This window comes from Sporotomaculum syntrophicum (assembly GCF_009932395.1).
Classification (GTDB): domain Bacteria; phylum Bacillota; class Desulfotomaculia; order Desulfotomaculales; family Desulfallaceae; genus Sporotomaculum; species Sporotomaculum syntrophicum.
This window is the reverse complement of sequence record NZ_LSRS01000001.1, coordinates 79,905-195,247: the sequence shown is the minus strand read 5'-3', so window position 1 is coordinate 195,247 and position 115,343 is coordinate 79,905. Positions and strand designations below refer to the sequence as shown.

Annotated in this window: 118 protein-coding genes, 1 tRNA gene and 2 riboswitches (1 of these 121 only partly in view); of the genes, 101 read left to right on the top strand and 18 right to left on the bottom strand. The window is 46.8% G+C overall.

Annotation, left to right across the window (positions count from 1 at the left end):
* The 7 genes from SPSYN_RS01040 to ytfJ all read left to right on the top strand — a co-directional run.
* A protein-coding gene (locus SPSYN_RS01040) for an acyl-CoA dehydratase activase (RefSeq protein ID WP_161820649.1) crosses the window boundary here: on the top strand, window positions 1-180 show its 3' end. 795 nt of this gene lie to the left of the window's left edge; the window shows 180 of its 975 coding nt (coding positions 796-975); the start codon falls outside the window, past its left edge; it ends in the stop codon at window positions 178-180.
* Window positions 181-327: 147 nt separating this feature from the next.
* A riboswitch (Lysine riboswitch) is annotated at window positions 328-533 on the top strand.
* A gap of 89 nt (window positions 534-622) precedes the next feature.
* Complete coding sequence (gene lysA, locus SPSYN_RS01035) at window positions 623-1,966, top strand: diaminopimelate decarboxylase (RefSeq protein ID WP_161820648.1); 1,344 nt, start codon at window positions 623-625, stop codon at window positions 1,964-1,966.
* 163 nt (window positions 1,967-2,129) lie between these two features.
* A complete protein-coding gene (locus SPSYN_RS01030; RefSeq protein WP_161820647.1) occupies window positions 2,130-4,769 on the top strand; it encodes a CBS domain-containing protein in 2,640 nt (879 codons plus the stop codon).
* The gene (locus tag SPSYN_RS01025; protein WP_161820646.1) at window positions 4,770-5,384 is read left to right on the top strand and encodes a site-2 protease family protein; all 615 of its coding nucleotides are present in this window, start codon (window positions 4,770-4,772) and stop codon (window positions 5,382-5,384) included.
* 51 nt (window positions 5,385-5,435) lie between these two features.
* On the top strand, window positions 5,436-6,413 hold the full coding sequence (gene trpS / locus SPSYN_RS01020; RefSeq protein WP_161820645.1) for a tryptophan--tRNA ligase: 978 nt from the start codon (window positions 5,436-5,438) through the stop codon (window positions 6,411-6,413).
* A 160-nt stretch (window positions 6,414-6,573) separates the two neighbouring features.
* Complete coding sequence (locus SPSYN_RS01015) at window positions 6,574-7,272, top strand: DUF2953 domain-containing protein (RefSeq protein ID WP_161820644.1); 699 nt, start codon at window positions 6,574-6,576, stop codon at window positions 7,270-7,272.
* Between the two features lie 41 nt (window positions 7,273-7,313).
* Window positions 7,314-7,727: a GerW family sporulation protein gene (ytfJ, locus tag SPSYN_RS01010; protein WP_161820643.1), complete on the top strand. Its 414-nt coding sequence runs from the start codon at window positions 7,314-7,316 to the stop codon at window positions 7,725-7,727.
* Window positions 7,728-7,954: 227 nt separating this feature from the next.
* Here the strand turns inward: ytfJ and SPSYN_RS01005 are convergent, their stop codons facing one another.
* Window positions 7,955-9,232, bottom strand: a complete 1,278-nt coding sequence (locus tag SPSYN_RS01005; protein WP_161820642.1) for an FAD-dependent oxidoreductase — start codon at window positions 9,230-9,232, stop codon at window positions 7,955-7,957.
* Window positions 9,233-9,404: 172 nt separating this feature from the next.
* On the opposite strand from SPSYN_RS01005, the gene SPSYN_RS01000 reads away from it, so the two are divergent.
* The 33 genes from SPSYN_RS01000 (at window position 9,405) to SPSYN_RS00840 (ending at window position 39,141) form a co-directional block, all read left to right on the top strand.
* Window positions 9,405-9,995, top strand: coding sequence for a nucleoside recognition domain-containing protein (locus SPSYN_RS01000; RefSeq protein ID WP_161820641.1), 591 nt, complete (start codon window positions 9,405-9,407; stop codon window positions 9,993-9,995).
* A 5-nt stretch (window positions 9,996-10,000) separates the two neighbouring features.
* Window positions 10,001-10,540, top strand: coding sequence for a spore maturation protein (locus tag SPSYN_RS00995; RefSeq protein WP_161820640.1), 540 nt, complete (start codon window positions 10,001-10,003; stop codon window positions 10,538-10,540).
* A gap of 58 nt (window positions 10,541-10,598) precedes the next feature.
* Window positions 10,599-11,324 carry a pseudouridine synthase gene (locus SPSYN_RS00990; RefSeq protein WP_161820639.1) on the top strand — a complete coding sequence of 242 codons (726 nt, stop codon included), beginning with the start codon at window positions 10,599-10,601 and terminating at the stop codon, window positions 11,322-11,324.
* Window positions 11,325-11,412: 88 nt separating this feature from the next.
* Complete coding sequence (locus SPSYN_RS00985) at window positions 11,413-11,859, top strand: hypothetical protein (protein ID WP_161820638.1); 447 nt, start codon at window positions 11,413-11,415, stop codon at window positions 11,857-11,859.
* A 54-nt stretch (window positions 11,860-11,913) separates the two neighbouring features.
* On the top strand, window positions 11,914-12,372 hold the full coding sequence (locus SPSYN_RS00980; protein WP_161820637.1) for a hypothetical protein: 459 nt from the start codon (window positions 11,914-11,916) through the stop codon (window positions 12,370-12,372).
* Between the two features lie 40 nt (window positions 12,373-12,412).
* Window positions 12,413-12,832 carry a HutP family protein gene (locus SPSYN_RS00975; RefSeq protein ID WP_161820921.1) on the top strand — a complete coding sequence of 140 codons (420 nt, stop codon included), beginning with the start codon at window positions 12,413-12,415 and terminating at the stop codon, window positions 12,830-12,832.
* 13 nt (window positions 12,833-12,845) lie between these two features.
* A complete protein-coding gene (gene aroH, locus SPSYN_RS00970; protein ID WP_161820636.1) occupies window positions 12,846-13,205 on the top strand; it encodes a chorismate mutase in 360 nt (119 codons plus the stop codon).
* A 306-nt stretch (window positions 13,206-13,511) separates the two neighbouring features.
* Window positions 13,512-14,540: a 3-deoxy-7-phosphoheptulonate synthase gene (gene aroF, locus SPSYN_RS00965; protein ID WP_161820635.1), complete on the top strand. Its 1,029-nt coding sequence runs from the start codon at window positions 13,512-13,514 to the stop codon at window positions 14,538-14,540.
* Window positions 14,534-15,628: a prephenate dehydrogenase gene (locus tag SPSYN_RS00960; protein ID WP_161820634.1), complete on the top strand. Its 1,095-nt coding sequence runs from the start codon at window positions 14,534-14,536 to the stop codon at window positions 15,626-15,628. Before aroF ends, SPSYN_RS00960 begins: the two co-directional genes overlap by 7 nt.
* Before the next feature lie 37 nt (window positions 15,629-15,665).
* A complete protein-coding gene (gene aroA, locus SPSYN_RS00955; protein WP_161820633.1) occupies window positions 15,666-16,952 on the top strand; it encodes a 3-phosphoshikimate 1-carboxyvinyltransferase in 1,287 nt (428 codons plus the stop codon).
* Window positions 16,953-17,063: 111 nt separating this feature from the next.
* Entirely contained in the window at window positions 17,064-17,741 is a 678-nt protein-coding gene (cmk, locus tag SPSYN_RS00950; RefSeq protein WP_161820920.1) for a (d)CMP kinase, read from the top strand.
* Complete coding sequence (locus SPSYN_RS00945; protein ID WP_161820632.1) at window positions 17,741-18,331, top strand: lysophospholipid acyltransferase family protein; 591 nt, start codon at window positions 17,741-17,743, stop codon at window positions 18,329-18,331. The genes cmk and SPSYN_RS00945 overlap by 1 nt, the downstream gene beginning before the upstream one ends.
* Before the next feature lie 48 nt (window positions 18,332-18,379).
* The gene (locus SPSYN_RS00940; RefSeq protein ID WP_161820631.1) at window positions 18,380-20,464 is read left to right on the top strand and encodes a bifunctional 4-hydroxy-3-methylbut-2-enyl diphosphate reductase/30S ribosomal protein S1; all 2,085 of its coding nucleotides are present in this window, start codon (window positions 18,380-18,382) and stop codon (window positions 20,462-20,464) included.
* A 266-nt stretch (window positions 20,465-20,730) separates the two neighbouring features.
* Entirely contained in the window at window positions 20,731-21,471 is a 741-nt protein-coding gene (locus tag SPSYN_RS00935; protein ID WP_161820630.1) for a DUF1614 domain-containing protein, read from the top strand.
* Window positions 21,471-22,676: a stage II sporulation protein P gene (spoIIP, locus tag SPSYN_RS00930; RefSeq protein ID WP_161820629.1), complete on the top strand. Its 1,206-nt coding sequence runs from the start codon at window positions 21,471-21,473 to the stop codon at window positions 22,674-22,676. The genes SPSYN_RS00935 and spoIIP overlap by 1 nt, the downstream gene beginning before the upstream one ends.
* A gap of 145 nt (window positions 22,677-22,821) precedes the next feature.
* A complete protein-coding gene (locus SPSYN_RS00925; RefSeq protein ID WP_161820628.1) occupies window positions 22,822-23,712 on the top strand; it encodes a YIEGIA family protein in 891 nt (296 codons plus the stop codon).
* A gap of 112 nt (window positions 23,713-23,824) precedes the next feature.
* Window positions 23,825-24,013, top strand: a complete 189-nt coding sequence (locus SPSYN_RS00920; protein WP_161820627.1) for a capping complex subunit for YIEGIA — start codon at window positions 23,825-23,827, stop codon at window positions 24,011-24,013.
* 12 nt (window positions 24,014-24,025) lie between these two features.
* Entirely contained in the window at window positions 24,026-24,478 is a 453-nt protein-coding gene (locus SPSYN_RS00915) for a DUF3189 family protein (RefSeq protein WP_161820626.1), read from the top strand.
* Between the two features lie 7 nt (window positions 24,479-24,485).
* Window positions 24,486-24,911, top strand: coding sequence for a DUF3189 family protein (locus tag SPSYN_RS00910; protein WP_161820625.1), 426 nt, complete (start codon window positions 24,486-24,488; stop codon window positions 24,909-24,911).
* Window positions 24,912-25,009: 98 nt separating this feature from the next.
* The gene (locus tag SPSYN_RS00905) at window positions 25,010-26,323 is read left to right on the top strand and encodes a DUF512 domain-containing protein (protein WP_161820624.1); all 1,314 of its coding nucleotides are present in this window, start codon (window positions 25,010-25,012) and stop codon (window positions 26,321-26,323) included.
* A gap of 116 nt (window positions 26,324-26,439) precedes the next feature.
* Window positions 26,440-27,750, top strand: a complete 1,311-nt coding sequence (gene der, locus SPSYN_RS00900) for a ribosome biogenesis GTPase Der (protein WP_161820623.1) — start codon at window positions 26,440-26,442, stop codon at window positions 27,748-27,750.
* An 11-nt stretch (window positions 27,751-27,761) separates the two neighbouring features.
* On the top strand, window positions 27,762-28,352 hold the full coding sequence (plsY, locus tag SPSYN_RS00895; RefSeq protein ID WP_161820622.1) for a glycerol-3-phosphate 1-O-acyltransferase PlsY: 591 nt from the start codon (window positions 27,762-27,764) through the stop codon (window positions 28,350-28,352).
* Window position 28,353: 1 nt separating this feature from the next.
* Entirely contained in the window at window positions 28,354-29,421 is a 1,068-nt protein-coding gene (locus tag SPSYN_RS00890) for an NAD(P)H-dependent glycerol-3-phosphate dehydrogenase (protein ID WP_161820621.1), read from the top strand.
* A 403-nt stretch (window positions 29,422-29,824) separates the two neighbouring features.
* Complete coding sequence (gene spoIVA / locus SPSYN_RS00885) at window positions 29,825-31,306, top strand: stage IV sporulation protein A (protein ID WP_161820620.1); 1,482 nt, start codon at window positions 29,825-29,827, stop codon at window positions 31,304-31,306.
* A 287-nt stretch (window positions 31,307-31,593) separates the two neighbouring features.
* The gene (locus tag SPSYN_RS00880) at window positions 31,594-32,037 is read left to right on the top strand and encodes an ACT domain-containing protein (RefSeq protein ID WP_161820619.1); all 444 of its coding nucleotides are present in this window, start codon (window positions 31,594-31,596) and stop codon (window positions 32,035-32,037) included.
* 68 nt (window positions 32,038-32,105) lie between these two features.
* A complete protein-coding gene (locus SPSYN_RS00875) occupies window positions 32,106-33,401 on the top strand; it encodes a homoserine dehydrogenase (RefSeq protein WP_161820618.1) in 1,296 nt (431 codons plus the stop codon).
* Window positions 33,402-33,405: 4 nt separating this feature from the next.
* Window positions 33,406-34,308 carry a homoserine kinase gene (gene thrB / locus SPSYN_RS00870; protein WP_161820617.1) on the top strand — a complete coding sequence of 301 codons (903 nt, stop codon included), beginning with the start codon at window positions 33,406-33,408 and terminating at the stop codon, window positions 34,306-34,308.
* A 12-nt stretch (window positions 34,309-34,320) separates the two neighbouring features.
* On the top strand, window positions 34,321-35,544 hold the full coding sequence (locus tag SPSYN_RS00865) for an aspartate kinase (protein WP_161820616.1): 1,224 nt from the start codon (window positions 34,321-34,323) through the stop codon (window positions 35,542-35,544).
* Window positions 35,545-35,596: 52 nt separating this feature from the next.
* Entirely contained in the window at window positions 35,597-36,799 is a 1,203-nt protein-coding gene (locus SPSYN_RS00860; RefSeq protein ID WP_161820615.1) for a cofactor-independent phosphoglycerate mutase, read from the top strand.
* Between the two features lie 122 nt (window positions 36,800-36,921).
* A complete protein-coding gene (locus SPSYN_RS00855; RefSeq protein WP_161820919.1) occupies window positions 36,922-37,215 on the top strand; it encodes an autorepressor SdpR family transcription factor in 294 nt (97 codons plus the stop codon).
* Complete coding sequence (locus SPSYN_RS00850; protein ID WP_243152863.1) at window positions 37,199-37,885, top strand: SdpI family protein; 687 nt, start codon at window positions 37,199-37,201, stop codon at window positions 37,883-37,885. Before SPSYN_RS00855 ends, SPSYN_RS00850 begins: the two co-directional genes overlap by 17 nt.
* Window positions 37,886-37,905: 20 nt before the next feature.
* Window positions 37,906-38,235 (top strand): hypothetical protein, encoded by a 330-nt coding sequence (locus SPSYN_RS00845; RefSeq protein ID WP_161820614.1) that lies wholly within the window; start codon window positions 37,906-37,908, stop codon window positions 38,233-38,235.
* 96 nt (window positions 38,236-38,331) lie between these two features.
* The gene (locus SPSYN_RS00840; protein WP_161820613.1) at window positions 38,332-39,141 is read left to right on the top strand and encodes a LysM peptidoglycan-binding domain-containing protein; all 810 of its coding nucleotides are present in this window, start codon (window positions 38,332-38,334) and stop codon (window positions 39,139-39,141) included.
* Window positions 39,142-39,267: 126 nt separating this feature from the next.
* Here the strand turns inward: SPSYN_RS00840 and SPSYN_RS00835 are convergent.
* Both SPSYN_RS00835 and SPSYN_RS00830 read right to left on the bottom strand, forming a co-directional pair.
* A tRNA-Val gene (locus SPSYN_RS00835) sits at window positions 39,268-39,342 on the bottom strand.
* Between the two features lie 127 nt (window positions 39,343-39,469).
* On the bottom strand, window positions 39,470-40,159 hold the full coding sequence (locus SPSYN_RS00830) for a hypothetical protein (protein WP_161820612.1): 690 nt from the start codon (window positions 40,157-40,159) through the stop codon (window positions 39,470-39,472).
* A 349-nt stretch (window positions 40,160-40,508) separates the two neighbouring features.
* On the opposite strand from SPSYN_RS00830, the gene SPSYN_RS00825 reads away from it, so the two are divergent.
* The gene (locus SPSYN_RS00825) at window positions 40,509-41,669 is read left to right on the top strand and encodes an SIR2 family protein (RefSeq protein ID WP_161820611.1); all 1,161 of its coding nucleotides are present in this window, start codon (window positions 40,509-40,511) and stop codon (window positions 41,667-41,669) included.
* Window positions 41,670-41,675: 6 nt separating this feature from the next.
* Here SPSYN_RS00825 and SPSYN_RS00820 read toward each other — a convergent pair whose 3' ends face one another.
* Complete coding sequence (locus SPSYN_RS00820; RefSeq protein WP_161820610.1) at window positions 41,676-42,455, bottom strand: 2-phosphosulfolactate phosphatase; 780 nt, start codon at window positions 42,453-42,455, stop codon at window positions 41,676-41,678.
* 229 nt (window positions 42,456-42,684) lie between these two features.
* Between SPSYN_RS00820 and SPSYN_RS00815 the strand changes: the two genes are divergently transcribed.
* On the top strand, window positions 42,685-44,349 hold the full coding sequence (locus SPSYN_RS00815; protein ID WP_161820609.1) for an ABC1 kinase family protein: 1,665 nt from the start codon (window positions 42,685-42,687) through the stop codon (window positions 44,347-44,349).
* Window positions 44,350-44,363: 14 nt separating this feature from the next.
* Window positions 44,364-44,513, top strand: a complete 150-nt coding sequence (locus SPSYN_RS16390) for a DUF1540 domain-containing protein (RefSeq protein WP_161820608.1) — start codon at window positions 44,364-44,366, stop codon at window positions 44,511-44,513.
* Window positions 44,514-44,612: 99 nt separating this feature from the next.
* Here SPSYN_RS16390 and SPSYN_RS00805 read toward each other — a convergent pair whose 3' ends face one another.
* Window positions 44,613-45,923, bottom strand: a complete 1,311-nt coding sequence (locus tag SPSYN_RS00805) for a DUF1015 domain-containing protein (protein ID WP_161820607.1) — start codon at window positions 45,921-45,923, stop codon at window positions 44,613-44,615.
* An 11-nt stretch (window positions 45,924-45,934) separates the two neighbouring features.
* Window positions 45,935-46,255: a nucleotide pyrophosphohydrolase gene (locus SPSYN_RS00800; RefSeq protein WP_161820606.1), complete on the bottom strand. Its 321-nt coding sequence runs from the start codon at window positions 46,253-46,255 to the stop codon at window positions 45,935-45,937.
* Between the two features lie 151 nt (window positions 46,256-46,406).
* On the opposite strand from SPSYN_RS00800, the gene SPSYN_RS00795 reads away from it, so the two are divergent.
* From SPSYN_RS00795 to guaA, 3 genes are all read left to right on the top strand, one after another.
* On the top strand, window positions 46,407-47,102 hold the full coding sequence (locus tag SPSYN_RS00795; protein WP_161820605.1) for a hypothetical protein: 696 nt from the start codon (window positions 46,407-46,409) through the stop codon (window positions 47,100-47,102).
* 77 nt (window positions 47,103-47,179) lie between these two features.
* A complete protein-coding gene (gene hpt, locus SPSYN_RS00790; RefSeq protein WP_161820604.1) occupies window positions 47,180-47,722 on the top strand; it encodes a hypoxanthine phosphoribosyltransferase in 543 nt (180 codons plus the stop codon).
* A 64-nt stretch (window positions 47,723-47,786) separates the two neighbouring features.
* Complete coding sequence (gene guaA, locus SPSYN_RS00785; RefSeq protein ID WP_161820603.1) at window positions 47,787-49,328, top strand: glutamine-hydrolyzing GMP synthase; 1,542 nt, start codon at window positions 47,787-47,789, stop codon at window positions 49,326-49,328.
* A gap of 150 nt (window positions 49,329-49,478) precedes the next feature.
* Here guaA and SPSYN_RS00780 read toward each other — a convergent pair whose 3' ends face one another.
* The 4 genes from SPSYN_RS00780 to SPSYN_RS00765 form a co-directional block, all read right to left on the bottom strand.
* Entirely contained in the window at window positions 49,479-50,234 is a 756-nt protein-coding gene (locus SPSYN_RS00780) for a Fic family protein (RefSeq protein ID WP_161820602.1), read from the bottom strand.
* 178 nt (window positions 50,235-50,412) lie between these two features.
* A complete protein-coding gene (locus tag SPSYN_RS00775; RefSeq protein WP_161820601.1) occupies window positions 50,413-50,628 on the bottom strand; it encodes a helix-turn-helix domain-containing protein in 216 nt (71 codons plus the stop codon).
* A gap of 302 nt (window positions 50,629-50,930) precedes the next feature.
* Entirely contained in the window at window positions 50,931-51,317 is a 387-nt protein-coding gene (locus tag SPSYN_RS00770) for a type II toxin-antitoxin system VapC family toxin (RefSeq protein ID WP_243152862.1), read from the bottom strand.
* Window positions 51,310-51,582 (bottom strand): YlcI/YnfO family protein, encoded by a 273-nt coding sequence (locus SPSYN_RS00765; protein ID WP_161820599.1) that lies wholly within the window; start codon window positions 51,580-51,582, stop codon window positions 51,310-51,312. The genes SPSYN_RS00770 and SPSYN_RS00765 overlap by 8 nt, the downstream gene beginning before the upstream one ends.
* Window positions 51,583-51,820: 238 nt before the next feature.
* Here SPSYN_RS00765 and SPSYN_RS00760 point away from each other — a divergent pair, with 238 nt between their 5' ends.
* The 25 genes from SPSYN_RS00760 (at window position 51,821) to SPSYN_RS00640 (ending at window position 80,484) form a co-directional block, all read left to right on the top strand.
* Complete coding sequence (locus SPSYN_RS00760; RefSeq protein WP_161820598.1) at window positions 51,821-52,645, top strand: RMD1 family protein; 825 nt, start codon at window positions 51,821-51,823, stop codon at window positions 52,643-52,645.
* Window positions 52,646-52,991: 346 nt separating this feature from the next.
* A complete protein-coding gene (purE, locus tag SPSYN_RS00755) occupies window positions 52,992-53,519 on the top strand; it encodes a 5-(carboxyamino)imidazole ribonucleotide mutase (RefSeq protein ID WP_161820917.1) in 528 nt (175 codons plus the stop codon).
* A 2-nt stretch (window positions 53,520-53,521) separates the two neighbouring features.
* Window positions 53,522-54,817, top strand: coding sequence for an adenylosuccinate lyase (gene purB / locus SPSYN_RS00750; RefSeq protein WP_161820597.1), 1,296 nt, complete (start codon window positions 53,522-53,524; stop codon window positions 54,815-54,817).
* 51 nt (window positions 54,818-54,868) lie between these two features.
* Window positions 54,869-55,573: a phosphoribosylaminoimidazolesuccinocarboxamide synthase gene (gene purC, locus SPSYN_RS00745; protein WP_161820596.1), complete on the top strand. Its 705-nt coding sequence runs from the start codon at window positions 54,869-54,871 to the stop codon at window positions 55,571-55,573.
* A 38-nt stretch (window positions 55,574-55,611) separates the two neighbouring features.
* Window positions 55,612-57,045 carry an amidophosphoribosyltransferase gene (gene purF, locus SPSYN_RS00740; protein WP_161820595.1) on the top strand — a complete coding sequence of 478 codons (1,434 nt, stop codon included), beginning with the start codon at window positions 55,612-55,614 and terminating at the stop codon, window positions 57,043-57,045.
* 26 nt (window positions 57,046-57,071) lie between these two features.
* Window positions 57,072-58,127, top strand: coding sequence for a phosphoribosylformylglycinamidine cyclo-ligase (purM, locus tag SPSYN_RS00735; RefSeq protein WP_423828263.1), 1,056 nt, complete (start codon window positions 57,072-57,074; stop codon window positions 58,125-58,127).
* A 33-nt stretch (window positions 58,128-58,160) separates the two neighbouring features.
* On the top strand, window positions 58,161-58,772 hold the full coding sequence (purN, locus tag SPSYN_RS00730) for a phosphoribosylglycinamide formyltransferase (RefSeq protein ID WP_161820594.1): 612 nt from the start codon (window positions 58,161-58,163) through the stop codon (window positions 58,770-58,772).
* Window positions 58,773-58,880: 108 nt separating this feature from the next.
* Entirely contained in the window at window positions 58,881-60,422 is a 1,542-nt protein-coding gene (purH, locus tag SPSYN_RS00725; RefSeq protein ID WP_161820593.1) for a bifunctional phosphoribosylaminoimidazolecarboxamide formyltransferase/IMP cyclohydrolase, read from the top strand.
* Window positions 60,423-60,460: 38 nt separating this feature from the next.
* Window positions 60,461-61,726, top strand: coding sequence for a phosphoribosylamine--glycine ligase (purD, locus tag SPSYN_RS00720; RefSeq protein ID WP_161820592.1), 1,266 nt, complete (start codon window positions 60,461-60,463; stop codon window positions 61,724-61,726).
* Between the two features lie 240 nt (window positions 61,727-61,966).
* The gene (locus SPSYN_RS00715; RefSeq protein ID WP_161820591.1) at window positions 61,967-62,278 is read left to right on the top strand and encodes a YerC/YecD family TrpR-related protein; all 312 of its coding nucleotides are present in this window, start codon (window positions 61,967-61,969) and stop codon (window positions 62,276-62,278) included.
* 81 nt (window positions 62,279-62,359) lie between these two features.
* Entirely contained in the window at window positions 62,360-63,676 is a 1,317-nt protein-coding gene (hisD, locus tag SPSYN_RS00710; protein WP_243152861.1) for a histidinol dehydrogenase, read from the top strand.
* A 44-nt stretch (window positions 63,677-63,720) separates the two neighbouring features.
* A complete protein-coding gene (hisB, locus tag SPSYN_RS00705) occupies window positions 63,721-64,320 on the top strand; it encodes an imidazoleglycerol-phosphate dehydratase HisB (protein WP_161820589.1) in 600 nt (199 codons plus the stop codon).
* A 23-nt stretch (window positions 64,321-64,343) separates the two neighbouring features.
* Window positions 64,344-64,955: an imidazole glycerol phosphate synthase subunit HisH gene (hisH, locus tag SPSYN_RS00700; RefSeq protein ID WP_161820588.1), complete on the top strand. Its 612-nt coding sequence runs from the start codon at window positions 64,344-64,346 to the stop codon at window positions 64,953-64,955.
* Complete coding sequence (hisA, locus tag SPSYN_RS00695; protein WP_161820587.1) at window positions 64,949-65,680, top strand: 1-(5-phosphoribosyl)-5-[(5-phosphoribosylamino)methylideneamino]imidazole-4-carboxamide isomerase; 732 nt, start codon at window positions 64,949-64,951, stop codon at window positions 65,678-65,680. The genes hisH and hisA overlap by 7 nt, the downstream gene beginning before the upstream one ends.
* Before the next feature lie 8 nt (window positions 65,681-65,688).
* On the top strand, window positions 65,689-66,447 hold the full coding sequence (gene hisF, locus SPSYN_RS00690; RefSeq protein WP_161820586.1) for an imidazole glycerol phosphate synthase subunit HisF: 759 nt from the start codon (window positions 65,689-65,691) through the stop codon (window positions 66,445-66,447).
* Window positions 66,448-66,461: 14 nt separating this feature from the next.
* The gene (gene hisI / locus SPSYN_RS00685) at window positions 66,462-66,863 is read left to right on the top strand and encodes a phosphoribosyl-AMP cyclohydrolase (protein ID WP_161820585.1); all 402 of its coding nucleotides are present in this window, start codon (window positions 66,462-66,464) and stop codon (window positions 66,861-66,863) included.
* A gap of 158 nt (window positions 66,864-67,021) precedes the next feature.
* Window positions 67,022-69,163: a DNA helicase PcrA gene (gene pcrA, locus SPSYN_RS00680; RefSeq protein ID WP_161820584.1), complete on the top strand. Its 2,142-nt coding sequence runs from the start codon at window positions 67,022-67,024 to the stop codon at window positions 69,161-69,163.
* An 18-nt stretch (window positions 69,164-69,181) separates the two neighbouring features.
* On the top strand, window positions 69,182-71,203 hold the full coding sequence (ligA, locus tag SPSYN_RS00675; protein WP_161820583.1) for an NAD-dependent DNA ligase LigA: 2,022 nt from the start codon (window positions 69,182-69,184) through the stop codon (window positions 71,201-71,203).
* A 41-nt stretch (window positions 71,204-71,244) separates the two neighbouring features.
* On the top strand, window positions 71,245-71,526 hold the full coding sequence (gene gatC / locus SPSYN_RS00670) for an Asp-tRNA(Asn)/Glu-tRNA(Gln) amidotransferase subunit GatC (RefSeq protein ID WP_161820582.1): 282 nt from the start codon (window positions 71,245-71,247) through the stop codon (window positions 71,524-71,526).
* 82 nt (window positions 71,527-71,608) lie between these two features.
* On the top strand, window positions 71,609-73,063 hold the full coding sequence (gatA, locus tag SPSYN_RS00665; RefSeq protein WP_161820581.1) for an Asp-tRNA(Asn)/Glu-tRNA(Gln) amidotransferase subunit GatA: 1,455 nt from the start codon (window positions 71,609-71,611) through the stop codon (window positions 73,061-73,063).
* Window positions 73,064-73,083: 20 nt separating this feature from the next.
* Complete coding sequence (gene gatB / locus SPSYN_RS00660) at window positions 73,084-74,526, top strand: Asp-tRNA(Asn)/Glu-tRNA(Gln) amidotransferase subunit GatB (protein WP_161820580.1); 1,443 nt, start codon at window positions 73,084-73,086, stop codon at window positions 74,524-74,526.
* A 200-nt stretch (window positions 74,527-74,726) separates the two neighbouring features.
* Window positions 74,727-75,908, top strand: a complete 1,182-nt coding sequence (gene nifV / locus SPSYN_RS00655; RefSeq protein ID WP_161820579.1) for a homocitrate synthase — start codon at window positions 74,727-74,729, stop codon at window positions 75,906-75,908.
* Between the two features lie 223 nt (window positions 75,909-76,131).
* Window positions 76,132-76,503, top strand: a complete 372-nt coding sequence (locus tag SPSYN_RS00650) for a carbohydrate-binding protein (RefSeq protein WP_161820578.1) — start codon at window positions 76,132-76,134, stop codon at window positions 76,501-76,503.
* A gap of 197 nt (window positions 76,504-76,700) precedes the next feature.
* The gene (locus tag SPSYN_RS00645; protein WP_161820577.1) at window positions 76,701-77,939 is read left to right on the top strand and encodes a glycosyltransferase family 4 protein; all 1,239 of its coding nucleotides are present in this window, start codon (window positions 76,701-76,703) and stop codon (window positions 77,937-77,939) included.
* 55 nt (window positions 77,940-77,994) lie between these two features.
* Window positions 77,995-80,484, top strand: a complete 2,490-nt coding sequence (locus tag SPSYN_RS00640) for a sugar phosphate nucleotidyltransferase (RefSeq protein WP_161820576.1) — start codon at window positions 77,995-77,997, stop codon at window positions 80,482-80,484.
* 74 nt (window positions 80,485-80,558) lie between these two features.
* Here the strand turns inward: SPSYN_RS00640 and SPSYN_RS00635 are convergent, their stop codons facing one another.
* The 4 genes from SPSYN_RS00635 to SPSYN_RS00620 form a co-directional block, all read right to left on the bottom strand.
* Window positions 80,559-81,149 (bottom strand): acetate uptake transporter family protein, encoded by a 591-nt coding sequence (locus tag SPSYN_RS00635; protein ID WP_161820575.1) that lies wholly within the window; start codon window positions 81,147-81,149, stop codon window positions 80,559-80,561.
* Between the two features lie 393 nt (window positions 81,150-81,542).
* On the bottom strand, window positions 81,543-82,802 hold the full coding sequence (locus tag SPSYN_RS00630) for a hypothetical protein (RefSeq protein ID WP_161820574.1): 1,260 nt from the start codon (window positions 82,800-82,802) through the stop codon (window positions 81,543-81,545).
* A 394-nt stretch (window positions 82,803-83,196) separates the two neighbouring features.
* Window positions 83,197-84,807, bottom strand: coding sequence for a glycoside hydrolase family 57 protein (locus tag SPSYN_RS00625; RefSeq protein WP_161820573.1), 1,611 nt, complete (start codon window positions 84,805-84,807; stop codon window positions 83,197-83,199).
* A 29-nt stretch (window positions 84,808-84,836) separates the two neighbouring features.
* Window positions 84,837-85,565, bottom strand: coding sequence for a DUF4912 domain-containing protein (locus tag SPSYN_RS00620; protein WP_161820572.1), 729 nt, complete (start codon window positions 85,563-85,565; stop codon window positions 84,837-84,839).
* 319 nt (window positions 85,566-85,884) lie between these two features.
* On the opposite strand from SPSYN_RS00620, the gene SPSYN_RS00615 reads away from it, so the two are divergent.
* The 8 genes from SPSYN_RS00615 to SPSYN_RS00580 all read left to right on the top strand — a co-directional run bounded on the left by SPSYN_RS00615 (window position 85,885) and on the right by SPSYN_RS00580 (window position 95,254).
* The gene (locus SPSYN_RS00615) at window positions 85,885-86,307 is read left to right on the top strand and encodes a CoA-binding protein (protein ID WP_161820571.1); all 423 of its coding nucleotides are present in this window, start codon (window positions 85,885-85,887) and stop codon (window positions 86,305-86,307) included.
* Between the two features lies 1 nt (window position 86,308).
* The gene (gene nth, locus SPSYN_RS00610) at window positions 86,309-86,959 is read left to right on the top strand and encodes an endonuclease III (RefSeq protein ID WP_161820570.1); all 651 of its coding nucleotides are present in this window, start codon (window positions 86,309-86,311) and stop codon (window positions 86,957-86,959) included.
* Window position 86,960: 1 nt separating this feature from the next.
* Entirely contained in the window at window positions 86,961-87,440 is a 480-nt protein-coding gene (gene trmL / locus SPSYN_RS00605; protein WP_161820569.1) for a tRNA (uridine(34)/cytosine(34)/5-carboxymethylaminomethyluridine(34)-2'-O)-methyltransferase TrmL, read from the top strand.
* A 131-nt stretch (window positions 87,441-87,571) separates the two neighbouring features.
* Entirely contained in the window at window positions 87,572-91,021 is a 3,450-nt protein-coding gene (locus SPSYN_RS00600) for a DNA polymerase III subunit alpha (protein ID WP_202623703.1), read from the top strand.
* A 236-nt stretch (window positions 91,022-91,257) separates the two neighbouring features.
* Entirely contained in the window at window positions 91,258-92,220 is a 963-nt protein-coding gene (gene pfkA, locus SPSYN_RS00595) for a 6-phosphofructokinase (protein WP_161820567.1), read from the top strand.
* A gap of 11 nt (window positions 92,221-92,231) precedes the next feature.
* Window positions 92,232-93,983 carry a pyruvate kinase gene (pyk, locus tag SPSYN_RS00590; protein ID WP_161820566.1) on the top strand — a complete coding sequence of 584 codons (1,752 nt, stop codon included), beginning with the start codon at window positions 92,232-92,234 and terminating at the stop codon, window positions 93,981-93,983.
* A gap of 75 nt (window positions 93,984-94,058) precedes the next feature.
* Window positions 94,059-94,667 (top strand): DedA family protein, encoded by a 609-nt coding sequence (locus tag SPSYN_RS00585; RefSeq protein ID WP_161820565.1) that lies wholly within the window; start codon window positions 94,059-94,061, stop codon window positions 94,665-94,667.
* Window positions 94,664-95,254 carry a GDSL-type esterase/lipase family protein gene (locus SPSYN_RS00580; protein ID WP_161820564.1) on the top strand — a complete coding sequence of 197 codons (591 nt, stop codon included), beginning with the start codon at window positions 94,664-94,666 and terminating at the stop codon, window positions 95,252-95,254. The genes SPSYN_RS00585 and SPSYN_RS00580 overlap by 4 nt, the downstream gene beginning before the upstream one ends.
* Before the next feature lie 9 nt (window positions 95,255-95,263).
* Here the strand turns inward: SPSYN_RS00580 and SPSYN_RS00575 are convergent, their stop codons facing one another.
* From SPSYN_RS00575 to SPSYN_RS00565, 3 genes are read right to left on the bottom strand one after another with little or no spacing between them, the layout of a single operon-like run.
* Window positions 95,264-96,007, bottom strand: a complete 744-nt coding sequence (locus SPSYN_RS00575; protein ID WP_243152860.1) for a UPF0280 family protein — start codon at window positions 96,005-96,007, stop codon at window positions 95,264-95,266.
* Entirely contained in the window at window positions 96,004-96,405 is a 402-nt protein-coding gene (locus tag SPSYN_RS00570) for an NIL domain-containing protein (protein ID WP_161820562.1), read from the bottom strand. The genes SPSYN_RS00575 and SPSYN_RS00570 overlap by 4 nt, the downstream gene beginning before the upstream one ends.
* A 25-nt stretch (window positions 96,406-96,430) precedes the next feature.
* Window positions 96,431-97,627 carry a homocysteine biosynthesis protein gene (locus SPSYN_RS00565; RefSeq protein ID WP_161820561.1) on the bottom strand — a complete coding sequence of 399 codons (1,197 nt, stop codon included), beginning with the start codon at window positions 97,625-97,627 and terminating at the stop codon, window positions 96,431-96,433.
* Between the two features lie 94 nt (window positions 97,628-97,721).
* Window positions 97,722-97,833: riboswitch (SAM riboswitch) on the bottom strand.
* Between the two features lie 123 nt (window positions 97,834-97,956).
* On the opposite strand from SPSYN_RS00565, the gene SPSYN_RS00560 reads away from it, so the two are divergent.
* The gene (locus tag SPSYN_RS00560) at window positions 97,957-98,904 is read left to right on the top strand and encodes a DNA adenine methylase (RefSeq protein ID WP_161820560.1); all 948 of its coding nucleotides are present in this window, start codon (window positions 97,957-97,959) and stop codon (window positions 98,902-98,904) included.
* 64 nt (window positions 98,905-98,968) lie between these two features.
* Window positions 98,969-99,652 carry a phosphoribosylaminoimidazolesuccinocarboxamide synthase gene (locus SPSYN_RS00555; protein WP_161820559.1) on the top strand — a complete coding sequence of 228 codons (684 nt, stop codon included), beginning with the start codon at window positions 98,969-98,971 and terminating at the stop codon, window positions 99,650-99,652.
* Window positions 99,653-99,719: 67 nt separating this feature from the next.
* Here SPSYN_RS00555 and sigK read toward each other — a convergent pair whose 3' ends face one another.
* Window positions 99,720-100,421 carry an RNA polymerase sporulation sigma factor SigK gene (gene sigK, locus SPSYN_RS00550; RefSeq protein WP_423828262.1) on the bottom strand — a complete coding sequence of 234 codons (702 nt, stop codon included), beginning with the start codon at window positions 100,419-100,421 and terminating at the stop codon, window positions 99,720-99,722.
* Between the two features lie 227 nt (window positions 100,422-100,648).
* Here sigK and SPSYN_RS00545 point away from each other — a divergent pair, with 227 nt between their 5' ends.
* The 20 genes from SPSYN_RS00545 to SPSYN_RS00450 form a co-directional block, all read left to right on the top strand.
* On the top strand, window positions 100,649-100,936 hold the full coding sequence (locus SPSYN_RS00545; protein WP_161820557.1) for a nucleotidyltransferase family protein: 288 nt from the start codon (window positions 100,649-100,651) through the stop codon (window positions 100,934-100,936).
* On the top strand, window positions 100,936-101,208 hold the full coding sequence (locus SPSYN_RS00540; RefSeq protein WP_161820556.1) for a HepT-like ribonuclease domain-containing protein: 273 nt from the start codon (window positions 100,936-100,938) through the stop codon (window positions 101,206-101,208). The genes SPSYN_RS00545 and SPSYN_RS00540 overlap by 1 nt, the downstream gene beginning before the upstream one ends.
* A 124-nt stretch (window positions 101,209-101,332) precedes the next feature.
* Window positions 101,333-102,103, top strand: a complete 771-nt coding sequence (locus tag SPSYN_RS00535) for a transposase (protein WP_161820555.1) — start codon at window positions 101,333-101,335, stop codon at window positions 102,101-102,103.
* 164 nt (window positions 102,104-102,267) lie between these two features.
* The gene (locus SPSYN_RS00530; RefSeq protein ID WP_161820554.1) at window positions 102,268-104,352 is read left to right on the top strand and encodes a DNA topoisomerase III; all 2,085 of its coding nucleotides are present in this window, start codon (window positions 102,268-102,270) and stop codon (window positions 104,350-104,352) included.
* Between the two features lie 314 nt (window positions 104,353-104,666).
* Window positions 104,667-105,032: a nucleotidyltransferase family protein gene (locus tag SPSYN_RS00525; protein WP_161820553.1), complete on the top strand. Its 366-nt coding sequence runs from the start codon at window positions 104,667-104,669 to the stop codon at window positions 105,030-105,032.
* Window positions 105,033-105,062: 30 nt separating this feature from the next.
* A complete protein-coding gene (locus SPSYN_RS00520) occupies window positions 105,063-105,416 on the top strand; it encodes a ribonuclease toxin HepT-like protein (protein ID WP_161820552.1) in 354 nt (117 codons plus the stop codon).
* A 111-nt stretch (window positions 105,417-105,527) separates the two neighbouring features.
* Entirely contained in the window at window positions 105,528-105,842 is a 315-nt protein-coding gene (locus SPSYN_RS00515) for a tyrosine-type recombinase/integrase (protein ID WP_161820915.1), read from the top strand.
* Window positions 105,843-105,921: 79 nt separating this feature from the next.
* The gene (locus SPSYN_RS00510; RefSeq protein WP_161820551.1) at window positions 105,922-106,191 is read left to right on the top strand and encodes a hypothetical protein; all 270 of its coding nucleotides are present in this window, start codon (window positions 105,922-105,924) and stop codon (window positions 106,189-106,191) included.
* A gap of 189 nt (window positions 106,192-106,380) precedes the next feature.
* Window positions 106,381-106,593 (top strand): hypothetical protein, encoded by a 213-nt coding sequence (locus SPSYN_RS00505; protein ID WP_161820550.1) that lies wholly within the window; start codon window positions 106,381-106,383, stop codon window positions 106,591-106,593.
* Window positions 106,583-106,840 (top strand): type II toxin-antitoxin system RelE family toxin, encoded by a 258-nt coding sequence (locus tag SPSYN_RS00500; protein WP_161820549.1) that lies wholly within the window; start codon window positions 106,583-106,585, stop codon window positions 106,838-106,840. The genes SPSYN_RS00505 and SPSYN_RS00500 overlap by 11 nt, the downstream gene beginning before the upstream one ends.
* A 551-nt stretch (window positions 106,841-107,391) precedes the next feature.
* A complete protein-coding gene (locus tag SPSYN_RS00495; protein ID WP_161820548.1) occupies window positions 107,392-108,036 on the top strand; it encodes a tyrosine-type recombinase/integrase in 645 nt (214 codons plus the stop codon).
* Window positions 107,955-108,182: a tyrosine-type recombinase/integrase gene (locus SPSYN_RS16305; protein ID WP_341478844.1), complete on the top strand. Its 228-nt coding sequence runs from the start codon at window positions 107,955-107,957 to the stop codon at window positions 108,180-108,182. The genes SPSYN_RS00495 and SPSYN_RS16305 overlap by 82 nt, the downstream gene beginning before the upstream one ends.
* Window positions 108,170-108,481 (top strand): nucleotidyltransferase family protein, encoded by a 312-nt coding sequence (locus SPSYN_RS00485; protein ID WP_161820547.1) that lies wholly within the window; start codon window positions 108,170-108,172, stop codon window positions 108,479-108,481. The genes SPSYN_RS16305 and SPSYN_RS00485 overlap by 13 nt, the downstream gene beginning before the upstream one ends.
* Before the next feature lie 134 nt (window positions 108,482-108,615).
* Window positions 108,616-109,524, top strand: a complete 909-nt coding sequence (locus SPSYN_RS00480) for a tyrosine-type recombinase/integrase (protein ID WP_161820546.1) — start codon at window positions 108,616-108,618, stop codon at window positions 109,522-109,524.
* A gap of 293 nt (window positions 109,525-109,817) precedes the next feature.
* Complete coding sequence (locus SPSYN_RS00475) at window positions 109,818-110,174, top strand: prepilin-type N-terminal cleavage/methylation domain-containing protein (protein WP_202623694.1); 357 nt, start codon at window positions 109,818-109,820, stop codon at window positions 110,172-110,174.
* A gap of 793 nt (window positions 110,175-110,967) precedes the next feature.
* Entirely contained in the window at window positions 110,968-111,726 is a 759-nt protein-coding gene (locus tag SPSYN_RS00470; protein ID WP_161820545.1) for an SDR family NAD(P)-dependent oxidoreductase, read from the top strand.
* 15 nt (window positions 111,727-111,741) lie between these two features.
* Window positions 111,742-112,473, top strand: a complete 732-nt coding sequence (locus tag SPSYN_RS00465; RefSeq protein ID WP_161820544.1) for a sugar transferase — start codon at window positions 111,742-111,744, stop codon at window positions 112,471-112,473.
* A complete protein-coding gene (locus SPSYN_RS00460) occupies window positions 112,470-113,366 on the top strand; it encodes a transketolase (RefSeq protein WP_161820543.1) in 897 nt (298 codons plus the stop codon). Before SPSYN_RS00465 ends, SPSYN_RS00460 begins: the two co-directional genes overlap by 4 nt.
* A complete protein-coding gene (locus tag SPSYN_RS00455) occupies window positions 113,363-114,286 on the top strand; it encodes a transketolase family protein (protein ID WP_161820542.1) in 924 nt (307 codons plus the stop codon). The genes SPSYN_RS00460 and SPSYN_RS00455 overlap by 4 nt, the downstream gene beginning before the upstream one ends.
* Window positions 114,279-115,343, top strand: a 1,065-nt coding sequence (locus SPSYN_RS00450) for a glycosyltransferase family 4 protein (protein WP_161820541.1), incomplete at its 3' end; no start/stop codon positions are given. The genes SPSYN_RS00455 and SPSYN_RS00450, both read left to right, overlap by 8 nt.

Below are 115,343 nucleotides of genomic sequence, written 5' to 3'. Positions count from 1 at the left end.
GGCTTTAGGGGCTTTGAGGTTGCGGACAGGGATTTTAAAGCCGGCGGTTTTGCCTGTGATGGCTGTCCGAATGTGTGTGAGGTGGTTGAAATTATGGAATCGGGGCAGGTTATTGCCCGCTGGGGTGATCGCTGCGGCCGCTGGAGTAATGCACTGACTCAGCAGGCAAGGATAAGCTAGAAAAAAGTTGATTCTTACGGGCCAGTTTGCTAATTATTGCGTATATTGTCAGTAAAGATAATTTTAATCCTTAAAATATGTCCAATTGACTAAATTAATTAAAACGTGTTAAAATGTGCAAAACTATATACAGACCTCATCTCCGCTAGGAGGTATAGAGGTGCGGTGTGCAAAAGTAGCCAACGGTGAGGAACGGGAATCCGGTGAACCGTGGTGAAAGGGCATCACCGCCGAAGTCCGGTTAAATTCTCGTAATACCGGACTGGTTTGGTATTGAATAAGTGCCGGACTGTCACCCTCACTTGCTTTTATTACTTAGAAGAGCTTACTGGGGGTGGAGAGCTATCACCGGGGAACGGAAAGGGCTGATGAAATGTATGACCTCCTTTCACTCCGCATGAAGGGAGGTTTAATTATTTCTGATCTGAACGGAGGAAATTTAATGAAGCTACAGGGCACAATGAGAATTAACGATAGAGGTCACCTGGAAATTGGCGGCTGCGATACTGTGGAACTGGCCGAGCGTTTTGGCACTCCGCTGTATGTGCTGGATGAGCAATACTTTCGGCAAAACTGCCGCAACTACAACCGGGCTTTCATGGAAAAATACGACGGTGAAGTGTTATACGCTGCAAAAACCCTGCTTACTCTGGCCATCTGCCGCATTATAGCCGAAGAAGGTCTGAGCCTGGATGTAGTATCGGGTGGTGAGTTGTATACTGCTAAAAAGGCGCGTTTTCCCATGGAGCGGGTGTATTTTCACGGTAATAACAAATCGGCCGACGAGCTGAAATTAGCTCTAGAATACAAGGTTGGCCGAATTATAGTGGATAACCAGTATGAATTGCTTATGCTTAACAAACTAGCCGGTGAAGCGGGTGTTCATGTAAAGATAATGCTGCGACTAACCCCCGGGGTGGAAGCGCATACTCATGAATACATCAAAACAGGACAAATAGACAGTAAGTTCGGCATTGTTATTGAAAACGGCCAGGCTATGGAAATTATCAAACAGGCTATGGCCTTGGAAAATATTCAGCTCACCGGGTTGCACTGCCATATTGGCTCCCAGATATTTGAAATGGAATCCTATACCCACGCAGCTGAAGTTATGCTCGGGTTTACCGCCCTGGTATACCAGGAGACAGGCTGGCAGCCTGAAGAAATGAACTTCGGTGGTGGTTTGGGGATATATTATACTTCCGCAGATGAGCCCCAGCCTGTGAGTAAGTACGCCGACATGCTGGTGCCGGCTGTGCAAACATTGGCTAAATCCTATGGTTTAATAACGCCCAGAGTGTTAGTGGAGCCTGGCCGTTCAATCAGTGGTCCCGCCGGGACAACGTTGTATACGGTGGGCTCGGTCAAGGAAATACCCGGTATTCGCACATATGTGGCGGTGGATGGCGGGATGGGCGACAACCCGAGACCGGCATTGTACCAATCACGCTATGAAGCGCTCCTGGCCAACCGGGCTGATCAGCAGCCCGAGGAGACAGTATCCATAGCCGGGAAGTGCTGTGAGTCAGGTGATATGTTAATCTGGGACATCAATCTGCCTGCTCCCGCACCTGGTGATATTCTGGCTGTTTCCTCTACCGGTGCTTATAACTATTCCATGTCGATGAACTATAACCGGTTGCCCCGCCCGGCTATGGTGCTGGTTCGGGATGGTGCTGCAGATATCATTATCGCCCGGGAAACGTATGACGATTTAATTAGAAATGATATGGTGCCGGAACGGTTAGGCGAGAGCAAAGTAGTTAGAATGGCCGGTGCCAATTAATAGCACTTTTTCTGCTCATCAAATTAATACTTGGTTATTTTATAACTGTGCCCCGAAAACAGCCTGGATGCTATTCGGGGCATGTTTATACACACCGCACAAATAAAATATGGTATAATATGAAGTTAATGCAAGGTAAATAAAATAGGTACGGAGGCACATAGTGGAAATTATTACCACCCATACCAATACCGATATGGATGGACTGTCAGCCATGGTGGCAGCCCAAAAATTATATCCCGATGCCAGGTTGGTTTTGCCCGGCAAAATGTCCCGCAATGCAGAAGAATTTATGTCGCTGCATAAAGACACTATAAATATACACAGTTTAAAGCAAATTGATTTGAAGCGAGTCAAGCGGGTAATAATTGTTGATACCAAAAGCCAACGCCGGGTGGGTAAGGTAGCCGAGATTTTAAACCAACCTGGTGTGGACGTGCATATATATGACCATCATCCCTGGGCAGATGGCGATATACGGGGTTCCTTGGAGGTAGTGGATACTGTAGGGGCAACGGTTACCCTGCTGGTGGAAAAAATCAGGGAGTCAGGTTTACCGCTTACCTCCTTAGAGGCCACCATTTTATGTTTGGGCATATATAGTGACACCGGTTCACTGGTCTTCACCAGTACGACTCACCGCGATGTGGATGCAGTTTCATTTTTACTGCAAAAAGGAGCCAACCTGGCGGTGGTGGCTGATTTTCTTACCCGGCCAATGACCAATGAACAAAAAGAACTGCTCAAGGATTTGCTGGTGAATACCCGCCAGTATCAAGTAAATGGTGCCAAGGTGTTATTGACTGGTACCAAAACGGATGAGTATGTGGTCGGCCTGGCGGTGATAGCGCATACCATTGCCGAAATTGAGCAGCTGGATGTTGTATTTGTGCTGGCTGAGATGGAGGACCGGGTGCATATAGTGGGACGGAGCAGTATACCCCAGGCTAATGTTGCAGATATATTGGAGCACTTTGGTGGTGGTGGACATGCTGCCGCCGCGGCTGCTGTAGTTAAAAACCGTGTCGCAGGAGATGTGGCCGAGGAACTACTAACTGTTATATATAATAAGATACAGCCTCCTATTTGTGCTGCCGATATTATGACTTCACCGGTCAAAACCCTGGCACCGGAAATGAGTATTGCTGAGGCAGGGCAGATTATGCTACGCTATGGCCATACCGGTTTTCCCGTGGTAAAAGGTGAAAAGCTCATTGGTGTCATATCCCGTCGGGATGTAGAAAAAGCTATCCACCATGGTTTGGGGCATGCCCCGGTAAAGGGCTTTATGACTGTCCGGGTTATATCCGTGCCCGGCAATATGCCTGTGTCTGAACTGCAGGATTTGATGATTAATCACGATATCGGCCGGGTGCCTGTGGTAGAGGCCGGTAAAATTGTGGGTATTGTTTCTCGTACCGATATACTGCGCACACTGCATGGGGAAGTGCAGACCAGGCACCGGATAATTTATAACCATCATGGGCAGGAGGGGTTGTCTGTTTACAATATTGGCTTGATTATGGAGCGGACTCTGTCCCCTACTGTACAAGGTATTTTAAAAGAAGCCGGCCAAATAGCCGATCGCATGGGGTACAAGATTTACGCCGCAGGCGGGGTGGTACGTGATATATTACTGGGCCAGGAAAGCCTGGATGTTGACTTGGTGGTAGAGGGTAATGGTATACTGCTGGCGGAAGAACTGGCTAAATTATACGATGCCCGGGTTAGACAGCACCAGAACTTTGGTACTGCGGAAATCCTTTTTTCTGATGATTTCAAAATAGATGTGGCTACTGCACGGGTGGAATTTTATGCCTATCCGGCAGCTTTGCCCCAGGTTGAAAGCTCTACGCTGCACCAGGATTTATACCGGCGTGATTTTACCATAAATGCAATGGCTGTTGCTTTAAATGAAAGTAGTTATGGTAACTTAATAGACTTTTTTGATGGCCGGAAAGATTTGCAGGAGCACACGGTCAGGGTGCTGCACAATTTAAGTTTTATCGAAGACCCCACCAGAATACTACGGGCGATCCGTTTTGAGCAGCGGTATGGCTTTAAAATTGAGCCGCAAACATTAAAATTTCTTAATGAAACGGTGAACCGTGATGTGCTCTCCAGGGTGAGCAATGAACGTATTGGGGAAGAGTTAAAACATATTTTTTTAGAACCTCAAGCCGGAATTATGCTGCGGCGCATGAATGAATTGGCGGTTTGGCCTTTTATTTTCCCCGGGGTTAATTACAGTGAGATTGAGCCGGCTCTTATGAATTTGCACCGTGCTCTACAGCAAATCATCGATTGGGGTATGAAGGTGCCTGAACCACGGTGGTTGGTTTATTTAATTGCTATCTTGCACCGGTCTGATGCCGAGGTGGCCCGTGCTGTCTGTGAGCAGTATGCAGTTGATAAAAGGTCGACCGAAAAACTGCTGGCCGCGCTCCAGGGATGGAACCGGTCTGCAGACGTGCTCCGGCAGAAGCCGCAGCATTTAAAGGTCAGTCAGCAGGCTCAAATACTGCTTCAAATGCCCTGGGAAAGCTCACCTTTGTTGCTGGCAATTTTGAATGATGAAGAGTCTCAGGAACGTTTTAGACAACTGCTCAATATAATTAGGGATAGTAAACCAAAAACAAGCGGAGAATATATTAGAAACTTGGGCTACCGTCCCGGACCGGTTTACCGGGAAGTCTTGGATGCTTTATGGCGGGAAAAGCTTGACGGCAATTTGGACACTGAGGAAGAAGAGCAGGCTTTTATGCGGGATTACCTTGCCCGGGTGACTAAAAGGAGCGAGTAAATGTTTGATTTGCCCAGTTTGTCTGAATTGTTGCTTTTATTGCCGGTAATATTAATCAGCCTGACCTTTCACGAGTTCGCCCATGGCTGGGTGGCCTACCGGTTAGGTGATAACACGGCCCGGAACCAGGGCCGCCTGACGCTTAATCCCCTGGCCCATATTGACCCGGTGGGTTTTCTAATGATGATTCTGTTTAAGTTTGGCTGGGCTAAGCCGGTTCCGGTAAACCCATATAATTTACGAACCGATCCGGAACGGGGCATGCTGCTGGTGTCGCTTGCCGGTCCAACCGCCAACATGCTGGTGGCTCTGGCTGCGTCCTTAATACTTGGTTTGGGGCTGTTCAATGCTGGTTACATAGATTACTTGTTATATCTTACTATGCAAATTAATGTTATTTTGGCTATTTTCAACCTAATCCCGGTACCTCCTCTGGATGGCTCGAAGATTTTAGCGGGGCTTTTGCCAGGACAGTCACAATTTATCTACAGTATGGAAACCTATGGTATTATTATACTGATGTTACTGCTTTTTACCGGACTATTAGGCAAGATATTATGGCCTCTGGTTAGTTTTGTAATTAATATATTATTAATGATTAGTAATATAATCTAGTCTTCAAACAATCTTCTTCTATCTACAATTTAACAGAAAAGGAGACTTATCATGCGTATTCTTTCCGGTATACAGCCATCGGGCGCTTTGCATTTAGGTAACTATTTCGGGATGATGAACAGAATGATTAATTACCAGCAAAACAATGAGTTATTTTGCTTTTTGGTCAATTATCACGCTCTGACATCCGTATTTGACGCTGCTCTGTTAAGGAAACAGACTTTTGATGCGGCCTGTGATTTCTTAGCCTTAGGCCTGGACCCGGATAAATCGGTTTTCTGGGTTCAGGGTGATGTACCGGAGGTAACCGAGCTGACCTGGATGTTGTCAAATATCACCGGTATGGGGCTGCTGGAACGCTCTCACTCTTATAAGGATAAAACTGCTAAGGGTATTCCGGCGAGTCATGGATTGTTCTCTTATCCCGTGCTGATGGCTGCCGACATTTTGCTATACGGGGCGGACAAGATACCTGTGGGTAAAGATCAAAAACAGCATTTGGAAATTGCCAGGGATGTGGCTATCAGGTTTAATAATACATATGGTGAAACCTTTGTGGTGCCTGAGGCGGATATTGAGGAGGATTTTGCCACTGTACCGGGTCTTGATGGCCAAAAAATGTCCAAATCCTATGGTAATACCATAGAAATTTTCGCTGATGAAAAAACACTGCGTAAAAAGGTGATGGGCATTAAAACTGATTCCACACCTGTAGACGAACCAAAACCAATCGAAGGCAATGTGCTTTATGATCTGTATACTTTGTTCCTGGATGAAAAAGGTAAGACAGCGCTTAAAGAAAGGTTCCTTACCCCGGGATTGCGGTATGGTGACATCAAGAAGGAACTATTTGAAGTTATTCGTGATTACTTTGCTCCCTATAAGAAAGAAAGGGATGCTTTGGTAAGGGACAAGCAATATGTACTGGATACTATGCAAAAAGGTGCTCTCAAGGCTAGACAGGCGGCGACAGTATATCTAGAGCGTGCGCGCCACAATGTGGGTCTTGATTACCAAAATTATAAATAACCTGTGGTTTAAGACAACAAACATTGCTTTAATTTATGCACATAAAACTACCGTGTGTAATTTATTAGAAGGGGTCGGCCAAGTTTATTTCAATGGCGACCCTTTTTTAGTTACGCATATTTTAGACCAGATAGCGGTAATATAAGGCATGAGGTGCAGCATGTGGTACTTAATATTAGCACTGGTGCTTATTTTGCTATTGTTGCTGCTGATCGCACCGGTTACAGTGCATATAAGATATGTGCTTAAGGAAAGAGATGATCAGATACCCAATACATCGATAACTTTTGCCACACCGGGCACAAGTGTAAGCCTGTCTTTTTTGTGGGGCTTATTGAAATTGCGTTTGCGGTTATCTACGCTAAAGTTGGTTTTCAACAGATTCGCCCCGGTATTTAAACTGCGGGCCAAGTTGTCTAAGCGCTCCGGTGACGTTTTAGCTAAAGAGAAGACCAGTATTTCAGCCGGCCGGGTACTTGATATATATAAACAGGCGATGAATGTTTACCGTGCCACTGAACCTGCCTACCGTTTTATGCTGTCGACTATCAAATTGCACCGGTTTGGCTGGTGGACCCGGATAGGCATGTGGCAGGCGGACCAAACAGGCGTTGCTGTGGGGTTGTTATGGGCAATAAAATCCAACTCTACCGCTTATCTTTATCGCCGGTTTAAAAAACCACTACCCAAACCGGAGTTGGAAATTATCCCTGTATTTGACGCGCGGGTAATAGCAACACATTTAAACTGTGTGTTTAGCTTCCGTATGGGATACCTGATCATTACCGGATTTATGGCTGCCTGGCTTTTAGTTAAAAACAGAAAAAAATTAATGCATAACAAGGGCCATAAAGGGTAAATTATTCAATAGTTGCAGCATGATAAAGGAGCTGGATATTTATGCCTGAACAAACACACCCCATTGAAGGTCTAATGAAAACTGCCATGGAAAGCATAAAAGAAATGGTTGATGTAAATACCGTGGTGGGTGACCCTGTGGAAACTCCCGACGGAAATGTAATTATTCCAATATCCAGGGTAGCTTGCGGTTTTGGTGCGGGCGGTGGTGAATTTGACTATGGCGGTAGTGATAAGGATGATAACGGCGAAAGCCAAATGCCTGGTTTTGGCGGTGGCAGCGGTGCCGGCGTATCTGTCAAACCGGTAGGGTTTCTAGTAGCGGGCAATGGTCAAGTGCGCTTAATTCCGGTAGACGGCAATGCTACACTGGACAGGCTTATTGACTTAGCGCCACAGGTATTTACTCAGATTCAAGGCATATTGGACCGGCGTGCTAACCAGGAGCAGTATTGACCAGTACTGCAAGGTGTTGAGCACATATATTTCATAATCCATACCTTTGCATGATAAATAAAAAAAAATCCCCGAAATCGGGGATTACGTTAGGAAGATGACTAATGCTAACTACATATTGATTATAGAATACCTAAAGCTACTATGTATAGCTGTAATATCTGGGGCAAATGTGAAAGGCCGGGAGTACTCCCGGTTTTTAAATTATATGGAACGGTATTTTGCTGTTATACAAGGCTCCTATCAAGCAGTTGTTTGAGCCCGGCTCGGCTCACCCGCTCATATATTTCTGAGGTATTAGTGTTATATAATCCTTTTTTTTGCATTCTCTCAAAGTAAACCGAGCCGGAGAAAGTATACTTTTTACTTAGTCCTGCGGTTTCTTTAATTTCCCGGTGCATATAAGAGATGATATCTCCAACTGTCAAATCATCCGGCAAAACTAGCGGGACCAATCCGGCCAGCAGTCGCACTGCGTTGTAACCGGCAATAAAGCCGGTAACAATAGCCTCGGTATGCCCCACCAGCGGGCCGGTTTTTTCACCGGCGCAAAACAAATTCTTCACGCCATCCACTTGTAAGGCATCATTACAGTGGCACATGGCCATAAAGCGCACTGAATTACCCCTGCCGCCCGAATAAGGATCGGCATATCTTGCGTTGGCAAACCCTTCCAAAGTGCGTAATTTTTCTAAAGGGAAGAACGGAGTCATTAGTTTAGCGTGACCGGTATCCAGAATTACTAAATTTCTGGCAAATTCAGTTAGAGCATATTGCTGGCAGGCTTTGCTGCTCAGCAAATCATCCTTGTACATGGACGGAGGCAAGGGAATAACCAGCACGCCGTTATGCTCTAGCTGTTGTACTAAATTTGCATCCAGGGAACCTTTATCAAGCTTACATGAACCGCTCATCGCTTCAAAGTGAGCAAAGTTTTCCCCGGCCTTGATTTCCGGCAGTCCTGCCTTGGCGGTAAGGCTTACACGTGGTCCGAAACTAGGACAGCGTAATATGCACATCGCGCAGCCACTGCCGAAACGGGTGCAATTTTTAGCAGGTCCCGCCGAGCCGGTGGTATCCACAAAAACATCACCGTGCAGTATTTCGTCGTTAGCTGTTACCAGCCCCTTTATATATCCATCACTGACGAAAACTTCTGTCATTCTGGTCTGCAGTTTTATCGTTACACCGCACCGGGTTAAAAAGTCTCGTATTACCGGTTCGATTTTAGTTACATCGTAGAGCATAGCGTGCCGGTGTCCTGGAAAATCGAGAAACCGGTGTCTAAAAACGGATTCAATTAAAGCAATAAAATCCTCCCCACCTAGAGCGCGGGCTTCCTCAAGGGCGGTAAACCGCCCGTTGTTACACATAATGCCACCCACCAAACCGGTACCCAGCAGCATATCGGTTTTTTCCAGCAGCATTACTTCTGCGCCTGCCTTTTTAGCTGCATAGGCTGATGCACAGCCTGCCCAGCCTCCTCCAACAATTATAACTTGCATATTCTTATCCCCCTCTAGAGGGCTAACTGCTCTCTATAACATCATATTCCCTTATGTTAATAAAGTTTCATTAATGCAAAATTTTGGTATTGATACATATTCCGGACAACCGGAACATATTTTTTTTGTTAAGGGAATGATCTAAAACATTATGCCGGTGGAGGACAAGAGTATGGTCAATTATATCTGGATGGCTATGATGGTCATTGGTGTTTTGGTAGCTGCTATTAACGGACATGTGGAAGTGGTGACCAAGGCAGCTCTGGAAGGTGCGCAGGTAGCGGTTAAGACTTCGCTTGATTTAATCGCTATCATTACTTTTTGGCTGGGTATTATGAAATTGGCTGAGGCTGCCGGCTTGGTTCAGGCGCTAGCCCGGCTGGTACAGCCCATTACCAGATTTCTTTTTCCCAGTGTGCCAAAAGATCACCCGGCGATGGGGGCAATTGTCATGAACTTGAGCGCCAATATATTGGGGCTGGGCAATGCCGCTACACCGATGGGCTTAATTGCTATGCAAGAGCTGCAAAAATTAAACCGGGGAAATTCTAAAGAGGCTACCGACGCCATGTGCACATTCCTGGCCTTAAATACCTCGTGTATTACACTTATACCCACCACCATTATTGGTATTAGGTTAATATACGGCTCAGCAGACCCGACTGAGATTGTAGGCACTACAATTTTCGCTACAACAATGGGTATGACTGCTGCTATTTGTATGGACAGGTTATTGCGTTACCTGTATTACCGGAGGAGGTGAGATAATTGTTTGGTATCGTCTCCGATCTATCTCGCTGGGCAGTTCCAATTGTGCTATTGCTGGTACCTTTGCTGGCCATGCTTCGCGGTGTCAATGTATATGAAAAATTTGTGGAAGGAGCAGAGGCAGGTTTTGGTACTGCCATTAAGACCATACCATTTTTAGTTGCGATGCTGGTAGCTATCAGTATATTCAGAGCTTCCGGTGCATTGGATATGATGACAGCTGTGTTGGCGCCGGTATTAAGCCTGGTGGGATTTCCTGCTGAAGTGTTGCCACATGCCATTATGCGCCCTCTTTCGGGTGGTGCTTCGCTGGGCATAGCTACCGACATCATAAAAACATATGGTCCGGATAGTTTCATTGGCCGCCTGGTTTCAACGATGCAAGGCAGCTCAGACACCACTTTTTACGTGTTAACGTTATACTTCGGGTCGGTGGGGATTTCCCGGTACCGTTATTCCATCATTTCCGGGCTTTGCGCTGATTTTACCACTCTAATAGCTTCTGTTTATATTGCACATAAGTTATTTGGGCCGGCCTAGCCGGAACTTTTTATTTTGCAGAAAATTGTGGTAAAATGCATGTTGAGGTGATTTAGCGTTGGAGCGGTTGCAAAAATTCATGGCCAGATCCGGAGTAGCTTCACGTCGTGGCAGTGAAGAGCTAATAGCTCAGGGAAAGGTGCGGGTGAATGGCAAGCAAGTAATTGTGCCCGGCTTTAAAATAGACCCGCTGCGTGACAGGGTGGAGGTCGATGGCCGACCGGTGCGTAAACCTGAGAAAAAAGTATACATTTTGTTATTTAAGCCTGCCGGGTATGTAAGTACGGTCACTGATCCCCAGGGGCGGCGTAAGGTAATTGATTTATTAAGCGGTATAAAACAGCGCGTTTACCCGGTCGGCCGTTTGGATTATGATAGCGAAGGATTATTGCTGTTAACCAACGATGGTGCATTAACTTATGCTTTAACTCACCCGCGTCACGAGATACCTAAGACTTACCAGGTAAGAGTACAGGGAGTGCCTGACAAGAATAGGTTGGAAGAACTGGCTAAAGGGGTGGTGCTGAAAGACGGCCCTACTGCTCCGGCTAAAGTACGGATGCTGAAGAACTTGGGGGATGATACTGCACTGCTTGAAATAACCGTCCATGAAGGCAAAAACAGGCAGGTGCGCCGCATGTGCGAGCATATCGGGCACCAGGTGCTTAGCTTACGGCGAATAAGTATCGGCCCTTTAAAAATAGGGGATTTGCAACGAGGTCGTTATCGGCATTTGACAAACCGTGAAGTTAAAATGTTAATGAAGATGGTAAAAATATCTTGATTATTTGTTTATCCTGGTACTGGCGGCAGGATATCCCGCTCCTAGCATAGAATTATGAACAAAACTCTGCTCGGAGGTGCATAAATACGTGGCTGAATTCAATCCAGACACAGAAATTAGCGTTAAAGTCAGGTTAGATTTTAAAGGGCAGGGTCGGCCCGGACGGTTTTTATTTGGTGGCAAACCTGTCGATAGGGCTGCCGAGGAGGTTCGGGAACAGCAAGTAGCGCTGCTTAGAAATGTACCGATTCAAGGCATACATATTGATGATATCGATACAAGTATTGAAGTTTATACTGTCTGGGATGACGAGAACGAAGTTAATGTTGCTTACGCGCCGGTTATTATCACTGTAACAGCAGATAATATAGAGGATTTGCTGCGTTTTATTGTCCGGGAGAGCTTTTGTAAAATTGAGGTTATTGAACCGGCAAGTATAGTTATGTCACGCTACGACCTGGAACGTTTTTTATTCAAGGTTAGTAAGGAAATGAAAAACTATGTCGCGCGCCTAGAAAGAAAACACAACTTGTAATAATAATCATTAAATAAACGGCATATATCATGTTAAAAAGAAAGGTGATATGCCGTGCGTAAAGATTTTCTTTTCTGGGGTGTTAGATTAGAACGTTGGTTGTTAAGGTTTGTCGTTATATGTGCGGTTATGCTTGTTTCCGTGCAATGGTTTACCAACGACCCGGCGCTGCAGGTTATTAGTAAAGCAGATAAAACTATAACTGACCAGGGTAATCTTGGTCCTGCGCAATCTGACTTGCATAACCTGGTAACTTTTCAGTTATTGGATTATATTGCTTTACCCAGGGCCGCAGTGCTTGTAAACGGGGAAAAAAAGAGTTATTTTGAACATCGCTATGTGACCGTACCCGTTAATGATGGTGATGAGCTGGCCATTGATACCGGTTTTTATGAGCATGCTGTTTCCTTTAAAATAATCGGAACTTATGGTAATGTTCGGGAGCCGGTAGTGGGTACTGTTATAGATGTGCAGGGGACAATTAAAAAAATCGGTACAGTGGTGATAGACTAACTACCAAGATCAATCGTTAAGCTAGTGGAGGTGTTTAGTGATGGCGCCTTTAGGCAGCAGGGAAGTCGCCCGGGCCGCTATTAAAATGGCCCTTACAGATAGCCGGGAACAGGAAAAGGAGCTAAAGCTGGTTTATTTAAAAACAGGCATTAAAACAGCAGCTGTAGACCACGGAGGCGATTTTATCGCCTCAGTAAATAAAATTATTGAGCGGTCCGTGGTAGCAGCCAAGCGGGAGGGAGTAATTCGCGAAGTGCACGCCGATGAAGGAGCTGTAGCCGGTGCAACCAGGGAGGCTATTTCCCAGGTAATGACCAAAGCTCTGGGTCTGAATGTGGGCGGTAAAATAGGCATCGCCAGGCACCAGGATCATATCAGTGTGGCTGTTTTCTTCGGGGTTGGTATGCTCCACCTGGATGAAGTAGCTATCGGCCTTGGCCACAGGGCAGTATCTTCTTAAGATGGGTAAGGTAATGCGCGGTATCAGAGGCGCGATTACGGTCGACGAAAACACGACACAAGCAATTGGAGTCGCTGCCCAAAAGCTTGTTGAGGCTATGCTAACCGCAAATAACAACCTGGCTATCGAGGATATCGTAAGTGTTTTATTTACTGTAACCAGTGATTTAAATAGTGCTTTTCCGGCTACTGCGGTCAGAGAAATAGCCGGTTTTAGCCAGGTACCCATGATGTGTGCCCTGGAAATAGACGTTCCCGGCAGCCTTCGCCGGTGTATCAGGGTGCTCATGCTGGTTAATACCTGTATGGGACCAAGTGAGATCAAGCATGTCTACCTGGGCGATGCCGCCCGTCTTCGTCCGGACTTAATTTAAAGCATGCCTGTCTTAGGCAGGTATGCCGGTTCATCAAGTACAAATGCTGTTGCACGGGAAAATCAAAAATGTTATTATATTTGCACGGTAGTATGGTTTAGTTGTCTAGTTAATAATTACTTTATGGAGCATGGCAGTATGGTAGGGGGCGATGTAATATGAAAACATAATCACTCCCCTGGGGAGTTTTTTGCATTTTTAGGCGACTTTATAACCCCAGTGTTTAATAAAATGTTTAATATATATTAAACCTAAGTATAATACAACTAATCTAACCCAATAGTTGTATAAAATGGAGGCTTAATAATGATCGTTGTGATGACTCACAATGTAGAAAACTATGATATAGATAACATTTTAAGGAAATTAGAAAAGGCAGGTTTTCAAATTCACCTTTCCCGGGGTGTGGAAAGAACTATTATAGGAGCCATCGGCGATAAAACCAGGCTGACTGATTTAAATCTCGAAGCTATGCCGGGCGTGGAAAAGGTGGTTCCTATTCTACAGCCATACAAATTAGCCAGCCGGGCTTATAAAAGTGAGCCTACTATTATAAAAGTAGGGGATTTATCCATAGGCGGGGATACTATCCATGTAATGGCCGGTCCCTGCGCCGTAGAAAGCTGGGAACAGCTGCTGCAGACAGCTCAAATTGTTAAGGAAGCCGGAGCTACCCTGTTGCGGGGCGGGGCCTTTAAGCCGCGCACCTCACCTTATTCCTTCCAGGGCCTGGAAGAGAAGGGGTTGGAAATGCTGGCTGAAGCCCGGGAACGCACGGGTCTTCGTATTGTTACCGAAGTAATGGATACTCGCACGGTAGGATTAGTGGCCAGATATGCTGATATTCTGCAAATCGGCACCCGCAATATGTCAAATTTTATTTTACTGCGGGAGATTGCCTGGGCAGGCAAGCCGGTATTGCTGAAACGGGGCTCCTCAGCTACCATAGAGGAATGGCTGTTGGCAGCGGAATATATTCTGGCCGAGGGGAACCGTGAAGTAATACTCTGCGAGCGGGGTATCCGCACCTTTGATGATTACACCCGAAATACTTTAGACCTTACCGCAGTGCCGGTAATAAAATATTTAAGTCACCTGCCGGTAATCGTAGACCCCAGTCATGCAATTGGTAAATGGCGGTTTGTTGAGCCCATGTCCCGGGCTGCTATAGCAGCGGGAGCGGACGGACTGTTAATCGAGGTGCACCCCAATCCCTCAGAAGCCATATGTGACGGACCCCAGTCTTTAAACCCGGAGAATTTCCGGGCACTGATGCAGCAATTAAACGATATTGCCGGGTTAATGGGTAAACAAATAGGTCATTTGCCATGTTAATAAAACGCTGCGCCATTATTGGTGTGGGTCTGATTGGCGGCTCAATGGGACTGGCGCTTGTTGAACGCAAATTGGCAGAGCATATCTGCGGTGTAGATGTGAACCAGGATAACCTGTCTATGGCCCTGGCTGCAGGCGCAGTTCACCAGGCGGCCGCCATGCCGGAAGCCGTTTCCGGTGCGGATTTGGTTATCCTGGCTGTGCCGGTGGGAGCTGCGCAGCACTTGTTAACAGAAATAAAACAGTATTTAAAACCAGGCGCAGTGGTCACGGATGTGGGGAGTACCAAAGAACAGGTGGTGAGACAGGCCGGGAAATGTATTAGCGGCGGTCGATTTGTCGGCGGTCATCCCATGACCGGTGCCGAAACAGCGGGCTTTAGCGGTGCCGATCCTTATCTTTTTGAAAACGCTTTTTACTTATTAACTCCTACACCGGAGACAGATACCTGCGCACTGGAAACTGTTCGGCGGCTGGTACAGGCCATCGGAGCAGTAGTAATGGAAATGTCCCCCCAGGAGCATGATCTGGTGACAGCAGCCATCAGTCACCTGCCCCATTTCATGGCTGTTTCCCTTGTTACTGCGGTGGCGGAAATGGCGGTTGGCGAACAAGCTATGGCGCTGGCTGCGGGGGGATTTCGGGATACCACGAGGATCGCTGCCGGCAGTCCAAGCATGTGGCGAGATATATTTATGTCCAATAGTGAACAGGTGCTGAAGGCACTTGAATATATGCGCAGTGCCATGGATAGGCTCGAGGCTGCCCTGCGCCGGCAGGATGTGGAAAAAATGATGCACATATTATCTAGTGCCAGTACGGTTAGAAAAAAATTGCCCTTAAGGCCTAAAGGCTATCTACCCTACATATTTGAAATTGTAGTCAGCGTGCCGGATCGTCCTGGAGTTATTGCAGGTCTGGCCGGAATGCTGGGCGAAGAGGGTATCAATATAGTGGAAATAGAAATACTGCGAGCCCGGGAGGGGTACGGGGGTACCATCCGAGTTGGTTTCGCTACTGCTGGAGAGCAGGACAGGGCTATGGAGTTGTTCCAGGCCAGGGGGATTAAATGTCGCCGGAAGGTATAGCATATGGTAGTTAAAGTGATAGAGGAGACGATATTTTGTGGAAATTGCCATAACTCCGGTGCGTGCTCTGCGCGGTGATTTGCAGGTGCCCGGGGATAAATCCATATCCCACCGGGCAGTGATGCTGGGTGCGCTGGCTGAAGGAGAAACCGAAATTGAAAACTTTTTACCTGGTGAGGACTGCCTGTCAACCATTCAGGTGGTAAAATCCCTGGGGGTAGAGGTGCATATAGAGAAAGACAGGGTGGTTGTGCGCGGCGGCGGGCTAAATGCGCTGCAGGAACCTGAGAACGTGCTGGATGCAGGTAATTCAGGCACTACCATGCGTTTAATGGCGGGCATATTATCCGGCTGCCCGTTTTTTTCGGTGCTCACCGGCGATGCCTCATTGCGCCGCCGACCAATGCAGCGGGTTATCAAGCCGCTGTCTGCGATGGGTGCCCGGATAACCTCCAGGGGAGGAAATGCTTATGCACCCATGGCTATAACAGGTGGTGCTCTTTGCTCCACCACCTACCGGTCACCGGTGGCCAGCGCCCAGGTTAAATCTGCTGTTTTGCTGGCCGGTTTGTTTGCTGACGGAACGACTACGGTAATTGAGCCGGCCCGCTCCAGAGACCACACTGAGCGGATGCTGAGTTATTTTGGTGCCCGGATACAGGTTAAGGACAAGCAAGTATCGGTATGGGGCAGACCAAAATTGCAAGGATGTAAAGTAGTTGTACCCGGTGATATATCCTCGGCAGTATTTTTATTAGTGGCCTGTGCTGTGGTGCCGGGCGCGGACTTGACGGTACGCAATGTGGGCATTAATCCCACCCGCTCCGGAGCGCTGGAGGTACTTAAGGAAATGGGTGCCAATATAATTATCTTCAATGAGCGCCAGGTAAGCGGTGAACCGGTGGCGGATATTAGAATACGCGGCAGTCGTTTGAAAGGCACAACTATTAACAGGGCGATTATTCCTTACCTTATCGATGAATTGCCTGCGTTAGCTGTTGCTGCGGCTCTGGCGGAAGGGGAAACGGTGGTGCGTGATGCCGCCGAACTGCGTTATAAAGAAACGGACCGGATTACAACCGTGGTTAAACTGCTTAGTCAAATGGGCGCTGACATAATTGAGCAGGAGGACGGCTTTATTATCCGGGGTGGCCGGGCTTTGCAGGGAACGGAATGTGAAAGTTTCGGCGACCACCGGTTGGCAATGGCTGCTGCCGTGGCCGGCTTACATGCCCGGGGGATTACAAAAATCAAGTCGGCAGAGTGTGTAAACATTTCCTTTCCTGCATTTTTTAATACATTAAATCTGCTAAGTGTGCAATAATAAACCTGGAAGGATATCACTTTTTTCAGGTTTATTTTTTTATCTTAAAGAGGATATTCCAGTAGCATGTCGAAAATAACTGGAGTATTGTTTTCTTTGGAGAGGAACACAATGGGGCGTTTGCTTAAGATTGCCATTGATGGCCCTGCCGGTGCCGGTAAAAGCACGGTTGCTAAATTAGTGGCGGAAAAGTTGGGATACGTTTATATAGATACAGGGGCTATGTATCGGGCTGTAACATTACAGGCCTTAATGGATAAAATAGATATGAGGGATGAAACAAGCCTAACCCGTTTAGCTGAAAGTGTGGGATTAGTTCTGCGGGTTGATGAAAAAGGCAATACCCGTATAGTTCTAAATGGTGTGGACGTTTCATTCCAAATTAGGACCCCATTAGTTTCCCGGTGTGTATCACAGGTTTCACAAATTCCTGGTGTCAGGCAAAGAATGATGCAGTTGCAGAAGGATATGGCTGCCGGGGGCGGCGTGGTTATGGAGGGTCGGGATATCGGCACCACGGTGCTGCCTGATGCGGAGATGAAATATTTTCTTACTGCTTCAGTGGAAGAGCGGGCCCGGCGCCGTTATGCCGAGCTTTTACAGCGTGGCTTTACAGTGACTCTTGAAGAAGTGCTTGCAGATATGGCCGAGCGTGATTATATTGATGCACAGCGGGCAGTAGCACCACTGAAGCCGGCCCCCGACGCTGAAATAATTGATTGTACCGGTATGACTGTTGATCAGGTGGTTGATATAATCACAAGCCGGGTTTCCGGGAGGTCCGGTTAATGTTCTATAGTGTTAGTAAGGCAATTTGCCTGGTATACCTTAAACTGGTGCGTCGTTTAAAAATTATCGGCGACCCCAAGTTGCCTGCTAATCAGGGCATAATAGTGGTATCCAATCATATCAGCTATCTGGATCCGGTTGTGGTAGGTTGTATATTAAATAGAAGAATCTCTTATATGGGCAAGGCAGAGTTATTTAAAATTCCAGTGCTTAGCTTTATTATTAAAAAACTTGGTACATTTCCAGTAGATCGTGAGGGTATCAAACCTTCATCAATACGCCGGGCATTGGACTTGCTTAACGATGGAAAAGTGGTCGGCATTTTCCCGGAGGGTACCCGTAGCCAAACCAGTGAAATGTTAAACCCCCATTTAGGTGCTGCCATGTTAGCCTTAAAAGGGGGTGTGCCATTATTGCCTGTGGCTCTTAGCGGTACTAAGGGGTTCTGGAGTCAGGTTAAAGTAAATGTCGGTAGGCCGATGAATTTAACTACACCCAAACGGCGGAAGATATCCAAAGAGGAAATGGAACATATTAGCCGGGAGTTGATAACGGAAATAAGCCGTTTGCTGGATATTATCGATAAATAGCGTTGGGAAGTCAGTAATCTATATTTAGGTAAAGTTGCGGTGAAGTTGATGAAGGTTAAAGTTGCCGCTAAAGCCGGTTTTTGCTTTGGCGTGAAAAGGGCTGTGGAAATGGCCCGCAAATGCCTGCATGATCGAGATGGACCGGTATATACACTGGGTCCGCTCATTCATAATGACCAAGTTATTGGGGCGCTGGCCCGCGAAGGGATAAATGTGGTTAACGATCTAGATGAAATTACCGGCCCGGGAACTGTGATTATCCGCTCTCATGGTGTGGTACCCTGTGTATACCAGCGTGCCGAGCAAAAAGGGCTTAACCTGGTGGATGCCACCTGTCCGTTTGTGCGCAAGGTCCAGAACACGGTCAATGACTTGGTTAAGCAAGATATACCCGTGGTGGTGGTGGGTGACCCACTACACCCGGAGGTACAAGGTATCATTGGCTGGTCCGACGGCAGGGCTTTGGTGGTAGCCGATGCCGGTCAAGCTGAGAAGCTGGATAAATTTCCTAAGCTAGGTGTTGTTGCACAAACAACCCAGCGGCAGGATAATTTTGAACAGGTGATCAGCGTTTTAAAGAAAAACGGAAGCCGAGTGCAAGTTTACAATACCATATGCCTGGCCACTGCTGAGAGGCAGAGGGAGGCAATGGAACTTGCGCAAGAGGTGGACGCCGTACTGGTGCTGGGAGGTAAGACAAGCGCCAATACTGCAAAGCTGGCTCAAATTTGCCGTACTGCCGGAAAACCGGTGTATCAGGTAGAAACAGCCGAAGAAATAGATTTTGCTTGGCTTAAAGGACTCCGTTCAGTCGGGGTTACGGCAGGCGCATCTACACCCGGCTGGATTATAGAGGAGGTTTGTTGTCGAATGATGGATTTTGAAGAAAATGTCAATGAAGAAACAATGGAAACACAGGTTGAGGAACAACAGCCTGAAGCTGAATCCGAACCGCAGGAAGACATGAACCAAGAAATGGAAGATGCCGTTGAGGTAAAGAACCTCAGAAACGGTGATATCGTAACCGGCGTAGTGGTCCAGGTCAACCAGGAAGAGGTGCTGGTTGATGTTGGTGCCAAGTCGGAAGGTGTTGTTCCAATTAGAGAATTATCTAATTTTAATGTAGATTCCCCACAGGATATAGTAAAAGTGGGTGATGAAATAAAAGTATATGTTTTAAAATCGGAAGACAATGAAGGACGGGTAATTCTCTCCAAGGAAAAGGCTGATGCTGAAGAAGCCTGGGCACGTTTGGAAGAAAACATGAACGAAGGCCAAGTGGTTTCTGGAACTGTACGCGAAGTAGTCAAAGGCGGTTTACTGGTAGATGTCGGTGTACGGGCATTCCTGCCTGCCTCACTAGTGGATAGGGGTTACGTTGAGGATCTGAGCAAGTATTTGAACATGGATATAGAAGCCAAAGTTATTGAGCTTAACCGGGCCAGAAGGAAGGTTATTCTTTCCCGTAAGGCTGTTCTGGAAGAAGAGTATGCACGTAATCGTGAAAATTTACTGGCCAACCTGGAAGAAGGCCAGGTGATTAGGGGTATTGTCCGCCGTTTGACTAACTTCGGTGCTTTTGTGGATATCGGAGGAGTCGATGGCCTGCTGCACATATCCGAAATGGCCTGGTATCGTATCAATCATCCCTCTGAAGTGGTTCAGGTGGGTGATGAGTTGGACGTTAAAGTACTCCGGGTAGACAGGGAGAATGAAAAGGTATCCTTGGGCTTAAAGCAAGTGCTGGCTAATCCCTGGGATAATGTTGCCGAGAAATACCCGGTGGGCAGTATAATCAATGCCAAGGTAGTGCGCCTTGCTCCTTTTGGTGCCTTTGTGCAGTTGGAACCTGGTGTGGAAGGCTTGGTGCACATTTCCCATTTAGCCGACCGGCATGTGGCTACTCCCGATGAAGTTGTGCAGGAAGGGGAAGAAATTCGGGTAAAAGTGCTCAGCGTGGCATCCGAAGAAAAACGTATCCGCCTTTCCATTAGAGAAGTTGACCATGAAAGACCAAGCAAGCCCATTCCCAGGGAAAATCAGCCAAAAAAACAAGAAGTACAGCCTGCTAATGATGGCGGTACTGTTACTATTGGTGACTTAGTGGGAGACATTTTTGAGAAACAGGAATAAGTATTCTTGGCAGGCTAAGCTGTGCAAGGAAATTTCTTTATAAAACTAGGGTATAGAGGCTATTACAGCCTCTTTTTTTTTAACTTCAGGAGCTAAGGATTAAAAGACTGAAAAGTGCACGCAGAGGGCACCGAATGGGCGCGCTTTTCTTGTCCGCACAAACATGCACACATCCGCCGGCAAACTTACTAAGGGCACATATTATCCTTTTTTCGGGGGAAACATAGTTTTACAAATAAAAGTAATTCTTTTAAGGAGGGTGCGCAATGACTCAATTACCCATCGGCATCATTGTGCTAATTATTGTTTCTATATTAATTTATTTTGGCCTGGCCCAACGCGTGCTTGACAGAATGAAGCTTTCGGACCGGGCCGCTTTGGGGATTCTAGCCCTGATGGCTGTGGGGAGTTTTATTGATATACCCCTGAGTACCGGTCGCTATGATGTATCTTTAAATCTTGGAGGAGCACTGGTGCCGTTGGGCGTAGCCGTTTACCTGTTAAGTCGGGCAGGCACATCCAAGGAATGGGGCCGTGCGTTAATCGCTGCCCTAATTACCGGTGCTGTAATATTCTGGTTTGGCAACCTTATGTCCCGGGGTGATGTTGAGCCAGGCGGGCGCTTTTTTGGCTTCCTGGATGCCCTGTGGGTCTATCCTGTCATTGGTGGCTTAGTGGCTTATATCGCAGGTCGCTCCCGTCGCAGTGCTTTTATTGCTGCTACACTGGGATTAGTGCTGGTGGACATTGCTTATTGGATCCAACTGTATTATACCGGTGCACCGGCCGGTACGGTAGCCATAGGTGGGGCCGGTGCTTTTGACGGTATTGTACTGGCCGGGATTTTGGCTGTTCTGCTGGCGGAAATAATTGGTGAGACCAGAGAACGGCTGCAGGGTGGACCATCCACCCGGGGCAGGGATGACGAATTAGTGGAAGCGTTACGCAAGCCGGGCACTATTGAAGAAAAACCCGAGCGTGCAGATAGCAGGGAGGAGGAGCAATAGTGAATAAAAAGCAGCTCACAATGGCTCTTGGAGCGAGTCTTTTAGTGCTATGTGTCTCGGTACTGGGCTATTTCGCATTCTTCAGAACCACAACCCCGGTTTGGTCGCCAAGCAATCTTTTGAACAGCACCTTGGAGGCCGATCACCGGGACGGGCAGGTATATAAAATAACCGACAACGGCAATAAACTGCTCAGCCAAATGTCCCGGACTGTTTCAATAGGAGATGAATTAATCACCGACAGCGGGCGGCACTATAGAATAAAAACAATAGACGGTTTTAATGCGCAAGCTGAGTTTACCGGTATGGACCGGGAACTGGTTGGCTATATAGACGAGTACGAAGATATTACTGTGCCTGTAGCCGGCGGGCAGGACTGGAAACAAAGACCGGTAGCCTTGTATCATACCCACAGCGCAGAATCCTATGTGCCCACTGACGGTACTGAAAGTAAACCATATAATGGCGGTATATTTGATGTTGGAGACGCCATGGCTGCAGAGTTAAAGAAAAAGGGTATAAATGTGTTACATGATAAAACACCACACGAGCCCCGGGATACCAACGCTTATTATCGCTCCCGGCGCACTGTTGCGGATTTAATGAAGAAGAACCCTGTAGCTGTAATAGATGTACACCGGGATGGTATACCCGATCCCAATTACTATAGTAAAAATATTGACGGCAAAGAAGCCACCCAGGTTCGTCTGGTCGTGGGCAGACAAAACCCTAAAATGCAGTCCAACATGGAATTTGCTAAAAGAATGATGGCTTATGTTAATAAAGTGCACCCGGGTCTAGTTAAAGAAATCTTTATTGCCAAAGGGAATTACAACCAGGATTTGATGTCCACAGCTATGCTGGTTGAAGTTGGCACCCATACTAATTCCAAAGAAGCAGCCGAAAATGGCGCAACCCTGTTTGCCGATGCTTTGCCCGGCCTGCTAGGTTTAGGCGGTGTCGCTCAAACTCCCGGTGGGTTCACTAGCCCGGGTGCAGACTCATCGGCGGGCTGGAGAACATTGGTTTGGATAATCGGTATTGCTGTATTGGGCGGAGGCGCCTTTTTGCTGATTAGTTCCGGCAGCTGGCAAAACGCTCGTAAACGGTTGAGCGGATACTGGGGCAGAGAATTTGCCGGGTTTATGGCACCGATGAAAAAACGTTTAAATAAAAAAGGTGATGAAGACGACAATGATGCATAAGAAACGATTAGCGGCTTTGTAAGTGGTGCAAATATCAAATTGGGCGTATCATGCTTTTACCAAAATGATACGCTCAATTGCTGTTAGAACGCACCCGTAAATAGGGCACAAATTCATTTTAAATTTGCGTGAGGTGAGATCCGGTTTGGAAGAATACATGGCAGTAATTTTAGCCGGCACCCTGGCAGGAATTTTGACCCGGATGCTGCTTCTCAAGTTGGATTATCGCCAATATCCCGGCTATCCCCACGGGTATATCTCTCATTTTTCTCTGGGTGCTATTGCCTCTGCCCTGGGTGCTGTCGCTGTCCCCGCGTTAATGAACAAGGATTTTACTGCCTTTACCTTTCTGGCTCTGGCTGCTCAGCAGTTCCGAGAAATTCGCAATATTGAAAGGCAGACACTGGAAAACCTGGAGGAAACAAGGCTCGAAAAACGGGGTAAGGATTATATTGAAGGTATAGCCCGTACCTTTGAAGCCCGTAATTACTTGGTGATGGGCACTGCTTTTATTACTAGTATTGCAGCCGTGCTAGCTGGTATATGGGGTGCCGCAGCAATGGCTCTAATCTTGATATTATTTAGTAAAAATTTCATGACCGGCAAGAAAATAGGGGACATCTGCGAGGTGATTCCCGCTGAAGTACATTTCAAAAACTCATTATTATGTGTCAATGAAGTTGATATCATGTCGGTTGGCTTGCCTGAAATGCGTGAGAAAATTAAGCGAGAGGCACTGGGCGTAATGATTAAGCCTAAAGATGATAATGCCAGGGCTACTTTGCATGATATGGGACAGCGCATGGCCATCACTCACACCGCAGCTCTGATAATGGGCAGTAAAAAGGAAGTGGACATACCGGAATTTACCCCGCTGGCACGTAAAAATCCAGATACCGGTGAAGTTGCTTTGTATATTATGCCTATTGAAAAAGATATGACATCTTTGATCATGGCCGTGCAAAGAACACCGTTACTGGAAAGCGCTAGCGTTAAACCACTGAAAACCCAGGCCGGGAGAATAGCATCCGATTAGTGTCTGAGCAAACAGCCCGGTTGTTGTTAGGGAAGCTTATATGTTGCCTTAACTTGACTTTTTATACTAGCCGGCAAAGGGGAGATAAGGTCACAACAAGGGGGTGGGTAAATTGGGTGAAGAAGCAAAGCAAATACTGGCTGTAATTACTACCGATAAAAGTAAAGTGACCGGAGCAGTACCCATATTTATTGCCGATAGCGAGGAGGAAAAGCAAAAAACTGCTTTGTTTTTAGCAAAGACCTTGGATGCAATGGTACATGACCTGGAAAACGGTATCTACTTTATTGTCAGGCATTGAGGGTGATTAAATATGAAAATCATTTACCACTGCTTTGGTGGTACTCACTCCTCAGTTACGGCTGCGGCGTGTCATTTAGGTATGTTACCGACAAGCATAACACCCAAGAATGAGGATTTACTGGCCATCCCTTTTTTTGATGCCAGGGATAACCACGACCACGGGAATATTACTTTAATGGGAATAGATGATAATGGTAACGACATATACTTTGTCGGGCGCAGAAGTTGTCCGCAGCTATTGGAAAATATTATCTATGGTCTGGCCAGAGAGTTTGATATTCCGCCGCATCATTTTAAACTGGTCAGTATGGAGGGTAAAATTAACTTTAGTATGCGGCTGGGAGGCTTTATGTCGCGCCGGTTTAAATGGATTTACCCGGGACGCCCGCTGGTTACCCGGGGCACTATCAATGCCTTTACAAGCATTATCAACCTGGTGCGCAGGGTTAAGGCGAGGGAATAGATGTTAAGTGAAAAAGTTAATCTTTTACAATGATACAGGGTTTCCCTATGCTGCTTTGGCAGCCGCAATTCGCAGCGGGGTGCTGCCCGCGCATCGCCCGCCTACATCCAACGAGTTGGAGCAAGTATTGGCTCAGACCGGACTTGGCAGGGGAGATGCATCGGTTTATAATCTAGGTCAAAGTAAGCAAGGTGACAGCTGCCTCGCTCTATGGGCCCGGGGTAACGGTGATATGATAGGGCGGGTGATCAAGAGTTTCCTGGCTTTGATGCGTGTTGATAATTATGAACTGGTACATATTAAATGCCGTAAAAATTTATTGGTGAAAACCGGTGTTGTATTGACCAGGATACCTGGATTACGATACTTGGGGCTTATGTTGGTATATCGTCATATATTAAAAATATACCGAGAGCTCAAACCAATAGTTTAGTGTTATACTTCTCAAGAAAAGCAAATTAGCTTTTTCTTGACTAAATATGGCAGCTATCAGATAATGTAACAAGAATGTTACATGAGGGGAGGGTCCCCATGCGGGACCGAGGCTTAATAATTAAATCGGTAGCCGACGACAGCATAGCTGATGAACTCAGGCTGCAAGCCGGGGATGTGCTTTTGCAAATCAATGGGCAAGAGGTTAATGACATGCTGGATTATCGCTATTTAATTGCTGACGAATATTTACAGGTTCTGGTGCAAAAGTACAATGAAGAGCAATGGCTGCTTGAGATCGAAAAGGATTACGACGAAACTCTGGGACTAGTATTCCAGGACGACGGTTGGGGACCCACCCGCCAGTGCGGTAACAAATGTATATTTTGCTTTGTCGACCAAATGCCCGGGCAGATGCGCCCATCACTGTATGTTAAAGATGATGATTACAGGCTTTCATTTGCTCAGGGTAATTTTATTACCCTGACCAACATTGGTCCAACAGAACTCGAACGTATCGCACAAATGCGGCTTAGCCCGTTATATATTTCAGTGCATACAACCAACCCGGTCCTGCGGCGGGAAATGATGGGTAATCCCCGGGCCGAGCAAGTTATGGACCAGCTTCGTTTTCTGGCCGATGCCGGTATCCGGATGCACACACAGGTGGTGCTCTGTCCGGGCGTCAATGACGGGTCGGAACTAAACCGCACCATTGGTGATCTCGGTGAACTCTGGCCGGCGGTATGTTCTTTAGCCGTTGTTCCAGTGGGCTTAACTGCTCACCGCCAGAAGCTCTTTAGTTTGAACACATATAACCCACGGGAAGCCCGGGAAGTGGTGCGGGAAGTGCAGCGCTGGCAAAAGGTCTTTATGGCCGAATATGAATACCCGCTCGTTTTTGCCAGTGATGAGTTTTACCTGCTTGCCGGAGCTCGCATACCACCGGCAGAAGAATATTGTGACTTTCCCCAAACTGAAAACGGGGTAGGATTGGTCAGGCTTTTTATGGATGAATGGAAGCAGTTAGCCGGGTTGCTGCCGGAATGTGTAGAGCATCCCATACATTGCTCACTGGTCACCGGAACCCTTGCGGGACCATTGTTGGCACCGGTAGCGGCTAGGCTAAACAAGATATCCGGTCTGCAGGTTGATCTACATATTTTGGAAAATAAGTATTTTGGTAAGACTGTTACCGTGGCTGGTTTACTAACCGGGACTGATCTATTAAATGGCTTGGCAGGATTGGATTTAGGCGAGCGGTTATTCATTCCTGGAGTAATGCTTCGAGCAGGTGAACAGGTGTTTTTAGATGATGTTACACTTAAAGAACTGTCCGATAAACTAAAAGTGCAGGTAATTCCACTGGAACACCCAGTAGAACTGGTGCAGCTATTAGGTTTGTATCCTTAATTAGCTTGCGAGAAGTACACTTTGGGTACAATATTTAATGTAATAAAGTTGTTATATTTTCAATGAGCTAAAACTTTTATTAAAACACTGTGCAACAGCTGGAGAGAGGTGTACTTGTGGCGAAACCAATAGTGGCCATAGTTGGTCGTCCCAACGTCGGCAAATCAACTCTGTTTAACCGCATAGTAGGCGGTCGGGTGGCCATAGTGGAGGGAGTGCCGGGTGTTACCCGGGACCGTCTTTATCAAGACGCTGAGTGGAATAACCGCTGGTTCACTTTAGTTGATACAGGCGGGCTTGACTATCAGGACGAGGGTGAAATTGTATCACATATTCGAAAACAGGCAGAACTGGCTATTGCCGAAGCCGATTTGGTGCTTTTTGTTGTCGATACACGAGCAGGCTTAAACGGTACCGATGAAGATGTCGCCAAAGTTTTACGTCGCTCGGAAAAACCTGTAATTTTAGTAGCCAACAAAGTAGAACATTTTGATAAGGCTCATGATTTATATGATTTTTACCGGCTTGGTCTTGGCGATCCCTTGCCGGTTTCAGCCGCTGAAGGTTTGAATACAGGTGACTTGCTGGATAAAATAGTAGAAGAGCTGCCACCGGTTGAAAATGAAGAAACTGAAAATGATGTAATTAAAATTGCCGTCATTGGCCGTCCCAATGTGGGTAAATCGTCATTGGTTAATGCATTACTGGGCGAGGAAAGGGTTATTGTAAGCAACATACCGGGTACAACTAGAGATGCTATTGATTCATATATCACCCGGGGGGACAAAAAGTATTCTATTATTGATACAGCGGGGATCAGGCGACGCAGTAAGATCGGCCTGTCCACCGAAAGATACAGCGTTATTCGCTCGCTGCGTGCCGTAGATCGCTGCGACATAGTACTCATGCTTATTGACGCAGTGGAGCAATTAACCGACCAGGACAAGAGGATTGCCGGTTATGCCCACGAAAAAGGCCGGGGCGTTATTCTGGTGGTTAATAAATGGGACTTAGTGGAAAAGGATGACCGCACTGCCAGCAGGTATACTGAGAACCTGCGGGAAGGGCTGGGTTTTATGCAATATGCCCCGGTTATGTTTGTCAGTGCTTTGACTCACCAGCGGGTGCACCGGGTGCTGGATGTGGTGGATTATGTTAGCGAGCAGCAAAACATGCGCATTGCCACTACTGATTTAAATCAGCTGCTGAGGGATGCAATATTGCACAATGCCACGCCCCAGGATAAAGGCAGGCACTTGAAAATCTTTTATGCTACTCAGGCATCCGTTAAGCCACCCACTTTTGTTTTATTTGTCAATGATCCGGAATTAATGCATTTTTCTTATCTGCGTTATTTAGAAAACCAGCTGCGTTCGGCCTATGGTTTTGAGGGAACTCCCATTAAGCTGGTCATGCGCAAAAGATAAGGAGTGGAACTATGAATACATTACTGGCCATGGTGATTAGCTACCTGATTGGTTCAATACCATTTGGTGTAATGGTGGCCAGGACTAAAGGCATAAATATTATGGAGCACGGCAGCGGCAACATTGGCACTACCAATGTATGGCGTAACCTTGGCCCGGGCTACGGCCTATTAGTACTGATTCTGGACGCGTCCAAGGGGTTAATTGCTGTACTGGTTGGACGACATTTCGGCGGTATTGAAACCGAGCTGTTAGCCGCTTTCAGCGCCTTGTGCGGGCACAGCTGGTCGGTTTTTTTGCGTTTTAAAGGGGGCAAAATTGTGGCTACCGGTGCGGGGGTAATACTGGCCATCTCACCCCTGGTTACACTGGTAGCACTGGTGGTTCTATTAACTACGCTGGCGATTAGCCGTTATGTATCCTTGAGCTCCATGATGGCCGCCTTATCCTTACCAATTACTATGGCGGTTTTAGGTATGGATAAGTTATATATAATTTTCAGCTGTATTTTAGTTGTTTTCGTTATTTATAAGCATCGAGCCAACATTAAAAAAATTTTTGACGGGTCTGAATACAAGGTGGTAAGGAGCAGGAGGAAGTAGTGTGGCAGTAAATGGCAAACATATTACTGTGCTGGGTGCGGGCAGCTGGGGAACGGCCCTGGCCCGCCACCTGGCCGTAAACGGCTCTACGGTCAGGCTGTGGGGCAGGCGTCTGGAACAAATAGAAGAAATAAATGCCTTTCGGGAAAATAAACGCTACTTGCCCGGTGTAATATTGCCCGGTGCTATGCTGGTCACCACAGATTTAGAACAGGCGCTGGAGGGTGCCTCTGCTGTTGTCTTCAGTGTACCTTCGCATACATTTCGGACAGTCCTGAGACAAGCGCTGCCTTTTATTAAGGCTGAAACACTTATTGTAAACACCGCCAAGGGTATTGAAGAAAATAGCAACCTCAGGTTATCTGAAGTTTTTGCCGCTGAGGCCGGCCCGGCCAGGTTAGAGCATTATGCCGTGCTTTCAGGTCCCAGTCATGCCGAAGAGGTAGCCAGAGAGATGCCTACTGCTATAGTGGCCGCCTCCACCTCTCCACATACTGCCGTACTGGCCCAGGATATATTTATGCAACAAAATTTGCGGGTTTATACTAACCCGGATATTATAGGTGTAGAGCTTGGCGGGGCATTAAAGAACGTGATTGCTCTGGGTACCGGTATTGCAGACGGGTTACTGGGTAGTGATAATGCCAGGGCAGCGCTGATGACGCGAGGACTGGCGGAAATTACCCGGCTGGGTATAGTTATGCAGGCCAATCCGTTAACCTTTGCAGGTCTAACCGGTCTTGGCGATCTAATCGTTACCTGCATCAGCAGACACAGCCGCAACCGCCGCGCCGGCATTGCTATCGGACAGGGTAAAACACTTCAGCAGGCGCTTGACAAGGTAAACATGGTGGTGGAAGGAGTTCGCACTACCCGGGCTGCCCACAATCTGGCAGCTGCCTTGGGCATTGAAATGCCCATCACCGAGCAAATGTACCAGGTTCTTTTCCACAACCTTTCCCCTCAAGCAGCCATGAAAAACCTAATGGCTCGTGGAAAAACAAGAGAAGTGGAAGAAGTTGCCCTGGCTCATATCAAGTGGCAATCCCAACAAGGAATCGAATTATAATTTTAATTAGGACAAAAACGGCGTAGAGCCGTTTTTTTAGTTGAACGCTCGGTAACGTTCAATTACATTAACTTGATTTTCTTTGGTTCGCTATTATCTTTTATTGTGAAGTATAAACACACTTTAAAAACACCTATATATATCCTGAAAACCAGGTGCATATAGTACTAGTAGCAGTCATACAACCTGGAACAATTTTATTAGCATTTTTTAGACTAAACAGTAATAAATTTGCCGGGTAATCATATATATATAATGTTAATGTATGCCATTGGAAAAAACTGCTCGTGGACTAGGCTGGCCGTTGGGCTTTTATATACTGCTTTTCCTGCCGGTAGGGGGGATGCTATTCTGACACCGTTTTGTTAATTATATAAATTTTTGATAAGGAGGGAGTGCGTTCATGGAAAAGTTGGATATTTTCCGCGATATTGCGGAACGCACCGAGGGGGATATATACCTGGGTGTTAGCGGCGGCGTGCGCACAGGCAAATCAACTTTTATTAAACGGTTCATGGATCTAATGGTCTTACCCAATATCGAAAATGAATATGAAAGAGAAAGGGCAAAGGATGAGCTGCCCCAGAGCGGGTCCGGCAAAACGATTATGACCACTGAACCCAAATTTGTGCCCAACGAAGCGGTTGAAATGGAAATAAGCCCTAATCTTAAAGTAAGGGTCCGGCTGGTCGACTGTGTAGGGTACCGGGTTGAGGGAGCTCTGGGTTACGAGGATGAGGAAGGCAACCCGCGTTTGGTGATTACCCCCTGGTTTGACGAACCCGTTACATTTGAAGAAGCCGCGGAAACAGGTACCAGAAAGGTAATCAGTGAGCACTCCACCATTGGCCTGGTGATTACTACTGATGGTACCACAACCGATATTCCAAGAGAGAATTTTATACCCGCTGAAGAAAGAGTGGTTCAGGAATTAAAGGAGATCAACAGGCCTTTTATAGTTGTCTTAAATACGACTACTCCGGAAAGTGAAGACACTATTCAACTGGCCGATGAGCTTTCGGAAAAATACGATGTGCCGGTTCTCCCGGTTAACTGTGCGGAGATGCTTCAGCCGGACATTATGCTGATTATGGAAAAAGCATTGTTTGAATTCCCGGTCAACGAGGTTTCTATTGCTATGCCGCTGTGGGTGGAAGATTTGGAACAAAAACACTGGTTAAGGCAAAAATTTGATACGGCGGTACAGGAAACCGTGCAGCAGGTGCGGCGTCTTCGTGATATTGACGGGGCAGTGGAAAAACTGAGCGATTATGATATGGTGCAAAAGGTCAGTTTAAATAATTTAGATTTGGGTACGGGCACGGCAGCCATAGAAATTAGCTCCAAACCGGAATTGTTTTACCGGGTACTTTCTGAAGAAACCGGGTTCCAGTTAGAAGGGGATCACCAGTTATTCCGCCTGGTTAAAGAATTGGCCAAAGACAAGCGTGAATATGATAAAGTTGCCCCAGCTCTGATGGAGCTCAAGGAAACCGGTTACGGTATGGTAACTCCAGGGATTGACGATATGCAGTTAGATGAACCTGAACTAATCAGGCAAGGCAACCGGTTCGGTATCAAGCTAAGGGCAAGTGCCCCATCCATTCATATGATTCAAGCCAATATTAGTACCGAAATAACTCCCATCATTGGTACCGAAAAACAAGGTGAGGATATGGTCCGGTATATGCTGAATGAATTTGAGGAAAACCCTCAAAAGATTTGGCAATCTGAAATATTCGGTAAATCGGTCAGTGACCTGGTGCGCGAAGGTATTCAAAACAAACTGCAAAGAATGCCTGAAAACGCGCAAACCAAATTACAGGAAACTGTCAGGCGCATTGTTAATGAGGGTAGTGGCGGTCTAATATGCATTATAATTTAACCGGTCTAAAAGACCGGTTTTTTTGTGCTGTTTAGATAAAGTATTGAAAAGCGCGCGCAAAGGGAACCGAATGGGCGCGTTTTTCTTGTTATAGAGCGAAAAATTAAAAGACTTGTGTAAGTGTCGAAACTGGAAGGACAAGTATCTTGTATAATGATATACAGTTGCCAAAAAAGATATAATAATGATATAATGTCTACCATGCGTGGAAATGTATCCATACGACATGGACGGATAATAGGGGCAAGGTAAACAGTTTCCACTTGCCCTTACGGAGGTGTGCAACGTTGGCGGGCCAGGAACCGAGGTTTTTTTTGGTGCAGGAGGATATCCTGCCCGAGGCCTTTTATAAAACAGTTCAAGCCAAGGAATTATTGATGAATGGCGAGGCAGCCACGGTAAATGAAGCGGTCGAAAGGGTACAGTTAAGCCGCAGCGCTTTCTATAAATATAAAGATAAAGTATATCCCTTTGTCCGTTGGAACCGGGACAAAACTATTATTCTGGAAATGTTGCTGGAACATCGTTCCGGTGTTTTATCTGCAGTGTTGAACAGTATAGCCGCAGTGGGGGGAAACATAGTTACGATCAACCAGAACATTCCACAGCAGGGTATTGCTATCGCAACTGTGACCATTGAAACAGCAAATTTGAATTGTGATGTGGAAAATATGCTCAAGCTATTGCGTTATACCCCGGGTGTTAAAGCAGCCAAGCTGTTGGGCGCATAAGTATATCGTTATAGAGCATCTTTGCATGTATATAATATTATTTTAGCAACTTGAAAGGAGCTTTGTTTATGTCAGGTGAAAATAATATACAAATTGGCCTTTTAGGACTAGGTACAGTGGGCCGGGGGGTATATCGTATTATTACCGGGAACGCTGAAAATATCAAACGCAAGGTTGGGGCCGGTTTGGAAGTAAAAAAAATACTGGAGAAGGATACTGCCAAGCTGCGTGATTTGGAAATTGATTTAAGCAAGCAAACCACCAATATTGAGGATATTATCAACGACCCGGAAATAAAAATAGTGGTGGAAGTATTGGGCGGCATAAAGCCCACCCTCGACTATGTCAGCCGGGCTCTAGAGAACGGCCAAAGTGTGGTTACGGCCAATAAGGATATGATTGCAACGCATGGCAAGCAGCTTTTTGCTCTGTCCCAGGCTAATCATGCCGACCTGTTGTTTGAAGCCAGCGTAGGCGGTGGCATTCCGATCATTAGCACGCTAAAACAATGCCTGGCGGCCAACCGGATCACACAAATAATCGGTATCGTCAATGGTACCACGAATTATATGTTAACTAAAATGACTGAGGAAGGTTCGGATTTTACCGAGGTACTGCAGGAAGCCCAGGCCAAGGGGTATGCCGAAGCCGATCCAACCGCAGATATTGAAGGCTATGATGCAGCACGCAAATTGGCAATACTGGCATCCATTGCTTTTAACTCCCGCGTGGTCCTGGATGATGTATATGTGGAGGGTATTACCAAAATAACCGCTTCCGACATTGCCTATGCGGGTGAACTTAATTACATTATTAAACTGCTTGCGATTGCCAAGGAAACAGGTGACGGCATCGAGGTACGGGTGCATCCCACACTGATACCGTACAATCACCCCCTGGCCACGGTTAATGATGTATATAACGCCATATATGTTACCGGTGATGCCGTGGGAGATACTATGTTTTACGGCCGCGGGGCAGGGGAAATGCCAACGGCCAGCGCAGTAGTATCCAACGTTATGGATGCCGCCCGCAATTTACTGCACGAAGTGCCGGGAATTATCTCCTGTACTTGTTATGAAGAAAAACCTGTTAAGGATATGGGGGCTACACAGGTTAAATATTATGTTCGCCTGAATGTTACCGATAAGCCGGGTGTACTGGCCTCTATCGCTTGCGCCTTCGGGGATAAAGAAGTAAGCCTTGCCTCAGTGCTGCAAAAGCAAACCGACGGCAACAATGCGGAAATTGTACTGGTGACTCATAAAGTACGCGAAAAAAATATGCAAGAGGCGTTGGAAATTATCAAGCACTTATCATCAGTCAATGAGGTTGCCAATTTTATTCGTGTAGAGGGTGAGTGAACCGGTGATTAGAGTTCATGTGCCGGCCACCGCTGCAAATTTGGGCCCGGGCTTTGATTGCCTGGGCATGGCGCTAGAACTGTATAATGTTGTGGAATTCAGCAAAATTCCCCGCGGCTTAAGTATCGAGGTTGAGGGAGAGGGCGCCGGGGAATTGGCGTGCAATGAGGGCAACCTGGTTTACCGCGCCGCCAAACGGGTTTTTGACCGGATTGGCTATAAGCCCGACGGGTTGCGCATCCGGTTGGTTAACAGTATACCGGTTGGACGGGGGCTGGGCAGCAGCGCTTCTGCTGTAATTGGTGGTATCATTGCTGCCAACATGTTGTGCGGTGCCCAGCTTAGTAAACGCGAGATTTTAGCTCTGGCTTGTTCCATGGAGGGGCACCCGGACAACATTGCCCCGGCATTGCTGGGCGGCCTGGTTATCTATGCTGCGGTAGATGATGAGATAACCTGGACCAAGATAAATTTACCGGCAGGACTGAAAGCAGTGGTGGCGGTACCTGATTTCACTTTAAGTACTCGAGATGCGAGAGAGGCGCTACCGCACATGGTAACCATGCGGGACGCCGTGTTCAATATTGGACGGACAGCGCTTTTAGTAGCTGCGCTGCAAAAGGGGGACTTGTCGGTATTGGGCACAGCTATGGATGACAAATTGCACCAACCCTTTCGCGTAGGTTTGATACCCGGCTATAAAAAAGTTGTTTCAGCCGCCAGGCTGGCCGGAGCCCGGGGAGTGGCCTTAAGCGGTGCCGGACCGGCCATCATTGCCCTGGCGGATAATAATCAGGAATTAATTGCGAAAGTAATGAAGGCAACCTTTCGGGAATGCGGTGTCAACGCACGTTCTCTAATTTTGGCGCCCAGCCCGGTGGGAGCGAGAGCTTTGGAAGTATTATAAGGGGTGATTAAAATGTTAATTGTACAAAAATATGGTGGCACATCGGTGGCGGACGCCTCACGCATTAAAAATGTAGCCCGGCGGGTGGTGAAAGAATACCGCAAAGGTAACCAAATGGTAGTCGTCGTCTCGGCTATGGGCGATACCACCGATGATTTGATTGCTTTATCCCGGCAAATAACTGATAACCCATCGCCCCGCGAGATGGATGTACTGCTGTCCACCGGCGAGCGAATATCCAGTGCCCTGCTGGCTATGGCCATTAAAAGCCTGGGGGTGGAGGTTATATCTCTAACCGGGCGGCAGGCCGGCATCAAGACAGATATGGTTTATAACAAGGCCCGGATAATTGACGTGGAAAGTGACCGTATGCGCGAAGAGCTGGCTAAGTCTAAAATATTAATCGTGGCCGGTTTTCAGGGCTTGAACCAATACGGTGATATCACTACGCTGGGCCGGGGCGGCTCGGACACTACCGCTGTGGTGCTGGCGGCTGCGCTCCAAGCTGATTTGTGCGAGATATATACCGATGTGGACGGTGTATATACAGCCGATCCCAGGGTTGTACCCGAGGCGCGTAAGCTGGCAACCATTACATACGATGAAATGTTGGAGCTGGCGCACCTGGGTGCTGGGGTGCTGCATCCCCGTTCGGTGGAGTGTGCCAAACATTATGGTATACCGCTGCATGTCCGGAGCAGTTTTAACGATAACCCGGGCACCATTGTAAAGGAGGAAACGGACATGGAAAAAGATATGGTTATTACGGGTGTTACATATAACAAAAATGTGGCTAAACTGTCTGTTTTTGGTGTGCCCGACCAACCGGGCATCGCTTATAAGATTTTTAAAAACCTGGCCGATAAGAACATTAGTGTGGATATGATTGTGCAAAGTGCCATGCGCGACGGCATTAACGATATCTCCTTCACAGTAGCCCAGGATGATTTGCCTGTATCAATAGAATCCATCGAAGAAATCGTTAAAGAAATCGACGCCCAGGGTTACGCCCATAATGCCGATGTAGCTATGGTATCGATTGTGGGAGCCGGGATGAACAGCAACCCCGGTGTAGCTGCCATGATGTTTGGAGTGCTGTCGGAAGAGGGGATCAATATACATATGATCTCCACCTCGGATATCAAGATATCCTGTATTGTGAAAAATAAAGACGCCGAGCAGGCGGTAAAAGCACTGCATAAAAAATTTGGCCTGGATAGGATTGGGCCAAACTAAAAGCCGTCGCACTTACGCTAAAAATCAGAGAAAAGTATACCGGAGGTGTACCATGAAATATATAGTTGTTTTAGGCGACGGGATGGCTGATTATCCGCGTCCCGAACTGGATAATCTCACGCCGCTGCAGTACGCTAAAACCCCCCATATGGATAGTTTAGCTGCGCGAGGGGAAACCGGGATGGTGAAAACCGTTCCGGACGGGTTCCCACCGAGCAGTGATGTGGCTAATCTAGCGGTAATGGGTTATGCACCGGAAAAATATTACACCGGCCGCTCACCGCTGGAAGCCGCGAGTATGGGTGTTGAGCTAGCCAAGGAGGATATGGCCTGGCGCTGTAATCTGGTAACCCTGTCGGACGAGACTGCTTATGCCGCAAAAAAAATGGTTGATTATAGCTCCGGTGAGATAACCAGTGAGGAAGCTCGTGAATTAATCGAGACAGTGCAAGCTGAACTTGGCACAGCGGATAAACAATTTTATCCCGGAATCAGCTATCGTCATCTGATGGTCTGGCACAATGGACCTGAAGACACTGCAGTCACGCCGCCTCATGATATTTCCGGCCGGGTCGTGGGCGATTATCTGCCCAAGGGTGCAGGTGCGGATACACTGCTGGAAATTATGCAGCAAAGCTATGCTCTGCTCAAAGAACACCCGGTGAACCGGTCCCGGGTGGAGAGAGGACTGCCGCCGGCTAATTCGGTATGGCCGTGGGGCCAGGGTAAAAGGCCGCAACTGCCGTTGTTCAAGGATTTATATCACCTGGACGGGGCGGTTATTGCCGCTGTGGATTTAATAATGGGCATTGGCACCTGCGCTGGTATGCAGGTAGTTAAGGTGCCCGGTGCCACGGGTAATATCCATACTAATTTTAGAGGCAAAGCCGAGGCAGCGCTGGCAGCGCTGGGCAGTGGGGCAGATTTTGTTTATCTGCACGTAGAGGCTCCGGATGAGGCAGGGCATCAGGGAAATACCGAGCTAAAGGTGCGGGCTATCGAGGAAATAGATGGCCAGGTGCTGGGAGTACTGCTGGAGGGTTTAGCGGATTTCTCCGACTACCGGATAATGCTGCTGCCTGATCACCCGACCCCGCTAAGCATTCGTACCCATACCGCCGAGCCGGTACCTTACGTAATAGCGAGCAACAGCATTTCAAATACCACAGGAAAAACCTTTAGCGAATCATCTGCGGCTGAAACCGGAATTATGTTGCCCGATGGCCCCTCGTTAATGCTCAGGTTCCTAAGCTAAATAAAAAAGTGCCGGGTGTAGGAAGTTTACACCAGGCATTTTTAGTATTGTCAATTAAATGAAAATCGTCTATAATATATTTAGATAATTTTCAAAATATCTAACTACTGGTCGGTGATATGATGCTTGATGTTTTTTTTAAAGCGCTGTCCGATCCCACTAGGCGTGAAATACTCAAAATACTGCGCCAGGGTGACTTGACAGCGGGGGAGATTGCCGAACACTTTAATATTTCCAAACCAAGCTTGTCTCATCACCTAAATGTATTAAAACAGGCGGATTTGGTGTTGGATGAAAGAAAAGGCCAGTATATAAGCTATTCCTTGAATACCTCGGTATTTCAAGACTTATTAGCCTGGTTTGTGGATATGTTTAATCAAGAAGACAGGGGTGATAGGGTTGAGAAAAAAAAATGAAGATGCCTTAAAATTCACCATAGGTTCACAGCTAAGGTCTGATTGGCCCTCCATTCTGCTGGTTATAGCATCTTTTTTCGCAGGTGCGCTGGTTTACCCGCATTTGCCGGAACAGGTACCATCACACTGGAACATTCATGGCGAGGTGGATGATTATTCTTCACGCCTCTGGGGTGCTTTTGGTATACCATTGTTAAGTGCAGGTATTTATCTGCTAATGCTGTTTATGCCTCTAATAGACCCCCGTCGTGACAATTACGTTAAATTTAGAAAAACTTACCAGGTACTTAAGCTGATGCTTATTTGTTTCCTTACCGGTCTTTATGTGATTACAATATTGGCCGCACTGGGTTATAATGTTCCGGTAGGCCGTTTGGTGCCCTTTGGCGTATCGCTTATGATTGTAGTGATTGGCAATTGGATGAGCAAAATACGCTATAATTATTTTGTCGGTATTAAATTGCCCTGGACCCTGGCCAATGAGTATGTTTGGCAAAAGACTCACCGCATGGCGGGGCCGTTATGGGTGGCGGCAGGCCTGGTCGGTATGGCAGGCGCGATCATCGGGGGGCAGGCAGCGGCGGTATTATTATTTGGTGGCCTGATCGTAGCTGTGGTAGTACCGACAGTTTATTCATATCTGCTATATAGAAGAATAAGTGATAAGTAAGATGTTGAGGGGGAGTTAATGTGGATAGCTTCAGCAAAAAACGGCCTTCCTTTGATGAGTTCAAAGTTTGGTTTATGGATGAAGTGCAACGGTATACAAAAACAAATTATGATAATACGTACCTGCCCTGGACCAGTATTGGCAGCGATGAAACCCGTGAGGATATAGTTGAATCATTTATGCAAGTATTGGAAAAACGGTTTGGCTTTCGCCCTGTGATTGAAGAGCGTCTTAGTACCATGAACGGAGCTATAGAAAGTGTGGTAATTAGAATTTATCATGTTTTTTCGACTATGTTCCTGGTGGATCATATCAATGAAAAAATGTACGGACAGCGTAGCAAAAAATAAACTAACCTGTAAAGACAGAATTTACCTCTTGTCCAAGTTACTGTATGTCTATATAATTAACCAGACAACTTGGTCAAGGAGGTAAAGTTATAGGATATGGTTAAAAAATTAATACTACCTAAAAGGAAACTCATTTGCCTTTTACTGCTGCCTGTTTTACTACTGCTGTTCCCGGCAATAAGTATAGCGCAGGTGCATACAGTAAGTAAAGGCGATAGTATTTATCGTATCTGCTTGATGTATGATGTTAACCAGTATGCTCTGCGCTATAATAACAATTTATGGACAAATAATATAAACCCGGGTCAGCAGTTGAATATTCCGGTTAGGTATACGATTAAGCAAGGTGATAGCCTTTATTTAATCGGAAAAAAATTCGGCACCGATGTTAATAGAATAAAGGCTATTAATCAATTAAAAAGCGACATAATCAATCCGGGGCAAGTATTATATTTACCATCTAAATCTAACAAAAATACATATTCTAATACATATTCGGAGCCTAATATCCAAAACGTAAGCCGGGGCGGAGCTCGCTTAAGTATGGCCGATTTCGACTTGTTAGCGCGCATTATTACTGCGGAGGCCGATTCTGAATCCTATGCTACCCAGGTTGCCGTGGGAGCCACTGTCCTAAACCGGGTGGACAGCCCGCTGTTTCCTAACTCGATTCCCGGCGTTGTTTACCAGGTTAGTGAAAACGGCAGATACCAGTTTGAGCCGGTGCTCAATGGATATATAAATAAACCGGCCAGTGAGTCTGGTAAAAAAGCTGCTCTGGATGCGCTAAATGGGGTAGATCCCACCAATGGAGCTCTCTACTTTTTTGAATCCTGGGTACCTAATAAATTTTTGCAGTCACGTCCGGTAAGCAAAGTGATGGATGCGTTTACTTTTTCCTTTTAATAAAATTAAGCTGCTAAAATAATTTAGAATAACCGTCATTAATGGCGGTTTTTCTTTAAGGTAATATGGGCTGAATTATATATTGGAATAAAAAAAAGGCTCCGATTAACAGGAGCCTTTTTTTTATGGTGGGGCTAGCTGGTTTCGAACCAGCGACCTCTTGAATGTGAGTCAAGCGCTCTCCCGCTGAGCTATAACCCCGTCTACTGACGGAAGTAAGTATACCACAACTTATAGGTTTATGCAACATGAGACGCGCAGATAATACAGGAAAAACAACATACAAGTATGCTCGAATAGTAAGATGTATATGTAGCCGGCTCTAATATCAGCGATGGTTTGAATTCGGTTCCTGCCGTCTACTTGGAAAATTTCGGCCTAAGTTTTCTATCCACCTAATGGGGTTGGGTTTAGAACCCAGTAAGTATTTATGTGAGTTATTCTCATCCAGTCGCAAGATATTGTTTTTTAATAATATCTTAAATGTTAAATATACCGGTACTCGGGGTGATTTTTTATAATCACTTCGCTCTACAATTTCATTTGTTAGTAAATCAACAACATTACTTGTTTTAACATAACCATTTTGATGGATTAATTTAATAGCCGTTAAAGATATTTCCTTAAAAAGTTCCAGTGGTATAATGTTTGAATACGGAGTTCCGCTCTCATTTCTTTCCGTTGCTATCCTAACAGCACCTTGATTAATTTCACATGTTGTACGCATGGTGATTTCTTTTTTTCCATCTTCCCGCCGTTTAATGCTTGGTGCTTTCTCAACTTTGTTACTAATTACTTCCTGCCATAAACTTTTTAATTCAATTATTTGCTCTTTAAATTTTTCAACCCTGTCAGCTCTGGATAGAATTAACCAAATTTCGTTTCTCTTTTTATTTGCCGCTAATTCCTTAATATGATGATGTAAAGCATCATCATATTGATTAACTGAATCATATAAATGCTCAATAGCATTAATTACGTTATTAAAAGCTGAGTCCAGGTCTATGCTATCTTTCATTGCACAACCTCCTCATAAGGTTCATTTAAAGTTTCATTAAATATTTATAACTATAATAATATTATCATTAAATTGCAATAAACTTTTAGAATAAATAATTAGTTTTATAATTTTTCTATTGCTCTTTAGAAATTATAAAATAATTAATTTATCTATTTTTTTACTAACGGAGTATTTTGTGGAAATTTGTCGACAACTTATAACATGCTATAAACGCTGAGTGGACGGTATAAACAAACAACAAAACTGAAATAATTGACGTATAAAAACCACCGGCAAAGTTGGTGGTTTTATAAACAAAAAGGATAGAGCTATTCGACTCTATCGTGGTCATTACCGGTGATTAGTTATGAAAATAAATTCAAACGGTTCAAAAAGTTACAAGCAAATCAAGGGCCGGGATGTAGTATTTGTATTTGGTGCCGGAGCGTCCTATGCAGATGGTGCTCCGCTGCAGAAAGATATACTGCCACTCATCATGTCCGGTGAGCTTTTGGACATTCGGAACTCAAAAACCGGTCAATCTGTTACAGAATTTATCGCAGATAACTTTGCCTGGGATAATCAGGTTCCAATATATCCCACACTGGAAACTGTATTCGGCTTTTTAGATTACTTCATCAGCCAGGACGAGCATTTAAGTGCCCAATATCCCAATGCCCGGATTCGTGCCATTAAAGAAGGTCTGATTAAGCTAATTCATTATGTGATCAGCGTAAAATCAAATGAACAAAGCAGGACATACTGTGCCTTTTGGGAAGCTATATACCGGTATAACCCCAATATTGCTATTCTGACCTTAAACTATGATACTCTGCTGGAAGATGCCTTTAGCATGGTGCATGGCGGCAGGAGTAACATCGATTATGCTTTGCATTTAATGAATTATGATTTTGCCGGAACAAAACAACCTGAGTACTATCGGAATAACCAGGCCTCTATGAAAATAATGAAGGGTCACGGCAGTTTAAACTGGAAATATTGCCATTGCTGCAAGCAAGTTCTGCTTACTCCCCGGGATACCAAGATAGACTTGTTTGACAAGGATAATGGTAATGACAAAGGTGGTTCAGCAAAACATTATTGCCCGGTTGATGCCTCCGAATTTGAAACACTGATTATTCCACCGTCACATATTAAAAAAATTTCTCACCCGGTGATTTCACAAATACTCAGCGAAGCTATGCGGGAAATTAGATCATGTAAGAAAGTGGTATTTGTAGGTTATTCATTTCCTGATGCCGATGTTCATTTTAAAGCTTTGTTTAAAAAAAGCTTAATCCATGGTCAAGAAGTAATAGTTATAAATAATAGTAAATCCAAAACATTAAAATATAATTACCTGGCATTAACTGATAATGTGCAATTTATCAAACTATCATTTGCTGAATTTCTTGGCCATGAATCTTTGGTAAAAGAAATATTAACGGTTAACGACGGCAGCTTCAGCGACAGAATAAATTACAGGCCCTTTTATGATAAGGTTATTGATATGTTGAGGCATAACTAACAAGCATTATTGCTTGGTATAGTCATTGCCGGTGGTAATAAATTCCCCGGATAAAACCGGTGCTATATCATACCGGTTAAGCTGTGCACACCAGCGCAGGTCATCCTCCAATCCCCGGCGCAGCAATCTTTGGCCATGACGTCCAGCCATCAACCCGGACAGAGGATCATGATAATAAAAACGGGCCAATTCATATGCCGCTATGGGCAGGTCATCTACAGCCATGCCGGCAGCTAGCCGACTACTATCTTCTCCGTTGAGGTGCTTCATTATTTCCATAAAAACAAACCCTGCACCAAGGGTATCTTCAAGTGAAAAGCGCCCCCCTGTACCCGCACATACCAAACTGACATCCAGCCCTTCCCGAAGGACAGCCTGGGCTACAGCACGGGCATTAAGCAGAGAGCCTGTGAACACCTTATAGGCAGATTCAGCCCAGCGAATAGCTTTTGTGCCATTGGTTGTCGTAAGGATTAATACATTGCATTTTTGTGCATCGTTGCTAATGCCCACATTCGGGCCGCCGATAAACTCAAGCGGTGAATTACCGTGGGGAAAACCTGCAATTTTATCTCCTCCCCGCTCACCGGCCGGCACAAAACCATGCTTATGAGCCATGACCAGGGCAGTACCGGCATCTGCAACCGGGTAGACTCTCCGGTAACCTGAAGCCAGCGCTGTTACGATGGTGCTGGTGGCACGCAATACATCAAATACAATCGTTGTGGTTTCATGCAAAACATCCGGATTGGCAGCAGTGGCCACGGGTATTAAACTAACCTGCAAAACGCTTCATCCTTTCTTCAGATCATACCCCTATTGTATTATATGCACCCGTAAGATTAGGGCCTTTCACTCTCCATAGTTCTCATATACCCGTGCCTTTAAAGCATCTGTAATTTATCTTATTCATCTTAGCGCCTGTGTTATTGATCTGTGTTATGCTTATGGTGAAAGTATGTAATTTGCATATGCAGGCATTATATAAATTGAGCCTGTGGTAGGGGGTGTGTTTTTGCGGTTGCATCTGCAAAAGCGGTACAAGCATTTCCGGCGCTACCGGGAAATAGCCAATGTGCTGGTTAAGCACGGCTTTGGTTATTTGCTGAACAGTCTGGGGATGGCGGAATTTTTTCCGACGGGACAGCTGCCAAAGGATGCTAATAACCTTCCCGAAGAAACTAAAGCAGTACGTCTTCGCATGGTATTGGAGGAGTTGGGCCCAACCTTTATCAAACTTGGCCAGCTGTTTTCCACCCGGTCGGATTTGTTTGCCCCGGTATATATCAAAGAGTTGGAAAAATTACAAGATCAAGTACCCCCGGCAAAATTTACGGAAATAAGAGAACTTCTTGAGCTGGAACTTGGCCGGAAGCTATCTCAAATATTTAGTTATTTTAATCCGACGGTACTGGCCTCCGCGTCCATAGGTCAGGTGCACGAGGCGCAGTTGATTGACGGCTGCCGGGTGGCTGTAAAGGTTCAGCGGCCCGGTATCCGGGCTAAGATGGAAGTTGACTTGGAAATTCTGTATGATCTGGCCGGACTCGCTGAAAGACATACTTCCTGGGGAGAGATTTATAAATTTACCGAGATGGTGGAAGAGTTTGAACATATTCTTCAGGAGGAACTTGATTTTATTCTGGAAGCCAGGCATGCTGAAACGCTGGCCTTAAATTTTCCTGACGAGAAGTATGTTATCATCCCTAATGTGTACTGGGATTACACAACCAAAAAAGTAATTACTCTTGAGTTTTTAGACGGCGTAAAAATTACGGACCAAGACAACCTGGCTGCAATGGGCCATGATCCTGCGATAACAGCCCGCCGTTTGGTGGAAGCCATGCTGAAGCAAATACTTATGGACGGGTTCTTTCATGCCGACCCGCATCCCGGTAATTTATTGGCAATGCCGGGCGGGAAACTTGCTTTTCTGGATTTTGGCATGATGGGTTACCTGGAAAACGAGTTGCGGGGGAAAATTATCAATCTTGTATTTGGTTTGCTCCACAAGGATTCCGAGAAAATATTAAAGGCTATTATGAGTCTGGGTGTAGTTCCGGCTCATGTTAAAATGCACCAATTAAGAAGGGATATCGAACACCTGCGAGAAAAATATTACCAGGTTCCCCTGGGACAGGTAAGTGCAGCCGAGTCGCTGGGGGACATAATGGACCTGGCCTACCGACACCGGATTAAGGTGCCCGTTGAGTTTAGTATGGTAATGAAAGCCTTAATCATTACCGAGGGTATAGCCACTCAACTGGACCCCGGGATCAGCATTGTGCAAGTAGTTGAGCCGCTGGGACAAAGACTGTTGCGGAACAGGTTCAGCCAGGAGAGTATAAGAACGTTTTTCCGGGATAATATTAACGAATACCATATGCTTTTTACCCGCCTGCCCGGGCAGTTAGGACAAATTATTGAACTGCTCACCAGAGGGGAAATTAAAGTAAAGGCGGAGAACCCTGATTTTGGACGGGCGCTTCTAAAATTAAACACTATGGTAAACCGCCTTGTGTACAGTATTATCGTGGGGTCGATAGTGATTAGTTCATCGTGGTTGATAAAAGACAGGATTACTTTTTGGGGAATTCCGCTGGCGGAGATAGGTTTTGTATTTGCCGGGATATTGGGCTTCTGGTTACTGCTGATGATCATCAGATCTAAATTCTATTGAAGGAAGGTACTGATATGAGCAGGGTAAATTGTTTCATCGAAGATTGCCGTTTTAATAATCAAATGAAATGTAATGCATCCAAAGTATTTGTTAAACTGCGAAGCAATTATCCTAACCGTCAGGCTGACCGTTCATTGTGCGGACACTATCGTCCAATACCCTAACACTAACCGCTTTTTTCTGCAGTTGAAATGATTTTAGAAGGGGACAGGTACGGGTATTCTGTCCCCTTCTTTGGCCTTGGAATTAAGTTGTCTTGTAAATTAAAACTTGTTGATTACCAAACCGGTGATCAGCTTGGGGTAAAAGAAGGTTGATTTTTGCGGCATTTTTTCCCCATTGGTGGCTACTTCGGTAACTTCTGCAATAAGTGTGGGATTCATTAAAAAGGACATCTGGCATTGTCCCTGATCCACCGCTTGAATTGCTTCTTGGGCGTCCCGGGTGTATTTGATTACATCACCGGCGGCCACAGTCTGCATATCTATACCCAGCTGGTTTTCCAGGATTAGTTTTTGCAAAATCGATACATCCAGCCGGCGCCAGGCAGTTGACTTTTCAGCGGGCATTTTACGATTTATAATCTCTTCATCATGCAGGGTTAATGTATAATATGTGTTTTCCCCCGTATACAGTCCGAAGACCTGGCGGTGAGCGGTGCCGCCATTGCCCTGAAATTCTGCTAAACGATTCATTAATTCAGTAATTTGACCTACGTCTGTGGCAGTAATCTTTTCTACTGCGAAGTCCTCCTGTAAATTCGCCAGCAGTTGTTGCTTGTCCACATTGCTTTCCACAACCATCCGGTGGGTGGGTAAGATAACCAGACCGGGGTCATATAGATTAACCAGAGTCATCATAATTGAACCGGCAGCAATATTGTCGGGATTTTGCAGGGCATAATTTAACGCAGTTTCGTACCGGTGGTGACCATCAGCAATAAAAATGCGCTGCTCCTGCATTAATTGCTGCACTTGCTCGACCAGTGCTTGATCGGTGATGACCCAGAGCCTGTGTCCAAGTCCATGCTCATCAGTAAAATCAAAGCTGCCGGGAGTATTTTGTACTGCATTGAGCAGCAAACGGTCAATCTGGCGTTCCGGGTCGGTGTATAACCCGAATATTGGGCTAAAGTTGGCCCCGCAGGCTTTCATTAGAGCCAGCCGGTCGGCTTTATGCTTGGGCATGGTTTCTTCGTGTGGCAAAACCACGCCATTTTCGTACGGTTCCAGTTTGACCCGGCATATTATCCCGGTGCGCACCATTGTCCTACCATCCACATCAAATTGCTGCTGGTAAAGGTAAATAGCCGGCTGGTCCTCCGGTTTTAGGATACCTTCGCTCTGCCACTTCCGGAAAAAATCTGCTGCCCGGGTGTAGCGGTTATCCATATCATTATCGGAGGGTGTAATTTTACCGTATTCCAGGCGAATAACGTTGTAGGGGTTAATCTGATAATATCCTTCCTGGGCGTCGGCGTCGATTACGTCGTAGGGTGGTGTTACCAGTTCCTTGATGTTACCGGCTTTTTTTTCATCATAACGAAGGCCTTGAAATGGAGTGATGGTGGCCATTTTTTTCCCTCCTATATGTTTTTTCTTGTCCATCTGTTAGAATCCCTGGTTTTGTATTTGTCCATCATTTTAACAAATGCTTCGTTAAGGTTAATGCCCAGTGAGTTGGCGTAACAGATAACAATAAATAATATATCCGCCAGTTCCATTTCCAAATCGCCTTCCGGTTCTTCCGGTTTTTTGGGCTTGGAACCAAAACGGTGATTAACTTCCCTGGCCAGTTCTCCGACTTCTTCGGTAAGACGGGCCAGCATGGCCAGCGGCGGCCAGTAACCTTCTTCAAACTGACCGATCCAGCTATCTACTGCTCTTTGCATTTCCTCAATATCCAACCTGCCAAGCACTCCCTAATGGAATTAAAAACATTCATATTTTACCACAGTTGTTATTTAAAAAACAGGATTGCTGTGCTAAAAGGAATATTTGCGTGGTTAATTTCGTATAGTTTACAGTTAGTATTGTTTGCATAAAGGGGTGAATAAATTGACTAAACCGGTTTGGCTGGTAATGGATAAAAAGATTTGGCTGGGGTTATTGTTGGCAGTATGCCTGCTGTTCGGAATTTATAAAATTAGCGGAGCTTATTATGCCAAATTTATTGTGCCTCCGGAGGAGCTTTTAGCTTCGGCTATGGAAAAAACTCTTAACACTGCTTCATTTCGCTTTAGTATGCAGGTAAAAATGGGTGGTAATGTTATCTCGGATGTTAAGGGTGAGCGGGTGGCACCGGATAGCATCCATATCAAAGGAACCATGCAGGATATGCCGGTGGAATTTATCCATACCGGTGAGCAAACCTTTCTGAGGAGTTACTGGTCTGATAATTGGACCAGCTTGGAGGGCAACAAAATGGCCGAGTCCGATCTTTTTGTTACTGAGTTTAACCCGCTGGGCAATTTAAATTTCAAAGCAGTCCCCTTCATTAAAGAAATGGATGCCGAAGAAATTGATGGCGATAAATTCAGGGTGCTGGAATTTAAGCCTATAGTACAAAATGAATTAATGGAATTAAGTTATGATGATTTTGTCTACCAGGTTTGGGTTCTCCCGAACGAGCAGGTGATTAAAAAAGCGCATATTGAGGCTACCGGTAAAAATGGCAAAAAGGATAAACTGGAGATCACTTTGCAAATGTGGGATTTCGGCAAGCAAATAACAATTGTTCCTCCAAAAATGTAACATCGGGTTCGGTAGATTGACAATCTTTTTAAAGCCTTGTTATAATAGTCCAGGTTTAATATTAGGAGGAATTAATATTGCACCCGGATGTAGAAAAACTTCTGTTTTCGAGAGCGGATATTGATAACAAGGTACATGAACTGGGGAGTATAATTTCCAGGGATTATGCCGGCCAAGATCTTTTAATGGTTGGAATTTTAAAAGGTGCCGCGGTGTTTATGGCCGATTTAATCAGGGCTATAAGTATCGACGTGAGCATAGATTTTATGGCCTTATCCAGTTACGGGGCCTCAAGCAAATCAACCGGTGTAGTGCGTATATTAAAGGATCTGGATAAGAGCATTCAAAACCGGCATGTGCTCATTGTTGAGGATATTGTTGATACAGGGCTGACCCTGACCTACCTGCTGAAAATCCTAAAGGCTCGCAACCCGGCCGGCGTGCGTATTTGCACCATGCTGGACAAGCCCTCCCGGCGGAAAGCAGACGTACCTGTGGATTATAATGGCTTTACTATACCTGATCATTTTGTGGTGGGCTATGGTCTTGACTATAATGAAAAGTATCGGAATTTGCCTGAAATATATGTACTAAAAGAGGAAATTTATCGAAGTAAGTAGTATTTAATATAGTCTATATTAAATTAGTACCACAGGAATTGATTTGTGGGGAGGAAATATAAAAATGTCTATACCCGAACGGGAGATGGTCATAGTCCTCGATTTTGGCGGGCAATACAGCCAACTAATTGCCCGTCGCATTCGCGAGGGCCATGTTTTTTGTGAGATGCTGCCTTTTAACACCCCGCTGGCTGAATTGGAGGCCAAAAAACCGCGGGGCATTATATTTTCCGGAGGCCCGTCAAGTGTGTACCAATCAGGTGCCCCGGTTGTCGACAAAGCAATATACGATTTAAATATTCCTATTCTGGGCATTTGTTACGGTATGCAGTTGATGGCGCTGCAACTGGGCGGCCAGGTTAACCGGGCCAGCCAGAAGGAGTACGGCAAAACAGAGCTTGAGGTGGTGCCCGGCAGCGGTCTGCTTGGCAGTATGAGCGAGCGGGATCATTGTTGGATGAGTCACGGTGATCTGGTTGAGGCACCCCCACCCGGTTTTAGTATCCTGGCTCGCACCGTTCATGCCCCGGTGGCCGCGATGGCAAATGAAGAACGCGGTCTTTATGCGGTGCAGTTTCACCCGGAAGTGGTGCACACCCCCAAGGGACTGGATATACTGCACTATTTTCTATATGATATCTGCGGCTGTACCGGCAGCTGGACAATGGAATCCTTTATTGAGCATACCGTGGCGGAAATCAAGCAACAGGTGGGCAACCGGCAGGTGATTTGCGCCTTAAGCGGCGGGGTGGACTCCTCGGTATCCGCTGTACTGGTGCACCAGGCCATTGGAGAGCAGCTGACCTGTATATTTGTGAACCACGGGCTGTTGCGTAAAGGGGAGGCTGAGGCAGTACAGCATTTCTTCCGTGACAGCTTCAATATTAACTTAATTTATGTGGATGCATCGGAGCGGTTTTTAACCAAACTGCAGGGTGTAACCGATCCGGAACGCAAGCGTAAGATAATCGGTGAGGAGTTTATCCGGGTATTTGAGGAAGAAGCAGCCAAACTTGGCGAAATCGATTTCCTGGTGCAGGGAACCTTGTACCCCGACGTGGTGGAAAGCGGAACAGCCACAGCGGCTGTGATTAAATCCCACCATAATGTGGGTGGACTGCCCGAGGATATGCGCATGTCTCTAATTGAACCGCTGCGCTGGCTGTTTAAGGACGAAGTGCGCTTGGTGGGTGAAGAACTGGGCATGCCCGCCGAGATAGTGTGGCGCCAGCCCTTCCCCGGGCCGGGTCTGGCCGTGCGCATACTGGGTGAGGTTACCCCGGATAAAATAGCGCTGCTCCAGGAAGCCGACGCCATTGTCACCGGTGAAATCGCCCGAGCCGGACTGAACCGGGAAATCTGGCAGTACTTTGCCGTGCTGCCCAATTTATACAGCGTCGGTGTAATGGGCGACGAGCGTACTTATGCCCATACAGTGGCCATAAGGGCCGTTTACTCCCATGACGGGATGACTGCCGACTGGGCCAGGATACCTTATGATGTGCTGGAGCGTATCTCTTGTCGCATTGTCAATGAGGTGAGCGGGATTAACCGGGTTGTTTATGATATTACCTCAAAGCCTCCGGCCACTATTGAGTGGGAATAGAAGTTGAAATACCTCTGAATCCAGTAAATAAATGGTTTTATTTCCAAGCAAATATTAAATATCAGAACATAATAACAAAAGCCGCCACAGGCCTGAGACGGCTTTAATCGATAAATAGCGGGGTATGCCATTTCGGGGTCCCCGCCTTTTCTATTTCAGTTCCGGAAGCGGGATGTGAAAAAGGCGCATAATCTCTTTTTGAGTTTCGTACACTCGCTCGGCTATGAAATCACAGAACGGTTTAGACGTACCTTTAATTTGATATTGGCGGATTGTGTCGTTATATTCTGCCCGGAGCACCGGAGGTACGATAGCCAGCTGGTAGCCATCCTGGATGAGCGCAAGGTTCATAATGAGGCGGCTCGTCCTGCCGTTCCCATCAATGAATGGGTGGATATTTACGAATTTGAGGTGGAGTAGACCTGCAAAAGTTACAGGGTGATATTTTCCCCGCTCGTTTGTGATCCAGGCGTCAAGTTCCATCATGCGTTTCTCCAATTCGTCCGGGTGCGGGAACACATAATCAGTCCCGGAAACTACGACCGGCTCCTTTCGCCATACGCCAGCGTTTTCCTCGTCAATTTCCTTATAGAACAGGCGGTGCATGGCTTTTATATCTGCCGTAGAAATGCGTCGATTCCCTATCAAGGTGAACATGAAATTATAAGCCTTGCCATGACCAACCGTCTCGTAGAAATCCCGGAGTGGCCGGCCGGCAATTGTCAGACCGTCTTCAAGTACCACCTTTGTCTCGTTGATGGTCAGGGTATTCCCCTCAATAGCGTTACTCGACCAGGTAAGGCCAATCCGGTAGTAGTCCTTCAACTGCTCCAGCATGTGACCCTCAAAGGGGCGAACTGCACCGATAGCCTCATGGCAGCGGTCGATTTTTTCATATATCGTCATTTCATCACACCCTATAACAGATTTGTTTCAAGCTCGCCCAGAAGCCCGCAGAATGTTTGTTCTTTTGCAGCCTTTGCTTTCAGGATAGCTGTCTTTTGATATTGTGACTAAACCTCTCAACGCATGCAGCGCATCTATAAGAGTTCTTGCTGTTACCTATATAAGAACCACCCACAATTTAGTATTCCACCCTCTCGCCGCTAGGCATGACAAAGGCTCCTACATATTCACAGCCTGAAGCCTCCGCGATTTGCTTTAGCTCATCAACCGTGAAGCTTTCGCGCTTCATTTTCTGGCTGAAGGCCTGGGGGCTTTTCCCAGATAAACGGGCTAGCTCAGAAACGCTGATATTCAGCTTTACGCAAAGGATTTTAAGCTGTTCAGATACTGACATACCACCACCCCTTTCAATATTCTCATTATAAACGAATATATTTATATAGTCAACTTAGGTGTTTGCTTATTATTGAGAAACGTTTAAAATTCAATTGACCACATAAACATATATCTTTATATTATAAACAAAAACATAGTGCTTATAGTACAAAGCAACTAGTAAGGTGGCGATAAGAAATGAGAGACGTTAAAGAGGATTTAACCGGATGAATGAAGTACATAATCACGATAGATGAAGACGATGCATCTGCATATACTCCCTTTTTGTTTTACCTGCTTAAACGAAACACTTTGTTACATTTACAAATGTTCAATAACATCCAACTCTTCCATCGGAAAATGACGCACATTCTTTGTCACCAATGTTAACGTGTTATCAATGGCGGTGGCGGCAATAAGGGTATCGGATATACTGAGGGTAATACCCCTTTTCTGAAAATGTCGTCTGAATGTACCGGCTTTTTTTGCTGTGTTGTAATTGATAGGGCAGAAATTCATAGCTTTAAAAAACTCCTCAACTCTAGGGAATTCTTCTGAACGGATACCTGAAAAAATTTCTGCTACTACAATTGGACAAATATAAAGAGACCCTTCTTGAGTTAACTGATCAAGAAATATAATTGCCTCACGACGCCCCCTGAATAAATCTATGAGGATTGTTGTATCCAATAGAAAACCGTTACTCAAACAGGTCTCGCCTCCTTGCATCAGATTCCTCACGTAACCTTCTCACCCAGCTTGCAGTGTCTTCGGATGTATTAAATTCGGGATAATCCTGTTGATTAAGTATTCCAGATGCTTTTTGAATAGCTTTTCTTTGTTTTGCCCTATGTAATTCTTTTCGCGTGGCATCAATAATGAATTTACTCCTGTTTCCTTCGCTAACATATTTATCTAAATCATCTAAAAGGTCGATAGGAAATCTAATAGGTGTTAATTTTGTTTTTTCCATTTTATCACCTTGTATATATGTATTTTGTTATTAGTATATACATATTATGATTTTTTACAAGGCTTTAAATGGCGATTTATAAAAGCTGATTTTGTTTTTTTATATCTTTGTATTCTATAAACTCAATAAAACGTGTTTTGAATACTTGGTTTAGTGTTAAAATGGAAACAGCCATATTTTAACAAGCATTTTGGTTTGACAACTCGATAAAAAACAAAAAATAAAGGGAATGGTTTTCATGAATGAACTTACCTTTAAAACTTATGCCGTGGCAAAGGAAATCGACCTGAACAAAATCGCCAGAGAATGCGGCATTAAAAAAAAGTATATCTGGGAAGAACCGCTTATTCTTCAGGAACGGTTGCTGGAGAAAATAATCGGAGAATGCCCGGGAGAAGATGAGAAGATACTTTTGTTTTCTTTTGGCAGTGTAGTTTTTATTAATTCAACCCGGGAGCACAATGAAATATTTATGCAATTTCTTAAAGATATAAAAATAGATATAGATCTTAAAAACTATACTGAATTTCAGGAAGACTATGCGCTGCATCTGGCCAGTGGTAAGGAAGTTGTGTTTACCGACGATTATGTTCGGATACCCAAGCTTGAATCATTTTATCCCTTGCTGACCTCAATTGTCATTGCAAAATCGGCAGCCCTGAAAAGAACGGAAGAGCAGTTGAGCATCATACTTGATGAGCTGGAGAGTAAAATTGACAATTTAGAGATGGGTAAATTGAACATTGGCAACAGGGAACTGGCCAGGATTATTTCAAAAATTGTCCGGCATGAATATAACACCATCGCTTATATAATGATTCTTGATAAACCGGGAATCACTTGGACCAACACCGATGCTGCAGATTTTTATGAAAAAATGTCGTATTTTTTTGAGTTGAATGACCGGTATGAAGTGATAAAAAGTAAGACGGAAATCTTAAAAGGGATCATCGATGGATTATCTACTATAACCAATGCCATGCGCGGCTTATTTGTTGAATGGGTGATTGTTATACTTATCGTTGTTGAGGTGATTCTGATGTTGTTATTTGAATTTGCCTAACCAATAACTGGTTACATTTAAATGGTTACTCTTGACTGTCTGAAAATACAAGGTTAATATTAACTTGAACACCATTTAAAATTAATAAGCAGTCTGAGAGAAAGTGTATCTAGGGTTCCACACAGCTTTTGGGCGGTGGTTTGGTCCAAGCGATACAGGCAGTCACGGGTCTAATCCGTGTGCGGCTACACCGGTCGGGATAAAAGCCCAGGCGGTTAGGTTTCACTCCGGTAAACCTATCCGTCCAGGCTTTTTTATTGTTGTGGGTATCGACATATAACTTGTCTGTGTGACGGGGTATGATAATTATGTACATATATTCCATAAGGAGGACAGGCAGATGGATATGAATAAACCACTGGTGGGTATTGTGATGGGCAGTGACTCCGACCTGCCGGTAATGCGCGAGGCGTCGGATATATTAGACGAACTCGGTGTGCCCTGGGAAATGCTGATTTCTTCCGCGCACCGGGCGCCGGAAAAAACAGCTAATTATGCCCGGCAGGCTGCCGGCCGGGGTCTGGCGGTTATTATTGCGGGTGCTGGCGGGGCGGCCCATTTGGCAGGCGTTATTGCCGGGCACACGCCGCTGCCCGTGATCGGCGTCCCCATCGCTTCCGGTGCCTTAAACGGGGTGGACGCCCTGTATGCCACTGTGCAGATGCCCCCGGGGATACCGGTGGCTACGGTGGCGATTAACGGAGCCAAAAACGCCGGTATTTTGGCAGCCCAGGTAGTAAGCGCGGGCTTACCGGAAGTGCGGGACAAAATAATAGATTATAAGGAGAAAATGGCCCGGCAGGTGGACGAAAAATCAACTCGGCTGCACGAGCTGGGTATTGACGGGTATCTTAATGCCAGGGGAGGGAAGTAAACTTGATTGATCGTTATACTTTACCTGAAATGGGAGCCATTTGGTCACAGGAAAACAAGTACCGCAAATGGCTGGATGTTGAAATCAGCGCTTGTGAGGCGCTGGCTGAAATGGGCGTGGTGCCGGCCGAGGCGCTGCGGGAAATTAAAGAAAAAGCTGATTTTACCGTGGAGCGCATTGACGAGATTGAGGCGGTTACCAACCACGATATGATTGCTTTCCTCACCTGCGTTGGTGAATATGTTGGCGATTCTGCCAAGTATATCCACCTGGGCATGACCTCTTCAGACGTGCTTGACACTGCTCTGGCGCTGCAAATCAAGGAAGCGGGCCGGCTGCTCCTTAAACGCCTGAATCAACTGCGGGACGTGTTATTGAGTAAGGCCAAGGAGCACCGCTATTCCATGATGATCGGGCGCACCCACGGGGTGCACGCCGAACCGACTACTTTCGGCTTAAAAATGCTGCTCTGGGTGGCGGAAACCGAGCGCAACATTAAACGTTTGGAAAGTGCCATAGCCACCATCAGTGCGGGAAAGATTTCCGGGGCGGTAGGTACTTACGCCAATATCGACCCCGCGGTGGAACAACACGTTTGTGCCGGTCTCGGCTTGGAACCGGCTCTAGTCTCTACGCAGGTGCTTCAGAGGGACCGGCATGCCGAATTTTTAACCACCCTGGCCGTAATTGGCTGCTCTCTGGAAAAATTCGCCACCGAGATTAGAAATCTGCAGCGCACTGATATCTTAGAGGCCGAAGAGCACTTTAAAAAAGGCCAGAAAGGCTCGTCGGCAATGCCTCACAAGCGCAATCCGATTACTGTGGAGCGGATCAGCGGCATGGCCCGATTGCTCCGGGGCAATGCCCTGGCAGCAATGGAAAACGTGGCGTTGTGGCATGAGCGTGACATATCACATTCCTCGGTGGAAAGGGTGATTTTCCCCGACAGCACCATCACCCTGGACTATATGCTGTATAAATTCGTTAATATAATGGAAAATTTGCTGGTCTACCCGGAGAATATGAAAAAGAACCTGGAGAAGACACATGGCCTGATTTTTTCACAGCGGGTGCTGCTGGCCCTGGTGGAAGACCACGGGCTCACCAGGGAAAAAGCCTACGAACTCGTGCAGCGCAATGCTATGCAGTGCTGGCAGACAGGGGAGGATTTCCGGCAATTGCTGCTGGACGATCCGGAAGTAGCCGCCATCTTATCTAAAGAAGAAATAAATAAAATATTTGATTATTGTTACCACTTAAAACATGTTGATGATATATATAAGCGGTTTGGCCTGTAATATTTAATAGCAAACCTCATTAGGATAAACTTGCAAAGAAGGTATATTATAGTGGAAAAACTGGAACAAATCTACGAAGGAAAAGCCAAAAAAGTATACCGCACCAATAACCCTGATTATTACTGGGTGGAATACAAAGACGACGCTACTGCCTTTAACGGGTTAAAAAAAGGCACCATTGTCGGCAAAGGTTCTTTGAACAACCGCATCTCAGCTTACTTTTTCCGTATGCTGGCCGATAAAGGCATTGATTCACACTTTGTGGAAGAAAAGTCGGACACTGAAATGGTAGTCAAGGCGCTGAAGATTATTCTAGTGGAAGTGGTTGTGCGCAATATCGCTGCCGGCAGTTTGGCCAAGCGCTTGGGTCTGGAAGAGGGAACCACGCTGCCAAAAGCAGTGGTGGAATATTATTATAAAAACGATGAGTTGGGCGACCCGCTGTTCAATGACGACCATATCCAGGCCATTAAACTGGCTACACCGGAACAAATGGCTAGAATCAGGGAAACTGCTTTAAAAGTCAATGAGGTAATGCTGGCTCACCTGGCTGAGCGGGATATTGAATTAGTGGATTTTAAGTTGGAGTTCGGGCTGCATAAAGGTGAGGTGCTGTTGGGCGACGAAATATCACCCGATACTTGCCGGTTCTGGGACAAGCATACCAGGGAAAAACTTGACAAGGATCGTTTTCGCCGTGATCTGGGTAACGTGGAGGAAGCTTACCAGGAAGTGTATCGCCGTTTAACGAAATAACAGTCGCCACATAGTTATAAACATCTGGGGGAGATAAAATGGGAAAATATCGTCCTGAATTGCCAGGTGAAATATTATTAGACAAACCCGGAGAAGAATGTGGTGTTTTCGGTATCTATGCCCCGGGGCGTGATGTAGCCAGGCTTAGCTATTATGGGCTTTACGCCCTGCAGCACCGTGGTCAGGAAAGCGCCGGTATAGCCGTCGCTGACGGTAAAAGAGTTCAGTTGCATAAGGGTATGGGTTTAGTGCCCGAGGTATTTTCCACAGAACAGTTGAGCCAACTAAAAGGGAGTATTGCCGTCGGCCACGTGCGCTACTCCACCACCGGGGCCAGCCACGCGGTTAATGCTCAGCCTCTGCTCTTCCGTTACGCCGAAGGAATGCTGGCTCTGGCCCATAACGGGAATTTAACTAATGTTACTGAATTGTGTTCACAGTTAATGGCAGGCGGTGCGGTATTCCAATCCTCCACAGACAGTGAAGTTATTGTTAATGTCATTGCACGTTCCAACCGGGGCGATTTGATAGATGCCCTCACCAAATGCATGATTGATATCAAAGGCGCTTATTCGCTAGTCATACTTACGGAGAATAAACTGATTGCCTTGCGTGATCCCAACGGGTTCCGGCCTTTATGCCTGGGCAGGTTGGATAACGGATATGTGGTGGCTTCCGAATCCGCAGCACTGGGTACTGTGGGCGCTACCCTGCTCCGGGACGTGCAGCCAGGAGAAATTATCATAATCGACCAAAACGGGCTGGAGTCTTTTCAAATTTTACAGCCGCGCCGGCGGTCTATCTGTATTTTTGAATATATTTATTTTGCCCGGCCGGACAGTATCATCGACGGCTTTAACGTCAACCGGGTACGCCGGGAAATGGGTCGGGTACTGGCGGAGGAATACCGGGTGGAGGCCGATATGGTGATACCGGTGCCCGACTCCGGCAATGCTGCAGCCCGTGGGTTTGCCGACAGGTCCGGCATCCCTTATGAAGAAGGTTTGATAAAAAGCCCTTATGTCGGGCGTACATTTATTCAGCCTACCCGGGATATGCGGGATCTGGCGGTGCGCCTAAAGCTCAGCCCGGTGCGGGAGTTGCTGGACGGCAAACGGGTGGTGATTGTGGACGACTCCATCGTGCGGGGTACCACCAGCCATAAAATTGTTACTTTACTGCGGGACTGTGGAGTGCGTGAGGTGCATATGTGTCTCAGTTCACCTCCCATTACCCGTTCCTGCTACTACGGCATAGATACCTCGGATGAGCAGGAATTAATTGCCGCTCAAATTTCATTGGATGAAATTCGCAGTCAAATTGGCGCCGATGGTTTGCATTATCTTTCCTTGGAGGGGCTGTTAAAGATATTCGGTGACTCCAGGGATAGTTTTTGTACCGCTTGTTTTGATGGTAATTACCCGGTGGAAGTGGCCAAGCCACATGAATCCGGCAAGTATAGTCTAGAATAGATTATGAGCCGTTGGAGGAGAGTAGTTTGGAAAATGAACAAAAAACCATGACCTATGCGGATACCGGCGTGGATATCGACGCCGGCAACCGGGCCGTGGACCTGATGAAAAAATCAGTGCAAAGTACCTTGCGCCCCGAAGTGCTCACCGGCATCGGGGGGTTTGGCGGGCTATTTGCCCTGGATACTGCCAAATATGAGCAACCTGTGCTGGTGTCCGGCACAGATGGGGTGGGCACCAAATTAAAGCTGGCTTTTTTAACGGGCAAACACGATACCATTGGCATTGATGCCGTGGCTATGTGCGTCAACGATATCCTTACCCTGGGCGCCCAGCCGCTGTTTTTCCTGGACTACCTGGCTGTGGGCAAGCTAAATCCCGAGCAGGTGGCGGATATTGTGGCCGGGGTAGCTGAGGGCTGCCGCCAGGCCGGCTGTGCTCTGATTGGCGGGGAAACTGCCGAAATGCCTGATTTCTACGGGGCCGGAGAGTATGATGTGGCAGGCTTTGCGGTTGGAGTGGTGGATAAGCACAAGATTATTGACGGCAGTACCATTGTGCCGGGTGATGTGCTGATTGGTCTAGCATCCTCGGGTTTGCACAGCAACGGTTTTTCTCTTGCCCGCCGCGTTTTGCTGGAAAAAGCCGGTTACCGGGTGGATCAGGTGCACCCTGCTTTTAATCGTACCGTGGGTGAGGAGATGCTTTGCCCGACCAGGATTTATGTATCCGCTGTGCTGCCGCTGCTGGATAAGTATAATATTAAAGGTATGGCCCATATCACTGGCGGTGGTCTGGTGGAAAACGTGCCCCGGGTGCTGCCCGAGGGTACGGCGGCCTTTATCAATACCGATGCCTGGGATGTACCCGAGGTGTTTAAGGTTATCGCCCGGGAAGGGCCGGTGGAAACCGGTGAGATGTTCCGGGTGTTTAATATGGGCATTGGAATGGTGCTGGTAGTACCCATTGCCCAAATTGGCGCTATATTGGATGATCTAAGGGAACGGGGTGTAGATGCCCGCATAATCGGCCGGGTGGTCAAAGGTGATAGAAAAGTACAGCTAGTTGAGCAAAAGTGTTAATTTGATGTAATGTTGTTTAGTGAGGGAGTTCTCATGGAGAGAAAAAATTTAGGCGTGCTTGTCTCAGGCCGGGGCTCTAACCTGCAATGCATAATGGATGCCTGCGCGGCAGGAAAAATACCGGCCCGGGTGGCGGTAGTGATCAGCGATCATAGTGACGCTTACGCCCTGGAAAGGGCACGGCAGGCGGGTATTCCAGCTCTGGCGGTGAACATGCGTGATTATCCGGACAAGGCCGGGTATGAGCTCTATATTGTGGAAGTTCTGCAGAAGCATGGTGTGCATCTGGTGTGCCTGGCCGGCTATATGCGACTGGTGGGCCCGACCTTGCTGGGTGCGTTTGCCGGGCGGATCATGAATATTCATCCTGCTCTGCTGCCTTCTTTTCCCGGGCTGCACGCTCAAGAGCAGGCCTGGCGCTACGGGGTAAAATACAGCGGCTGTACGGTGCATTTTGTAGACGACGGCATGGATACAGGACCCATCATAATGCAAGCGGTGGTACCGGTCTATGATGACGATACCGTAGATATGCTGACGGAGCGTATTTTGGAACAAGAACACCGGATTTATCCTGAGGCGGTAAAGCTGTATTGTGAAGACAAATTAATCGTAGAAGGAAGAAGAGTGCGCGTACGAGTATAGGAGCATGGGTAGGAGTATAGAGACGGTGCTGTTGCTTCTGTCGTGCTATCAATAACAATCTGATAAAATTACCCAACAAATACGCAGGTAACAGAGGAGGTACACAAAATGACTGTTAAACGGGCATTAATAAGCGTTTCAGACAAGTCCGGGCTGGAGGAATTTGCCCGTGGCTTGGTGCAGGCGGGTGTGGAAATTGTCTCCACCGGCGGCACTGCCCAGGCGCTGCGCGGAGCCGGCATACCCGTTACTTACATATCTGATGTCACCGGTTTTCCGGAGATACTGGATGGTCGGGTGAAAACTCTGCACCCCAATGTGCACGGGGGTATTTTGGCCATGCGTACTCCGGAACACTTAAGTCAGCTGCAGGAACATAACATTACTCCCATTGACCTGGTAGTGGTAAATCTTTACCCCTTCAGGGAAACGGTGGCCAGGCCCGGGGTAACTTTGGAAGAGGCCATTGAAAATATTGATATCGGCGGCCCCACGATGGTGCGTTCAGCAGCTAAAAACTACCGTTATGTGCTGGTGGTGGTAAGCCCGCAGCGCTATGCCGGGGTACTGGAAGCGGTGCAAAAAGGCAATATTGATGAGCAATTCCGCCTGGATCTGGCCAGGGAAGCATTTGCTCACACCGCCTCTTACGACACCGCCATAACAGCTTACCTGACCGGCCTTAAACAGCCGTCCGGTGAATTTCCCACCGTTTGGGATAAAAAATATGAGCTGGCGCAAAACTTGCGCTATGGTGAAAATCCACACCAGCAGGCAGCCTTTTACCGTGACTCTTCGGTAACCGGGGCCTGCATTGCCAACGCTGTGCAGCTGCACGGCAAAGAGCTTTCCTATAATAATATCCTGGATATCAATGCAGCTTTTGAATTAGTAAAAGAATTCAGTGACATTACTGCCGTCGTGGTAAAACATAACAACCCGTGCGGGGTAGCCAGTGCAGCTAAACCGGTAGATGCCTATACCGGAGCCTACGAGGGTGATACGGTATCGGCCTACGGCGGTATTGTGGCTATTAACACAGTGGTTGATGCCGAGACGGCATTGGCCATGAAACCAGTCTTTTATGAAGCGGTGATTGCACCGGATTATACGGACGAGGCTCTGGCTATTCTGCAGCAAAAAGCAAACCTGCGTATTTTGAAAACCGGCCCACTGACCGGACCGACCAGTGACCGTTTTGATGTGCGCAAGGTAAACGGGGGCCTGCTGGTGCAGGACTTTGACCTGGGAGGGGTGGTTCCCGAAGAGATAAAAGTGGTTACCAAGCGGGCCCCCTCCCAGGCCGAGATGGACGATTTAATTTTTGCCATGACGGTTGCCAAATTCGTTAAATCCAATGCCATTGCGGTAGTTAAGGATAAAAAATTACTGGGCGCGGGGGCCGGCCAGATGAACCGGGTCACTTCAACCCGTCTAGCCCTGGAACAGGCCGGGGAAGCAGCCCGTGGCGCGGTGCTGGCCTCTGACGCCTTCTTCCCGTTTTCCGATTCCCTGGAGGAAGCAGCGAAGGCCGGTATCAGTGCCGTTATACAGCCCGGCGGTTCAATACGCGATGAGGAGTCCATTGCCGTGGCTAATGAGCATGATATAGCCATGATATTCACAGGTATGCGCCACTTCCGGCATTAGACCGGTGCCGGTGTAGATTAGCATGGAGGGAAACGCCGATGAAAGTATTAATCGTTGGGGGCGGCGGCAGAGAGCATGCCCTGGCCTGGAAAATCAGCCGGAGCCCCCGGGTAAAAAAAATATTTTGCGGGCCGGGCAACGCCGGTATCGCCCGGCTGGCGGAATGCGTAGATATTCAGGACAACAACATACCGGCTATTATTGACCTGGTCAGGCGAGAGAAAATTGATTTAACTGTAGTGGGGCCGGAAGTGCCCCTGGTAGCCGGCCTGGTGGACGCGCTGGAAAAGGAAGGCTACCCTGTATTCGGGCCGCGCCGGCGGGCGGCGGAAATCGAAGGCAGCAAAGTGCTGGCCAAGGGAATCATGCAAAAATATGGTATTCCTACTGCCCGGTACGCAGTTTTTGACAATGCCGGCCAGGCCAAGGAGTATATTAAACAGCTCGCTGCACCCTGCGTCATCAAGGCCGACGGGCTGGCGGCCGGTAAAGGCGTTGTGGTGGCCGAGGATGAGCAAACGGCACTGGCTGCAGTTAGCGATATGATGGAAAACCGGATATTTGGCGCGGCCGGCCGGCAGGTGGTAGTGGAAGAACTGCTGCGGGGCGAAGAGGTTAGTATGCTGGCCTTTACCGATGGTGAACATGTTGTGCCCATGCTGGCCGCCCAGGATCACAAGCAGGTATATGACCATGACCGGGGCCCGAATACCGGCGGTATGGGAGCCTACGCGCCGGCGCCTGTTTTAACTCCTGAGCTCCGGCAGCAGGTGCTGGAAACTATCCTGGTCCCTGCGGTACGCGGTATGGCTGCCGAGGACCGTCCCTACCGGGGGGTGCTGTACGCCGGGCTGATGATGACGGACAAGGGACCGCAGGTGTTGGAGTTTAACGCCCGTTTTGGTGACCCGGAAACCCAGCCTTTGTTGATGATGATGGAGTCAGATCTGGTTGACGTGATGGAAGCGCTAATCGCGGGCGAATTAAACAAGGTAGACCTGCGCTGGCACGAAGGCGCCAGTGTTTGTGTAGTGCTGGCCTCCGGCGGTTACCCCGGCCCGTACAATAAAGGTGAAGAAATTACCGGGTTGGCCGACCTGCCTGAAAATGTGGTAGCTTTCCACGCGGGTACAGCTTTAAAGAACGGCCGGGTGGTTACAGCCGGGGGCCGGGTGCTGGGCATAACCGCCCGGGCAGCCGGTATTCCTGAGGCTATCGAACTGGCCTACCGGGGCGTATCTCAGGTGAAATTTAATGGCATGCACTATCGCAAGGATATTGGTGAAAAAGCCATCAACAGGTAGCTTGCTAGAGTACATTAAGACATGATTGGGAAGTTTTGAGCCCGATTTTCCTGTGCTAAGGAATATCGGGCTTTTTTGGTGATATAAAAAAGTGGCTTCTGCCGGGATAATGATAACTTATCTTTTTCATTTTAATACTTTACCGGAAAAAAGGATTTGTTTATAAAGCTGTCGAAATGCATATTAGTTAATCTGAAATAACAACCTAAAAGTATAAATAAATCCAGGAGGAATACTAAGGTGGCTTACACCGGTAAATTGCGAGAACCCTTATTGGATCAGCTTTTTGAAGCTATTTTACAGCTCGAGAGCATTGACGAGTGCTACCAGTTTTTTGAAGATGTATGCACGGTCACCGAGCTGAAAACTATGGCGCAGCGGCTGGAAGTGGCCAGAATGCTCCAGGGTAACTTCACTTACGGTGAAATTGCCTCACAGACGGGAGCCAGTACAGCCACTATCAGCAGAGTAAAAAGATCTTTGTATTATGGCGCGGACGGTTACAAAACAGTATTGAGCCGTCTGCACACCCATAAAGATACAGGTGATTAAAATATATGTTGACAGAAGGCTGATACTGCTTTAATATTTTTATGTATTATCGCTTTAATGTATTAAAGGAGAGTGTGCTTGATGCGCATAATCAAGTCGGGGGATAAAGCCCTGTCCGATCTTTTGCAAGGCAGGACTGCGGACTTGGACAAGGTTGAAAATGAGGTAAAAGATATTGTCGGTGCCATCCGTGACGGTGGAGATAAACAATTATGCGCTATAACTGCCCGCTTCGACGGTACGGCTTTGACACCTTCGGACCTGGCGGTGAGTGAAGCTGAAATAAAGGCTGCTTACCAAAAGGTAAGTGAGCGTTTTTTAGCGGCATTGCGTCTAGCTGCTCAAAATATTCAACGTTACCACAGTCGCCAGCTGCATAATTCCTGGATTGACCCGCAACCCGACGGGACTGTGCTGGGGCAGTTAATCACACCCCTGAGCAGGGTGGGTATCTATGTCCCCGGAGGAAAGGCGGCTTACCCATCTTCGGTATTGATGAACGCGATCCCGGCTGCAGTGGCAGGAGTGCAGCAAATTGTCATGGTTACTCCACCTGACCGCAGTGGTGCGGTGAACCCCTATACACTGGTGGCCGCCGCCGAGGCGGGGGTGACCGAGATTTACCGCGTGGGCGGAGCTCAGGCGGTGGCCGCGCTGGCCTATGGCACGGAAACAGTGAACCGGGTAGATAAAATAGTCGGCCCGGGCAATATTTATGTAACGGCGGCCAAACGGCAGGTTTTTGGCGTGGTGGATATCGATATGCTGGCCGGCCCCAGTGAGATACTGATTGTGGCCGACGCTTCAGCCAGGCCGGAATTTGTGGCCGCCGATATGCTGTCCCAGGCCGAACATGATGAACTGGCTTCATCCATTCTGGTGACCCCGGTGGCCGGGCTGGCCGAGAAAGTGCAGCAACAAATCACCGCGCAGTTGGCTAAATTAAACCGCCGTGAGGTGGCCGAGAAATCAATTAATGAACGAGGCGCCATAATTATTACTGCTACCTTGGAAGAAGCAGTACAGGTGGCTAATTCATTTGCTCCCGAGCATCTGGAGCTGCTGGTGGCCGACCCGTATCGCTGGCTGGGTTCAGTGGCCGGTGCCGGGGCTGTTTTCCTGGGGCATTTTTCACCTGAGCCGGTAGGCGATTATCTGGCCGGCCCCAATCATGTTTTGCCCACCGGTGGTACAGCCCGGTTCTTCTCGCCCCTCAATGTGGATACCTTTATGAAAAAAACCAGTTTAATCGGTTATTCTCCCCTGGCACTGGCCAGAGACGGTGAGGATATCCTTACCCTGGCCAACACGGAGGGACTGGACGCCCACGCGGCATCCGTGCAGTATCGACTGACAGCTCTGGCCGGCGGCAAGGATGAGGGCAGCGCGGCTGAATAACGGGCGCGATTTGCATGCGGCCATGGCAGGGGGTGAATGATGTAATGGAAACAGCCAAAACGCGCACTGCGGTAATCAACCGGGAAACCAAAGAAACCGGTATAGCCCTGAGTTTGACCCTGGATAGCAACGGTCAATCGGAGATTAATACCGGCGTGGGTTTTCTGGATCACATGCTGGACCTGTTGGCCAAGCACGGCGGCATGGAGCTTAAGCTGCACGCCCGCGGTGACCTGGCCGTGGATGCCCATCATACCGTTGAGGATGTGGGCATTTGCCTGGGACAGGCGTTAAAAACAGCGCTTGGTGATAAGTATGGTATAGAACGATACGGTCATGTGCTGCTGCCTATGGATGAGGCACTGGTTTTAGTGGCCCTGGACTTAAGCGGCCGCGCCTTTTTGGCCTATGACCTGCCGCTGCCGACGGCCAAAGTTGGTGATTTTGACACCGAACTGGCGGAAGAGTTTTTCCGGGCCTTTGCCTCAAACGGGGCGTTAACCCTGCATGTGCGACTGCTGGCAGGTAATAATACGCATCATATTATCGAAGCCGCCTTTAAAGGGTTAGGCCGTGCGCTGCGCTTAGCCGTTGAAATAAAAGACCCTCAAAGGGGTTTGCCTTCCACTAAAGGTTTACTTTAATAGGGAGAGAGGGACATCTTCTTTTGATTGCTATTGTTGATTACGGGATGGGTAATTTGCGCAGTGTGGCCAAAGGTTTTGAAAAAATGGGCTTTGGCGTGGAAGTGACCTCGAACCCACAGGAGCTGGAACAAGCTGCGGGGGTGGTTTTACCAGGCGTGGGGGCATTTGCCGATGCCATGAGTAACCTCAGGAACCGTGGCCTGGTGGATGCTATACACCGGGTTATTGCCGCCGGCAAACCATTTCTGGGCATTTGCCTGGGGCTGCAGCTGTTGTTCGAATACAGTGAAGAATGGGGTATTACCGAAGGCCTGGCAGTGTTCCCCGGGCGGGTGCGGCGTTTGCCGCCCGGGCTTAAAATTCCCCACATGGGTTGGAATACATTGACTTATCAAAAGTCCTGCCCGCTTTTCCAGGGCATCCCTGACCAGGCTGCGTTTTATTTTGTGCATTCTTATTATGTGGAGCCTGCCGATCCAGAATTAACGGTGGTTACTACCGAATACGGCATGGATTTTACCTCCGTTGCCGCGAAAGACAATGTTTACGGTATTCAATTTCACCCGGAAAAAAGCAGCGCCCTGGGCCTGCGCATTCTAGAGAATTTTGGGAGGTTGGTGGAAAAATGTTAATTATTCCGGCTATAGACTTGCGGGCTGGGAAGTGTGTGCGCCTGGTGGAGGGTAAACTGGAAAACGAGACCATTTATTCCGACGATCCCGTAGCTGTAGCCCGAGTATGGCAGGAAAGCGGTGCCCGTTATTTGCATGTAGTAGACCTGGACGGTGCCTTTGCCGGTTCACCGCGGAATCTGGATACGATTCAGGAAATTATTAAAGCAGTCGATATGCCGGTAGAGGTGGGGGGCGGCATTCGCGATTTGCCCACAATTGAGAAGTTGCTGGGATTGGGCGTATCCAGGGTTATATTGGGTACGGCGGCGATTCAGAACCCGGACCTGGTGTCCCAGGCATGCGCACATTTCGGCAGCGAGGCCATCGTGGTTGGCATTGACGCTCGTGATGGCAAGGTTGCTATTGAGGGCTGGGGTTTAACTGCGGAAAAGGATGCGCTGGAGCTGGCCGATGAAATCCATCAATTGGGCGTTTCCAGAGTTGTGTTCACCGATATTTCCCGTGACGGTACTTTAAAAGGCCCAAACCTGGAGGCTATTAAAAAGTTAACTCTGTCCTGCAAGGTGAAGGTGATTGCCTCGGGCGGCGTTTCCACCATTGAGGATATTGCCGCGCTTAATGAACTGGCCCCGCTGGGTGTGGAAGGGGTTATTATCGGCAAAGCGCTGTATGCCGGTACGGTAAATATAAAAGAGGCCCTGGCACTGGCAGGAGGGGAATAATCTTAAATATGTTAATGAAAAGAATTATCCCCTGCCTTGATGTAACCGGCGGCCGTGTAGTCAAGGGCACAAACTTTATTAATTTGCGGGATGCGGGGGATCCGGTGGAGTTGGCGGCCTTTTACGACCGGGAGGGTGCGGACGAACTGGTTTTTCTGGATATCACCGCCTCCGCCGAAGGACGCAAAACCGTGCTGGACATGGTCTACCGCACAGCCGCCGAGGTTTTTATACCTTTCACGGTAGGCGGCGGCATCAGCACCCTGGAGGATATCCGGGCTATGCTTTCCGCCGGTGCGGACAAAGTTTCCATCAACACTGCGGCGGTGCATAGTCCCCAACTAATTGCCGAGGCCTCGGCGCGGTTCGGCAGCCAGTGCATAGTAGTGGCCATAGATGCCCGCCGGGTGGACGAGGACAAATGGGAAGTGTATGTTCATGGAGGCCGCACGCCCGCCGGTATTGATGCCGTGTCCTGGGCGGAGCAGGCGGAAGAGCTGGGGGCCGGTGAAATATTATTAACCAGCATGGACCGGGACGGCACCCTGGACGGTTATGATATACCCCTGACCAGGGCCATCGCCCGGGCTGTACGGATACCGGTGATTGCCTCCGGCGGCGTTGGCAACCTGGACCATATCGTGGACGGCTTGACCAGCGGTGAGGCCGATGCTGCCCTGGCGGCGTCCATTTTTCATTTCGGCACCTATTCCATTGCCGAAACCAAACAGTATTTATATAAAAATAATGTGCCTGTGCGCATTTAAATGGAGGAATGTAAATGCAATTAAAGCAAATTAAACCCGAAGACCTTAAATATAACAGTGACGGGTTAATCCCGGCCATTGTGCAGGATGTGGCCACCAAAGATGTACTGATGCTGGCTTATATGAACAGCGAGTCTGTGGGCAGAACGCTGGCCAGCGGAGAAACCTGGTTCTGGAGCCGGAGCCGGCAGGAATTCTGGCACAAGGGCGAATCCTCCGGTAACGTGCAAAGAGTCAAGGAAATGTATTTCGACTGCGACAGCGATACTTTACTGCTGCTGGTGGAGCAAAAGGGAGCAGCCTGCCACGAGGGCTATTACAGCTGTTTCCATTATGCACTGGCCGGAGACGGTACGGTAACCATTAAGGGAGAACCTATGTTTGACCCGGAAGAAGTGTATGGTGATAAAAAATAATTGCCCTCGCTCTGCACGTAGGTACAATGTTAATTGTGATTACTTCTAGTAAAAGCCACCGCAAGGTGGCATTTTGTCCCATTTTGCGATGTTTTATGATATAGTTTTGTTGTACATGCACCTGCCGTGTAACTAGGAAAAATAAGTTGGAGGTTGTTATGGATTTAACCGCGCTGAATGAGGCCCAGAAAAGAGCTGTTACTTATCAAGACGGTCCACTGCTGGTGCTGGCCGGGGCGGGCAGCGGCAAAACCCGGGTGCTTACCACCAGAATTGCGTATTTGCTGCTGGAAAAAGGTGTGAATCCTTATAATATTTTAGCCATCACTTTTACCAATAAAGCAGCCCGGGAAATGCGGGAAAGGATTGCGGCAGCAGTTCCGAAGCAAGTACATGACCTCTGGGTGTTTACCTTTCATGCAACCTGCCTGCGTATTTTGCGGAGACAGTCCGGGTTTGCCGGGTATACAGCTAATTTTGTCATCTACGATACTGAAGATCAAAAGACGGTGATTAAGGATTGTCTTAAAGAATTGAACCTGGATGATAAAAAATTCCCTCCTCAGGCAATGCTGTCGGCCATATCCCAGGCGAAGAACATGCTTTACGGACCGGCGGAGCTGGAAAAGAAGTCTTATGATTATTTCAGCCGGATAGCATGCAATGTATATAAGCTTTACCAGGACAAGCTGCGGCAAAATAACGCCCTTGATTTCGATGACTTATTAATGCAGACCGTGCTGCTATTGCAAAATAACCCTGCCGTGCTGAACTATTACCAGGATAAATTCCGTTACATTCTGGTGGATGAATACCAGGATACCAACCATGTCCAGTATGTACTGGTTAATTTATTGGCCGGGAAGCACCGCAACCTGTGCGTGGTGGGAGATCCTGATCAGGGTATTTATAGCTGGCGGGGAGCTGACATCCAGAATATCCTGAGCTTTGAGCGGGATTACCCGGATGCTGCCGCCATTGTTTTGGAGCAAAATTACCGTTCCACCCGCACAATACTGGAATCTGCCAACGAGGTCATCCGGCATAACCGGGACCGCAAAGAAAAGAAGCTCTGGACTGCCGGTGCGCCCGGAAATCCCATCACGGTTTTTACCGCCCGGGACGAACATGCCGAGGCGCGTTATGTGGTGGACCAAATTAATCGCTGGCACCACGAATTAAAAAAACCATACCGGAATTTCGCCGTTTTATACCGCACCAACGCCCAGTCCCGGGTACTGGAGGAAAAATTTCTGACAGCAGGCATACCGTACACCATTGTAGGCGGTCTGCGCTTTTATGAACGCAAGGAAATTAAGGATCTGTTAGCTTACCTGCGGCTGCTGGTCAACCCCAGTGACCGGCTTAGCCTGCGGCGGGTTATCAATGAGCCTAAAAGGGGTATTGGTGCCGCGTCAATAAACAAAATTTTTAACAGGTCGGATGAAACCGGCCTGGCACCGTTAACCTTGCTGGAAATCGCTCCCGGCAGTTCCGGCTTAACCGGTAAAGCCGCTCATGCCGCCGCTATTTTTGGTAAAACTATGGGTGAGATCAGAAAAAGGATGCCGGCTTTATCTATCACCGCACTGGTGCAGACAGTTCTGGATGAAACCGGTTACCGGCAGGCTTTGGAAAGTGACCGGACAGTGGAATCCCGAACCCGCCTGGAAAACTTGCACGAGTTTTATTCGGTTACCGGGGAATATGACGCGCGGGGTGAAACCGGCGGTCTGGAGGACTTCCTGGCCTCGCTGGCTTTGGTTACCGACCTCGATAATTATGAACAGGATGCCGACCAGGTTACCTTGATGACCCTGCACAGTGCCAAGGGATTGGAGTTCCCGGTAGTTTTTATGGCCGGACTGGAGGAAACAGTTTTTCCTCACTCCCGTTCCATGGAGGACAAGCACGAGCTTGAGGAAGAGAGAAGGCTCTGCTACGTGGGTATAACCAGGGCCATGGAGCACCTGTATTTGACGCATTGCTGGCAGCGCACGCTATACGGTCATACCAGAATGAATGAACCTTCCCGTTTTTTGCAGGAGCTGCCGCCTGATTTAATTAATACCCTGGATCCTTTGCCTGTTCAAAGGCAGGAGGTTAAACCTGCACAGGCTTACCGGCAGCCAGACTCCAACAAGCCATATATAACAGGGGAACAGGTTTACCATCGCAAATGGGGACAGGGCACCATCATGGAAGTTCGGGGCAAAGGTGAAAAAACCGAGCTGAAAATAGAGTTTCCGGGGCTGGGTATTAAAACACTTCTGGCCCGCTACGCACCGCTGGAACGCTAGAAAGGGGGGATTGTTTTCATGGGCAGTGAAACCGAACAGCTGCGGCAAACCATCGATCAGCTGCGCCGGGAAATTGAATTGCATAATTACCGGTATTACGTACTGGATGCGCCAACCATTACAGATGCTCAATTTGACCGTTTAATGGCTGAATTGCAGCAATTGGAAAGCGAATATCCTCATCTAATTACTCCGGACTCACCTACCCGGCGGGTGGGCGGTAAACCACGGGAGGGTTTCGCCACTGTCCAGCATACCGTGCCGTTGCTCAGCCTGGCCAACGCCTTCGGTGATGGCGAGCTGAAGGATTTTGACCGCCGGGTCGGCAGTGCTCTGGGCAATGAACTGTATGATTATGTAGTGGAACTCAAGATTGACGGCTTGGCGGTGTCGCTCACCTACCGGGACGGCCAAATGGTGCGCGGGGCTACCCGGGGCAACGGTGTCACCGGTGAGGATATCACGGCAAACCTAAAAACAATACGCAGTATCCCATTGCGTCTGAACAAACCGGTGGATTTGCTGGAGGTGCGGGGCGAGGTTTATATGCCCAAGGAGTCGTTTGCGGAATTAAACCGCCGGCGTGAAGAGCGGGGTGAACCTACTTTTGCCAACCCGCGCAATGCCGCAGCCGGTTCACTGCGCCAGCTGGACCCGGCGGTGACCGCCGGGCGCAATTTAAATATTTTTGTTTACGGTATCGGTGCGGCAGAGCTAAGCGGTGAGCCTCTACCGGATACACACCTGGCCGGCTTGCAGTGGCTGGAGAGCCTGGGGCTGCGGGTTAATACCTACCGCCAGCTATGCCGGGATATCGATGAGGTAATCGGCTACTGCCGGCTCTGGCAGGATAAAAAGGCTGACCTGCCCTATCAAATAGACGGTATTGTGGTGAAGGTCAATTCACTGGCTCAGCAGCAGGCACTGGGTGCTACGATGAAAAGCCCCCGCTGGGCCATCGCCTTTAAATTCCCCCCTGAACAAGCTAAAACCACCGTAAGGGATATCATCGTTAGTGTGGGGCGCACGGGGGCCATCACACCCACTGCGCTGTTGGACCCGGTGACCGTGGCCGGATCTACCGTCAGCCGGGCAACCTTACATAACCTGGATATCATACGGGAAAAGGATATACGCATTGGTGACCGGGTGGTGATCCATAAAGCCGGTGATGTAATACCCGAGGTGGTGGAAGTACTAAAAGAGCACCGCACAGGTGCGGAGAGAATTTTTAACATGCCCGCGGTGTGTCCGGCCTGCGGTGCCGAGGTGGTTCGCCCAAGCGGGGAATCCGCCCATCGCTGCACAGGAGCCGCTTGTCCGGCCCGGCTGCTGGAGGGTCTGATTCACTTTGCCTCACGGGGGGCAATGAATATAGACGGGCTTGGCCCGGCTGTACTCACTCAGTTAGTGGAGGCTGGGCTGGTTAAGGATGTGTCGGATTTATACGGCCTGACCCTGGAGCAGCTGCTTAAGCTGGAGCGGTTTGCCGACAAGTCGGCGGAAAACCTGGTGCGGGCAATAGCCGCCAGTAAAGCCAACCCGCTGCACCGGTTGATCTTTGCACTGGGCATCCGGCATGTGGGCGAGCGAGCGGCCCGCGTACTGGCGGAGCATTATGGCGACCTGCCAAGCCTTATGGATGCTCGGTTAGAAGAATTAACTACAATTATGGAAATCGGCCCTAAAATAGCCGAGAGCGTGGTTAATTTTATGCGGGAACCCCAGAACCGCGCTTTAATTGAACGGCTTATCGCTCATGGTGTCAACGTAGTGGCTGAAGCCGCTCCCACCGGGCAGAGCAGCCCGCTGGCCGGTAAAACGCTGGTGCTGACCGGCACTTTGGCGTCGCTGAAAAGGGAGGAAGCCAGGGAGTTGATTGAAAAAGCCGGGGGCAAAGTGGCCTCATCGGTAAGCAAAAAAACCGACTATGTGGTAGTTGGTGAGGAACCGGGGAGCAAATATGAGAAAGCCGTTAAGCTGGGTGTGCCGGTAATCGGCGAAGAGGAATTATTAACTATGGTAACCTCTCAACAATAAGCCGGGGCCGGTTTTTTAAGAGATAAGGAAGGTGTGGGTAAATGATTAGCATCAAAGATGTTGAACACGTAGCGCTGCTGGCTCGTTTATCACTAACCGGGGATGAAAAGCAAGTTTATGGCAAGCAGCTGAGTGATATATTAGAAAACGTCCGCAAACTGCAGGATCTAAACACGGAAGGTGTACCGCCCACCGCGCACGTGCTGGACTTACAAAACGTTTTTCGGGAAGACCGTGCAGGAGAGCATATGCCGGTAGACCAGGTGCTGGGCAATGCGCCGGACCGCCAGGGCAACTTTTTTAAAGTGCCCAAGATTATCTAGCAGTGCGAGCGGATAGGGAAGCAACTCTAAAAGGAATGCTTCCAAAATATGCAGATTTGGATAAAAGCTGGAGGGAAATGTATTGCAATTACATTACTTAACCGCACACCAGTTACATGATATGCTGGTTAGCAAGCAAATCAGTGCCGAAGAGCTTACCCGGGCGGTGTTTGAGCGTATTGAGCAAGTGGAAGATAAAATTCGTGCCTATATTACCTTGACCAGGGAACAGGCGCTGGAGCTTGCCCGGCAGGTGGACCGGGCCAGACTGGCCGGAGAGGCACTGCCGCCGCTGGCCGGCATACCGGTGGCTGTAAAGGATAATATTTGCACCAAAAGGGTGCGCACCACCTGTGCTTCCAAGATGTTATATAACTACATACCCCCGTACGATGCTACCGTGATGAAACATTTAAACCAGGCCCGGACTGTGATGGCGGGCAAAACCAATATGGACGAATTTGCCATGGGTTCCTCTTGCGAAAACTCAGCTTTCTTTACTACCTGCAACCCCTGGGACACCACCCGGGTGCCCGGGGGTTCCAGCGGTGGATCGGCGGCCGCGGTGGCGGCCGGTGAGGCTATTCTGGGTTTGGGCTCCGATACCGGCGGTTCAATTCGCCAGCCCGCCTCCTTTTGCGGGGTGGTGGGTATGAAGCCCACCTATGGCGCAGTGTCCCGCTACGGTCTGGTGGCTTATGCCTCCTCTCTGGACCAAATCGGACCCTTAACCAGGGATGTCACCGACTGTGCCATGCTGTTAAACGTGATTTGCGGGCATGACCCGCTGGACTCCACATCGGCGCCATTTGCTGTGCCTGATTATACCTCCTTTTTAACCGGGGATATCAAAGGCGTAAAAATTGGGGTGCCCCGTGAATACTTGGGCGAAGGTATCGACCCGGCAGTCAGGGAAGTGATCCAAAAAGCTATAGAAACCTACGCCGGTCTGGGCGCCGTGGTGGAGGAAACAACTCTGCCGCACACCGAGTACGCCCTGCCGGCCTATTACCTGATCGCTCCGGCAGAAGCCAGCTCCAACCTGGCCCGCTATGATGGGGTGCGCTACGGATACCGGGCTGCAGAAGCCGAAGACCTGGTGGATATGTTTATGCGAACCCGCAGCGAGGGCTTTGGCTCCGAAGTAAAAAGAAGAATCATGCTGGGTACCTATGCCCTTTCCGCAGGCTATTACGATGCCTATTATAACCAGGCGCTGAAAGTGCGCACGTTAATTAAAGCAGATTTCGACCGGGCTTTTGAAGAATTTGACCTGCTGCTGGGACCAACCGCCCCGGTCACCGCCTTTAAGCGAGGTGAAAAGGTGGACGACCCGCTGCAGATGTACATGGTGGATATCTGCACACTGGCCATTAACCTGGCCGGTATTCCCGCTATTTCCATCCCCGCCGGTATGGTGAACAAGCTGCCCGTGGGACTGCAGCTAATCGGCCGGCCCTTTGGTGAGGGGGATATACTGCGCGCTGCCTACGCTTTTGAACAAAATACCGATCACCACCGCATGTTGCCCGAGTAAATTCCTGGAGGTGTACCTATTTGGCTCAATATGAAGCTGTTATCGGCCTGGAAGTGCATGTTGAATTAAAGACCGATACTAAGATTTTTTGCCACTCCAGCACCGAGTTCGGTGCCGATCCCAACCAGCACGTATGCCCGGTGTGCCTCGGGTTGCCCGGAGTGCTGCCGGTGGTGAATAAAAAAGTAGTGGAATATGCCATAAAAGCCGGGCTGGCATTGAATTGCCGGATTGCCCCTTTTTCGAAATTTGACCGGAAAAATTATTATTATCCTGATTTACCAAAAAATTACCAAATATCCCAGTACGATTTACCCATTGCCGAGCATGGCTGCCTGGAGATAAATGTGCATGGTGCGGGTAAACGCGTTGGGATAACCAGGTTGCATATGGAAGAGGATGCCGGCAAGCTGGTGCACCAGGGCACCATTTCCTCTACTCCTTTTTCACTGGTGGATTACAACCGCACCGGAGTGCCGCTGATTGAAATAGTATCCGAGCCCGATATGCGCAGTGCCGATGAAGCCGTGGCATACCTGGAGAAACTAAAGGCGATTATTCAATATACCGGGGTCAGCGACTGTAAAATGCAGGAGGGCTCCCTGCGCTGCGATGCTAATATATCGGTCAGGCCGGCGGGTCAAGCCGAGCTGGGAACCAAGACAGAAATTAAAAATATGAATTCCTTTAAAGCGCTGCATAAAGCGGTTAACTATGAAATTGCGCGCCAGATTAAACTGCTGGAGAGCGGGGGAAAAGTGGTCCAGGAGACCAGGACCTGGGACGAAGCCCGGGGCGAAACCCTGTCCATGCGCAGCAAGGAGGAAGCCCATGATTACCGTTACTTCCCCGACCCCGACTTACCTCCCCTGGTGATTGACCGGGCCTGGGTGGAAGCCATTAAAGCCGGCCTGCCCGAATTGCCGGATGCGCGCAGGCAGCGTTTGGTAACCGCTTATGGCCTGCCTGAGTACGATGCGATGGTGCTGACCAGCTCCCGTGAACTGGCCGATTACTATGAAGAATGCGTGCAGATATATAATAACCCCAAGCTGGTGAGCAACTGGGTCATGGGTGAGCTGGCCAGAATGATGAACGCCGGCGGCCAGGATATCCAGGAGGTGCGCATCAGTCCCGCCCAGCTGGCAAGGCTGCTGCAATTGCTGGATGAGGGCACCATCAGCGGGAGAATTGCCAGGACTGTACTGGAGGAAATGTATAACACCGGTAAGGATGCCGGTAAAGTGATCGAAGAACAAGGGCTGGTTCAGATCAGCGATACAGGGTTGATTGAAAAAGTGGTTGACGAAGTAATTGCTGCCAACCCCAAATCGGTGGAAGACTACCGGGCCGGTAAAGAAAAAGCCATTGCCTTTTTAGTGGGCCAGGTGATGAAATCCACCAGGGGTAAAGCTAACCCGGGGTTGGTTAATGAGCTGCTCAAGGGAAAACTAAATAAGTAAAAATGAGAGCAGGGATACCCCCCTGCTCTCATACATCTTATACATAAATTGCATAACTCATGTATACATTATTTATAGCCGTCCAAATATTGTTGTAGCAGATAAATTATGATAAAATTGCAATTGTAAGCTAGCTTTGGCAGTACATAATTATGAGTATATTTTACAAAAAGTTATAGGAAAGAGAGGAAGATAATTGAATGGTTGACGACAATAAAATCTACCAAATTCAAAGGCTGGCTCCACGGGCTTCTGATATTAGAATTATTGACACCACTTTGCGGGACGGCGAACAAACCGCCGGCATAGTGTTTGCCAATCGTGAAAAGGTAAGAATTGCCAAGTTTTTAGATGAAATGGGTGTACACCAAATCGAAGCAGGTATCCCCACCATGGGCGGCGACGAAAAAGACGCTATCATGAAAATATGCCGGGCCGGACTCAAAGCCAGTATTATGGGCTGGAATCGCCCGGTACTCAAGGACATTGAAGCTTCCCTTGCCTGCGGTGTAGACGCAGTGGCGATTTCCATTTCCACATCCGATATTCACATTGAGCACAAGCTTAGAACTACCCGGGAACAGGTATTGGAACAAATGGTTAAGGCAGTCGAATTTGCCAAGAAGGAAGGCATGTATATTTCAGTCAATGCTGAAGATGCTTCCCGCAGTGACATGGACTTTTTGGTCCAGTATGCCAGAGCTGCCAAGGAAGCCGGTGCCGACCGGCTGCGTTATTGCGATACCGTAGGTGTTATGGAACCCTTTACGATTTATAATAACATTAAAGCAATCAAGGAAGCTGTTGATATTGATATCGAAATGCACACACATGATGATTTCGGCATGGCCACGGCCAATGCCCTGGCTGGTGTGATGGCCGGTGCCAGGTGGATTGGCGTTACCGTAATCGGCCTGGGTGAGCGGGCCGGGAACGCGGCACTGGAAGAAGTGGTGATGGCTTTAAAACACTTGTATCACATAGATCTGGACTTTAAGACGGAGATATTCCGGGAAGTGGCGGAATATGTTTCTCGTGCATCAGGACGTGAATTGCCCGCCTGGAAGGCTATTGTCGGTTCCAACATGTTTGCCCACGAATCCGGCATCCATGCCGATGGAGCGCTGAAGAACCCGAAAACCTATGAACCCTTCCAACCCGAGGAAGTTGGCCTGGAAAGACAGATTGTAGTTGGCAAACACTCCGGTAAAGCAGCCATTAAAGCTAAATTTGCCGAATATGGTATTCATTTAACCGACCATCAGGCCGATGAAATATTGCCTAAAATTAGTTCTTACACTGTTTCTTTGAAACGCCCCTTATTTGACAAAGAAATAATGTACATTTATGAAGATTACTATGGTCGACCTAATTTAGACTAGCGTTAGATAATTAGTTAGTTTAAAAAAAATAGCAATGTAAAGCGTTCGGCAGCTCCCGAATATTTGGGCTCCGGAACGCTTTTTTTATTTTAGGTATTTATGCCTGCCATATTTATGGCAAACGCTTTTAAGCAGGAGGTTTAGGTGCATAAAAAAGGGGCTCGGGAAAATAATATAATCGACAGCATTAAAACTCAAAATAGTAAATGGAGGGCGATCATTCATGTCTAATCCCACCAACTTCGGTTCGGGAGAATATAAGCTGAAGGCTATGCATAACGCAAGTTACCCGGGGGGCGTAGTGGTGGATCCCACCCCGATTACCAGCGGTGAAGAAATTACTGTGTTGTATGACGGGTTATTGTCCACCAGCGGTGCCGCTCAGGTGTATTTACATGTGGGGTACGGCGATGCTCGTGATTGGCGCAATGTCCAGGCTTACCGCATGTCGAAAACCGGCTGGGGATGGGTAAAAACTCTGGAAATGCCGGACGAAACCAGATTTAATTTTTGTTTCCATGACGGGCACGGCAGCTGGGACAATAATAACGGCTTTAACTGGAGTTTTCAAATTCATAACGGCAGAACACACTAAGCATGCATTGCAGCAAGTACCCGGGCTCAAAAATTGTATTATGTCCAGAAACACCTGTAGGCTCACCGGCAGGTGTTTTTATCTATGATTACGATTATTTTTAAAGACACAAAAATTTATAATATTTTAGCTATATTCAACATACTATAGCAATATTATCTTTAATGGGCAATAAACCCAAACAAGGAGGACCATTAATGCGTGTGGCGATGTTTTCCTGGGAGTATCCCCCCAAAAGTGTGGGTGGATTAGCACAGCATGTGTATGACCTGACCAATGCCCTGTCCGATTTGGGGGTAGAAATACATTTGTTCACCATGGGTGAGCCGGGGTTACCTGAGATGGAAAGGGTAAACGGTGTTCAGGTATACCGTATTATTCCATACAATGTTTCTTCACCTGATTTTACTACCTGGGTAGCCCAGCTGAATATAGCCATGCTGGAAAAAGCTATCCCGGTATTAGGTGAAAATAATGGCTTTGATATTGTGCACGGACATGACTGGCTGGTAGCCTATGCAGTCAGGGCGATCAAGCATGCTTACCACATACCGCTGGTGGCCACCATTCATGCTACGGAATACGGCAGAAACTATGGCTTACATAATGATACCCAGCGCCATATCAGTGATGTGGAATGGTGGCTTTGTTATGAGGCTTGGCAGGTGATTTGCTGCAGCCATTATATGGAAAGGGAAATGAAGTATGTATTTCAAATTCCGGATGATAAATTAAGGATCATACCCAATGGTGTGAACCCGGAAAATTTCGTACAAAAGAATGAAAAGCGTTCTCGTAATGATTATGCATCACCAAATGAGAAAATTGTTTTCTATGTCGGACGGCTGGTGCGTGAGAAAGGTGTCCAGGTGCTGCTTGATGCCGTGCCGATGATACTGGGCCGGGTGCCCAATACAAAATTTATAATTGGCGGAAAAGGCCCCTACATGAAGGAGCTTCAGGACCAGGCCTCACGGATGGGAATTGCCCAGAGTGTTTATTTTACCGGTTATGTTGATGCTTATACCCGTAATTCTTTGTATAGCTGGTCGGATGTGGCAGTGTTTCCCAGCTTATATGAACCTTTTGGTATTGTAGCTTTGGAGGCTATGGCTGCCCAAACACCGGTTGTGGTATCCGATACAGGTGGTTTAAGCGAAATTATCAGGCATAGTGTGGATGGTTTAAAAGCTTATCCGGGTAATCCCCGTTCCCTGGCCGATATGATTATCAATGTGCTCTTAAATCCCCAGCAGGCGCAGCAACTGCGACAAAACGCCTACCAGAGAGTCTTGCATGATTTCAGCTGGCAGGATATAGCTGCCAGAACTCTGGATATTTATAAAAATGTGTGTGAAGAACACCGCAGCAGCAACTGGCACGTTCGCCAGGGCGGTCTGCTTAACCGTTTCTCCAAGGTGCTGGGCAGAAATTAAAATACCATGATATTTTTCGGCTATACCCAAGTTTATATTTTTGGAGGGATGTATATTGAAAGCCATTATTATGGCGGGCGGCGAAGGGTCACGTTTAAGGCCGCTCACCTGTGGAATTCCCAAACCAATGGTTCCGGTAATGAATCGCCCCATCATGACCAGCATCATCGACCTTTTGCGCAAGCATAACTTTACGGATATCGGTGTTACTCTGCAATATATGCCCGAGGCAATCAGCAGCTACTATGGCAATGGCAGCGATTACAATATTAACCTTAAATACTTTATAGAAGAGCAACCTCTGGGTACAGCGGGAAGTGTAAAAAACGCGCAACAGTTTTTAGACGAGACCTTTTTGGTCATTAGCGGCGATGCATTAACTGATTTTGATCTTACCGAGGCGATGGCCTTCCATAGAAGTAAAGGCGCTATGGCTACACTGGTATTAACCAAAGTTCCCTGTCCGCTGGAATACGGTGTGGTCATCACCGGCTCCGACGGCCACATTAAGCAGTTTTTAGAAAAGCCCAGCTGGGGTGAGGTGTTCAGCGATACCGTTAATACCGGTATTTACATTTTAGAACCTGAAGTTTTGGATTATGTGCCGGAGGGTCAAAGTTTTGACTTTAGCAAAGACTTGTACCCCCGGCTGTTGAGTGAAGATAAGCCGATGTTCGGGGTGGTGCTGGACGGCTATTGGTGTGATATAGGTGACCTAAAACAGTATTTGCAGTCTCATAACGATTTTCTGGCGGGCTCTGTAAAACTAGCCCTGCCTGATCAGGAGATTATGCCCGGGGTCTGGGCCGGACGGGATGTGCGCATAGATGACAGCGCCATAATTAATGGGCCGGTACTGCTGGGTGACGGTGTGACCGTAAGTCGAGGAGTTAAAATAGATCAGTATACCGTTATTGGCCCGGGATGCATGATCCAGGACGGCGCTTCAATTAAGCGCAGTGTGCTTTGGGATAATGTATTCGTTGCTCCCGGGGTTAATCTGCGGGGCGCGGTGCTGGGCAGCAGGGTGCAGGTACAGGCCGGAAGCAGTGTCTATGAAGGTGCGGTTATCGGCAGTAATACCGTAATAAAAGAAAGATGTATGGTAAATCCCGATGTCAAGCTATGGCCTCACAAGATAGTGGAAACAGGTTCGGTGGTGCGGGAAAGTATGGTGTGGGGCAGTGGAGCCCCAAGACATATTTTTGGCTTGGAAGGAATATCAGGTATTGCCAATATCGAGATGACCCCTGAATTTGCGTCACGGGTAGCGGCAGCGTTTGCGGACACGCTGGGAGCCAGGCCGCGCGTTTGCCTAAGCAGTGATATTTATTCGCCTTCAAGGTTGATCCGGGATGCCTTAAACTGTGGCCTGCGCTCCGCGGGAGCACAAGTTTACCAACTGCCCGACGGAATTACCCCAATGCATCGTTTTGGCGTGAGCCGGCTGCAATGTGACGGGGGAATGCATGTTAGAATATCTCCCAGACAGCCGGAAGCCGTCAATATAATAATTACCAATTCCCAGGGCGGTAATATTGCCAGAAGCGCAGAGCGCAAAATAGAAAATCTATTGGCCCGTGAAGATTTTAAACGGGCCGGGTTCCAACAAATCACCGAGTTACAGCAGGCACCCGAAATGTCGGAAAGTTACCTGCAGCATCTTATGCGGGATATAGATATAAACGCTATCCGGGCAATGGGACTTAGTCTTGCAGCCGTTTATGACCCCGATTGCTCCGGCCGGTTTTTGGAGTCGCTGTGCCGGGAATTAAATATCAAGCTGGAGAGGCTTAACCTGGATGGACCGGTTAGGATGCCGTTAAACTGGTCCGTGTACAGGGATTACACAGCAAAGGTGTCCGCTGCCGTAACGGATGGTGGATTGTCAATGGGGCTGATTATGGATTCCGGGGCTGATCACCTTACACTTATCGACAACCGGGGGCGCACTGTTCAAGACAATCTGCTGGTGACATTAACCGCCCTGCTGGTATTGCGTTCGCGCGGGGATGCCGTGGTGGTGCCGGTAACGGCTCCCAGGGCGGTTGAACTGCTGGCCGAAAAATTCGGTGCTCGGGTAATCCGCACTAAAACTGCGGTGCAGGATTTTTACGAAAAGCTGGTTGACCAAGACAACCTGGCCGGCCGGGAAAAATCTTCGACATTATCTCAAGCCTTGCTGCATTTCGATGCTCTGGCTACAGTGCTTAAAATTGCCGAGTATTTAGCTGTCCAGAAAATTGATCTGGCCGCTCTGGTTGACGAGATACCGGAATTTTTTATGGAGAACAAAGCCACAGCGGTACCCTGGGCAACCAAAGGGACAGTGATCCGCAGCCTGATTGAGGAGATGCCCCAGGAAAATCTGGAGCTGCTGGATGGGGTAAAGGTATTTCATCCCGATGGCTGGGCTTTAGTGCTGCCGGACCCCGAAGAGCCGGTTTGCCGGGTATTCAGCGAAGGAAGCACGATGGAAATTGCTGAATCACTGGCCGATTTTTATATCGACAAGATCAATAAAATCGTCGGCCCCGTTCAATAAGAAAAGTGTATAAATTCCTAAAGTATAATAGCATAAATAAAGGGAGGCGGCTGCCTCCCTTTTTAATATGCTATTTATTTAATCCAAGGTGAGCCCAACGGAATAACGGTTTTGCCCAAGTGGGTGTTCAGCACTACGCCGGCAGCGGTGTAGAGGGCAAAAATGCCGGCCAGACCCAGCGAGTATCCGGATACGGCGTGCCATGCATGGCCCAGTATACCAAGATCCATCAGGGCAATCACCGGAACAGCTATATCAATTAACAACACCGTAATAATCAGGCTTAATGGTGACTTGAAATACCCGGGTGTCCAGCTTAGCAGCGCTATAGCCAGCGCCGCCCAGGCCCATCCATCTATGCGGGCGTCAAAGGCCCAGCCATTTAAACTTGCAAAGTACTTAAAAAATAGTTCCAGGCTTGTTACCAGCATGAAGAAAGCAGCAAAAAACGTAAACACGTTACCACCCAATATATTGCCGTGGTTGAGTTCCATAATACCTACGAGCAGCTGGATAACAAAACCGCCCAAAAGCCAAAAAGCCAGTAAGATTGTGGCTGAAGAATCTACCTTCCCGGTATGCAGGGCGTAAAAAGTAAAACAAACCATGGCCAGTGCAACCAAACCGGCCGGCGCCGGGTTTGCCGCAGAGTGTTCTTGAGACATAAATTACCTCCTCCAAAATCAATAATCTAAAAATAAAAAATTTTCAATTAATCCGGCGACCTATTTTTACCTCCTTTCATGTTTCTGCACTGGAACGTCAATCATAAATTTGTCTATGCAAAAAACATGTCGGAAAACGGCGAAATGGGCTGATTCAGAATAATTAAAGCTAATTAAAGCAAATTAGAGCATTTTACGAGTATCTTAGAATAATCTAATAGTTAACAAAACAAAAATATTTAATAAACTAAAAGCCCAACCTGGCGAGAGGCTGGGCTTTGTGAACATAAGATACAGTGTAGTCTTTTGTATACTATCCGTTTTCCTGTTAGTAACAGGCATTATGGCTCACTGGTGAATAAATCTGTATTATGAGTATACAGTTGTTAGCTTTTAGCTTTTTTGTACCCAGGGCCATTTGTCCATAAATGTATTGTACATTAATACTGCCATTAAGAAAGCGAACTGGCCGGCTAAAAATCCCATGGTAGGATAACCTAAACCCATATTGTTTGCGCCGTAAGGTAAGAACATAAATGTCTTTAGCCAGACAACGCCACAGATTATACCGCCAACCAGCCAAATAGCAATTCGGGTGCAGATCCTGGCGGCCGCGCCCGGTACCATTGCTGCGCTGGGGTAATCATCAAATAAATGGTGCCAAACCAGCATAAAGACGACTACAGAAAGCTCCAGTGAAGCTACAGCAGCATCTACCGGGGCTCCAGGCAAAAGGTTCAAGGGTTCGACTATAGGCCTGAGTAAATTCGGAATGGTTAAACCGGCAGCTAGAGCAATTAATAACCCGGCAATAGCCATATAAGGCTGTTTCTTGGCAAAAAACTTCATTGGGTAGCCCTCGGCGCCTTCAGCAGGCATAATGGCAAAGAACACAAAAGCCTGGCAAAAGGCTACAAAAGTAGGCCAAGAACCAAAGGGCTGGACAGTGATGTGGTGGCCGTCAATGACCGGATGCAAGAAACTGGGCACAATCAAGGCCATCCAAACTATAAAAGTAACCAAGCTGCTAAAGAAAAGGACACTTAAACCTTCAATGGGTTGTTTTGAAGTACCGGCAAAAGGCCATTTATGCAGTAGAGAAGCAAAAGGAATTTGAGCTATAATAACAGCCAGAGCAAAGAAGTTAGCGGCTTCCCAGCCTTCAATAGCCAGAGCTACATCAGCAGCTGTTTGGGGCATCAACATAAGACCGAGGCTGAAAGGTTTCCACCAAATACCTAAAAAACCTATTAATGCTAAATAAACTAAAATACCGGAAACCCAGGCTACCAGGACATACCAAATGCCTGCCACCGGTTGTTTTGCACCAAATTTGTCTTTTCCATAGTTCCCCATAATAAGAGTTTGCCAGATCCAGGGGTTAATAACCATCCAGAAGAAACTGCCTTCCACCATTACCTGAAGCAGCTTAGCTTGCGTTGCGGCATCAACGGTTGCCAGGCCTTGCGCTGCTAAAGAGGCAAATATCCCTTTCCAGAACATCGACCAGATGGGCCATAATATGATTGCAAATAAGAAACATGTTATCATTGCGGCAATCCCGGTTCCCAGTTGACTGTCAATAATCCGCTTTGTACCGGCCCCCGCCCCAGGTATTATCTGTTTTGATGTACCGGTTGCAGGTTCACTCATTTCATTCCCTCCTTGAAGCTAACCTTTTTCAAACTATTCAATTAATTCCAAAAAAGCCCCTCGGTTTTTTTCCGCAGCAGGCTTCTTTCCCCGTAGTTTCTAGTACCCGCTTAATCTCTTTTGTTTCTTGCATTCCGTTTATACTCCCCCGGGTTATTACCTTATCTTACCGTCCCGTCTATATTTAATTTAACTCTGGTGAAGACATATCCCGGACAATATCACCTCCCTGCGGTTTTTTTAAGCATTATGTCAAAAGCTGATAAGATGATATAATTATATGATAATTATCCAATAAAGTGAACAGTTATTTTCGAAATTATCACACGTTTTTTAAATATATAATTTTTCAATTAATTATTATATATGTTTGAATAAACCCCGGTAAGGGGGCTTATCCGGTAGCGGAATACACTTGACCGGGAGCACTTTGATAATAATTAATATTGATATCCGGAAAAATATTATTTCTATATTCCAAATGGCCTAAGAAACCTTCGTCTATGTTGTTGTTCTTAATCTGGTCATACAACCGCAGAAAGTTTTGTACATGTTGTTTGGTACGCCGTATAGCATATTCCACCATAGTTCCGGTGTACATAATAAAAGCCCAGTCGCTGCTTTGGGCCAGCAATAACTCTCTGGCAGCCTGTTTGATAGCCCGCTGTTTGAGACCGCCGGGATAGGTATTAGCATCCACCAGCTCGGTCATTTTTTCAGCCATAATATGCAAGTGACGGTAAATCCAATCGTTTTCTCTGCACAGCCATACCTCGTTGTAGCCATTATTACCCCAGGTAGAGGGGCAGGGTGTGGCCACCTGGTTGCAGGGGTATTTTTTTAAATAATCATGAGGAGTAATGGTTTCAATGCCGGGAAAGTCGTAATGTGCTTTACGAAGGACCTGTTTTAGCCAGTCGGGTCCTTCAAACCACCAGTGACCAAACAACTCTGCATCATAAGGCGCAACAATGATGGGCTCACGGTCCATTAACGAATTTAAATGCGCTATTTGGTGTTCTCTATTGAACAGGAAGTTACCGGCATGAATATCGGCTTTACTTAGCGCGTTTTCCCTGCAGTAAGGTTGTTTCTCGCAATCTTTACCCGTGACGCGAAAATATTTAATACCGGTGTTGACCCTGATCCCGTCCGGATGAATATACGGCGCAATATAACCGTATTCTAAATCGTGGCCGATATCTCTGTAGTATTCACGGTAATCATAATCGCCGGGGTATCCTTCATTGGAGCTCCAGACCTGTTTGGAGGATTCGATATCCCTGCCGAAAACGGCTACTCCCGTGCGGCAAAAAATAGGCGCGTAAATACCATACTTGGGTCTATGTGACGCATACAGCACCCCGTGAGTATCCGTAAAGAAGTATTTTATATCAAATTCCTTGAGTATGTTATCTACACCATAAGTATAAGCACATTCAGGCAACCAGAGCCCCAATGGCTTATGGCCGAAATGATTGGCATAAAGATCCACGGCTGCACCAACCTGGGCTCGCACTGCTTCGGGTTGATGGATCAGCAGAGGCAGAAAACCGTGTGTTCCCGCACAGGTAATCACCTCTAACCGGCCGCAATCCTGTAATTTTTTAAATGCGGACACCAGATTGCGATGGTATTTTTCAGCAAACAGGTATCTAATGCGATAAAGCCTATCCCTGTACATGACTGCTGTTGGATGAAAGACCGTATCTCTTGTTCGTACCGTTTCTTTTTCTGCAAGTTCGATCAACTTATTAAGGTGCCTCAGGTACCTTTCCTGTAAAAGCCCGTCTGTTAACATGGTTATCAGAGGGGGGGACAGAGAAATAGTCAGCCTGAAGGGAATATTTTCTTCAACAAGCTCATCAAAGGCATCAATTAGTGGTATATAAGTTTCGGTGATAGCTTCGTATAACCATCTTTCTTCCAAAAAATTCTCATCTTCGGGATGTCGTACAAACGGTAAATGTGCATGCAGTACAAAGCAGAGGTATCCTTTACCCAAAATTTACTCCCCTTTATATATCATTATGATTAATTTTTTCGATTCCCCAAACCGGGTGAACTCACATTAACCGGGATAAGGCCCATGTCCCGGCCAAATTCTTTCGATACGGCAGGGGAACTGCCCAAATACATTTGATTGAGGGTGCGATAAATACCTTCAATCCACATCCATTCTTCATCAAATAAGTTGGAAACATCCATACTTGGTGTTTTTACTATATTGGAACGAAGCAAGGTAATAAAAGTACCATCGGGGAAAAGCCTTCCCAGGTCCACACAAAACGAAGAATTGGGCCGCGCCACGTCAATATGCCAGCTATCAACATGCTCATGGATAGAGATGTCGGTAAAATCATTGGCATTAGTACCGTTAAAATCTTCTACGCCTGTGACATCATATACACGTAAAACGGACCGGGAATTATTCCAGGCGTTATGACCATATTGATTGCTAAATTCTTGCTGTTTGGCAGCCGAGATCTCCCAATAAGCAAATATCCAGTTGGGATCGCGCACCATTAGCGTTATGCGATCTTTGCCGTAATTCCAGGGAATAACAGGCATTTCGGGTTTGGCTGCCGGTTGGGGCGGAAAGATTACGGGAATAGCCAGCTCTTCGGCATACTCTTCCCTGGCGGCAATTGGTACATGCCGGGGTACAGGCTTTTTTTGTTTATTCCGGGCCGACCATAAAAAAATAGTCAGGAGTGCTAATATCAGTGCACCTACCAGGACCCAGGTAAAAGATACAATCAATGCAATGCCCTCCTCGTCTGAAATAATTGTAAAAAATATTAAGCTACTTGCGGTAAATCTAATATCTGAATTAGTGAGGGTATATATCACGTTTGAAGCAGCGGATTATATGCGGCGTTTTTTCGGATAGACCTAACATTTCCGCGGCATAATTGTTTTATCCGTGAAGGCTTTTTTTATTATGGCCACAACTCTTTGTGATTATAATGCTTTTATTAAACAGTATTGCCGTAGCTATTAAAAAAATTTTTTATCAGGCAGGTATATTTATCAAAATAATAGAAAAATAAAAGTATTTAAATTATTGGAGTTGAAAAACATGCATTTTGACGTCAAAGAACAGCAAATAAAGGAAATATTAGAGCAAAACAGCACTATTGCTGTGGTTGGGCTTTCCGATAATCCCGCCCGTCCCAGTTACAGGGTAGCCCAATATATGAAGGAACATGGATATCGTATTATACCTGTAAACCCGAATTTAAAAACTGTGCTGGGTGAAACCGCTTATCCCGATCTGTTGTCGATCCCGGACAATGTGGATATAGTTAATGTATTCCGCCGCAGCGAGGATGTACCGCCCATCGTCGACGATGCGCTCAAGATTAAGCCCAATGTCGTCTGGCTGCAGCTGAATATTATCAATCATGAAGCAGCCGCAAAATGCAGGGACGCCGGGGTCGGCATAATCATGGATAAATGCATTAAAGTGGAGCATTGCAGGTTCTTTCCCGAGGAAGTTTAACATGATATATAAAAAAAAAATTATCGAACTGCTGGCCGAACATATACCCAATGCCGAGCCAACCCTGCATTTTAAAAACCCCTTTGAATTATTAATCGCAGTTATTCTGTCCGCCCAGTGTACCGATAAACAAGTAAATAAAACCACGGAGGCGCTGTTTGAGAAATATAAAACACCGCAGGATTTTGCGGCTTTAAGTCAGGAGGAGCTGGCCGAAAAAATTAAAGGCTGTGGCTTATACCGCAATAAAAGCTTGCATATCATTAAAACCTGCAAGATAATATCGGAAAGGTACGGAGGACGGGTGCCAAATGATTTCTTAGCTCTGCAGGCTTTGCCCGGCGTGGGTCGTAAAACAGCGAACGTAGTGCTGAACTTAGCCTTCGGTAAACCTACCTTACCTGTCGATACACATGTATACCGGGTGGCCCGCCGACTTGGCCTCTCTGCCGGCAATACACCACGTATGGTAGAAAAGGATTTAATTGATTTGATCGACGTAACCGAGCGTGGGGTTTGGCACCACCGGTTGATCCATTTCGGACGCTCTGTTTGTACTGCACGCAACCCGAAATGTGCTGAATGTGTAGTGCAGCAATATTGCCAGAGGCTAAAAAAAAATGCGCAAACACAAATAAGGAGACATGATTAACATGCATCTGGTACTGGTGGAACCAGAAATACCGGCCAATACAGGTAATGTGGCCCGTACCTGTGCCGTTACCGGTGCGGAGTTACACCTGGTAAAGCCGCTGGGCTTTTCAGTTGATGACAAGCATTTAAAAAGGGCCGGACTGGATTACTGGCACTTATTAACAATCCATTATCATGATAATTTGGACGATTTTTTTAAAGCTTATCCGGACGGCCGCTTTCACCTGGCGACCACCAGGGGCGGCAGGGTTTATACTGAAGTCCAATACGGACCGGATGACTTTCTGCTTTTTGGCAAGGAAACAGCCGGCTTGCCGAAAGATATTCTCCGGCGCTACCAGGACTATTGCATTCGCATTCCCATGCTAAGCGAAGCCCGGTCTTTAAACCTCTCCAACTCGGTGGCCGTGATACTATTTGAGGCGCTGCGCCAGAACGGTTTCCCCGGCCTGCGGCAAACAGCTGCGGAGCACTTATAAAACCAACCATTGAGAAAAGTGTTATTTTGAGATAAAATTCCCTTGAGAGCAAGGGATTTTTTTGTACTTTATTTTTTTGTACTTTAAGAAAACTATGCTTGACATATTTATGGCAACTAATAAACGACTATATGTTGACGGGGGTTTTAAGATTGTTTGTCCACCTGCACGTACACACCGAATACAGCCTGCTGGACGGGGCGGCCAGGATCAAGAAAGCGGTAAGTTCCGCCGTTCAAATGGGCATGCCTTCACTGGCCATTACCGACCACGGGGTCATGTATGGCGTAGTAGATTTCTACAAGACCTGTAAAAAGGAAAATATCAATCCAATTATCGGCTGTGAGGTGTATGTGGCACCGCGTACCAGGCATGACCGCACACCCCGGGTGGACGATAACCTGCATCACCTGGTACTGCTGGCGGAAAATAACACCGGGTTGAGAAATTTATTTACGCTGGTTTCCCAGGCATTCACCGAAGGCTTTTATTATAAGCCGCGGGTGGATAAAGAGCTGCTGGCCGCTCACAGCCGGGGATTAATCGCGCTGAGCGGCTGTATTGCCGGCGAAGTGTCTTCTTATATCATCAAGGATAATCCTGCCCAGGCAGCGCAAAGCGCGGCTGATTATGTAGATATATTCGGCAAGGATAATTATTATTTGGAACTGCAGGACCATGGTTTTGCGGAGCAAAAAACCGCCAACCGGGGGCTGCTGCAGCTGCACAAGAAAACCGGCATACCGCTGGTGACCACTAACGATGTGCATTATGTTTTTCGGGAGCACGCGGAAATGCAGGATGTGCTGTTATGCGTGCAAACCGGACGGACTGTGGATGACCCCGGGCGCATGAAATTTCAGTCCCAGGAGTTATACTTGAAAAGTGAACAGGAAATGGCCATGCTGTTCGGAGAACTTACCGAGGCGATGGAGAATACCGTCCGCATTGCCGAACGCTGCCACGTTGAGCTGGAATTTGGTAATTTACACCTGCCCGAGTACCGGGTGCCCGAGGGTCATACCCTGGAATCATATCTTCGGGAACTGTGCCTCCAGGGTATAAACTGGCGCTACGGTGGAATAAATGACGACGTGCTTAAGAGATTGGATTATGAACTGGGCGTTATCGGTCAAATGGGCTTTTCCGCTTACTTTTTAATTGTGTGGGATTTTATTCATTACGCCCGGGAGCAGGGCATCCCGGTGGGGCCCGGCCGCGGATCGGCGGCGGGCAGCGTGGTGGCCTATGTGCTGGGCATTACCGAGCTGGACCCGCTCAAGTACGATTTGCTGTTTGAGCGGTTTTTGAACCCCGAAAGGGTGTCCATGCCGGATATAGATATCGACTTTTGCTATGAAAGACGCGGCGAGGTCATCGAGTATGTAACCAGAAAATACGGTGCAGATAAAGTGTCCCAGATTGCCACCTTCGGCACCATGGCTGCCAAGGCGGCCATCCGGGATGTAGGCCGGGCGCTGGGCATGCCCTACGGTGATGTGGACCGCATTGCCAAGCTGGTGCCCAACGACCTGGGTATTTCCATCGAAAAAGCACTGCAGGATTCCCCTGAATTGAGCCAGGTTTACCGGGAAGACGACCAGGTGCATAAGTTACTTGACATGGCCGCGCTGGTGGAAGGTATGCCCCGGCATGTCTCCACCCATGCTGCAGGAGTAGTAATTACCCAGGAGCCCCTGACCCATTACCTGCCGCTGTATAAAGCTGCGGACGGCCCGCTGACCACCCAGTTTGCCAAGGACCCGGTGGAGGAACTGGGCCTTTTGAAAATGGACTTTTTGGGGCTGCGCACCCTGACGGTGATTGCCGATGCGGTGCGGGCGATCGAGCAAAATCATGGTGTAAAAATAAAAATTAATGAAATACCCCTGGACGATCCGCCCACCTTTGAACTGCTCTGCCGCGGCGACGCTGTGGGCGTGTTCCAGCTGGAAGGCAGCGGTATGCGCGCTATCCTGAAAGAGTTAAAGCCCGAGCTGTTTGAAGATATCATCGCCCTGGTCGCCCTGTACCGGCCAGGCCCGCTGGGCAGCGGCATGGTGGATGACTTTATTAAAAGCAAACACGGCGAAAAAAAGGTGGAATACCTGCATCCAATTCTGGAGCCTATTTTAAAGGACACCTACGGAGTAATTCTTTACCAGGAACAGGTCATGCGCATTGCCAGTGACCTGGCCGGCTTTACCCTGGGCGAGGCCGATTTGATGCGCCGGGCGATGGGCAAGAAAAAACCGGAAATTCTGGCCGGGCTGCGGCTCCAGTTTACCGAGGGCGCGGTGAAGAACAATGTGGACGGTGAAATTGCCGGTCAGGTCTTTGATTTAATTGAGTACTTTGCCGGGTACGGGTTTAATAAAAGCCACTCGGCGGCTTATGCGTTTGTTACTTTCCAAACGGCTTATTTGAAGGCCAACTACCCGGTGGAGTTTATGGCGGCGCTACTAACCTCTGTACGGGATAACACGGATAAAGTATCCGCTTATATTGAGGAGTGCCGGCGCATGGGCATTCCTGTACTGCCGCCGGACGTAAACATCAGCGGCGTGGATTTTACCGCAGCCGGCGACAGCATCCGGTTTGGCCTGGCCGCCATAAAAAACGTGGGTTTAAATGCGGTTAAATCCATCATTGAAGCCAAAGAAAAAGGCAAGCCGTATACCTCTTTTGCCGACTTTTGCCAGCGGGTGGACACCCGGGTGGTCAATCGCCGGGTGCTGGAAAATTTAATTAAGAGCGGCGCCCTGGATTCCCTGGGCCACCGACGCTCCCAAATGATGGCTGTGGTCGACGCGGGACTGGGACTGGCCCAATTGACCCAGCAGGATCGCCAGAACGGTCAGCGCTCATTGCTGGAATTTTGGGGGGAAGAGGTTAAACAAACGCTGTCCCTGGATATGCCAAATATTCCTGAGTATACTTCCAGTGACCTGCTGGCTATGGAGAAAGAATCCCTGGGCTTATATGTGAGTGGGCACCCCCTTGATCAATACCGGGAAACCATATTAAGACGGGCCACACACCAGATGGTGAGCTTGAAGGAACTGGAGGACCGCAGTGAAGTGGTGGTGGGAGGCATGCTCACCATGGTAAAGAGAATCACCACCAAAAAAGGAGATAATATGGCCTTTGCCAACCTGGAGGATTTGTCCGGCGCGGTGGAGCTGGTTATTTTCCCGCGCACCTACCAGCAATGCGCTTCGCTGCTCAAGGTGGACAACCCGGTGCTGGCCAGGGGAGTAACCAGTATCAATGGGGAAGAGGTTAAAGTCCTGGTTAATTCACTGGAAACGATGACTTTGAGGAAATATGGCGAGCTGTTTATCAAGTTTGAAGATACCTCTCTTGAAACCCTCACCAAGGTGCAAGCGGTTTTATGTACTCATCCCGGTGAATGCCCGGTTTACCTGTACTTTCCCGTGGATAAAAAACTTGCGCTGGCGGATCGCCGCTTTTGGGTTAACCTGGATTCCGATGTTGTACAGCAGTTAACCGGCCTGATGGGGCCGGAACAGGTAAAAATAAAGGATACCCCTGCAAAACTTGAAGCTTGTCAAACCTAAAAGGTCATGTTAGAAAATTAAATTATTTGCAAAAATTTAATATCCGGGTGTTACTCTGGATATTTTTTGATATATAATTGTTATGGTAAATAATAGCTGGTGATATCCAGGCGCAATTTTGGTGAAAATATTACTGCATATTAAAGTTGTGATAGTAAAAAGTACTATTGTTAAATAAACATAATTAATCTAAGCGAATGTGCTTTGAGGGATAAAGTCGTGAAGGAGGTACACTTGTGCAGCGAATTGCTGTTTTAACCAGCGGGGGGGATTCCCCGGGTATGAACGCCGCCATCCGGGCCGTGGTAAGAAAGGCAATCTACCATGGTCTGGAAGTTATCGGCATAAAAAGGGGTTACAGCGGTTTTATTGAGGCCGATATGTGGCCGATGGACCTGAGCTCGGTAGGCGATATCATTCACCGGGGCGGCACAATTTTGCGCACCGCCCGTTCGGAGGAATTTAAAACTTCCGAGGGCAGAAAGAAAGCCTATCTTAATGTACAGCGCTTCGGCATCCAGGGCCTGGTGGTTGTTGGCGGTGACGGTTCTTTTCGAGGAGCGGAAATCTTTAACAGTGAATATAATTTGCCCGTGATCGGCGTACCCGGCACCATCGATAACGACATCACCGGCACCGAATATACCATAGGGTTTGAAACCGCCACCAATACAGTACTGGATGCGATAAATAAAATACGCGATACCGCTACTTCTCACGAAAGAACTTTTATACTTGAGGTTATGGGCCGGGAGAGCGGGTGTATTGCTTTAATGGCCGGTCTGGCCGGCGGTGCGGAATCAATCCTCATCCCGGAGCTCAGGTACAGTATAGATGAAGTTTGTGAAAAACTTATCCGTGGTTATAAACGGGGTAAGCTGCACAGTATTATCATTGTTGCGGAAGGTGCCGGAAGGGGCCTTGATATAGGGAAACAAATCAGTGAGAAAACCGGGCTGGAAACCAAGGTCACTATTTTAGGCCATTTGCAGCGGGGCGGTTCCCCGACGGCCTTTGACCGCAATTTAGCCAGCCGGATGGGTTCCAAAGCTGTGGAGGCACTTATGGAAGGTTACCGCAAACACATGGTGGGTATAGTGGCGGATAAAATTGTGATCAGCCCGTTGGATGCTGCATTTAAGGGCAAAAGGACCATCGATCTGGAGATTTATAACCTGGCTAATATACTATCCATATAGGAGTGATTTAATTGAGACGCACCACTATAGTATGTACTATCGGACCGGCAAGTGAAACAATAGAAATACTGGAAAAATTGATACTGTCCGGCATGAACGTGGCCAGGATGAACTTTTCCCACGGTACCCATGAGGACCACGCCCGCAGGCTGGCCGCCGTACGCCAGGCTGCCGCCAACGTGGGCAAAAATATAGCCGTCATGCTGGATACCAAGGGTCCGGAAATCCGGCTGGGTTACCTGGAAAAGGATTTTGTGCGTCTTAACACAGGAGATACTGTTTACTTGACCACGGAAAACATTAAGGGTAATGAGCAGATCCTGCCGGTTAGCTACCGGGGCCTGCCCAAGGATGTTAAGCCGGGCGACCTGGTGTTAATATCCGACGGGTTAATCGCCCTGCGGGTGAACAGCATAGCCGGGGAAAGAATTGAATGTACCGTGGAAAACGGCGGTGAACTGACCAGCCAAAAGGGAGTCAATGTACCCGGTGTTTATGTGAAACTGCCGGCCATCACCGAAAGGGATGAGCAGGATATCATTTTTGGTATAGAGCATGACTTTGATTTTGTTGCCGCCTCCTTTGTGCGACGGGCCAACGATGTGCTCACAATTCGTAAAATAATTGAAGATAACGGCGGGCACATGGATATTATCGCCAAGATTGAAAACCAGGAAGCCGTTAATAACCTGGATGAAATCATCGAGGTATCCGATGCTATTATGGTAGCCAGAGGCGATCTGGGTGTGGAGATACCCCCGGAAGAAGTGCCGCTGATCCAAAAAACCATCATCAAGAAATGCAGGCAGGCGGGCAAGCCGGTGATTACCGCCACCCAAATGCTGGAATCAATGATTCTGAACCCGCGTCCCACCAGGGCGGAAGCCAGCGATGTAGCCAACGCTATATTCGACGGCACCGATGCGGTGATGCTTTCGGGCGAAACGGCAGCGGGCAAATACCCGGTGGAAGCGGTGGAAACCATGGCCCGCATTGCGATCCGGGCTGAATCATCCATAAAATATGATGATCTGATGAAAAACTATCGCCGGTTGCATTGTAAAACCGTTACCGACGCCATCAGTCATGCCACCGTCGCCACGGCACAGGACCTGGGGGCGGCAGCTATTATCACTTCTACGGAAACAGGCTATACCGCCCAAATGGTCAGCAAATACAGGCCCCAGGCCCCGATTATTGCCGTGACTACCCAGAGAACGGTGCTGCGTAAAATGGCGCTGGTTTGGGGCGTTGAGCCGCTGCTGGTGGGGTGCTCGGAGGATACGGACAGCATGATCGACGCTGCTGTGGATGCTTCGCTGGCCGCCGGGCTGATCAAGGCCGGGGATTTAATCGTCATCACCGCCGGTGTGCCGGTTGGTGTTCACGGCACCACCAACCTGCTTAAAGTGCACACCGTTGGCGATATTGTGGCCTCGGGTACCGGTATCATTAAACGGTCTGTCACCGGCAAGGCTTGTGTGGCCAATACCGCCCGGGAAGCTCTGGATAAAATGGAAGAGGGCAGTGTACTGGTGACTTATGCTACCGACCGTGATTTTATCCCGGCTATTGAAAAGGCCGGCGCACTGATTACCGAAGCCGGCGGGTTAACATCCCACGCTGCCATTGTGGGCTTGGAGTTTGGTATTCCGGTAATTGTGGGTGTGGAGGATGCCGCCAGGGTAATTCCCGACGGGGAAATAATCACCGTGGACGGCCGGCGGGGGTTGGTATATAAAGGTGCAGCCAAGGTATTATAGTCTTAATATTTTTGTAACTTTTAGGAAAGAACCGCCTTGCAGCAGGATATGCTAATGCTGGGAGGCGATTTTTACATGCAAGCTTTTCTGGCGAATTATATCGACACGCTGGGGATGGGCGGGCTATTTGGCGGCCTGATCATTGAGGCGCTTGGTTTTCCCTTTCCCGGTGGGGTTATGATAATGTTTTTGGGCTTTTTGATTAACCAGGGACGGTTAAATTTTTATACGGTTTTTTTACTGGCGGTAGTGGGCTTTAATATCGGAGCTGCGGCTGCGTTTTTTGCGGGTCGTTACATGGGGGATTCCGTAGTGCATCGCTACGGTAAATACCTGCGTATTAACACCGCCAAGTGGGAGAAAGCCCGCAGCTGGATAAAGCAATCGGCGGCAATGTTCATTATCATCGGCAGGTTTGTGCCCATGGTCAGCAACCTGACCCCCTATATGGCCGGTGCCAGCGGGCTAAAACTGTCCAGGTTTTTATTATATAATGTGATCTTTACAGTGATCTGGGTTTCCTTTAATATTTCAATAGGTATGTTATTCGGCCAGCAGTGGCCTGTCATCGCGGGTTATCTTGAGGACCAGGTGCCCCTGGGGGCGCTGGTTTTATTGTTGGTTTATGTGGCCATTAAAGTGCTTATAAAACGTTTCCATACCCAAAGGAGTGAAAAGATATGAGCAGCAGTATTATTTGCCTGGGCGACAGCATTACCTACGGCTATCCGGTTGGACCGGAGTTCTCCTGGGTAGAACACCTGCAGCAGCGCACCAGTATAAACCTGATTAATTCCGGCGTTAACGGGTCCACTTCCAGGGACATGCTGCGCCGTTACCGGCGCTACACCGCAGCAGAAATTTCGCATGTACATATCCTGGGAGGCGGCAACGACGCCCTGCAGCAGTTAACCTGGGACGAGACCCAGCGTAATATTAAAGACCTGGTGGAGTTGATAAAGCAGCGGGGTGCCATACCCATACTTGGCCTGCTCACCCCCCTTTGTTACGACCCGGCCGGTGGCGGCGAGTTTGTGCCCGCCTCTGCTATGTCCTTCCTGACCAAGTGGAAGGCACGCTACAGAGATTGGCTGCGCGATTATGCCGAAACGGAATCCGTTTGGCTAATTGATTATTTTACACCGTTTTGTATTCCCGGGACCGGCGAGGGTGACGGGCAGTACTATTATGACGAATCCCACCTTAACGATAAAGGCCACGAGCTATTAGCGGAGGTGGCGGAGAAGACCTGGCTAAAATTGCTGGCCTAATGGGCGCATTTACATAGGTGCCAGCTTAACCGCACCGGCGGCAGCCAGATTATCATTTTTTATAGCCAATGCACCGGTAACTGTTTTGATGCTCATAGCAAACTCTACCGCTGCCTGCAAATCGTCCTCGCCTTGCACCCGGTTGGCCGCAGCCGTGGCCACAGCGTCGGCCAGCAGTGCCGAGGGGGCCAGGATTACCGCCGCGTCGGCGCAGCCAAAGCTGAGGGAATGGCCCACCGTGCCCGACGAAGTGCATATGCCCAGCGGCGTGCGGTGCGGCTCGATTTCTATGGCCAGCCGGTTGGTAAAGGGGGAGGGGCCGGCAAAAATACCTATCTTGCGCGTTTGGCTGGAGCGCAGATAAATATCACCGCCGTTCTCCACGATTACCTCACGGCAGCGCCTGGCCAGGTAACTGCCCACGTTCTGTGCAAAAGCGCCCGCCACCGCAGACATGGGCCCGGTACCGGCAGCAGCTGCGGCCCCGGCCATGGCCCTGGCGATCTCAGGCGCGTCGGGGCCAGGCTCAAATGGTTCCAGAGTGTGCAAGAAAACCGGGTTAGCCGCAATATATTGCTCCAGCTGCCTGCGCAGCGTAATGATTTCCTTTTTAACGCCTTCCACCAGACCGGTCGTCAGCTTGTCACGGGGTATGCCTATATCCAGGTCGGTTTCCTTGACGGCGATTTGGAAAAATACCAGGTCCTGCTGCCGGTGCAGCAGCCGGTAGGAACGCTCTACGTATTCCCTCAAAAACGAACCTCCATTGCTTTCATGGGACATGCTTTTACACACAGGCGGCAGACCACGCAGCGGTCGCTGTTAAACTTCACCAACATGTCCGGCCTTTCGATATACAGGGCACCGGTCGGGCAGATAGCCGTACAGGCGCCGCAGCTCACGCATTTTTCCTCATTTTGAATAATCTCTTCCGTCAGCGGCTGGACAGCTACACCCAGCCGCCGCAGATATTCAATGCCCGGCCCGAAGTTGTCCCCGGTAAGCTCTACCACCAGGGTACCCTCTTTTTGCGGGTTGATATCGGCCTGTAATATATTAATAACCAAATCATAGTCTTTTACCAGCCTGTAGATAATCGGCTGGTCCGTTATATCGGCAGTAAAATACAGCACTACTTTTTTTGAGGACATTTTTACACGCTCCTTTTCGCGCTCGTTAACCCTTCAGGGAATTAGCCTTGATTCCCGCCTCCGTATTGGGCAGCAGCTGGACCGGTTCACCCAGCAGGAAATCGCCTTTTTGAATCCACTGCTTCAGGGTGCCGGCTATTTCCTTGGCCCGCGAGTAACTGGACATCGGCGCGGAAGGCACTTCCTTGCCGTTGACCTTTATTTTACCGCTTTTCAGCTCGGCATAGCTGACATAGCCCAGGTTGGACGGGATAAAATTAGGGTACTGCTCGCCGTAATCCACGATCGGAGCGTACAATTCATCATCACCGGCAGCCGCGTAGCGGCAGACCTCCTCATTCAGCATGGGTATGGGTATACCCAGCCCCACCGTTAACGTGGCACCGTAGCCCAGCATACTGGTGCCGGCCAGCCAGCGCGGGCTCATTTGTTTCAAGTCGCCCAGTACGGCCAGGGTGCCCCCGGCATGACCAAAGCCGGTGCCGCTTTCATCCATATTTATGCCCGGAAAGTGCTGGGTGCCGTTCCAAACCACGTAGCCAATGCCCCCGCCCAGGAAAATGCGCGTGCCCACCCCGATGGTTTTAAAATTGGGGTCCTTCAGCAGCGGGCTGAGCTGTCCTGAAGTTGAGTAGTGCGCGTTGCCCAGGTTGCCTTTGAGCATTCCCATGTAAGTGTAGATGGTACGGTTGGTGAGGTTGACGGCACAGTTATAATTCTGGTAAGCATTGCGCGGGTTAAAAAGAATCGCTTCATTGATATCGTTAATGGTGATTTCAGTTTCAATCTCCTTGCGGGGATAACAGTCCGTGCCATAAGCCGTGGCTTTAAGCCGCACCGTCTTGCCGGCTACCAGATCCTGAATGACATGCCCGCCGCCATACCGGAATTCGCCCGGGTAGATACTGTTTAGGGGGTCGTCTTCGGGTACCTCGGTAGCGCCGATAAAGGCATCAACGGCTGCAATGCCTGTATAGGCAGGCACATCGTTGAGCCATACTTTATGCATTTTCATCCTTGGCTTAGTATGACCCAGACTCAAAAAAGCGCCGGAAGAGCACATGGGGCCGAACGTTCCTGTCGTCACCACATCCACTTCGGATGTGACGCGGGTTATTCCCTTTTCCTTAACCATAGAGACCAGTTCCTCAGCAGTGACCACTACCGCCCGGCCTTTTTTAATTCGTTCGTTAATCTCCTGGTAAGTTTTCTCTACTGCCATTTGCGCAACACACCTCCACTTTTTTGTGCTCTGCTCCGACAAACAAAATGTAAACCTCTTCCACGCACAGAAGAGGTTTGCAAAATATCTGCACCTCTTATCTGCCAGAAGTTCAACTTCTGCTGGAATTAGCACCATACTTTAGGTAAAATAAAGCTGGTTGCCGGGTTTCACAGGGCCAGTCCCTCCACCACTCCGGATAAGAGCACTACTATTAAATTAATACTTCACTAGTTTATCAACTAGAGTGTTTGCTTGTCAATAATCAGGCTGATTATTTTGCAGGAGCAATCGGCCGGAGTATGCGGTAATAATTGAGGTGTGAAATCGTGCATAATAGAAAGGCAAAACCTTTTCTAAAATGGGCCGGTGGTAAAAGTCAATTACTGGCGCAAATAAACAAATACGCGCCGCAGGAGCTCAGGGAAGGAAAAATTAAAACCTATATTGAGCCATTTGCCGGGGCCGGCGCGGTTTTCTTTGCACTAAATGAATTATACAGTTTTGATAAAATTATTCTTAACGACTATAACGAGGATTTAATACTGACATACAAAACTATACGGGATGAGGTTGATGAATTAATCGGTTATCTTGCTCAACTGGAAAAAACCTTTTTGGGTAAAGGGAAAAATGACAGAAAAATGATGTATTACAATATCCGCAAGGAGTTCAATGAAGATAAAAAATTTGAAGATAAAAACGTTATTAAGCATGCGGCCAATTTTATTTTCTTAAATAAAACTTGTTATAACGGGTTGTACCGGCTTAATTCAAAAGGTGAGTTCAATGTACCCATTGGTGCTTATAAAAAGCCCACCATATGTGACGAACAAAATTTAAGAAAGGTTAGTGCGGAGCTCCGGAAAGTAATCCTTGTCCATGGTGATTTTGAAGAGTTAACGCAGTATGTTGATAATTGTACATTTGTTTATATGGACCCGCCGTATAGACCCTTAAGCGGAACAGCTTGTTTTAATAATTATCAAAAAGCTTCATTTAATGATGCCGGCCAGAAACGTTTAGCGCGCTGGTTTTACAAATTAAACGCTGAGCATAAAGCACTGCTCATGCTTAGTAATTCCGACCCCAAAAACTCGGATCCAAACGATGATTTTTTTGATGAATTATATAAGGGCTTTAATATTATACGGGTAAGCGCTGCCAGAGCAATTAATGCAAAGGGATATGGCAGAGGAGCAGTAAATGAATTGTTAATTACCAATTACCGGCCGAACCCTCCGGCAGTTGCATTAGAAGAACCCCGACCAGTATAATATGGCATAGATACCACTGGCGAAAACGATTAGCTTCCTAAACTTTGTATGAAAGGATGGTATTATGGAGTTAATTTATACCGGCAAGACTAAAAATGTTTATCGTCTGGAAGACGGTAATTATCTGCTTAAGTTTAAGGATGACGTCACCGGTGAAGACGGGGTTTTTGACCCCGGTTCCAATGTGGTCGGGTTGACTATTGAGGGGGCCGGTAAAGCCGAACTTCGCCTGACCAAATATTTTTTTGAAATATTAAAGGAGCAGGGTATTCCCACCCATTACGTGGAAGCTGATATTGATAATGTCACTATGACAGTCAAACCGGCTACCTTGTTTGGCAAGGGACTGGAGATTATTTGCCGCTATCGTGCGGTGGGAAGTTTTTTCCGCCGTTACGGTGATTATTGTGAAGAAGGTCAGCCACTGGATGCTTTTGTGGAAGTAACTTTAAAAGATGACGCCCGCGAAGACCCGCCAATTACTGAAGACGCCCTGGACATGCTGGGCATTCTGACTCATGAGGAATATGCGGTGTTAAAAGAACTGACCCGTAAAATTGCTTTGATAATTAAAACGGAACTGGCTAAGAAGGACATTGAGTTATATGATATCAAATTTGAGTTCGGACGGGTGGGCCCGGACAGACAAATTACGTTGATTGACGAAATTTCCGGGGGCAATATGAGGGCTTTCAAAGACGGCCGGCATATCCAGCCTTTGGAACTGGAAAAATTAATTTTGGATTAATGATTATAATAACAATACCAATGACGGTGGAGTGATTGTCTTCACCGTCATTGGTATTGCCGGTCATTCAAGCTTCGGCGGAAAATTGTTCCGACAAGCGATCAATGGCTCTTTTTTCTATTCTACTTACATATGAACGGGATATGCCCAATTTTTTAGCGATTTCCCTTTGCGTCTTCCGGCCTCTGCCGCGCAGGCCAAAACGCAATACCAACACATTCATCTCCTGGGGGGGGAGATTTTTCAGCTTTTTCCACAGCTGTTCTTTATCCAGAATCCGCGAAACCATTTCAGAGACAGCTTCAGCATCGGTACTGAGTACATCCATAAAGTGAATTTCATTGCCTTCCTTATCGGTGCCGATTGGTTCATAAAGCGACATTTCCGAGCGCTTTTTTTTCTTGGAACGCATATACATTAGTATCTCGTTCTCAATGCACCTGGATGCATAGGTGGCCAGTCGCGAAGATTTGTCTGCGTTAAATGTATTCACTGCTTTAATTAAGCCGATAGTACCGATTGAAATCAAATCGTCGAAATCGTCGCCGCTGTTTTCAAACTTTTTGATGATGTGGGCTACTAATCTAAGATTGCGCTCAATTAACACTTCTTTTGCCTTTTCATCACCCTGCGCCAATTTCTCCAGGTAAAGCTTCTCTTCCTCTTCTGTTAATGGTTTGGGGAAACTATTTTGTGCTACATATGAGATCAGCAGAATAATCCCTTGGACTATTGACGCCACTGCCAGGGTCCAGAAACCGGGCAACACACATACCCCCTTTTTGTGCAATAGTTATATATCTTATGTTTAACGGAAGCATACTGTGCCTGTACGAATAAAAAAAACACAAGGGGACGGTTCTTTTGTGTCAATGAGATGATGACACAAAATGACGATACAAAATGATGCGAGATGATGACACAAAAGAACCGTCCCCTTGTGTCATTACTGGAATTAGAATGATTAATACGTTATAATAAACTAGGTGATTTATTATGGATATTAATTTTATACAACAAAAGGCTACTCCTATTTTAAAACTATACGGAGTTGTAAAAGCTTCAATTTTTGGTTCATATGCTAGGGGAGAACAAAACGCGAACATTGATATTGATATTTTGATTCAATACTCCCCAAAGGTAAAGAAATCCCTTTTAACCCGCATTAAATTAAGGGACGAGCTAAAAGAAGTCCTTCAAAAAAATGTAGATGTGGTAACTGAAAAAGCTTTATCTTCCTATTTAAGAGATAAAGTAATAAAAGAAAAGAGGGATATCTTTTAATGAAGGACGATAAGGTTTATCTTAACCATATATTGGAAAGCATAAAATTCATTGAGCAATACATTCAAGATATCACTTTTGAAGATTTCACTCTTTCAAATCAGACTCAGGACGCTGTAATTAGAAGGATTGAAATTATTGGGGAGGCTACAAAAAAAATCTCTAATTCAACTAGAGATGCTTATCCGAATATACCCTGGAAGCTTATCGCTGGTATGAGAGATATGTTAATTCAAAAAAAACACAAGGGGACGGTTCTTTTGTGTCAATGAGATGATGACACAAAATGACGACACAAAATGATGCGAGATGATGACACAAATATAGACACAAGATGATGACACAAAAGAACCGTCCCCTTGTGCTGGTAGAATATGATAAAGGGGGATGTGATAAATGCCCAGGAAGCCAAGAGTGAAGAGTGAAACAGGAATCTACCATGTTATAGTACGGGGAATCGGCCAGCAGGATATATTTCATGAAGAAGATGATTTTCAGAAATACCTGGAAACCGTAAAGAAATTGTCATTGGAAAGCAAAGTAAGCATACTCGGGTACTGTTTGATGACGAATCATGTTCATTTGTTGTTAAGAGAAGACAATGGAGATATATCGGTATTTATGAAACGCTTAGGTATAAGTTATGCATACTGGTACAACCGGAAATACGAAAGAATCGGCCACGTATTTCAAGATCGATTTAAGAGTGAATGCATAGAGGACGACGCATACCTTCTGACAGTAATTCGCTATATCCACCGGAATCCAATCAAGGCCTCCATTACCGGCAAGCCGGAAGAATATAAATGGAGCAGCTGCGCCGCTTATTATGGTGCAGATAGAAATATTCCTAAATTTCCTGATACTACGTTGCTCTTAGGAATTTTACACAATGAAAAGGGAAAAGCAATTGAAGAACTTCGAAAATTTACGGAAGAGGGTAACGAAGACCGCTGCCTGGATTACGATACAACCAAACGAGTCAGTGAAAGCGCAGCATATGAAATCATCAGGAAAACAATGAATGGGGAGCCGGTAACGTCTTTACATATAATGGACCAGGATGCACGAAATATCATATTGAGTCGTTTAAGAAACGAAGGATTAAGCCTGCGGCAAATATGCAGGATAACCGGTTTGCCGTTCCACATTGTTCGCAAGGCTTAGGTGGAAGGGGACACAAGGGGACGGTTCTTTTGTGTCAATGAGATGAGGACACAAAATTGATGACACAAAATGATAAGAGATGATGACACAAATACAGACACAAAACGATGACACAAAAGAACCGTCCCCTTGTGTCCCTTGTGTCCCAAAGGATGTGAGAGCGAGTGAAAAAACTTATACTTGCCGAAAAACCATCGGTAGCCCGCGACCTGGCCGCAGTGCTCGGCAGCTTCCAGAAAAAAGACGGCTACCTGGAAAATAACGAATACATAGTCACCTGGGCCATCGGTCACCTGGCAGGCCTGGCCGAACCGGAGGATTATGACGCTCAGCTAAAAAAATGGACCCTGCATGCGCTGCCGATAATGCCGGTTAATTTTAAACTAAAAACCAACCCGAGGACAATTAAGCAGTTTAAAATCGTTAAGCAACTGGTTAACAGACCTGACATTGGACAGCTTATCTGCGCCACCGACGCCGGGCGGGAAGGTGAACTTATCTTTCGCTATATTTACCGCCTTGCCGGTTGCAAAAAACCTTTTCTGCGACTCTGGCTATCGGAAACCACTCCGGCAGCGGTTCGGCAGGGCTTTGCGAAACTCAAGCCCGGTGAGCAGTTTAATAACCTGGCAGCGGCTGCAGAAGCCCGCAGCCAGGCCGACTGGCTGATTGGAATTAACGCTACCCGCTCATTTACGGTAAAACATAACACATTATTATCCATTGGCCGGGTACAAACCCCCACCCTGGCGCTCATTGTCAACCGGGAGCGCGAAATAAAGAACTTTGTACCCGAGCCTTACTGGGAACTATATGCCGAGTTTACTAAAAACAACGGACAAGCATACACCGGCAGGTGGTTTAACGGCGAACAAAACCGGTTCCATGCCCTCCAGGCTGCTCGGGAGATGCAGGCCAGGGTTAATAACCAACCGGCCCGTGTGCTGGAGGTGGAGGAGAAAGACGTTGCGGAGACCCCGCCACTTTTATTTAACCTCAACGACCTGCAAAAGGAAGCCAATAAAAAATACGGCCTGTCGGCGGCCAGGACACTGGAACTTGCCCAGTCCCTGTACGAGACCAGGAAATTATTAACTTACCCCCGCACGGACAGCCGCCACCTAACCAGGGAACTGGCTAAAACCATTCCCGGCCGCCTGTCCGCATTGGCCGGCGTTGCCGAATATGAGCCATATACCGTCACCGCCAGGGCGGCCAACACCCCGGGCAAGCGTTACGTGGATGACGGTAAAGTAAGCGACCATACTGCCCTTATACCTACGGATATCAAGCCAGTTTTGTCCAAACTGCCACCGGACGAACGTAAAATATATGACCTGGTAGCGCGACGGTTCCTGGCTATTTTCTTTTCGGCCGCCAGGTACAAGCAAACCAAAGTGATAACCGAAGCCGCCGGTGAAACCTTCCTTACTACCGGCAGAGTGGAACTGGACAAGGGCTGGAAAACGGTTTACGAAAGCGTGAAAAATAATACCGATGAAAGTGAAGATACCGGTGTAATACCTGAATTGAGCAGGGGGGAACAAGTCCAAACGGCCAAAACGGAAATCAAGGAAAAAGAAACCAAGCCCCCCAAACGCTATACAGAAGCCGCCCTGCTGGCGGTTATGGAAGGGGCCGGTCGCCTTCTGGAAGACCGGGAACTAAAAGCGGCCATGAAGGAGCACGGCCTGGGTACCCCGGCTACCAGGGCGGCTATCATAGAGCGCCTGATCAAGGTGGGTTACATCGAACGACAAAAGAAAATATTAGTACCCACCCTAAAGGGTGAAACACTGATCGACCTGGTACCGGAAATAATCAAGAACCCTGAATTTACCGGCCAATGGGAAAAAACACTGGCCGGTATAGAAGCCGGAACGACCGACCCCGGGGACTTTATGAGGGGCATTAAACAGTTAACTGCCGAGATAGTTGAACTAGCCCGCAGCCAGGCGGTCGGTAATCAGGTCCAAACAGGCCGAGAAACATTGGGTAACTGTCCTCTTTGTGGCAGGGCAGTAATAGAGGGCAAAAAAGGCTACGGCTGCAGCGGTTACAAAGAAGGCTGTAAATTTGTTATCTGGAAGGAAATCGCCGGTAAAAGTATCACCCAAAGCCGGGCTAAAACACTGCTGAAAAAAGGTAAAACCGGCATCATAAAGGGCTTTACCTCTAAAGCCGGCAAAAAGTTTGAGGCTGCATTACAAATTAATAACGGCAAAGTTGAATTCTTGTTTACCAAGTGAAAAAACAAGAGTAAACACAGGGGGACGGTTCCNNGAACCGTCCCCCTGTGTTTTAACCGTATTCCTCACCACTCATATCCATATCGGCCAATATACCTTTGGTTCTGGCTACGATGCCTTTGTCAATAAACCTGTTTCTTTGCCTGGTCTTTATAACCATTCTTCCGCCTTCCTCAAGCTGGACTGAAAGAATAACATCCCAAACCTAAGGTATAATGTTATAGTATAATATGGTAATATGTAATTATCATTACCCATGCGGATGAGCCTTTATACCGGGCTTTTTTGTGTATAATGTTTTTGAGGTGGTAAATATGCTAACACCTGAGCAGCTGGCCGGCTACCGCGCCGGGTGGCTTAAGCGAAAAAAGAAAAAAGAACAGGAACTACAAGCCCGCTACCAAAAAGCCATCACCCTGGCGTACAAGGCTGCGGAACATTTAAAACAAAATTATCAATGCCGGGTGTTTTTATTTGGTTCCTTGCTGGAAAAAGAAAAGTTCATGGAACACTCCGATATAGACTTAGCCATAGCAAACCTGAACAACGAAATAAACTTCTGGCGGGTATACGCGGAAGTGATGAATATATTGCACCCATTTGATTTTGACCTAATCGAGCTGGAAAGAATCGACCCGGAAGTGCGTGATTATATTCTGCAAAAGGGGTTGGAACTATGACGCCAAATTTAATTTTGCTGGAAGCACGCGTTGGGAGCTTACGCATCAATACTGCACGACTTTTACTCCAGAATAGAAAAAATTTTTACAAGTATAGCCCGTGAGATTGATCAGGTGGTACCAAAATCAGAAGGGTGGCACCGTGAACTATTGGAGCAAATGGTTTTGAATATTCCATCCAAAAGACCTGCCGTAATTAATAGCCACCTGGCAGAACAGCTTCAGCAATATCTGGGTTTCAGGCATCGTTTTCGCAATCTTTACGGTTATGAACTTGAATGGGCAAGAATGGAAACTTTAGTGGATGAATTAGTTCCAACGTTCAAGGAGTTTAAAGATAGTTTGGAGAGCTTTCTTGACCTATTGCCTGAGATGCAGGGATAAAGATACGAGGTAAATTATGCTGCGCCAGCAAGTTAAAAATTACCTGATCGAACTGAAAATGATAGGCAGCTCAGCACATACATTAAGCAATTACGGCTTTCACCTTGACAAATTTGTGTCTTATATCGAAAGCCGGTCACTGGACTTTACCACCCTAGAACCAGCCATAACTTCAAGTGGTGGGCCCGCAAATGCCGCCTGGCAACCGGGGTTAACTTCCACTCCCACTGGAGACGCCACACCACCGGTACGAAGCTATTGCAAAAAGGGGTATCCATAGATAAAGTACAGGACGTACTGGGGCACGCCGACATCTCCACCACCCGGCGCTACGCTAAAACGGCCCCGGAAGCCATCTATGAACTGGCGGCTCAAGTGGATGAAGTCAAAGAACAGCGGGCATTGTATAGGTTTTGGCTGCGGTAATTTGGTAAGTTGGAAAGTATAAAGTTTGAAAGCCTTTTTACTTTCCAACATTCCAACTCTTATAAGCTGGTGAAATACATTGAACAATGAATATGAAATACTCAGCCACTTAGAAAAAAACAAAGACATGTCCCAGCGCCAAATTGCCAGCAGGACCCTGCGCTACATTTTAACCCCTGGGGGCATGACCGAAAAAACCCGGCTGGCTTACCAATACCTTAAAGCATCATACGGGCAGATCATCAAAATAAGCCGGGCGGTGGACGAAGTTGTGGCTGCACACCAGGCCGCCCGTGCGGAACAGTTTAACAGCAAGTATAATGTTGTTAATATACTGGAAATATTATAGGTGCTTTTAGTTAATTCTTTTCACCCTTAGCTAATATTATAACGGAATAACTTACCTATATTGACAAAATTATTAGTATAAATTAAAATGTTCAATGGTTGAGCAATTGGAATTATTTGTGATTTGAGTGCTGTGCAAAAATACGAACAGACGAAGTTTCCTATTTTAATGAAAAGGGCGTGTTTTGCAGTGGCTAAGCCTGAACTTATTATGAACGAAATAATGAGAGAAATTAAGAGCGTGCCGGCTAATAGGCTGGGCGAGATATTAGAGTTTGTTAAAGTTCTATCCAGGGCCCCAGTGGAGTTATCTCTGGAAGAGTTGGAAGAACTGAAAAAAGCAAGACAGGAAATAGCTGAAGGGAAATTTATAACCCTAGAGGACTTGGAACGTGAGCTATAATGTCGTTATTGCTAATTCCGTCCAAAAAGTTATTAAAAAGATGGACAAGCCCACCCGGGAGCGTATTATTAAACGTATCAAGGAACTTCAAAAATCTCCCTGGGCGGGTGATGTCAAGCCCTTAAAAGGTTTGCCCGGAGAATTGCGAACCAGGGTTGGTGATTGGCGTATTATTTATTCTATAGACAGTGATCAGTTAATTATAATAATTTTAAAAGTGTCTTCTCGTGGTGACGCTTATAAATAATATACTAACTGCCGGGTGTTATGCCAGAACAGCACCGGAAGCCATACTTGAACTGGCTGCAAAGGCAGATAAGCAACTAAGAATCTGGTATAATATAGGCATCCGAGTAGTGCGGAAAGAGGTGCGAAGCATCCTCCGGTGCATTAGTGAATATAGATTAAACACATCGAAGCGTTTTGGCTATAGCCTATATAGGAAAAAAATGGAATCCAAATTAAGAGAATTGGTTAAAGACTATTTAGTTGATTTAAAAGCAATGTCGTCAATCTAAGCAACCATAAAACACCACACTAATCATAGAAAATATTTTAGAGAAACGTTCAAAAGCCCTTGACATTTTCAAAACCGCCCAAAATCGAAGTGAAGAGCTTACGCATCAATACTGCACGACTTTTACTCTGGAATAAAGATAATAGGCACTTCAGTTACTGGAGTGCCTATCATTATCTCCATACATAGGTGATAAGCAAAATATATTCCTTGTACGTTTGAGGCTGTTATCTGGTATATTATAAGCAGGAGTTAGAATATCTTGGGCAATGAGGTAAATTATGCTGCGCCAGCAAGTTAAAAATTACCTAATCGAACTAAAAATGATAGGCAGCTCAGCACATACATTAAGCAATTACGGCTTTCACCTGGATAAATTTGTGTCTTATATCGAAAGAGAGACACTGGACTTTACCACCCTGACCTTAAAACAGGTTAAGCTATTTCGCAATCACCTGGTCGAACAGGGTTTAAAACCCGCCACTATTAACGCTGTGCTGGCGGCACTAAAAAGCTTCTACGACTTTCTGGTGGACGAGCGAGTGGTGCGGGGCAACCCTATTATTACCCGCCGCCTGCGAGTCAAGGATGGCCAATCGCTACCCCACTTCATGACACCTGAAGAACTCGAAAAATTTTACCAATGGCTAAACACCATACCCCCGCACATGGCCCTTGGCTATCGTACCATGCTGGCCACCGGTATGCGGGTGAGCGAAGTCTCCTCCGTCACCCCCAATGATATCATCGTACTGGACAACGGTGGCTATGTCTTCCGAGTGCGCCATGGCAAAGGAGACAAAGAGCCAGCCATAACTTCAAATGGTGGGCCCGCAAATGCCGCCTGGCAACCGGGGTTAACTTCCACTCCCACCGGTGCCGCCATACCACCGGTACGCAGCTATTGCAAAAAGGGGTATCCATAGACAAAGTGCAGGACGTACTGGGGCACGCCGACATCTCCACCACCCGGCGCTACGCCAAAACCGCCCCGGAAGCCATCTATGAACTGGCGGCCCAGGTTGATGAAGTCAAAGAACAGCGGGCATTGTACAGGTTTTGGCTACGGTAGTTTGGTATAAAGCCCGCTACCAAAAAGCCATCACCTTGGCGTACAAGGCTGCGGAACATTTAAAACAAAATTATCAGTGCCAAGTGTTCTTATTTGGTTCCTTGCTGGAAAAAGAAAAGTTCATGGAACACTCCGATATAGACATAGCCATAGCAAACCTGGACAGCGAAATAAACTTCTGGCGGGTATACGCTGAGGTGATGAATATATTGCATCCATTTGATTTTGACCTAATCGAGCTGGAAAGAATCGATCCTGAAGTGCGGGAGTATATTCTTCAAAAGGGGTTGGAACTATGACGCCAAACTTAATTTTGCTGGAAGCACGCATAAGGAAAGAGTTGCATCAATTAAAATCATTTAGAGGAATGGCTGCTTTATCAATTGGTGCTAAGAATGGATTATAAAGTTAGCAACCTACATAGGAATAAAAAATGGAATCCAAATTAAGAGAATTAGTTAAGGACTATTTACTAGATTTAAAAATGCAAAATAACGCAAAATCCACGATTTTAAATCACTCACATTTCTTGAGCAAATTTATCCACTTTATTGAAGCCAATAATCTGGATTTTACCAAAGTTACCCCTCAACAGATCAGGTTATTTAGGAACAATAATATAGAAGAGGGCCTTAAGCCCAAAACTGTCAATAATACCGTTTCAGCTGTTAAACGCTTTTATGACTTTGTAATTGAGGAAGGCGAAATAACGGGTAATCCTGTGAATACCCGAAGATTACGAGTTAAAGAAGGACAAACTCTACCAAGATATATGACAGCTAAGGAGCTTGAGATATTCAACAGATGGTTAACTACAATTCCAGAACTGGTGGCTTTAGGATTTCATACTATGCTCGCTACCGGCCTGCGTTTGAGTGAAATGACTGCCTTAACCTGCGGAGACCTAATTAGGCTTGATACTAGTGGATATATACTGAGGGTAAAGCATGGCAAAGGAAATAAAGAACGGTATGTTCCGGTTATGGATGCTGATGTAGCCAGGAAATTGGTAAAGTTAAGACAAGACCGGCTGTTGAATGACCTGCTTATAGGTATAAATGCCAGGGAATATGGTCACTGGGCGAGGGAATGCAAAAAACAAACAGGTCTTGATTTTCAACCGCACCGCTGCCGGCATACTGTAGCTACCCAGTTGTTGCAAAAAGGAGTTGCCATAGATAAGGTTCAAGAAGTTTTGGGGCACGAAAATATATCGACCACCAGGCGTTATGCCAGAACAGCACCGGAAGCCATACTTGAACTGGCTGCAAAGGCTGATCGGGTCGAGGAAACTCAAGCTATCTATAATTTACTAATTGATGAAATTTTTTCGGAGGAATGAGCAGGAAAATTAACTAATTTGTTGAAATAAATAGAACTGAATAGGTTGTGTTCCCAAACGTTATGATCTCTAGCAATTGAATAATGTAAATTTTATGGTGAATGGTGTGTCTTTTTGCTAAATTCTAGCAAACGTTATGTGTAGTGGGGGTTGTTTATGCGGAGGATAAATAATTAGAAATGCACGCCAATTTGGGATTGAAGGCAAATTGGGGTGCCTTTTTTAGTTTAGATTAAATTTTAGAAAAAAATTGAGGTTAGTATGCGAATGGGGTAAAAAAGTATATCTGGAAAGTGTATAATCAAGGTTTTAGTTTTATAGAGCTTATGGTTACTATAGCTGTTATAGCAATTATTGTTTCAATAGTAGTTCCTTTATATGTTGATTATGTGGAAAGAGCTACTCGACAAGTTTGTAATGTCAATTGTATGCAGTTGGAAAGAATGTATCATGTTTATTTGCTCATGGAAAACAAAGAACACACGGTTTTTATATTTAATGATTTTTCACAAGAACATAAGGGAAATATATGTCCCGCTAATGGTGAAATCAAATATGAACATGGCGTTGTTAGATGCCTTTTGCATTCTAAAGATGAAGTTAATGGAAATGAAGCTGATGAAGGTGATGGAAGCGTGCCTTATCTGTAAAGCTAGTACTTTGTAGGAATACAAAGTACTTCGCTGTTATACGAGAATGAATTTATCACTTATATAAAGTATGTAATAGTTGATTGTATACTATATATTGCGTAGAGTGGTTGGTTTTGAATAGTGATAGTTAGCCGTGAGTATGGTCTATGGATACCGACCACAATATGTAGCATAAAACCGAAGGAAAATAAAAATTTTATGCAAGATGTAGTAAAACAATAAATTAATCGATGTGATTATGTGTAAGGGATAAGCAAAACACAAGATGTAGCAGAAGGCAAAAACGGGTTATGCAAGATATTGCATAATTTGACAAAATATGACAAAAAAATTAAGCCGTGAGTATGGTCTATGGATACCGACCACAATATGTAGCATAAAACTGAAAGAAAATAAAAATTTTATGCAAGATGTAGTAAAACAATAAATTAATCGACGTGATTATGCGTAAGGGATAAGCAAAACACAAGATGTAGCAGAAGGCAAAAACGGGATATGCAAGATATTGCATAATTTGACAAAATATGACAAAAAAATTTAGCCGTGAGTATGGTCTATGGATAAATACTAGATGTTGCATAAACCGGTCGAAAATATGCATTGCAACTACTATATGTAGATTACGACAGTAAAAATGGTAAATTTTTTATTTTAGGTGGCTAGTAGTTAGTTGGATTAAGTTCGTTGAAAACTCCAATTAAGTACTAACCAACTAAAAACTATAGATTAGTAAAATAAATGCATCAGGATAAAGTTGAATGCATTTAACCAAATGTGGGGGTCTTAAAGAATGGATTTAGGAATCAGAGATAAGAATGTACTCATTGTGGGTGCGAGTAAAGGCATCGGGAAAAGTATCGCTCTTGGTTTTGCTCAAGAGGGTGCGAGAGTAACCACCATCGCCCGCAGCGAGAATTTATTAGATGAATTAGACAAAGAAATGAAACAGAAGTTTGCTACAGACCATGCATACTATGTTGCAGATATTATGGAGAGTGACGCTAATCAATTAGCTCGTAGATTAATTGAAGAACGTGACGTTTTTGATATTGTAGTTCATAACGTTGGAGGCTCTTTGGTAAGCAGAAATGCATTAGGAACTATAGAAGAGTGGCAGCATGCTTGGAAGTTTAATGCTGGCGTTGCAATAGACATGAATAATATATTAATACCGCCAATGATAGACAAGGGATGGGGGCGTATAATACATATTTCATCTATATCTGCAGTTATGCTTCGAGGGAATCCATTGTACGCATCAGCAAAAGCTTTTTTAAATGCTTATGTTACAACAGTCGGTCGTACTATTGCATCATCTGGAGTTGTTATGTCAGCAGTAATGCCAGGAGCTGTAGCTTTTCCCGGTAGCTATTGGGACCAGTATACGGTTACAGATCCTGCGCGTTGTGAAGACTTTTTAAGACATCATCAAGCAGCAAATAGATTCGGCACAACGAAAGAAATCGCCGATGTAGTACTTTTTATGGCTAGCGAACAAGCTTCATTTATGCAGGCAGCCCTTGTGCCGGTAGATGGAGCAAATATGTAGTTGTTGAGGTAGAAAATGATAAAGCGATTATTCGATATAGTATGTAGTTTAATAGGTCTTATTATTTTATCTCCATTATTTTTAATTTTAGCGATTATTATTGTTGCTACTTCTCCCGGAGGCGTCTTTTTTAGAGGCGTACGAGTAGGGCAATTTGGCAAACCCTTTAGAATATTTAAGTTTCGTTCCATGGTTAAAGATGCTGAAGGAAAAGGTAAATGGAATGTAGGAGATAACGATGATCGCATCACACTGATTGGCCATTTTTTAAGAAACACCAAAATTGATGAATTGCCACAGCTTATTAATGTATTGATTGGAGATATGTCATTAGTAGGCCCAAGGCCTGAACTGCAAGTGTATGTCGATATGTATACCGAAAAAGAAAAGCCTATCTTGAATTTGAAACCAGGAATCACAGATTGGGCATCAATAACTAATTTTGATCAATTTGAGGTATTTACTAAAGCAAAGGATCCAGATGAAGCTTATTTGGAATACATTCGTCCACTAAAACTCCAGCTTCAATTGTACTACAGAGAACATAATTCCTTCCTCAATGATATAAAGATAATATTTTGGACTATTTATAAAGTTATTTCGCGAACAGAAAAATTACCTGCTGATATAGCTCATATTGTTGAGGCTTATAAGATAAGACAAGCTGAGAATAAACATTCAGAGGCTGGCAGAGAGGTTGCGGCGGGTAGAGAAGTAAAGCATACATATGGAGGTTTTTCAAATTGACAAGTGAACAACTTGCATGGAAGATAAGACGCCATGGAATTGAAATGACTCATTTATCACAAGGGTCTCATATTGGAGCAGTTTTATCAGTAGCAGATATTATTGCAGTACTTTATAACGACATTGCAAATGTGGATCCAGCGGACCCTAAAATGCCGGATAGAGACAGAATTATACTTAGTAAGGGCCATGCTGGTGCGGCTATATATGCTGCTCTTGCAGAAAAAGGCTTTTTTAAGGTAGAAGAATTGAAAACACATTATGCCGATGGTAGCAGATTATCAGGTCATGTTTCACATAAGGGTATTCCCGGTGTGGAATTTTCTACCGGTTCCCTTGGGCATGGGTTATCTGTAGGGGCTGGTATGGCTTATGGGGCTAAAAAGGATAACAAGCAACATAAGGTGTTTGTTATTTGTGGTGATGGTGAATGTGATGAAGGAGCTGTATGGGAAGCAGCATTAGTTGCTAATCATTATAAACTTAATAACCTGGTTGCAGTTATTGACCACAATAAAATGCAAAGCCTTGATTTTTGTGAAAATACAATAACACTTTCACCATTTGCAGATAAATGGAGGGCTTTTGGGTGGAATGTAATAGATATTGATGGACATGATCATGATGCTTTGAGAGATGCATTCATCAAAGCAAAAGAATCAATAGATAAGCCTACTGTAATTATCGCAAACACAACAAAAGGCAAAGGAATATCCTTTATGGAGAACGATATACTTTGGCATTACCGATTCCCACATGAAGGTGAGGAGTATAATTCAGCGGTTGCAGAATTAAGAGCACAGATGCCAGAGGGTATAACTGATATGTACGGAGCAGAAGAATCTTTTAAAGAGGTTGCCGCAACAAAGGAAGTAGAGGAACAAAAACTATGAGGGATACGTTTGTAAGAACATTAATTGATATAGCAAAAGATGATAAAAATGTACACCTTATAACTGGAGATCTAGGCTTTGGTGTTTTAAAGCCTTTTTGGGAGCAATTACCTGACCAGTTTACAAATGCAGGAATAGCAGAGCAGAATATGACTAGCTTTGCAGCTGGATTGGCTCTTCAAGGGAAAGCTGTATTTACCTATTCCATAGGAAATTTCCCTACCTTACGATGCCTGGAGCAGATCCGAAATGATTGTGCTTATCATAATGCTAATGTGAAAATAGTATGCGTTGGCGGGGGATTTGTATACGGTTCACTTGGCATGAGCCATCATGCAACTGAAGATTTAGCTATTATGAGAGCTTTACCTGATGTTACTGTTTTGGCACCAGGAGATTTAGTGGAAGCGGAATGTGCTACAAGAGCTATTTATCAGCACCAAGGTACCTGTTATTTAAGACTTGGTAGAGGTGGGGAAAAGAGAATACATGAAAAGATTGATGACTTTCAAATAGGGAAAGCAATCAAGATAAAAAATGGAGAGAAAGTCGTAATATTTTCAACTGGTGCCATATTTGATGAAGTAGTAGATGCTATTCAATCAATGGAGGAACATAGTATTAATCCTGCTTTATACACATTTCCAATAGTTAAGCCTATTGATAGAGCAGCGATAGAAGAATGTGCTGAGCAGTATGAATTAATTGTTACAGTCGAGGAGCATAACATAATCGGTGGATTTGGAAGTGCTGTTTCAGAAGTTTTGGCAGAATTGCCTGGACCAAGGGCAAGAATATTAAAGATTGGGTTGGATGATAGATATTCTAGTATCGTAGGGTCTCAGAAGTACTTAAGAGATGTATATGGGATGAGCGCCGAGAAAATTGTTAAAAGAATTCAGGGGATATTTTGTGAGTAGGATATTAATTTTGGCCAATGAAAACAGTACAATTTATAACTTCCGGCGTGAACTTTTACATAGACTAGTAGCTGAAAAATATGAAGTGGTTATCTCACTTCCTCAACACGAAAGAAACATAGAACTCGAAAAAATAGGATGCAGAATTGAAGAAATAGAATTGAGTAGATCGGGCATAAATCCACTAAAAGAATTGGCTCTACTATATTCATATAAAAAGCAAATTAAGAGAATTAATCCGGATGTTGTTCTTACTTATACTGCTAAGCCAAATATATATGGAAGTCTAGCCTGTCAAAAGCTGCACATCCCTTATATAAATAATGTTACCGGTTTAGGTAGTATGTTTCAGAGTGAAAATATCATTAAAAAAATATTGCTTGTGCTTCAGAAAAAAGCTTATGAAAAATCGTCTTGTGTATTCTTTCAAAATGAAGTAAACCAAAAATATTTTATAGAGAAAAACATTGTGGGTAAAAATAATCGCTTATTGCCTGGCTCAGGAGTAAATCTAGATTTGCATAAATTCGAAGAATATCCTAAAGATGATGGAAAAATAAGATTCATACTTGTATCCAGAGTCCGCAAAGACAAAGGTTTTGATGAGATGTTTGAAGCAATCAGGAAATTATCTGTGCAATACAAAAATATCGAATTTCATATTGTTGGATGGGTTGAGGACGAAAATTATAAAAAGAAAATTGAAGATATGGTAAAAAGCTATTCGGTTATTTATCACGGTTCTCAAACCCAGGAACAGGTTCATGAATTGATCAAGGAGAGTCATTGCCTAATTCATCCTTCTTATCATGAAGGTATGGCCAATGTATTACTTGAGGCTGCTTCAACTGGCCGTCCGGTACTAGCTTCGAATATTCCCGGTTGCAGAGAAACCTTTGATGAAGGGGTAACGGGTTATGGTTTTGAGGTTAGGAATACATCGGCTCTAGTTAATACAATGGAAAAATTCATCAAATTGCTATATGAAAACAAAAAACAAATGGGAATAGCGGGACGAGCTAAGGTAGAACGTGAATTTGACCGTCAAATAGTAATT

Bases quoted from the DNA above. Each gene is read 5' to 3' on its own strand.
- lysA (WP_161820648.1), top strand. From the start codon at position 623: ATGAAGCTACAGGGCACAATGAGAATTAACGATAGAGGTCACCTGGAA.
- SPSYN_RS01025 (WP_161820646.1), top strand. From the start codon at position 4,770: ATGTTTGATTTGCCCAGTTTGTCTGAATTGTTGCTTTTATTGCCGGTA.
- trpS (WP_161820645.1), top strand. From the start codon at position 5,436: ATGCGTATTCTTTCCGGTATACAGCCATCGGGCGCTTTGCATTTAGGT.
- SPSYN_RS01015 (WP_161820644.1), top strand. From the start codon at position 6,574: ATGTGGTACTTAATATTAGCACTGGTGCTTATTTTGCTATTGTTGCTG.
- ytfJ (WP_161820643.1), top strand. From the start codon at position 7,314: ATGCCTGAACAAACACACCCCATTGAAGGTCTAATGAAAACTGCCATG.
- SPSYN_RS01005 (WP_161820642.1), bottom strand. From the start codon at position 9,232: ATGCAAGTTATAATTGTTGGAGGAGGCTGGGCAGGCTGTGCATCAGCC.
- SPSYN_RS01000 (WP_161820641.1), top strand. From the start codon at position 9,405: ATGGTCAATTATATCTGGATGGCTATGATGGTCATTGGTGTTTTGGTA.
- SPSYN_RS00975 (WP_161820921.1), top strand. From the start codon at position 12,413: ATGGCGCCTTTAGGCAGCAGGGAAGTCGCCCGGGCCGCTATTAAAATG.
- aroH (WP_161820636.1), top strand. From the start codon at position 12,846: ATGCGCGGTATCAGAGGCGCGATTACGGTCGACGAAAACACGACACAA.
- aroF (WP_161820635.1), top strand. From the start codon at position 13,512: ATGATCGTTGTGATGACTCACAATGTAGAAAACTATGATATAGATAAC.
- SPSYN_RS00960 (WP_161820634.1), top strand. From the start codon at position 14,534: ATGTTAATAAAACGCTGCGCCATTATTGGTGTGGGTCTGATTGGCGGC.
- cmk (WP_161820920.1), top strand. From the start codon at position 17,064: ATGGGGCGTTTGCTTAAGATTGCCATTGATGGCCCTGCCGGTGCCGGT.
- SPSYN_RS00945 (WP_161820632.1), top strand. From the start codon at position 17,741: ATGTTCTATAGTGTTAGTAAGGCAATTTGCCTGGTATACCTTAAACTG.
- SPSYN_RS00940 (WP_161820631.1), top strand. From the start codon at position 18,380: ATGAAGGTTAAAGTTGCCGCTAAAGCCGGTTTTTGCTTTGGCGTGAAA.
- SPSYN_RS00935 (WP_161820630.1), top strand. From the start codon at position 20,731: ATGACTCAATTACCCATCGGCATCATTGTGCTAATTATTGTTTCTATA.
- SPSYN_RS00915 (WP_161820626.1), top strand. From the start codon at position 24,026: ATGAAAATCATTTACCACTGCTTTGGTGGTACTCACTCCTCAGTTACG.
- SPSYN_RS00905 (WP_161820624.1), top strand. From the start codon at position 25,010: ATGCGGGACCGAGGCTTAATAATTAAATCGGTAGCCGACGACAGCATA.
- plsY (WP_161820622.1), top strand. From the start codon at position 27,762: ATGAATACATTACTGGCCATGGTGATTAGCTACCTGATTGGTTCAATA.
- spoIVA (WP_161820620.1), top strand. From the start codon at position 29,825: ATGGAAAAGTTGGATATTTTCCGCGATATTGCGGAACGCACCGAGGGG.
- SPSYN_RS00875 (WP_161820618.1), top strand. From the start codon at position 32,106: ATGTCAGGTGAAAATAATATACAAATTGGCCTTTTAGGACTAGGTACA.
- SPSYN_RS00865 (WP_161820616.1), top strand. From the start codon at position 34,321: ATGTTAATTGTACAAAAATATGGTGGCACATCGGTGGCGGACGCCTCA.
- SPSYN_RS00860 (WP_161820615.1), top strand. From the start codon at position 35,597: ATGAAATATATAGTTGTTTTAGGCGACGGGATGGCTGATTATCCGCGT.
- SPSYN_RS00855 (WP_161820919.1), top strand. From the start codon at position 36,922: ATGCTTGATGTTTTTTTTAAAGCGCTGTCCGATCCCACTAGGCGTGAA.
- SPSYN_RS00840 (WP_161820613.1), top strand. From the start codon at position 38,332: ATGGTTAAAAAATTAATACTACCTAAAAGGAAACTCATTTGCCTTTTA.
- SPSYN_RS00830 (WP_161820612.1), bottom strand. From the start codon at position 40,159: ATGAAAGATAGCATAGACCTGGACTCAGCTTTTAATAACGTAATTAAT.
- SPSYN_RS00825 (WP_161820611.1), top strand. From the start codon at position 40,509: ATGAAAATAAATTCAAACGGTTCAAAAAGTTACAAGCAAATCAAGGGC.
- SPSYN_RS16390 (WP_161820608.1), top strand. From the start codon at position 44,364: ATGAGCAGGGTAAATTGTTTCATCGAAGATTGCCGTTTTAATAATCAA.
- SPSYN_RS00805 (WP_161820607.1), bottom strand. From the start codon at position 45,923: ATGGCCACCATCACTCCATTTCAAGGCCTTCGTTATGATGAAAAAAAA.
- guaA (WP_161820603.1), top strand. From the start codon at position 47,787: ATGTCTATACCCGAACGGGAGATGGTCATAGTCCTCGATTTTGGCGGG.
- SPSYN_RS00780 (WP_161820602.1), bottom strand. From the start codon at position 50,234: ATGACGATATATGAAAAAATCGACCGCTGCCATGAGGCTATCGGTGCA.
- SPSYN_RS00775 (WP_161820601.1), bottom strand. From the start codon at position 50,628: ATGTCAGTATCTGAACAGCTTAAAATCCTTTGCGTAAAGCTGAATATC.
- SPSYN_RS00765 (WP_161820599.1), bottom strand. From the start codon at position 51,582: ATGGAAAAAACAAAATTAACACCTATTAGATTTCCTATCGACCTTTTA.
- SPSYN_RS00760 (WP_161820598.1), top strand. From the start codon at position 51,821: ATGAATGAACTTACCTTTAAAACTTATGCCGTGGCAAAGGAAATCGAC.
- purE (WP_161820917.1), top strand. From the start codon at position 52,992: ATGAATAAACCACTGGTGGGTATTGTGATGGGCAGTGACTCCGACCTG.
- purF (WP_161820595.1), top strand. From the start codon at position 55,612: ATGGGAAAATATCGTCCTGAATTGCCAGGTGAAATATTATTAGACAAA.
- purN (WP_161820594.1), top strand. From the start codon at position 58,161: ATGGAGAGAAAAAATTTAGGCGTGCTTGTCTCAGGCCGGGGCTCTAAC.
- purH (WP_161820593.1), top strand. From the start codon at position 58,881: ATGACTGTTAAACGGGCATTAATAAGCGTTTCAGACAAGTCCGGGCTG.
- purD (WP_161820592.1), top strand. From the start codon at position 60,461: ATGAAAGTATTAATCGTTGGGGGCGGCGGCAGAGAGCATGCCCTGGCC.
- hisD (WP_243152861.1), top strand. From the start codon at position 62,360: ATGCGCATAATCAAGTCGGGGGATAAAGCCCTGTCCGATCTTTTGCAA.
- hisB (WP_161820589.1), top strand. From the start codon at position 63,721: ATGGAAACAGCCAAAACGCGCACTGCGGTAATCAACCGGGAAACCAAA.
- hisA (WP_161820587.1), top strand. From the start codon at position 64,949: ATGTTAATTATTCCGGCTATAGACTTGCGGGCTGGGAAGTGTGTGCGC.
- hisF (WP_161820586.1), top strand. From the start codon at position 65,689: ATGTTAATGAAAAGAATTATCCCCTGCCTTGATGTAACCGGCGGCCGT.
- hisI (WP_161820585.1), top strand. From the start codon at position 66,462: ATGCAATTAAAGCAAATTAAACCCGAAGACCTTAAATATAACAGTGAC.
- pcrA (WP_161820584.1), top strand. From the start codon at position 67,022: ATGGATTTAACCGCGCTGAATGAGGCCCAGAAAAGAGCTGTTACTTAT.
- ligA (WP_161820583.1), top strand. From the start codon at position 69,182: ATGGGCAGTGAAACCGAACAGCTGCGGCAAACCATCGATCAGCTGCGC.
- gatC (WP_161820582.1), top strand. From the start codon at position 71,245: ATGATTAGCATCAAAGATGTTGAACACGTAGCGCTGCTGGCTCGTTTA.
- nifV (WP_161820579.1), top strand. From the start codon at position 74,727: ATGGTTGACGACAATAAAATCTACCAAATTCAAAGGCTGGCTCCACGG.
- SPSYN_RS00650 (WP_161820578.1), top strand. From the start codon at position 76,132: ATGTCTAATCCCACCAACTTCGGTTCGGGAGAATATAAGCTGAAGGCT.
- SPSYN_RS00645 (WP_161820577.1), top strand. From the start codon at position 76,701: ATGCGTGTGGCGATGTTTTCCTGGGAGTATCCCCCCAAAAGTGTGGGT.
- SPSYN_RS00635 (WP_161820575.1), bottom strand. From the start codon at position 81,149: ATGTCTCAAGAACACTCTGCGGCAAACCCGGCGCCGGCCGGTTTGGTT.
- SPSYN_RS00630 (WP_161820574.1), bottom strand. From the start codon at position 82,802: ATGAGTGAACCTGCAACCGGTACATCAAAACAGATAATACCTGGGGCG.
- SPSYN_RS00615 (WP_161820571.1), top strand. From the start codon at position 85,885: ATGCATTTTGACGTCAAAGAACAGCAAATAAAGGAAATATTAGAGCAA.
- nth (WP_161820570.1), top strand. From the start codon at position 86,309: ATGATATATAAAAAAAAAATTATCGAACTGCTGGCCGAACATATACCC.
- trmL (WP_161820569.1), top strand. From the start codon at position 86,961: ATGCATCTGGTACTGGTGGAACCAGAAATACCGGCCAATACAGGTAAT.
- SPSYN_RS00600 (WP_202623703.1), top strand. From the start codon at position 87,572: ATGTTGACGGGGGTTTTAAGATTGTTTGTCCACCTGCACGTACACACC.
- SPSYN_RS00585 (WP_161820565.1), top strand. From the start codon at position 94,059: ATGCAAGCTTTTCTGGCGAATTATATCGACACGCTGGGGATGGGCGGG.
- SPSYN_RS00580 (WP_161820564.1), top strand. From the start codon at position 94,664: ATGAGCAGCAGTATTATTTGCCTGGGCGACAGCATTACCTACGGCTAT.
- SPSYN_RS00570 (WP_161820562.1), bottom strand. From the start codon at position 96,405: ATGTCCTCAAAAAAAGTAGTGCTGTATTTTACTGCCGATATAACGGAC.
- SPSYN_RS00565 (WP_161820561.1), bottom strand. From the start codon at position 97,627: ATGGCAGTAGAGAAAACTTACCAGGAGATTAACGAACGAATTAAAAAA.
- SPSYN_RS00555 (WP_161820559.1), top strand. From the start codon at position 98,969: ATGGAGTTAATTTATACCGGCAAGACTAAAAATGTTTATCGTCTGGAA.
- SPSYN_RS00545 (WP_161820557.1), top strand. From the start codon at position 100,649: ATGGATATTAATTTTATACAACAAAAGGCTACTCCTATTTTAAAACTA.
- SPSYN_RS00540 (WP_161820556.1), top strand. From the start codon at position 100,936: ATGAAGGACGATAAGGTTTATCTTAACCATATATTGGAAAGCATAAAA.
- SPSYN_RS00535 (WP_161820555.1), top strand. From the start codon at position 101,333: ATGCCCAGGAAGCCAAGAGTGAAGAGTGAAACAGGAATCTACCATGTT.
- SPSYN_RS00525 (WP_161820553.1), top strand. From the start codon at position 104,667: ATGCTAACACCTGAGCAGCTGGCCGGCTACCGCGCCGGGTGGCTTAAG.
- SPSYN_RS00495 (WP_161820548.1), top strand. From the start codon at position 107,392: ATGCTGCGCCAGCAAGTTAAAAATTACCTAATCGAACTAAAAATGATA.
- SPSYN_RS00480 (WP_161820546.1), top strand. From the start codon at position 108,616: ATGGAATCCAAATTAAGAGAATTAGTTAAGGACTATTTACTAGATTTA.
- SPSYN_RS00470 (WP_161820545.1), top strand. From the start codon at position 110,968: ATGGATTTAGGAATCAGAGATAAGAATGTACTCATTGTGGGTGCGAGT.
- SPSYN_RS00465 (WP_161820544.1), top strand. From the start codon at position 111,742: ATGATAAAGCGATTATTCGATATAGTATGTAGTTTAATAGGTCTTATT.
- SPSYN_RS00455 (WP_161820542.1), top strand. From the start codon at position 113,363: ATGAGGGATACGTTTGTAAGAACATTAATTGATATAGCAAAAGATGAT.